This window comes from Phenylobacterium sp. T106 (genome assembly GCF_057219735.1).
On sequence record NZ_JBXVWA010000008.1, the window covers coordinates 1 to 110,109 of the forward strand.

At 71.2% G+C, this 110,109-nt stretch carries 105 protein-coding genes and 1 tRNA gene (1 of these 106 only partly in view); 49 read left to right on the forward strand and 57 right to left on the reverse strand.

Translation table 11 applies throughout. From position 1 onward, the window contains the following. Nucleotides 1-119: 119 nt before the first annotated feature. From AC2D8W_RS16975 to AC2D8W_RS16990, 4 genes are read right to left on the reverse strand one after another with little or no spacing between them, the layout of a single operon-like run. Nucleotides 120-731, reverse strand: a complete 612-nt coding sequence (locus tag AC2D8W_RS16975; RefSeq protein ID WP_293481084.1) for a LysE family translocator — start codon at nt 729-731, stop codon at nt 120-122. Nucleotides 732-747: 16 nt separating this feature from the next. Then, nucleotides 748-1,056, reverse strand: a complete 309-nt coding sequence (locus tag AC2D8W_RS16980; protein ID WP_293481085.1) for a hypothetical protein — start codon at nt 1,054-1,056, stop codon at nt 748-750. A 29-nt stretch (nt 1,057-1,085) separates the two neighbouring features. Beyond that, nucleotides 1,086-2,723: an MBL fold metallo-hydrolase gene (locus AC2D8W_RS16985; RefSeq protein ID WP_484672525.1), complete on the reverse strand. Its 1,638-nt coding sequence runs from the start codon at nt 2,721-2,723 to the stop codon at nt 1,086-1,088. A 5-nt stretch (nt 2,724-2,728) separates the two neighbouring features. Further along, entirely contained in the window at nt 2,729-3,196 is a 468-nt protein-coding gene (locus tag AC2D8W_RS16990) for a host attachment protein (protein ID WP_293481088.1), read from the reverse strand. A 170-nt stretch (nt 3,197-3,366) separates the two neighbouring features. On the opposite strand from AC2D8W_RS16990, the gene AC2D8W_RS16995 reads away from it, so the two are divergent. The 8 genes from AC2D8W_RS16995 to AC2D8W_RS17030 all read left to right on the forward strand — a co-directional run bounded on the left by AC2D8W_RS16995 (nt 3,367) and on the right by AC2D8W_RS17030 (nt 9,842). Beyond that, on the forward strand, nt 3,367-4,020 hold the full coding sequence (locus AC2D8W_RS16995) for a helix-turn-helix domain-containing protein (protein WP_293481090.1): 654 nt from the start codon (nt 3,367-3,369) through the stop codon (nt 4,018-4,020). A gap of 58 nt (nt 4,021-4,078) precedes the next feature. Next, complete coding sequence (locus tag AC2D8W_RS17000; protein ID WP_484672526.1) at nt 4,079-4,945, forward strand: universal stress protein; 867 nt, start codon at nt 4,079-4,081, stop codon at nt 4,943-4,945. Nucleotides 4,946-4,954: 9 nt separating this feature from the next. Beyond that, nucleotides 4,955-5,305 carry a c-type cytochrome gene (locus tag AC2D8W_RS17005; RefSeq protein WP_484672527.1) on the forward strand — a complete coding sequence of 117 codons (351 nt, stop codon included), beginning with the start codon at nt 4,955-4,957 and terminating at the stop codon, nt 5,303-5,305. An 18-nt stretch (nt 5,306-5,323) separates the two neighbouring features. Then, on the forward strand, nt 5,324-6,172 hold the full coding sequence (locus tag AC2D8W_RS17010) for a universal stress protein (protein ID WP_484672528.1): 849 nt from the start codon (nt 5,324-5,326) through the stop codon (nt 6,170-6,172). Beyond that, complete coding sequence (locus tag AC2D8W_RS17015; RefSeq protein ID WP_484672529.1) at nt 6,169-7,227, forward strand: AI-2E family transporter; 1,059 nt, start codon at nt 6,169-6,171, stop codon at nt 7,225-7,227. Before AC2D8W_RS17010 ends, AC2D8W_RS17015 begins: the two co-directional genes overlap by 4 nt. Nucleotides 7,228-7,299: 72 nt before the next feature. After that, nucleotides 7,300-8,799: a PAS domain-containing sensor histidine kinase gene (locus AC2D8W_RS17020; RefSeq protein WP_293481100.1), complete on the forward strand. Its 1,500-nt coding sequence runs from the start codon at nt 7,300-7,302 to the stop codon at nt 8,797-8,799. Further along, nucleotides 8,792-9,400 carry a response regulator FixJ gene (gene fixJ, locus AC2D8W_RS17025; RefSeq protein ID WP_484672530.1) on the forward strand — a complete coding sequence of 203 codons (609 nt, stop codon included), beginning with the start codon at nt 8,792-8,794 and terminating at the stop codon, nt 9,398-9,400. Before AC2D8W_RS17020 ends, fixJ begins: the two co-directional genes overlap by 8 nt. Before the next feature lie 52 nt (nt 9,401-9,452). Continuing rightward, nucleotides 9,453-9,842, forward strand: a complete 390-nt coding sequence (locus AC2D8W_RS17030) for a response regulator transcription factor (protein ID WP_293481104.1) — start codon at nt 9,453-9,455, stop codon at nt 9,840-9,842. Nucleotides 9,843-9,863: 21 nt separating this feature from the next. Here the strand turns inward: AC2D8W_RS17030 and hemN are convergent, their stop codons facing one another. From hemN to ccoN, 9 genes are read right to left on the reverse strand one after another with little or no spacing between them, the layout of a single operon-like run. Further along, the gene (gene hemN, locus AC2D8W_RS17035; protein ID WP_484672531.1) at nt 9,864-11,246 is read right to left on the reverse strand and encodes an oxygen-independent coproporphyrinogen III oxidase; all 1,383 of its coding nucleotides are present in this window, start codon (nt 11,244-11,246) and stop codon (nt 9,864-9,866) included. A 43-nt stretch (nt 11,247-11,289) separates the two neighbouring features. Continuing rightward, nucleotides 11,290-11,448, reverse strand: a complete 159-nt coding sequence (gene ccoS, locus AC2D8W_RS17040) for a cbb3-type cytochrome oxidase assembly protein CcoS (RefSeq protein WP_293481108.1) — start codon at nt 11,446-11,448, stop codon at nt 11,290-11,292. Beyond that, complete coding sequence (locus AC2D8W_RS17045) at nt 11,445-13,610, reverse strand: heavy metal translocating P-type ATPase (protein WP_293481110.1); 2,166 nt, start codon at nt 13,608-13,610, stop codon at nt 11,445-11,447. Before AC2D8W_RS17045 ends, ccoS begins: the two co-directional genes overlap by 4 nt. Next, nucleotides 13,601-14,089, reverse strand: a complete 489-nt coding sequence (locus AC2D8W_RS17050) for a FixH family protein (RefSeq protein ID WP_484672532.1) — start codon at nt 14,087-14,089, stop codon at nt 13,601-13,603. Before AC2D8W_RS17050 ends, AC2D8W_RS17045 begins: the two co-directional genes overlap by 10 nt. Next, the gene (ccoG, locus tag AC2D8W_RS17055; protein WP_484672533.1) at nt 14,086-15,588 is read right to left on the reverse strand and encodes a cytochrome c oxidase accessory protein CcoG; all 1,503 of its coding nucleotides are present in this window, start codon (nt 15,586-15,588) and stop codon (nt 14,086-14,088) included. Before ccoG ends, AC2D8W_RS17050 begins: the two co-directional genes overlap by 4 nt. Continuing rightward, the gene (gene ccoP, locus AC2D8W_RS17060) at nt 15,585-16,511 is read right to left on the reverse strand and encodes a cytochrome-c oxidase, cbb3-type subunit III (RefSeq protein WP_293481113.1); all 927 of its coding nucleotides are present in this window, start codon (nt 16,509-16,511) and stop codon (nt 15,585-15,587) included. The genes ccoG and ccoP overlap by 4 nt, the downstream gene beginning before the upstream one ends. After that, nucleotides 16,504-16,671: a cbb3-type cytochrome c oxidase subunit 3 gene (locus tag AC2D8W_RS17065; RefSeq protein WP_293481114.1), complete on the reverse strand. Its 168-nt coding sequence runs from the start codon at nt 16,669-16,671 to the stop codon at nt 16,504-16,506. Before AC2D8W_RS17065 ends, ccoP begins: the two co-directional genes overlap by 8 nt. Continuing rightward, a complete protein-coding gene (ccoO, locus tag AC2D8W_RS17070; RefSeq protein ID WP_484672534.1) occupies nt 16,668-17,405 on the reverse strand; it encodes a cytochrome-c oxidase, cbb3-type subunit II in 738 nt (245 codons plus the stop codon). The genes AC2D8W_RS17065 and ccoO overlap by 4 nt, the downstream gene beginning before the upstream one ends. A gap of 12 nt (nt 17,406-17,417) precedes the next feature. After that, the gene (gene ccoN, locus AC2D8W_RS17075; protein WP_484672700.1) at nt 17,418-18,935 is read right to left on the reverse strand and encodes a cytochrome-c oxidase, cbb3-type subunit I; all 1,518 of its coding nucleotides are present in this window, start codon (nt 18,933-18,935) and stop codon (nt 17,418-17,420) included. A 265-nt stretch (nt 18,936-19,200) separates the two neighbouring features. Here ccoN and AC2D8W_RS17080 point away from each other — a divergent pair, with 265 nt between their 5' ends. From AC2D8W_RS17080 to AC2D8W_RS17100, 5 genes are all read left to right on the forward strand, one after another. Then, nucleotides 19,201-19,452, forward strand: a complete 252-nt coding sequence (locus AC2D8W_RS17080; RefSeq protein WP_484672535.1) for a hypothetical protein — start codon at nt 19,201-19,203, stop codon at nt 19,450-19,452. 100 nt (nt 19,453-19,552) lie between these two features. Next, the gene (locus tag AC2D8W_RS17085) at nt 19,553-20,203 is read left to right on the forward strand and encodes an OmpW/AlkL family protein (RefSeq protein ID WP_484672536.1); all 651 of its coding nucleotides are present in this window, start codon (nt 19,553-19,555) and stop codon (nt 20,201-20,203) included. 68 nt (nt 20,204-20,271) lie between these two features. After that, the gene (locus AC2D8W_RS17090; RefSeq protein WP_293481122.1) at nt 20,272-20,673 is read left to right on the forward strand and encodes an ATP-binding protein; all 402 of its coding nucleotides are present in this window, start codon (nt 20,272-20,274) and stop codon (nt 20,671-20,673) included. 66 nt (nt 20,674-20,739) lie between these two features. Continuing rightward, complete coding sequence (locus AC2D8W_RS17095) at nt 20,740-21,507, forward strand: SDR family NAD(P)-dependent oxidoreductase (RefSeq protein WP_484672537.1); 768 nt, start codon at nt 20,740-20,742, stop codon at nt 21,505-21,507. Beyond that, nucleotides 21,504-21,932, forward strand: a complete 429-nt coding sequence (locus AC2D8W_RS17100; RefSeq protein ID WP_484672538.1) for a hypothetical protein — start codon at nt 21,504-21,506, stop codon at nt 21,930-21,932. Before AC2D8W_RS17095 ends, AC2D8W_RS17100 begins: the two co-directional genes overlap by 4 nt. Nucleotides 21,933-21,960: 28 nt before the next feature. Here the strand turns inward: AC2D8W_RS17100 and AC2D8W_RS17105 are convergent, their stop codons facing one another. Together AC2D8W_RS17105 and AC2D8W_RS17110 are read right to left on the reverse strand one after the other, a co-directional pair. Continuing rightward, complete coding sequence (locus tag AC2D8W_RS17105; protein ID WP_484672539.1) at nt 21,961-22,689, reverse strand: hypothetical protein; 729 nt, start codon at nt 22,687-22,689, stop codon at nt 21,961-21,963. 545 nt (nt 22,690-23,234) lie between these two features. Further along, nucleotides 23,235-24,020 carry a BLUF domain-containing protein gene (locus tag AC2D8W_RS17110; RefSeq protein WP_484672540.1) on the reverse strand — a complete coding sequence of 262 codons (786 nt, stop codon included), beginning with the start codon at nt 24,018-24,020 and terminating at the stop codon, nt 23,235-23,237. Between the two features lie 410 nt (nt 24,021-24,430). On the opposite strand from AC2D8W_RS17110, the gene AC2D8W_RS17115 reads away from it, so the two are divergent. Both AC2D8W_RS17115 and AC2D8W_RS17120 read left to right on the forward strand, forming a co-directional pair. Next, the gene (locus tag AC2D8W_RS17115; RefSeq protein ID WP_484672541.1) at nt 24,431-25,543 is read left to right on the forward strand and encodes a protein-glutamate methylesterase/protein-glutamine glutaminase; all 1,113 of its coding nucleotides are present in this window, start codon (nt 24,431-24,433) and stop codon (nt 25,541-25,543) included. Next, nucleotides 25,540-26,379, forward strand: a complete 840-nt coding sequence (locus AC2D8W_RS17120; protein ID WP_484672542.1) for a CheR family methyltransferase — start codon at nt 25,540-25,542, stop codon at nt 26,377-26,379. The genes AC2D8W_RS17115 and AC2D8W_RS17120 overlap by 4 nt, the downstream gene beginning before the upstream one ends. 37 nt (nt 26,380-26,416) lie before the next feature. Here the strand turns inward: AC2D8W_RS17120 and AC2D8W_RS17125 are convergent, their stop codons facing one another. The 5 genes from AC2D8W_RS17125 to AC2D8W_RS17145 form a co-directional block, all read right to left on the reverse strand. Beyond that, nucleotides 26,417-28,498: a PQQ-dependent dehydrogenase, methanol/ethanol family gene (locus AC2D8W_RS17125; protein WP_484672543.1), complete on the reverse strand. Its 2,082-nt coding sequence runs from the start codon at nt 28,496-28,498 to the stop codon at nt 26,417-26,419. A 97-nt stretch (nt 28,499-28,595) separates the two neighbouring features. Continuing rightward, the gene (locus tag AC2D8W_RS17130; RefSeq protein ID WP_484672544.1) at nt 28,596-29,861 is read right to left on the reverse strand and encodes a hypothetical protein; all 1,266 of its coding nucleotides are present in this window, start codon (nt 29,859-29,861) and stop codon (nt 28,596-28,598) included. Nucleotide 29,862: 1 nt separating this feature from the next. After that, nucleotides 29,863-31,014, reverse strand: a complete 1,152-nt coding sequence (locus AC2D8W_RS17135) for a hypothetical protein (RefSeq protein ID WP_484672545.1) — start codon at nt 31,012-31,014, stop codon at nt 29,863-29,865. 134 nt (nt 31,015-31,148) lie between these two features. Beyond that, nucleotides 31,149-32,354, reverse strand: coding sequence for an acetyl-CoA C-acyltransferase (locus tag AC2D8W_RS17140; protein ID WP_484672546.1), 1,206 nt, complete (start codon nt 32,352-32,354; stop codon nt 31,149-31,151). A 165-nt stretch (nt 32,355-32,519) separates the two neighbouring features. Beyond that, nucleotides 32,520-34,601: a 3-hydroxyacyl-CoA dehydrogenase NAD-binding domain-containing protein gene (locus tag AC2D8W_RS17145; protein ID WP_484672547.1), complete on the reverse strand. Its 2,082-nt coding sequence runs from the start codon at nt 34,599-34,601 to the stop codon at nt 32,520-32,522. A gap of 163 nt (nt 34,602-34,764) precedes the next feature. Here AC2D8W_RS17145 and AC2D8W_RS17150 point away from each other — a divergent pair, with 163 nt between their 5' ends. The 4 genes from AC2D8W_RS17150 (at nt 34,765) to AC2D8W_RS17165 (ending at nt 39,323) form a co-directional block, all read left to right on the forward strand. After that, complete coding sequence (locus tag AC2D8W_RS17150; protein WP_484672548.1) at nt 34,765-35,541, forward strand: SDR family oxidoreductase; 777 nt, start codon at nt 34,765-34,767, stop codon at nt 35,539-35,541. Nucleotides 35,542-35,736: 195 nt separating this feature from the next. Next, nucleotides 35,737-38,724 carry an intermembrane phospholipid transport protein YdbH family protein gene (locus AC2D8W_RS17155; protein ID WP_484672549.1) on the forward strand — a complete coding sequence of 996 codons (2,988 nt, stop codon included), beginning with the start codon at nt 35,737-35,739 and terminating at the stop codon, nt 38,722-38,724. Nucleotides 38,725-38,783: 59 nt separating this feature from the next. Continuing rightward, complete coding sequence (locus AC2D8W_RS17160) at nt 38,784-38,954, forward strand: YnbE family lipoprotein (protein ID WP_293481141.1); 171 nt, start codon at nt 38,784-38,786, stop codon at nt 38,952-38,954. A 15-nt stretch (nt 38,955-38,969) separates the two neighbouring features. Then, nucleotides 38,970-39,323, forward strand: coding sequence for a YdbL family probable chaperone protein (locus AC2D8W_RS17165; protein WP_484672550.1), 354 nt, complete (start codon nt 38,970-38,972; stop codon nt 39,321-39,323). 4 nt (nt 39,324-39,327) lie between these two features. Here AC2D8W_RS17165 and AC2D8W_RS17170 read toward each other — a convergent pair whose 3' ends face one another. Both AC2D8W_RS17170 and AC2D8W_RS17175 read right to left on the reverse strand, forming a co-directional pair. After that, nucleotides 39,328-39,966 (reverse strand): SOUL family heme-binding protein, encoded by a 639-nt coding sequence (locus AC2D8W_RS17170; RefSeq protein ID WP_484672551.1) that lies wholly within the window; start codon nt 39,964-39,966, stop codon nt 39,328-39,330. A 14-nt stretch (nt 39,967-39,980) separates the two neighbouring features. Further along, nucleotides 39,981-40,910, reverse strand: a complete 930-nt coding sequence (locus AC2D8W_RS17175) for a MerR family transcriptional regulator (protein WP_484672552.1) — start codon at nt 40,908-40,910, stop codon at nt 39,981-39,983. Between the two features lie 65 nt (nt 40,911-40,975). Here AC2D8W_RS17175 and folE2 point away from each other — a divergent pair, with 65 nt between their 5' ends. Together folE2 and AC2D8W_RS17185 are read left to right on the forward strand one after the other, a co-directional pair. Then, the gene (gene folE2, locus AC2D8W_RS17180; RefSeq protein ID WP_484672553.1) at nt 40,976-41,782 is read left to right on the forward strand and encodes a GTP cyclohydrolase FolE2; all 807 of its coding nucleotides are present in this window, start codon (nt 40,976-40,978) and stop codon (nt 41,780-41,782) included. Between the two features lie 101 nt (nt 41,783-41,883). After that, nucleotides 41,884-42,648: a DUF2189 domain-containing protein gene (locus AC2D8W_RS17185; RefSeq protein ID WP_484672554.1), complete on the forward strand. Its 765-nt coding sequence runs from the start codon at nt 41,884-41,886 to the stop codon at nt 42,646-42,648. A 76-nt stretch (nt 42,649-42,724) separates the two neighbouring features. On the opposite strand, the gene AC2D8W_RS17190 is transcribed toward AC2D8W_RS17185, so the two are convergent. Both AC2D8W_RS17190 and AC2D8W_RS17195 read right to left on the reverse strand, forming a co-directional pair. Further along, the gene (locus AC2D8W_RS17190; protein WP_484672555.1) at nt 42,725-44,848 is read right to left on the reverse strand and encodes a malate synthase G; all 2,124 of its coding nucleotides are present in this window, start codon (nt 44,846-44,848) and stop codon (nt 42,725-42,727) included. A gap of 115 nt (nt 44,849-44,963) precedes the next feature. Next, a complete protein-coding gene (locus tag AC2D8W_RS17195; protein WP_293481153.1) occupies nt 44,964-46,556 on the reverse strand; it encodes an isocitrate lyase in 1,593 nt (530 codons plus the stop codon). 148 nt (nt 46,557-46,704) lie between these two features. On the opposite strand from AC2D8W_RS17195, the gene AC2D8W_RS17200 reads away from it, so the two are divergent. Together AC2D8W_RS17200 and AC2D8W_RS17205 are read left to right on the forward strand one after the other, a co-directional pair. Next, entirely contained in the window at nt 46,705-48,099 is a 1,395-nt protein-coding gene (locus AC2D8W_RS17200; RefSeq protein ID WP_484672556.1) for a helix-turn-helix domain-containing protein, read from the forward strand. 84 nt (nt 48,100-48,183) lie between these two features. After that, nucleotides 48,184-49,413, forward strand: coding sequence for a TetR/AcrR family transcriptional regulator (locus tag AC2D8W_RS17205; protein ID WP_484672557.1), 1,230 nt, complete (start codon nt 48,184-48,186; stop codon nt 49,411-49,413). Nucleotides 49,414-49,742: 329 nt separating this feature from the next. Here AC2D8W_RS17205 and AC2D8W_RS17210 read toward each other — a convergent pair whose 3' ends face one another. Continuing rightward, nucleotides 49,743-51,191, reverse strand: coding sequence for an MFS transporter (locus AC2D8W_RS17210; protein WP_484672558.1), 1,449 nt, complete (start codon nt 51,189-51,191; stop codon nt 49,743-49,745). A 145-nt stretch (nt 51,192-51,336) separates the two neighbouring features. Then, nucleotides 51,337-52,329 carry an NAD(P)H-quinone oxidoreductase gene (locus tag AC2D8W_RS17215; RefSeq protein ID WP_484672559.1) on the reverse strand — a complete coding sequence of 331 codons (993 nt, stop codon included), beginning with the start codon at nt 52,327-52,329 and terminating at the stop codon, nt 51,337-51,339. Between the two features lie 84 nt (nt 52,330-52,413). Here AC2D8W_RS17215 and AC2D8W_RS17220 point away from each other — a divergent pair, with 84 nt between their 5' ends. After that, nucleotides 52,414-52,617 (forward strand): DUF1192 domain-containing protein, encoded by a 204-nt coding sequence (locus tag AC2D8W_RS17220; protein ID WP_293481163.1) that lies wholly within the window; start codon nt 52,414-52,416, stop codon nt 52,615-52,617. Between the two features lie 54 nt (nt 52,618-52,671). Beyond that, the gene (gene rcdA / locus AC2D8W_RS17225; protein ID WP_293481165.1) at nt 52,672-53,181 is read left to right on the forward strand and encodes a protease adaptor protein RcdA; all 510 of its coding nucleotides are present in this window, start codon (nt 52,672-52,674) and stop codon (nt 53,179-53,181) included. A gap of 108 nt (nt 53,182-53,289) precedes the next feature. Here rcdA and rpmE read toward each other — a convergent pair whose 3' ends face one another. Further along, complete coding sequence (gene rpmE, locus AC2D8W_RS17230) at nt 53,290-53,514, reverse strand: 50S ribosomal protein L31 (RefSeq protein ID WP_293457540.1); 225 nt, start codon at nt 53,512-53,514, stop codon at nt 53,290-53,292. Nucleotides 53,515-53,660: 146 nt separating this feature from the next. Between rpmE and AC2D8W_RS17235 the strand changes: the two genes are divergently transcribed. Then, nucleotides 53,661-55,505, forward strand: a complete 1,845-nt coding sequence (locus AC2D8W_RS17235) for an ABC transporter transmembrane domain-containing protein (protein ID WP_484672560.1) — start codon at nt 53,661-53,663, stop codon at nt 55,503-55,505. A gap of 30 nt (nt 55,506-55,535) precedes the next feature. On the opposite strand, the gene AC2D8W_RS17240 is transcribed toward AC2D8W_RS17235, so the two are convergent. Together AC2D8W_RS17240 and AC2D8W_RS17245 are read right to left on the reverse strand one after the other, a co-directional pair. Then, complete coding sequence (locus AC2D8W_RS17240; RefSeq protein ID WP_484672561.1) at nt 55,536-56,579, reverse strand: glycerophosphodiester phosphodiesterase; 1,044 nt, start codon at nt 56,577-56,579, stop codon at nt 55,536-55,538. 280 nt (nt 56,580-56,859) lie between these two features. After that, nucleotides 56,860-57,657, reverse strand: a complete 798-nt coding sequence (locus AC2D8W_RS17245; RefSeq protein ID WP_484672562.1) for an inositol monophosphatase family protein — start codon at nt 57,655-57,657, stop codon at nt 56,860-56,862. Nucleotides 57,658-57,732: 75 nt separating this feature from the next. On the opposite strand from AC2D8W_RS17245, the gene AC2D8W_RS17250 reads away from it, so the two are divergent. Continuing rightward, the gene (locus AC2D8W_RS17250; protein ID WP_484672563.1) at nt 57,733-58,146 is read left to right on the forward strand and encodes a GFA family protein; all 414 of its coding nucleotides are present in this window, start codon (nt 57,733-57,735) and stop codon (nt 58,144-58,146) included. Between the two features lie 197 nt (nt 58,147-58,343). Here AC2D8W_RS17250 and thiE read toward each other — a convergent pair whose 3' ends face one another. The 8 genes from thiE to gapR form a co-directional block, all read right to left on the reverse strand. Further along, on the reverse strand, nt 58,344-58,991 hold the full coding sequence (gene thiE / locus AC2D8W_RS17255) for a thiamine phosphate synthase (protein WP_484672564.1): 648 nt from the start codon (nt 58,989-58,991) through the stop codon (nt 58,344-58,346). Nucleotides 58,992-59,006: 15 nt separating this feature from the next. Next, on the reverse strand, nt 59,007-59,153 hold the full coding sequence (locus tag AC2D8W_RS17260) for a DUF2474 domain-containing protein (RefSeq protein WP_293483257.1): 147 nt from the start codon (nt 59,151-59,153) through the stop codon (nt 59,007-59,009). Further along, a complete protein-coding gene (gene cydB / locus AC2D8W_RS17265; protein ID WP_484672565.1) occupies nt 59,137-60,177 on the reverse strand; it encodes a cytochrome d ubiquinol oxidase subunit II in 1,041 nt (346 codons plus the stop codon). Before cydB ends, AC2D8W_RS17260 begins: the two co-directional genes overlap by 17 nt. Beyond that, the gene (locus AC2D8W_RS17270; protein ID WP_484672566.1) at nt 60,174-61,586 is read right to left on the reverse strand and encodes a cytochrome ubiquinol oxidase subunit I; all 1,413 of its coding nucleotides are present in this window, start codon (nt 61,584-61,586) and stop codon (nt 60,174-60,176) included. The genes cydB and AC2D8W_RS17270 overlap by 4 nt, the downstream gene beginning before the upstream one ends. A gap of 147 nt (nt 61,587-61,733) precedes the next feature. Next, nucleotides 61,734-63,422 (reverse strand): amidohydrolase, encoded by a 1,689-nt coding sequence (locus AC2D8W_RS17275; protein ID WP_484672567.1) that lies wholly within the window; start codon nt 63,420-63,422, stop codon nt 61,734-61,736. 85 nt (nt 63,423-63,507) lie between these two features. Then, complete coding sequence (locus tag AC2D8W_RS17280; RefSeq protein ID WP_484672568.1) at nt 63,508-64,308, reverse strand: hypothetical protein; 801 nt, start codon at nt 64,306-64,308, stop codon at nt 63,508-63,510. Between the two features lie 81 nt (nt 64,309-64,389). Then, nucleotides 64,390-64,713: a hypothetical protein gene (locus AC2D8W_RS17285; RefSeq protein ID WP_484672569.1), complete on the reverse strand. Its 324-nt coding sequence runs from the start codon at nt 64,711-64,713 to the stop codon at nt 64,390-64,392. After that, a complete protein-coding gene (gapR, locus tag AC2D8W_RS17290; RefSeq protein ID WP_293480974.1) occupies nt 64,710-64,979 on the reverse strand; it encodes a nucleoid-associated protein GapR in 270 nt (89 codons plus the stop codon). Before gapR ends, AC2D8W_RS17285 begins: the two co-directional genes overlap by 4 nt. A gap of 134 nt (nt 64,980-65,113) precedes the next feature. Between gapR and folE the strand changes: the two genes are divergently transcribed. After that, nucleotides 65,114-65,698, forward strand: a complete 585-nt coding sequence (folE, locus tag AC2D8W_RS17295) for a GTP cyclohydrolase I FolE (protein WP_484672570.1) — start codon at nt 65,114-65,116, stop codon at nt 65,696-65,698. A 63-nt stretch (nt 65,699-65,761) separates the two neighbouring features. Here folE and AC2D8W_RS17300 read toward each other — a convergent pair whose 3' ends face one another. The 3 genes from AC2D8W_RS17300 to ykgO all read right to left on the reverse strand — a co-directional run bounded on the left by AC2D8W_RS17300 (nt 65,762) and on the right by ykgO (nt 67,314). Continuing rightward, complete coding sequence (locus tag AC2D8W_RS17300) at nt 65,762-66,418, reverse strand: Npun_F0296 family exosortase-dependent surface protein (protein WP_484672571.1); 657 nt, start codon at nt 66,416-66,418, stop codon at nt 65,762-65,764. Nucleotides 66,419-66,568: 150 nt separating this feature from the next. Then, complete coding sequence (locus AC2D8W_RS17305; RefSeq protein ID WP_484672572.1) at nt 66,569-67,171, reverse strand: HAD family hydrolase; 603 nt, start codon at nt 67,169-67,171, stop codon at nt 66,569-66,571. Nucleotides 67,172-67,188: 17 nt separating this feature from the next. Then, nucleotides 67,189-67,314: a type B 50S ribosomal protein L36 gene (ykgO, locus tag AC2D8W_RS17310; protein ID WP_111513452.1), complete on the reverse strand. Its 126-nt coding sequence runs from the start codon at nt 67,312-67,314 to the stop codon at nt 67,189-67,191. A gap of 142 nt (nt 67,315-67,456) precedes the next feature. Between ykgO and AC2D8W_RS17315 the strand changes: the two genes are divergently transcribed. Beyond that, nucleotides 67,457-68,749, forward strand: a complete 1,293-nt coding sequence (locus AC2D8W_RS17315) for a lytic murein transglycosylase (protein WP_484672573.1) — start codon at nt 67,457-67,459, stop codon at nt 68,747-68,749. Here AC2D8W_RS17315 and AC2D8W_RS17320 read toward each other — a convergent pair. Beyond that, nucleotides 68,746-70,053, reverse strand: a complete 1,308-nt coding sequence (locus AC2D8W_RS17320) for an MFS transporter (protein WP_484672574.1) — start codon at nt 70,051-70,053, stop codon at nt 68,746-68,748. The two genes, AC2D8W_RS17315 and AC2D8W_RS17320, sit on opposite strands and share 4 nt — an antisense overlap. 106 nt (nt 70,054-70,159) lie before the next feature. Here AC2D8W_RS17320 and motA point away from each other — a divergent pair, with 106 nt between their 5' ends. The 4 genes from motA (at nt 70,160) to AC2D8W_RS17340 (ending at nt 73,832) form a co-directional block, all read left to right on the forward strand. Then, on the forward strand, nt 70,160-71,029 hold the full coding sequence (gene motA / locus AC2D8W_RS17325) for a flagellar motor stator protein MotA (RefSeq protein ID WP_293480985.1): 870 nt from the start codon (nt 70,160-70,162) through the stop codon (nt 71,027-71,029). Nucleotides 71,030-71,263: 234 nt separating this feature from the next. Continuing rightward, nucleotides 71,264-71,521, forward strand: a complete 258-nt coding sequence (locus AC2D8W_RS17330) for a hypothetical protein (protein WP_484672575.1) — start codon at nt 71,264-71,266, stop codon at nt 71,519-71,521. Between the two features lie 72 nt (nt 71,522-71,593). Next, entirely contained in the window at nt 71,594-73,369 is a 1,776-nt protein-coding gene (gene mnmC2 / locus AC2D8W_RS17335; protein ID WP_484672576.1) for a tRNA (5-methylaminomethyl-2-thiouridine)(34)-methyltransferase MnmC2, read from the forward strand. A gap of 55 nt (nt 73,370-73,424) precedes the next feature. Beyond that, nucleotides 73,425-73,832 carry a DUF6491 family protein gene (locus tag AC2D8W_RS17340; RefSeq protein WP_484672577.1) on the forward strand — a complete coding sequence of 136 codons (408 nt, stop codon included), beginning with the start codon at nt 73,425-73,427 and terminating at the stop codon, nt 73,830-73,832. Nucleotides 73,833-73,901: 69 nt separating this feature from the next. Here AC2D8W_RS17340 and AC2D8W_RS17345 read toward each other — a convergent pair whose 3' ends face one another. The 4 genes from AC2D8W_RS17345 to AC2D8W_RS17360 all read right to left on the reverse strand — a co-directional run bounded on the left by AC2D8W_RS17345 (nt 73,902) and on the right by AC2D8W_RS17360 (nt 86,804). Then, nucleotides 73,902-77,072 (reverse strand): TonB-dependent receptor domain-containing protein, encoded by a 3,171-nt coding sequence (locus tag AC2D8W_RS17345; RefSeq protein WP_484672578.1) that lies wholly within the window; start codon nt 77,070-77,072, stop codon nt 73,902-73,904. A 278-nt stretch (nt 77,073-77,350) separates the two neighbouring features. Continuing rightward, nucleotides 77,351-80,464: a TonB-dependent receptor plug domain-containing protein gene (locus AC2D8W_RS17350; RefSeq protein WP_484672579.1), complete on the reverse strand. Its 3,114-nt coding sequence runs from the start codon at nt 80,462-80,464 to the stop codon at nt 77,351-77,353. Between the two features lie 266 nt (nt 80,465-80,730). Then, nucleotides 80,731-83,703: a TonB-dependent receptor domain-containing protein gene (locus AC2D8W_RS17355; protein ID WP_484672580.1), complete on the reverse strand. Its 2,973-nt coding sequence runs from the start codon at nt 83,701-83,703 to the stop codon at nt 80,731-80,733. Nucleotides 83,704-83,924: 221 nt separating this feature from the next. Continuing rightward, nucleotides 83,925-86,804: a TonB-dependent receptor domain-containing protein gene (locus tag AC2D8W_RS17360; protein WP_484672581.1), complete on the reverse strand. Its 2,880-nt coding sequence runs from the start codon at nt 86,802-86,804 to the stop codon at nt 83,925-83,927. Between the two features lie 379 nt (nt 86,805-87,183). Between AC2D8W_RS17360 and AC2D8W_RS17365 the strand changes: the two genes are divergently transcribed. After that, nucleotides 87,184-88,344 carry a DegT/DnrJ/EryC1/StrS family aminotransferase gene (locus AC2D8W_RS17365; protein WP_484672582.1) on the forward strand — a complete coding sequence of 387 codons (1,161 nt, stop codon included), beginning with the start codon at nt 87,184-87,186 and terminating at the stop codon, nt 88,342-88,344. A gap of 15 nt (nt 88,345-88,359) precedes the next feature. On the opposite strand, the gene AC2D8W_RS17370 is transcribed toward AC2D8W_RS17365, so the two are convergent. Continuing rightward, the gene (locus AC2D8W_RS17370) at nt 88,360-89,037 is read right to left on the reverse strand and encodes a VOC family protein (protein WP_484672583.1); all 678 of its coding nucleotides are present in this window, start codon (nt 89,035-89,037) and stop codon (nt 88,360-88,362) included. 74 nt (nt 89,038-89,111) lie between these two features. Here AC2D8W_RS17370 and AC2D8W_RS17375 point away from each other — a divergent pair, with 74 nt between their 5' ends. From AC2D8W_RS17375 to AC2D8W_RS17400, 6 genes are all read left to right on the forward strand, one after another. Further along, on the forward strand, nt 89,112-90,077 hold the full coding sequence (locus AC2D8W_RS17375) for a quinone oxidoreductase family protein (RefSeq protein ID WP_293480788.1): 966 nt from the start codon (nt 89,112-89,114) through the stop codon (nt 90,075-90,077). A gap of 254 nt (nt 90,078-90,331) precedes the next feature. Continuing rightward, nucleotides 90,332-91,171: an alpha/beta fold hydrolase gene (locus tag AC2D8W_RS17380; protein ID WP_484672584.1), complete on the forward strand. Its 840-nt coding sequence runs from the start codon at nt 90,332-90,334 to the stop codon at nt 91,169-91,171. 15 nt (nt 91,172-91,186) lie between these two features. Then, complete coding sequence (locus AC2D8W_RS17385; protein WP_484672585.1) at nt 91,187-91,972, forward strand: SDR family NAD(P)-dependent oxidoreductase; 786 nt, start codon at nt 91,187-91,189, stop codon at nt 91,970-91,972. After that, entirely contained in the window at nt 91,969-92,559 is a 591-nt protein-coding gene (locus AC2D8W_RS17390) for a histidine phosphatase family protein (protein WP_484672586.1), read from the forward strand. Before AC2D8W_RS17385 ends, AC2D8W_RS17390 begins: the two co-directional genes overlap by 4 nt. A gap of 12 nt (nt 92,560-92,571) precedes the next feature. Next, nucleotides 92,572-94,296 (forward strand): M61 metallopeptidase family protein, encoded by a 1,725-nt coding sequence (locus AC2D8W_RS17395; RefSeq protein WP_484672587.1) that lies wholly within the window; start codon nt 92,572-92,574, stop codon nt 94,294-94,296. A gap of 239 nt (nt 94,297-94,535) precedes the next feature. Next, the gene (locus tag AC2D8W_RS17400; RefSeq protein ID WP_484672588.1) at nt 94,536-95,714 is read left to right on the forward strand and encodes a collagen-binding domain-containing protein; all 1,179 of its coding nucleotides are present in this window, start codon (nt 94,536-94,538) and stop codon (nt 95,712-95,714) included. A 146-nt stretch (nt 95,715-95,860) separates the two neighbouring features. On the opposite strand, the gene AC2D8W_RS17405 is transcribed toward AC2D8W_RS17400, so the two are convergent. Next, nucleotides 95,861-96,487, reverse strand: coding sequence for a PEPxxWA-CTERM sorting domain-containing protein (locus tag AC2D8W_RS17405; RefSeq protein WP_484672589.1), 627 nt, complete (start codon nt 96,485-96,487; stop codon nt 95,861-95,863). 250 nt (nt 96,488-96,737) lie between these two features. Then, on the reverse strand, nt 96,738-97,097 hold the full coding sequence (locus AC2D8W_RS17410) for a YciI family protein (RefSeq protein WP_484672701.1): 360 nt from the start codon (nt 97,095-97,097) through the stop codon (nt 96,738-96,740). A 337-nt stretch (nt 97,098-97,434) separates the two neighbouring features. Between AC2D8W_RS17410 and AC2D8W_RS17415 the strand changes: the two genes are divergently transcribed. Genes AC2D8W_RS17415 through AC2D8W_RS17425 form a run of 3 tightly spaced genes read left to right on the forward strand, consistent with a single transcriptional unit; the run spans nt 97,435 to nt 98,287 of the window. Further along, nucleotides 97,435-97,701, forward strand: coding sequence for a hypothetical protein (locus AC2D8W_RS17415; RefSeq protein ID WP_484672590.1), 267 nt, complete (start codon nt 97,435-97,437; stop codon nt 97,699-97,701). Then, complete coding sequence (locus AC2D8W_RS17420) at nt 97,698-98,084, forward strand: hypothetical protein (RefSeq protein ID WP_484672591.1); 387 nt, start codon at nt 97,698-97,700, stop codon at nt 98,082-98,084. Before AC2D8W_RS17415 ends, AC2D8W_RS17420 begins: the two co-directional genes overlap by 4 nt. Then, nucleotides 98,081-98,287: a hypothetical protein gene (locus AC2D8W_RS17425; protein ID WP_484672592.1), complete on the forward strand. Its 207-nt coding sequence runs from the start codon at nt 98,081-98,083 to the stop codon at nt 98,285-98,287. Before AC2D8W_RS17420 ends, AC2D8W_RS17425 begins: the two co-directional genes overlap by 4 nt. Nucleotides 98,288-98,341: 54 nt before the next feature. On the opposite strand, the gene lptB is transcribed toward AC2D8W_RS17425, so the two are convergent. From lptB to AC2D8W_RS17450, 5 genes are all read right to left on the reverse strand, one after another. Then, nucleotides 98,342-99,070 carry an LPS export ABC transporter ATP-binding protein gene (gene lptB / locus AC2D8W_RS17430; protein ID WP_293482324.1) on the reverse strand — a complete coding sequence of 243 codons (729 nt, stop codon included), beginning with the start codon at nt 99,068-99,070 and terminating at the stop codon, nt 98,342-98,344. 83 nt (nt 99,071-99,153) lie between these two features. Beyond that, the gene (locus AC2D8W_RS17435) at nt 99,154-99,714 is read right to left on the reverse strand and encodes an LptA/OstA family protein (RefSeq protein WP_293482308.1); all 561 of its coding nucleotides are present in this window, start codon (nt 99,712-99,714) and stop codon (nt 99,154-99,156) included. Between the two features lie 10 nt (nt 99,715-99,724). Further along, nucleotides 99,725-100,348: an LPS export ABC transporter periplasmic protein LptC gene (gene lptC / locus AC2D8W_RS17440; RefSeq protein WP_293482307.1), complete on the reverse strand. Its 624-nt coding sequence runs from the start codon at nt 100,346-100,348 to the stop codon at nt 99,725-99,727. 13 nt (nt 100,349-100,361) lie between these two features. Further along, a complete protein-coding gene (locus AC2D8W_RS17445) occupies nt 100,362-100,979 on the reverse strand; it encodes a ribonuclease D (protein WP_484672593.1) in 618 nt (205 codons plus the stop codon). Nucleotides 100,980-101,081: 102 nt separating this feature from the next. Beyond that, nucleotides 101,082-101,261, reverse strand: coding sequence for a rubredoxin (locus AC2D8W_RS17450; protein WP_484672594.1), 180 nt, complete (start codon nt 101,259-101,261; stop codon nt 101,082-101,084). A gap of 110 nt (nt 101,262-101,371) precedes the next feature. Between AC2D8W_RS17450 and AC2D8W_RS17455 the strand changes: the two genes are divergently transcribed. Then, nucleotides 101,372-102,643, forward strand: a complete 1,272-nt coding sequence (locus AC2D8W_RS17455; protein ID WP_484672595.1) for a cytochrome P450 — start codon at nt 101,372-101,374, stop codon at nt 102,641-102,643. 19 nt (nt 102,644-102,662) lie between these two features. On the opposite strand, the gene AC2D8W_RS17460 is transcribed toward AC2D8W_RS17455, so the two are convergent. Next, nucleotides 102,663-102,748 (reverse strand) — tRNA-Leu (locus AC2D8W_RS17460). 99 nt (nt 102,749-102,847) lie between these two features. Here AC2D8W_RS17460 and AC2D8W_RS17465 point away from each other — a divergent pair. Both AC2D8W_RS17465 and AC2D8W_RS17470 read left to right on the forward strand, forming a co-directional pair. Further along, nucleotides 102,848-103,819, forward strand: a complete 972-nt coding sequence (locus AC2D8W_RS17465) for a complex I NDUFA9 subunit family protein (protein WP_484672596.1) — start codon at nt 102,848-102,850, stop codon at nt 103,817-103,819. A gap of 80 nt (nt 103,820-103,899) precedes the next feature. After that, the gene (locus AC2D8W_RS17470; protein WP_484672597.1) at nt 103,900-104,811 is read left to right on the forward strand and encodes a sulfotransferase domain-containing protein; all 912 of its coding nucleotides are present in this window, start codon (nt 103,900-103,902) and stop codon (nt 104,809-104,811) included. Nucleotides 104,812-104,815: 4 nt separating this feature from the next. Here the strand turns inward: AC2D8W_RS17470 and AC2D8W_RS17475 are convergent, their stop codons facing one another. Together AC2D8W_RS17475 and AC2D8W_RS17480 are read right to left on the reverse strand one after the other, a co-directional pair. After that, nucleotides 104,816-105,616, reverse strand: a complete 801-nt coding sequence (locus tag AC2D8W_RS17475) for an undecaprenyl-diphosphate phosphatase (protein ID WP_484672702.1) — start codon at nt 105,614-105,616, stop codon at nt 104,816-104,818. Between the two features lie 76 nt (nt 105,617-105,692). Then, a complete protein-coding gene (locus AC2D8W_RS17480) occupies nt 105,693-106,856 on the reverse strand; it encodes a citrate synthase (RefSeq protein ID WP_293479594.1) in 1,164 nt (387 codons plus the stop codon). An 80-nt stretch (nt 106,857-106,936) separates the two neighbouring features. Between AC2D8W_RS17480 and AC2D8W_RS17485 the strand changes: the two genes are divergently transcribed. Beyond that, on the forward strand, nt 106,937-108,031 hold the full coding sequence (locus AC2D8W_RS17485) for a citrate synthase/methylcitrate synthase (protein ID WP_484672598.1): 1,095 nt from the start codon (nt 106,937-106,939) through the stop codon (nt 108,029-108,031). 7 nt (nt 108,032-108,038) lie between these two features. On the opposite strand, the gene AC2D8W_RS17490 is transcribed toward AC2D8W_RS17485, so the two are convergent. Beyond that, on the reverse strand, nt 108,039-109,031 hold the full coding sequence (locus AC2D8W_RS17490) for a zinc-dependent alcohol dehydrogenase family protein (RefSeq protein WP_484672599.1): 993 nt from the start codon (nt 109,029-109,031) through the stop codon (nt 108,039-108,041). 144 nt (nt 109,032-109,175) lie between these two features. On the opposite strand from AC2D8W_RS17490, the gene fzlA reads away from it, so the two are divergent. Continuing rightward, nucleotides 109,176-109,868: an FtsZ-binding protein FzlA gene (gene fzlA, locus AC2D8W_RS17495; RefSeq protein WP_293479589.1), complete on the forward strand. Its 693-nt coding sequence runs from the start codon at nt 109,176-109,178 to the stop codon at nt 109,866-109,868. Next, on the forward strand, nt 109,849-110,109 hold the 5' portion of the coding sequence (gene queG, locus AC2D8W_RS17500) for a tRNA epoxyqueuosine(34) reductase QueG (RefSeq protein ID WP_484672600.1). Its footprint extends 879 nt past the window's final position; only the first 261 of its 1,140 coding nucleotides appear in the window; it begins with the start codon at nt 109,849-109,851; the stop codon falls past the right edge of the window. The genes fzlA and queG overlap by 20 nt, the downstream gene beginning before the upstream one ends.

Here is a 110,109-nt window from a genome sequence, read left to right on the forward strand (position 1 = left end):
CGGCTCGATCTTCGCCCACTGCTCGTCGCTGAACCAGAATTCGTTGCTCATGATCCACCTCCGCAGAGCTTGAATCACGATTTGGCAAACACCATCAACAAGCTGATCGAGTTTTCACCCTAGGCCGGCGTCACCGCGACCCAGGCGGCCACCGCCAGCAGGCCGACCGCGAACAGCCGCTCCACGCGCCGCCGCGCGCCGGGCCATGCCGTGAGCGCGCGGCCTGCGCCCGCGCCGGCCATGACGATCGAGGCGTGCACGGCGGCGCTGAACCCCAGGTGGATGAGGCCGAGCTGAAGCGCCTGGGCCCTCGGGTCGCCGAGCTCCGGACGGATGAACCCCGGCAGCAGCACGAGATAGAGGATCGCCGCCTTGGGATTCAGCACGTTGTTGACGAGGCCGCGGACGAACAGCCGCTTCTCGGACGTCGCGACCGCAAGGGGCGCGCCCGCGGTGCGCCAGGCCTCGACCGCGAGCCACGCCAGATAGGCCACGCCGGCCCACCGCAGCGTCTCCAGGATCCACGGCCAGCGCAGGGCTTCCGCGAGGCCCGCCAGCGTCACCGCCAGGTAGACGGCGAGCCCGAGCGTGACGCCGGCCACGGTCACCAGTCCGGCGGCCCGGCCCGAGCGGCTGGCCACCAGGAAGAGGTAGGCCATGTTCGGGCCGGGGGTCAGCTCGATGAGCGCCACCGCGAGGAGGAACGGCGCCAGTTGCGCGATCGACAGCACCGGCGCGCGTTGCGGATCAGGCGGCCTTCTTCCGGCCGATCTTCAGCAGACTGACCAGAGCCGCCGCAGCCGTCAGCGCCGCCGCCGCCGTGGCGACCGGATGGGCCTTCGCCTCGGCCACGGCCTTGTCCGCCAGGTACTTCGCCTCCGGCGGCGCCTTGTCGGCGACCTTCTGCGCGGCGTCGCGCAGGGCCTGCGAGGCCTGGGCCAGCGCCTGCTCGGCGTCGTCGCTCAGGTTCTCGGCGGCGCGGCGCAGCATCTTCGAAACGTCGTCGAGCGTGTCTTCGAGATCGCGCTGGACCTGCTTGGTCAAGGATCTGGGCATGGGTGACTCCTAGGGGGGGTGAGTACGCCTCATCCTGCAGGCGCGGCGGGTGGCTTGCCTTGACCGACATCAACCCCTTCCGCCGGGCCCAGCGCCTGCGACAGGGCTTCGAGCAGGGCTTCGCGCGCGGCGTCGTCAGGCAGCGTCTCCAGGCGGGCGTTGAGGTCGAGCAGCAGGCGCGAACGGGCGTTGTGCCAGTCCGGGCGCGCGGCGGCGCCGGGCAGGATGCGCGCCTCGGCGCCTGCGAGCGGCGACGCCGGCGCCGCCGGCGCCAGGGCGAAGCGCTCGTCGAGCGCCGGGATCACCAGCCGTTCGGGGGCGAAACCCTCCGCCAACAGCTTCGTCCGAAGCCCTTCCAGCGCGTCCGGCTCGCCGTGCGCCAGGAACACCGAGCCGCCGATCGGCCGGCGCGCCTTGGCCCAGGCGGCGAGAGCCCCCTGGTCGGCATGACCCGAGTAGATGTCGAGAGAGCGGACACGGGCGCGGACGGCGATGTCCTCGCCCTGGATCCGGACCGAGTTCGCGCCCTCGGCCAGGATGCGGCCCAGAGTGCCGGCGGCCTGGTAGCCGGGCAGGAGGACGGTCGCGTCGCGCCGCCACAGCAGGCGCTTCAGGTGCTTGCGCACGCGTCCCGCCTCGCACATGCCGCTCGCAGCCAGGATGACGTGCCAGCCGCTCATCCGCTCGAGCCGATCGCTCTCCCAGGGCTCGCGGAGGAACATCAGCCGGCCGCTCTGGCGCAGGTCCTCGAAGGGATTGCGGTCCATCGACGCGCTCCAGCCGCGCCGCCGGAACACCTCCGTCGCCTCGATCGCCAGGGGGGAATCCAGGAAGATGTCCACGTCCGGGACCTCGCCCTCGCGGATCAGGATCTGCAGGTCCGCCAGCAGCTCCTGCGACCGCTCGACGGCGAAGGCCGGGATCAGCAGCGGTCCCCCGGCCTCCCGCGCGGCGCGCAGTTCCCGGGCGAGGAGCCGCCGGCGCGACGCGGGATCCATCGACGCCCTCGGTCGGTCGCCGTAGGTGGACTCGATCACCAGGTGGTCGACGCCGGCGGGGCCCTCCGGATCGGGAAGGAAGTCCCGCCCGCCAGGGCCGAGATCGCCCGAGAAGAGGATCGTCACCGGGCCCTCGCCGCCGTCGACGCGGACCTCGATGGAGGCCGAGCCCAGCATGTGGCCCGCCTCCCAGTAGCGCGCCGTCACCCCAGGGGCGACCGCCACCTCGCGGCCGAGCTTCACCGGGTGGAAAAGCTCCAGGGTCCGCCGCGCGTCCTGCACGGTGTAGATGGGCTCGACGGGGTCGCGGCCCCGGCGCTGGTTGCGGCGGTTGAGCTGCCGCACCTCGCTTTCCTGGATGTCGCCGGCGTCGGGCAGCATGACCTCGCACAGGTCGCGGGCCCCCGCGGTCGCGTGGATGGCGCCTTTGAAGCCGGCGCGCATCAGCTTGGGCAGGAGGCCGGAGTGGTCGATGTGGGCGTGCGTCAGCAGCACCGCGTCGATCTCGCCCGCCCGAAACGGAAAGGGCTCGTAGTTGAGCGCCTTCAGGGTCTTGGGGCCCTGGAACATGCCGCAGTCCACGAGCACGCTGGCCCGGGGCGTGGTGAGGCGGGCGCAGAAGCCGGTGACGCAGCCCGCCGCCCCGTGGAAGGTGAGATTGACGGGCACTGAGCTCAGGCGCTCTCGGCGCGCCAGGCGTGCGCGCGGGCCTCGCGCAGGATCTGCCGCATCGCGTCGGCGTCCTCATGGACCCGGGCGTGCGGGTCGGTCACCTCGACCCGGGCGGCCACGCCGGCCGGCAGCGCCTTCCGCAGCGCCCCGAGCGCGTGGGGCGGCCCCATCAGCGCCAGATGGTCGAAGTCGCCCCGGCCGCCGGCCACCATCAGGCGGGTCGCCACGCGCCGCAGGAACCGGGCCTCGGCCGCATGCGCGAGGTTGCGGTCTCCAGCCGCGCTGCGGCCGGCGCCGGCCCGCGAGTGCACGGTCGCGCGCTGGAGGCCGCCGGCGCCGCGCTCCTCCTCGGTGGCCGACATGCGCAGCTCCCGGATCTCGCGCAGCGGACCCGATCTCGCCGGCTCGACGAAGAACCGCGCCTGCCGCGCATCGAACGCCACGACCCAGGTCGTTCTGGCCGGATCCATGCTCGCCTCCTCGCTTGGCTGACACACCGTGGCGAGCATCCTTCCTCCGGCGCCGTGACCCAGATCAAAGCACGGGGGCGACAGCCTCCGTACTGCTACTTAGGGGACGCTCCTCAATATGAGGCCACGCTCGCAGCCGATAGCAATTCGCCATCGGATTGGAGCCTCCCATGACCCTGGCCTACGACATGAACGACCCCCGTGGCGCCCGGCCTGCCAGCGCGCTGACGGACGCCTTCGAGCGCCTGGGCAAGCGGGTCAGCTTCGATCGCGAGACCGAGATCTACGCCCAGGACGAGGAAGCCGACATGCTGTACCGGGTGGTCAGCGGCGTCGTCCGCACGACCCGGGTCACCCTCGACGGCCGCCGCCAGGTCGGCGACTTCTACTACGCCGGCGACCTGTTCGGCCTGGAGGTCGGCCCCGACCACCGTTTCGCCGCCGAAGCCCTGACCGACTGCGAGATCACCGTCGTCCGCCGCGCTGCGATGCGCGCCTTCGCCGGCGACGCCGAGCTGGACCGCGCGATCCTGGAGGCGACCCGCCTCGAGATGGAGCGCCTGCAGGACCACGTGGTCATGCTGGGCCGCAAGAGCGCCCGCGAGCGGGTCGCCAGCTTCCTGATGTCGATCGCCCAGCGCCAGGACGAGGGCCAGGTCGAGCTCCCCATGGGTCGCCAGGACATGGCCGACTATCTCGGCCTCACCATCGAGACGGTGTCGCGCATGCTGACGCAGCTCCAGGGCGAGGCCATCGTGGAATTCCCCTCGACGCGCCGCTTCCAGGTCCGGAAGTGGACCGCGCTCGAGGCGCTCGCCGCCTGAGCCAGGCGCCTGAGCGGCCGCAGGCGTTCACCGGCCGCGCCGTCGTTGGAGCCCCCCCATGCAGACGACCAAGGAACGGACCACCCCCGCCGTCGCCCAGTCGGACGTCTACCCGACGATCCTGGTGCACGCCGAGCCCGGACTCGCGTCCTCGCACCGCGTCGAGGCGGCCGCCCGCCTCGCCCGTGACCTGGACGCCCGCCTGATCGGCCTGGGCGCCGAGACCTTCGACCCCAGCCTGACCGCCGGCCCCTTCATGGGCTACGAGGCCGGGCAATGGGTCGGTCTCGTCCAGGAGGAGATCGAGAAGAGCATCGCCAACGCCGAGAAGGCCTTCTCGCGCGACTCCGCCGGCGCGAAGGTCGAATGGCGTTCGATGCAGGACTATCCCCACCGCGCGCTCCTCATGCTGGCGCGCGCCGCCGACCTCATCGTCATGAGCCCGGCGTCGAAGGCCGGCCGGCAGCGCAACGCCGACCCCGCCGACGTGGTGATGAGCGCCGGACGCCCGGTGCTGATCGTCCCGGAAGGGCGCCAGCACCTGCGCGCCAAGTCGGTGGTCGTGGCCTGGAAGGACACCCGCGAGTGCCGGCGCGCCATCGCCGACGCCATGCCCTTCCTGAAGCGCGCCGAGGACGTGATCGTGTACGCGGTCGTGAAGCCCGAAGAGGTGGACGCCTCCGCGTTCGAGGTGGACGACGTCATCGTCAACCTCAAGGCCCACCGGGTGAACGCGCGCCCCCTGGTCAACGCGGTCCCGCAGGACGGCGTCACCAACGCCATCGAGCGTGTGGCCCAGCACAGCGGCGCGGACCTGGTGGTCTGCGGCGCCTACGGACACGCCCGCGCCCGCGAATGGGCCTTCGGCGGCGTGACCGAGGACCTCATCCACGCGCCGAAGTACTTCGTCCTGATGAGCCACTAGGCCGGGCTGATGTTGCGTTCCATCCTCATGGTCGCCGGCCTGGCCCTCGCGGGCTGCGCCGGCGGCGCGCCGCCGCTGGCCTCGACGCCGGCGCTCCCGAAGCTGGACGCCGAGCAGCAGCGCGGTCACGAGATCGCGGTGCGCCGGTGCGGCGGATGCCACACCGTGGGGCTGGACGACGGCGGCGCACAGGAAGGGCCGGCGTTCTACCGGCTGGCCCGGCGCTACAACGCCATCTCGCTCGAGCGGCGGTTCGCCGAGGTGTCGGCCCACGGCTTCGACCGAATGCCGCCCGTCTCCTTCACCCGGGACGAGGCCGCCGCGCTCATCGCCTACTTCGAGACGCTCCAGGGCAATTGAGCCCCACCGGAGGCGCGCATGTCCTACGCCGATCTGTTCTTCGCCGCCCTGACATATCCTGACGCGACGCCCGACCGGGCCATCCGCGGCGGGGTCGCGCTGGCCCGCCGCTTCGGCGGCGCGCTCACGTTCCTCAGCGTGAAGATCGACCTGCCCCAGCTCCACCACCCGCTGGCCAACGCCCTGCTCGACCTGGACCGGGTCTCCGCGCTCGAGGAGGCGCGCAGCGCCGCGACGGCCCAGCTCGCCGCCACCTGCGCCCGCATCGCCGCCGAGATGGCGGACACCCCGCTGCACGTCGAGACGGCCTGCGCCAAGCTGTACGAGGAGGCGGACGTGATCGCCGCGGCGGCGCGGACGCGGGACCTCACGATGGTCCCGATCGGGCCGGCGGTGCTCGCCGACCAGCAACTGGCGGAGGCCCTGCTGTTCGGGTCGGGACGGCCGGTCGTCGTGTTCCCCGACGCCGCCGAGATCGCGCCGGCCGACCGCTTCGGACGGATCGCGATCGCCTGGGACGGCGGCGCAGCCGCCGCGCGGGCCGTCGCCGACGCCCTCCCGGCCCTCAGGCGCGCCGGCGAGGTGCGCATCTTCACGGCGCTCGGGGAGAAGCCGCAGGCCGTTCATGGCGCGGCCGCCGCCCTGGCGAGCCACCTCGAGCGCCACGGGATCACGACCGTCATCGACGAGCGGCTCGCCCACGACGAGTCCATCGGCCAGCGCCTGGCGCGCTATGTGGACGAGACGGCGCCCGAACTGCTGGTGATGGGCGGCTACGGCCATGCGCGTCTGCGCGAGTTCGTCCTGGGCGGGGCGACCCGCGCGGTGCTCGAGGCGCCGCCCTGTCCCGTGATGCTGTCGCATTGACGACGCGTCCGCCCCTGCGCGCGGCCGCCGCGCGCGTGATCGCCACGCCGTTGCAGGTGGCGGCCCTGGTGGTGGCGGGGCTGCTCGTCTGGCGCTTGGCCGACGTGCTGCTGCTGGCCTTCGGCGCCGTGCTGGTCGCCGTCCTGCTGCACGCCTTCGCGGACCCCCTGATCCGGCGCCGCGTTCCCCGCCCGCTGGCCCTGGGCGCGGCGGTCGCCGGACTGACGGCCGCGGTCGCCGCCATGGCGTGGCTGTTCGGCCAGCAGCTGTCGATCCAGGTCGCCACCTTGGGCGAACTGCTGCCGCGGGCCTGGGAGGCGCTCCAGGCGAGGCTCTCGACCTCGGTGGTCGGAAGCTGGATTCTCGACGACCTCCGGCGGTTCCCGCACGCCGACGGGCTCATCGTGGACACCGCCTCCGAGTTCCTCCGCGGATCGGCGACCGCGGCCGCGGCCACGGTCATCGTCATGTTCTGCGGGCTCTACATCGCGTTCCATCCCGGCACCTACCTGGGCGGTCTGCTCCGCCTGCTGCCGCTGCCGCGCCGGGGCCGCGCGGCCGAGGTGCTCGCGGCCTGCGGCGGCGCCCTGAACCGCTGGCTCCTGGGCCAGCTCGCGTCGATGGCGGTCGTGGCGGCCACGGTCACGGCCGGCCTTTGGTGGGCCGGCGTGCCGTCCCCCCTGGCGCTCGGCGTCCTGGCGGGCGCCGCCCAGTTCGTGCCGGTGATCGGCCCCTGGGCCGCGACGGCGCCCGGGCTCGTCCTCGCCGCCGCCCAGGGACCCGACACCCTGGCGCTGGCCGCGGTCGTCTATCTCGGCGCGTCGCAATTCGAGGCCAATGTGCTGACCCCGCTCCTGCTGCGCCAGATGGTCGAGCTCCCGATGGGCGTCACGCTGTTCGCGGTGCTGGCCATGGGCGTGCTGTTCGGACCGCTGGGCGTGCTGCTGGCGACGCCGCTCGCGGTCGTGGCCTATGTCCTGGTGCGCCATCTCTACGTGGAGGACCTGCTGCAGGACCGGGCGCCGCCCGGCGGGACGGCGGAGCCTTCGCCGTGAGGCCGGCCGCCGCGCGCGAAAGCCCCTGATGGCCGCTTGCCACGTTCCGACTTGTTGCCTAGGCGAAGCCGCATGAACGCGGCGAGTGAACCGCGCGCCGATGTGACCGGGCGCTGGAACCGGGCGGCCGGTTACGTGGCCGCGGCGGTCGCCGTTGCGGCGGCTGTGGGCGTGCGCCTGCTGCTGGATCCGATCCTGCAGGACGACCTCTCGTTCCTGCTCTTCGTGCCGCCGCTGCTGGTCGGCGCGGCCATCGGCGGGATGGGTCCGGCGCTGCTCGCCGGCGGGCTCTCGCTGGCCCTCGGAGTCGGCATCGCGGGATTCCCGAACGCGGACGAGCCGGACGGCCTGGTGCGCATGCTGATCTTCGCCGCCCTCACCCTGGCGGTCGGCGGGTTCGGCTCGCGGATGATCCACAGCCGCCGCGCGGTCCAGCGCTACGTCGACGACCTGCAGGCCCGCGAGGCGCACCTGCAGTCGATCCTCGACACCGTGCCCGACGCCATGATCGTCATCGACGACCACGGGCAGATCGTGTCGTTCTCGAGCGCGGCCGAGCGTCAGTTCGGCTGGACCTCGGCCGAGGTGATCGGGAAGAACGTCAGCATGCTCATGCCCGACCCCTACCGGTCGGCGCACGACAGCTACGTCGACCGCTACAAGCAGACCGGCGAGCGGCGGATCATCGGCATCGGGCGGGTGGTCGTGGGCGAGCGGAAGGACGGCTCCACCTTCCCGCTGGAGCTCGCGGTCGGGGAGATGCGCTCGGGCGACCGGCGCTACTTCACCGGATTCCTGCGCGACCTCACCGAGCGGCAGGCGGCCGAGCGGCGCCTCCAGGACCTGCAGGGCGAACTGGTGCACGTCTCGCGGCTGACGGCCCTCGGCGAGATGGCCTCGGCGCTGGCGCACGAGCTCAACCAGCCCCTGACCGCGGCCACCAACTTCATGAAGGGCTGCCTGGTGCTCATCAAGCGCAAGCCGCTGGACGAGGCCCGGCTCGAGCAGATGATCTCCCAGGGCGCCGACCAGGCGCTGCGCGCGGGGCAGATCATCCGCCGCCTGCGCGACTTCGTGGCCAAGGGCGAGGCCGAGCGCCGCATCGAGAGCCTGCCGAAGCTGCTCGAAGAAGCCGGCGCGCTGGCGATGGTGGGCGCCCGGGAGCGCAGCATCCGCCTGCGCTACGACATCGAGCGCAGCGTCAACCTGGTCCTCGCCGACAAGGTCCAGATCCAGCAGGTGGCGCTCAACCTCATCCGGAACGCCATCGAGGCGATGGAGGAATCGCCGCAGAAGGACCTCGTCGTCGGCGCGAGGCCGGCGCCCGAGGACATGGTCGAAGTGTGGGTCAGCGATACCGGCCACGGGATCAGCGCCGAGGCGGCCGAGCAGCTCTTCCAGCCCTTCATGACCACGAAGAGCCACGGCATGGGCATCGGTCTTTCCATTTCGCGTACGATCATCGAAGCTCACGGCGGTCGGATCTGGGTCGAGCCCAACCCGGCGGGCGGGGCCATCTTCCGGTTCACGCTTCGCGGCGTCAGTCCCGAGGAGCTTCTCGACCATGAGTGACGCGGTCGTACACCTGATCGACGACGACGAGGCGATCCGGGTCTCCCTTGGGTTCCTGCTGGAGATGAACGACCTCCCGTCGCAGACCTATGCGTCGGCCGGCGAGTTCCTGGAGGTGGCCGGGACCCTCGAGCGCGGCTGCATCGTCACCGACGTCCGCATGCCCGAGATGAACGGCCTGGAGCTGGTCAAGCGGCTGAAGGAAATGGACGTCGCCCTTCCGGTCATCATGATCACCGGCCATGGCGACGTGCCGATGGCGGTCGAGGCCATGCGGGCGGGCGTGGTCGACTTCATCGAGAAGCCGTTCGAGGACGAGACGCTGCTCAGGTCGATCCAGTCGGCGCTGAACCTGGGCGCGGAGACCGGCGCGCAGGCCCAGGAGCGGAAGCACTTCGAGGAGATGCTCGCCACGCTGTCCGGCCGCGAGAAGGACGTCCTGCGGGGCGTCATCGCGGGGAAGATGAACAAGGTCATCGCCTACGAGCTGGGCATCAGCCCGCGCACGGTCGAGGTCTATCGGGCGAACGTCATGAGCAAGACCAAGGCGAGCGGGCTCTCCGAGCTCGTGCGGATCGCCCTGCTTGCGGGCTTTTCGTGACGTTTGCTTAAGATCAAGGCCCCCGCTGCGGCGTCCGCTTAGGCTCGGTTCCATGGATCAGAGCCTCAGCCGTCCGCTGATCGTCGTCGTCGATGACGACCTCGCCGTCCGGCGCTCGCTGGAGTTCGCCCTCGACCTCGAGGGCTTCGCCGTCGAGACCTACGAATCCGGCGAGGCTCTGCTGCTGCGCAACGCCGGCCAGACGCCGGCCTGCCTGGTGCTCGACGAGCGGCTGCCCGGGGTGTCCGGGCTCGGGGCCCTGCGCCAGCTTCGCGCGCGCCACGCCGAGACGCCGGCGATCCTGATCACCAGCCACCCGGGGCCGCGCCTGCGCGAAGCCGCGGCCAGCGAAGGCGTGCCGATCCTCGAGAAGCCCCTGCTGAGCGAGACGCTGGTAGCGGCCATCCAGGCGGTGGCCGAGGTTCCCCACGACCTTCGCTGAGCCGCCGGGCCGCCGGCCTTCCTACAGCGTCCTGGAATGGCGCTCCGCCTGCGGGACCAGATAGGCGTCGAACGCGGCGCACACCGACCTCACGACCAGCCGGCCGTTGCCCACGATCCGCACCTCTGCGCCATGGATCTCGGCCAGCCCGTCCTGCACGAACGGCTCCAGGGCGGCCATCGCACCGCGCAGTGCCTCGATGGACCGTCCGTGACGGACGCAGACGTCGGCGAGATCCACGGCCAGGTCGCACATGAGGCGCTCGATGATCTCGGCGCGGAAGCGATCCTCGACCGTCAGCGCCACGCCCCGGGCCACCGGCAGCCGCCCCGCCTGGACCGCCGCCCGCCAGCCCAGCTCCTGGGCCACGTTCTGGACGTAGCCCTGCGGCAGCCGGCCGATCGCCGAGGCTCCGAGGCCCAGCAGGGTCGTCGCGGCGTCGGTGGTGTAGCCCTGGAAATTGCGATGCAGCCGGCCCTCCCGCTGCGCGACGGCGAGTTCGTCCGTCGGCAGGGCGAAGTGGTCGAGCCCGATCCGGACGTACCCCTCGGACACGAAGCGGTCCGCGGCCGCTTCGGACTGCTCCACGCGCGCCGCCGCCGACGGCAGCGCCGCTTCGTCGATCAGCTGCTGGTGGGCCTTCATCCACGGCACGTGGGCGTAGCCGAAGAGCGCGACGCGTTCTGGCCGCAGCCGCACCACCGCATCCACCGTGGCCAGCGTGTTGGCGGTGGTCTGGTGCGGCAGGCCGTACATCAGGTCCAGGTTGACCGAGTGGACGCCGACCTCGCGCAGCCATCCGACGGCCGCCTCGATCTCCTCGAAGGTCTCCCGGCGGTTCACCGCGGCCTGCACCTCGGGGTCCAGGTTCTGCACGCCCAGGCTGGCGCGCCGCAGGCCCTGGCGGCCGGCGGCCTGCACCCAGACGCGGGTGAGCACGGCCGGATCGAGTTCCGCGGCGATCTCGAGGCCGGGCTCCGCATCGAAGGCGCCGCGCAGGCCGGACATCACCGCTTCGAGCTCGTCCGCGGTCAGCATGTTGGGCGTCCCGCCGCCCAGGTGCACGGCGTTCATCGTCAGCCGGCCGGGCGCGGCGGCGGCGAGCAGCTCCGTTTCCTTGAGCAGCAGCTCGACGTATTCGCCGATTGGCTTGCGCCGGGTCACGGCCCGGGTGTTGCAGCCGCAGTACCAGCACAGCCGGCTGCAGAACGGCACATGGACATAGACCGACACCGGCTCGTCCGCCGGCAGCGCCGCCAGCCACTGACGGTAAGCCGCCTCGTCCACGGACGGCGTGAACTGCAGGGCGGTCGGATAGCTGGTGTACCGCGGCGCCCGGCCATCATAGCGGGCGACGAGCCCCGCAAGGTCGCGGGCGCGGTCGGGAAACGCGATCAGGGTCATGCGCGCACCATCGCCGATGGGCGGCGCGGCGCCCTGATCCAGATCAAGCCGCCGGGCGGTCCTCGGGATCGGGGACCAGGATCCGCGCCGCGTCGCCCGCCGGATCCTCGTACTGGCCGTCGCGCAGCGTCCACCAGAACGCCGCCAGGGCCATGAGCCCCAGGCCGAGCGAGAACGGCGCGAGGAAGATCACGATGTTCATCGGCGGGCTCCCGTCCGCAGCGCGTTCAGGGTCACGACCAGCGACGAGCCCGACATGGCGATCGCCGCGACGAAGGGGTTCACGAGGCCCAGCATCGCCGCCGGCGCCGCGATCAGGTTGTACAGCGCCGCGAGGCCGAAGTTCTCGAGCGCCCGGGCGCGGGCGCTGCGCGCCACGTCGATGGCGTCGACGATGGGGCCCAGGTCGTCCCCGGAGAAGACCAGGTCGGCGGCGTTCTGGCTGGCCTCGAGCGCCGAGCCGGGGGCCATGGCGGCGTGCGCCTTGGCGAGCGCGCCCGCGTCGTTGAGCCCGTCGCCGACCATCAGCACCTTGCGCCCCTGCGCGGCCAGGGCGTCGACCACCGCCGCCTTGTCCTGCGGCGTGCAGGCCGCGGACCAGTCGGCGACCCCGGCGGCCGCGGCGGCGCGGCTCACGGGCGCCTCGACGTCACCGGAGAGGATCTGCACCGAGAGGCCCCGCGCGTGCAGCGCGGCGACCACGTCGGCGGCGTCGGACCGCAGGGTGTCGGCGAACGCGAACCGGAACCGCGTGTCGCCGTCGTAGCCGAACCACAGCTCGGTCTCGGAGCCGTGGCTCTCGACGCCGAGGAAGGCGGCCTTGCCCAGCCGGCACCGGCGTCCGTCCACCACGCCCTCGACGCCCTGGCCCGAGATCTCCCGGACGTCCTCGGCGAGGGGGCCGTCGCCCGCCTCCTCGGCCAGGGCGCGGGCCAGCGGGTGGCGCGAGGCGCGCGCCAGCGGGGCCGCCATCACGAGCGCCGCATGCGCCGTCGGCTTCAGCCGCGGCCGGCCGAGCGTCAGCACCCCGGTCTTGTCGAACACCACGTGATCCACCTCGGCGAGGCGTTCCAGCGCGGCGCCGGACTTCACGAGCACGCCTCGGCGGAACAGCCGCGCCGATGCGGTGATCTGCACCGCGGGCGCCGCCAGGCCCAGCGCGCACGGGCAGGTCACGATCAGCACAGCCACCGCGCGGATCAGCGCTTCCCGCGCGTCGAGCCCCAGACCCCAGCCGCCGACGAAGGTCATCAGGGCGACCGTGTGGACGACCGGCACGTAGATGGCCGCGGCGCGGTCGGCGAGGCGCACGTAGCGCGACTTCGACTGGGCGCCGAGCTCGACGAGGCGCGCGATCGCCGCCAGGGCCGAATCCTCGGACCGCGCCACCGCCCGCACGCGCAGGGTCCCCGAGAGGTTCAGCGCGCCGGCCCGGCAGAGCTGGCCGGCGGCCACGGCGACGGGCGCGGTCTCGCCGGTGAGCAGGCTGTTGTCGAGTTCCGAAGACCCCGTGGCGATCTCGGCGTCCACGGGCAGGCGCTCGCCCGGCCGGACGAGCAGGATGTCGCCGATGCGCACCTGGCCGACCGGCACGGCCGTCAGGGCGTCGGCCGCCCCGACCAGCGTCGCCGTCGGGGCCTGCAGCGCCAGCAGGTCGGCGGCGGCGCTGGACGCCCGGGCGCGCAGCCGGTGCTCGAGCCAGCGGCCGATGAGCAGCAGGAACAGCAGCGAGACGGCGGCGTCGAAGTAGACGTCGCGGCCGCGCAGCACGGTCTCGGAGAAGCTGATGGCCAGCGTCAGGAGCACGCCGATGGAGATCGGCACGTCCATGTTCGCCCGCCGCGCCCTGAGCGAGCGCCAGGCCGAGCGGAAGAACGGCATCCCGGCGTAGAGGGCGCAGGGCGCGCCCACGATCCCGGAGAACCACATCATGAGCGTCCGCGACGCCGGGCCGAGTTCCTGCCCGAACAGCCCCGCCCAGATCGGCACCGAGAACATCATGGTGTTCATCACGCCGAACCCGGCCACGGCCATGGCGAGGATCAGGGCGCGGCCCTCGCGGTCGTACGCGGCGCGCGCCTGTTCCGGGTCGAACGGGGTCGAGGGGTAGCCCAGGCGCTCCAGCGCCTCGACGACCGCCGCCGGATCGCCGGCTCCCGGCCGGAACGCGACGGTCAGCCGCTTCTGGCTGAGGTTGACCCGGGCCCCCGTGACGCCGGGGAGCGCCTGGACGGCGCGCTCGACCTTGCCCATGCAGCCGGCGCAGCGGACGTCGGGCACCAGCAGGTCGAGGCTCGAGCCCCCGCCGGCTCCAGGCTTGAGGAACGCGCCGAAGTCGCGGGGGACGTCCGAGATCAGCGCCACGTCAGCCTCCGCTCGGCGGTGAACGGCCGCCCGTCGGGCGTGCGCGCGTCGACGGTGAGGTCCCAGGCGCCCGTCAGGATGCCGCCCTTGGCCACGTAGCGACCGGGAGCGGCCTCGGCGAAGGCCAGGGCAATGCGGCCCGCCTCGGTGGCGGGGCGCTCGAGCCGGCCGCGGATGGAGAGGCCCCGCACCGGCTCGCCCTGGGCGTCGCGGAATTCGACGGCCACCGCGCCGGGCAGCGCCTCGGCGGCGGCCTGCCAGCCGAGCTTCTCCTGCGCCTCGAGCTGGGCGATGCGCCGGTTGTAGATCAGCCCATCCTCGTAGGGCGTCACCGAGACCTGCCCCGGGAAGGTGCGGATCGCCATCACCATGAAGGCGGCGTCGACGCTCGCGACGGCGACGAAGAAGGCCGTCACGCCGGCCGCGACGTGCCAGCCGCGGATCGTGAAGCTCGGACGGGACGTTGCGGCGCGGCTCATGGCGCTTCGGCTCCGGTGAGGAATGTGGTGGCGGCCTTCACGTCGCCCTTGGGTCCGCCGATGGTGAAGGCGGCCGGCAGGCTCTTGGCCGTCAGCGACTCGGCCGGCGCGCTCACGAAGACCCGCACGGCGCGCACCTCATTGGGCGGCACCACCGTGCGCACGACGCCCTCGGGCTCGCCGGGGCTCGAGAGCCGGGCGCCCGGCACGCCCGTGAAGGACACGGCGACGGGCCGCGGCTCGAACGTGCGGTTGGCGACCTTCAGGGTGTAGCCGTTGCGCACCGAGCCGTCGTGCAGCCGCACGAAGGTCGGGTTGCGGTCGCGCAGGGCGTGCAGGGTCATGGGCGCCCGGTTCACCAGGCCCCAGAGCACGATGCCGGACACCAGCGTGAGGGCAACCGTGTAGTAGATCGTGCGCGGACGGACGAACCGGTACGTTGGCGCGGCCTTGCAGCTCCGCGCGGCGACGGCGGAATCCGAGTCGTAGGCGATCAGCGCGCGCGGGCGGCCGACCTTGTCCATGATTTCGTCGCAGGCGTCGATGCAGAGGCCGCAGTTGATGCATTCCAGCTGCGGGCCGTTGCGGATGTCGATCCCCATCGGGCACGCGACGACGCAGGCGTTGCAGTCGATGCAGTCGCCCCGGCCGGTCCAGTCGGCGCCCTTCTTGTGCGCCCCCCGCGGCTCGCCGCGATCGTAGCGGTAGGTCACCTGCAGCGAATGCTCGTCGAGCATCGCGCCCTGGATGCGCGGCCACGGGCACATGTAGGTGCAGACCTGCTCGCGCATGTGGCCGGCGAAGATGTAGGTGGTGGCCGTCAGCAGGCCGCAGGAGATGTAGGACTGGATCGGCGCGCGTCCGGTCCAGAACTCGACCAGCAGCGTCGGGGCGTCGCGGAAGTAGAAGATCCAGGCGCCGCCCGTTCCGAAGGCCACGCCCAGCCACACGAGATGCTTGCCGCCCTTGCGCCACAGCTTGTCGAAGGACCAGGGCGCCGCAGCCAGGCGCATCCGCGCGTTCCGGTCGCCCTCGAACAGTCGCTCGACGTAGATGTACAGGTCGGTCCAGACGGTCTGCGGGCAGGCGTAGCCGCACCACAGGCGCCCGAACAGCGCCGTCACCAGGAACAGTGACAGGGCCGCGATCACCAGCAGGCCGGTGATGAAGTACACCTCCTGCGGCCAGAGCTGGATCCCGAAGAAGTAGAAGCGGCGGCCGAAGAAGTCGACGAGCACCGCCTGGTCCGGCAGCGCGCCGGGCCGCTCCCAGCGGATCCAGGGCGTGACGTAGTAGACCGTCAGCGTCAGGATCATCAGCGCCCACTTCAGCCGCCGCCACTGGCCGTGCACCAGCTTCGGGTAGATCGGCTGGCGGGGCTTGTAGAGGCTGCCCTTGGCGTCGCCCTTGGCCCGTGCGCGCTCGGCCGCGGACACGGGTCCGCCCGCAGGCTGGCCGCCGGCGCCGCCGGCGGCCCGCTTGTCGATGACGACCGTCACCGGCCCGCCGCGCTGGTCCCTGCGCCCTCCTGCTGGGCCGGCCGGATCGGCTCGGCCGCGCCGCCGGCGTTCGCGTGCACATAGACGGCCAGCGCCTTGATGGTCTCGGGCGAGAAGCGCGCCTCCCAGGTGGGCATCACGCCGTTGCGGCCGTTCCAGATCTGGTCGCGGATCGCGGCGCGGGTCGAGCCGAACAGCCATTCGCCGTCCGTCAGGTCGGGCACGCCGCGCGCGACATCCCCGGTTCCGGCCGGCCCATGGCACGCGGCGCACTGGTCGGCGAAGGTCTGGCGGGCCCGGCCCACCGCGGCGGCGTCCGCCTTGCGGCGGGACAGCGCGACCACGTACTCGGTCAGGTCGTCGACCTGGCGGCCGTCCAGCATCTGGTCGCGGCCGAAGGCCGGCATGACCGTGCCGCCGCGGGCCGCGGGGTGCCCCGAACGGACGCCGACGGCGATCGTGTGCCGGATGTCGTCCAGCGAGCCGCCCCAGAGCCAGACGTCGTCGCGCAGGTTCGGGTAGCCCTTGGCCCCCGCCCCGCCCGCGCCGTGGCAGGTCGCGCAGTTGTCGCCGAAGACCGACTGGCCCACCTGCATGGCGTAGGACTGCAGGTCGGGATCAGCCTCGATCTGCTGCAGGCTCGCGTTGCGCAGCTTCGCCTCGCCGGCGTGGCGTTGCTTGGCGAGCGCGCCCAGCTCGGCGGCCACCGCCGAACGGTCGGACAGGCCCAGCGTGCCGCGGGTGTAGCTGGTGATCCCGGGCCAGGCCGGCATCAGGATCCAGTAGACCACCGACCAGGCGATGCAGCCGTAGAAGACCCAGAGCCACCAGCGCGGCAGCGGCGTGTCCAGTTCCTTGATGCCGTCCCACTCGTGGCCCGTGGTTTCGGTGCCAGAGTGCTCGTCGCGTTCGCGCTCAGACATGGTCGTCGTCCTCGAGAGGAAGCTGTGCGAGGCGGCGGAACGCCTCCTTGTTGCGGGGCCAGAGCGCGTAGGCGAGGCCGCCCATGAAGATCAGGCCGAAGTAGATGGTGCCGCCCTGCTGGGCGAAGGCGGCCACCGTCTCGTAGGTGAGGCCGCTCATCTCAGGTTCTCCGGATCGGTCGCCTTGTAGGTCTTGAAGTCGACCATGGTGCCCAGGACCTGGAGGTAGGCCACGAGCGCATCCATCTCGGTCAGCATCTCGGGGTTCCCGTCGAAGTCGCGCTGGGCGACCTTCGCGCCGTAGCGGGTCTTGAGGCCCGAGCGCTCGCCGGCGAAGGCGTCGACCTGCGTCTCCAGGTCCTCGCGGGCGTTCTTCAGCTGCGCGTCTGTGTAGGGCACCCCGACCCCTCGCAGGCTCGCGAGGTGCTTCTCGATCGCCCGGTAGTCCAGCTCGCGCTTCGCCAGGAAGGCGTAGGGCGGCATGTTGGACTCCGGCACCACCGAGCGCGGATTCGTCAGGTGGTCGACGTGCCAGCTGTCGGAGTACTTGCCGCCGACGCGGGCCAGGTCAGGCCCGGTGCGCTTGGAGCCCCACTGGAAGGGGTGGTCGTACATGCTCTCGGCGGCGAGGCTGTAGTGGCCGTAGCGCTCGACCTCGTCGCGCAGCGGCCGGATCATCTGCGAGTGGCAGACGTAGCAGCCTTCGCGGACGTAGATGTTGCGCCCGGCCTGCTCGAGCGGCGTGTACGGGCGGACGCCCTTCACGTTCTCGATGGTGCTCTCCAGGTAGAAGAGCGGGCTGATCTCGACGAGACCGCCGATCGAGACCGTGATGATGATCCCGATGATCAGCCACAGGGAGTGGCGTTCGAACCTGGCGTGATGTTTCCACATGTGCGGGGGCCCTTACTCGGCCGCTGCGAGCAGCGGGTTGGGCGCCGGCGCCGACAGGTCCGCGGTCGCGGAGCTGGGCATGCGGATCGTGCGCCACAGGTTGTAGGACATGATCACCGCGCCTGCGAGGTACATGACCCCGCCGAGGGTGCGGATGACGTTCTCGATATGCTTGGCCGCGACGGTCTCGACGAAGGCGTTCGCGAGGTAGCCCTGCGGCGTGTATTCCCGCCACATCAGGCCTTCCATGATCCCGGAGACCCACATCGCGGCGATGTAGAGGAGGATGCCGGTGGTCGCGATCCAGAAGTGCCACTCGACGAGCGTGTTCGAGTACAGCCGGTCCTTCTTCCACAGCCACGGCACCAGGCAGTAGATCGCGCCGAAGCTGATGAAGCCGACCCAGCCCAGGGCGCCGGAGTGCACGTGGCCGATGGTCCAGTCGGTGTAGTGGCTGAGCGCGTTGACGGCCCGGATGGACATCAGCGGGCCCTCGAAGGTCGACATGCCATAGAAGGCGATGGCGACGACCATCATGCGGACCACCGGGTCGGTGCGAAGCTTGTCCCACGCGCCGGACAGGGTCATCAGGCCGTTGATCATGCCGCCCCAGGACGGCATCCACAGCATGACCGAGAAGGTCATCCCGAGCGTCTGCGCCCACTGCGGCAGCGCCGTGTAGTGCAGGTGGTGCGGGCCGGCCCAGATGTAGATGAAGATCAGCGACCAGAAGTGCACGATGGACAGGCGGTACGAGTAGACCGGCCGCTCCACGCGCTTCGGCACGAAGTAGTACATCATGGCCAGGAAGCCGGCAGTGAGGAAGAAGCCCACCGCGTTGTGGCCGTACCACCACTGGGTCAGGGCGTCCTGGACGCCTGCGAAGGCCGAGTAGCTCTTGGTCTCGAGCAGGCCCACGGGCAGGGCCGCATTGTTCACCAGGTGCAGGATCGCGATGGTGACGATGAAGGCCAGGTAGAACCAGTTGGCCACATAGATATGCGGCTCCTTGCGCTTCCAGATCGTGCCCAGGAAGACCAGCAGGTAGGCCACCCAGACGATCGTCAGCCACAGGTCCACGTACCACTCGGGCTCGGCGTACTCGCGGCCCTGGGTGATGCCGGCCAGGTAGCCGGTCGCCGCCAGCACGATGAAGAGCTGGTAGCCCCAGAAGACGAACCACGGCCAGGCGCCGCCGAACAGCCGCGCCTTGCTTGTGCGCTGCACCACGTAGAAGGACGTGGCGATCAGCGCGTTGCCGCCGAAGGCGAAGATCACCGCCGAGGTGTGCAGCGGGCGCAGACGCCCGAAGTTCAGCTCGGGGAACTGCGGGAAGTAGAAGATGTTGGGCCACGAGAGCTGGGCCGCGACGAGCCCGCCGGCGGCCAGGCCGGCGATCGCCCAGAACATGGTGGCGATGACGCCCGCCCGGACCACGCCGTCGTGGTAGCGCGTCGGCTCGTCCTTGAAGCGGCCGTTGGCCAGCCCCACCGCCATGACCATGAAGGCGGTGACGAACGCACCGATCATGACCCAGCCGTGGAAGCGGAACGCCGGGTCGGGCGAAAACGCGGTGGCGAGGATCGCCAGAAGGGCGGCGACGCCCGTGAAGGTGAACAGGACGAGCGCGTTGAGGGGCGCATCGTCGCGTGAGACAGCAGCCTGGGTCATGGAATCCGCGGGGTGCGTATGAGAGACGCCCTCCCATGCCGCGCTGCAAAACGGGGGGCCTTGACTTCGATCAACGCTCCGCCGCCGGGGGGCTGCGACAAGGGGTCGTTCTCAGGAGCCGTCCATGCCCACGCCCGTCGTGTCCGAAGATCTGATCCTGCGCCTCGGCGTGGGACTGACTGGGGCGACACTGCTGGGAGGCTCCGCCCTGGCGGCCGATCTGGCGCAACTGCACATGGCGGCTCTCGGGACGATCTGCGGCGCCAGCACCAACCCCCATTGCGGCTGGTGCCTCGGGGCGGTGGGCCTTGCGCTCGCAGGGCTCACCGCACTGGGGTTCGCGACCGCGCCCGACCGCGTGAGAACCCCCGAATAACTTCGAACTTCGGGTTTGCTCCAGATCAAGGCTCAGCTTGATCGGCCCTGGCATCCCTCCCCTCACGACGGCCTTAGAGCCGCGGAAAGGGGATAGACCAATGAAAGCCAAGCTGCTCGTCGCCGCTGCGCTTACGGGGGCCCTGGCGGCCGCTGGCGCGGCCCAGGCGCAGGACTTCCAGCCCAAGGAAAAGGGCACCATCATTCTCAACGTCCGGATCACCCAGGTGGACCCGGCGGGCACCGATCCGCTGACCACGCTCGCGGGTGCGGCGACCGGCCTGCGGACCGAAGCCGACTACGACGTGATGCCGACGCTCGGCCTGACCTACTTCCTCACTGACAACGTGGCGGTCGAAGCCATCGCCGGCACCACGCACCACGCCGTGCGCGCCAAGGGCGGTGCGACGAACATCAAGGTGAAGGAGACCTGGGTCCTGCCGCCGGTGGTGGCGCTGCAGTACCACTTCGCACCGAAGGGCCGGATCAGCCCGTACGTCGGAGCCGGCGTGAACTACATGATCTTCTACGGCGGCGACAACAAGAACGGGTTCGCCTTCAAGGTGAAGGACGGCTTCGGGACCGCGCTGCAGGTCGGCGTCGACGTCGCCGCCAACGACAAGTGGCAGCTGAACTTCGACGTGAAGAAGATCTTCTTCGACACCACCGCGACCGATCGGGCGAAGGGGCTGAAGAGCAAGATCAGCCTGGACCCGTGGGTCTTCTCGGCCGGCGCGGGCTACCGCTTCTGACGGCTGCGAACCTCGCTTGCGGGGCGGCGTCCCGCCGCCCCGCCAACGTTCAGGACAGGAGATAGAGCATGCACAGCGAAGTCTCGGCCCGGCCCGCCCTCGCGGCGGTCGCCGACGCCTATCAGGGCTCGTCGCACAGCGTCGCGCTCGACTGCGACCCGAACCTGGCGGCCGACGCGCCGCAGGTGGAGGCGATGGGCTGCCTCGTGGCGGAAGCCGTCGCCGCGGCGATCGCCAACCCGCTGGGGGCCGCCGCCCATGTCTGGATCAGCCTCGCCCGCGACGGCGCGCGGCTGCGCCTTCGGGTGCGCGACGATGGTCCCGGCGTCGCGGACATCGAGGCCGACCCGCGGCGGGTCCTGATCGAGGGCCTCGGCCGGCAGCTCGGCGGCCGCGTGAAGCAGGGCAGCGCCGCGTTCGGCGGCGGCGAGGTTCTGGTCACCTTCCCGGCGACGCTCGCGGCGGCTTGATCCTCCGCAAGGCCGGATCCGGAATTCGGCCCATCCTCGATCGCAGACCGCGCAGGGAGGATTGCGATGGACCGGCTGAAGAAGAAGGTCGCCGTGGTCACCGGCGGCGCGCTCGGACTGGGGCGCGCCACGGCCATCCGCATGGCCGAGGAAGGCGCCGCCGTCGCCATCTGCGACGTGCTGCTGCCCGAGGCGAACACGCTGGCGGACGAACTGGCCGCCCGGGGCTTCGAGGCCTGCGCCTGGAGGCTGGACGTGTCGCGGGAAGGCGACGTCGAGCGCACCCTCAACGACATCGCCCGGCGCTTCGGCCGGATCGACGTCCTGGTGAACAACGCCGGCGTCGCCGGCGCCAACAAGCCCACGGACGTGCTCACCGAGGCCGAGTGGGACTTCGTCCAGGCGATCAACGTCAAGGGCGTCTTCTTCTGCACCAAGCACGTGATCCCGCACCTGCGCCGCAGCGGCGGCGGCAGCATCATCAACCTGTCGTCGATCTACGGCCTGGTCAGCGCGCCCGACATCCCGCCCTATCACGCGTCCAAGGGCGCGGTCCGGCTGATGACGAAGACCGACGCGCTCCTCTACGCGCAGGAAAGGATCCGGGTGAATTCGATCCACCCCGGCTTCATCTGGACGCCCATGGTGGAGGGCTACCTCAAGGACCAGGAGGATCCCGCCGCGGCCCGGCCCCTGGTGGACGCCCTGCACCCGCTGGGCCACATGGGCGAGCCCGACGACATCGCCTGGGGCTGCGTCTACCTCGCGTCGGACGAATCCAAGTTCGTCACCGGCGCCGAACTCGTCATCGACGGCGGCTACACGGCGCGGTGAGCGCCGTGCCCGCCTTCAGCCTCCCGACCCTGCTCCGCGCCCTGGCGCTCTGGCTCCTGCTCATGGCGGCCGAGAGCGCGCAGGGCGCGCTGCGGCAGTGGCTCTTCGGACCCGACATGGCGTTTGCGGCGCGGCAGGCGGCCGTCGTGGTCGGGACGGGGGTCATCGTCCTGATCGCGTGGGTGAGCCTGAAGTGGCTGCGCCTTCGCAGCGACGCCGCGGCCCTGGCCGTCGGCGCGCTCTGGGTGGCGCTCACGCTCGCTTTCGAAGTCGCGCTCGGCCGCGCGCTTGGACTGAGCCAGGAGCGGATGCTGGAGGACTACGACCTCCTGCGCGGCGGCCTCATGCCTCTGGGCCTGCTCGCGATGGGGGCGACCCCTTTCGTGGTCCGGCGGCTGCAGGCGCGCGGCGAGGACCGGACATGAAGCCTGCGCGCCCCTAGCGGCAGGTCCGTCAGGAGGAGCTCACGCGGTGCGGATCGCGCCCGGGTCGGCTGGGCGCCCCCGACCGCCGCGCGCTGGCGCGAACGAGCAGCCCCAGCGCCTCCACCGGCGTCAGGCGAGCCGGCTGGAACCCGCCGCCGAGCGTCGAGTCCTCCAGGAGAGCCGCCATGGCCGGGTCGTCGCGGCTCAGGCAGACGTCCCACCCGTAAAAGAGGTTGGCCAGGATCGGCTCGGTGGAGACGACGGTGAACGGGCCGTCGGGCGGCAGGCTCGCCACGCCACCGTAGTAGCGCTGCACCGCCTCGCGAGGTCCCTCGATCACGTGGAGCAGTTGTCCGTCCAGGGCGAGCGCGAAGCCGCTGAGACCCTCGGGCGGCCTGGGGCTCATCAGGCGCGTGATCCCTGCAGCCGTCACACTGCCCCGGTAGACCAGGCGTTGCCGATTGGCAGGTCGCGTGCCCGCGGGGCCGTCCCGCGCGGAAGGTTCGTCGACGACCCTGCGCCACACCCCCTCGGCGCCCGATTCAGACTCGAAGCGGATGCCCAGCGCCTCGAACGCCTCGCTGATGGCGTTCAGCGTCCTGACATTGGCGTTCACCTGGCCGCGGATGTTCTCCAGGCGCTTGATGGTCTCGACGCTCAGGCGCGTCAGCCTGGCGAGATCCGCCTGCTCCAGTCGCGCGAGCGCCCTCGCCGCCCGCAGCTGTTCGCCGCTGAACCCGATCGTACGGTACGGCATGGCGGCTACCCGCGTCTGGGCGACAGATGGCGGCGGCCGTGGGCCCGGGTGATCGCCGACGCCGGGCCCGGACGCCGCCTAGGTTCGTCCAGAAGATCGAGGATCGAGGCCGCGGCTGGGGATGACATATCGTGCTCTCTCGTCGCCGGGAGACGCGCCGCTCACGTCATGGACCGCCGCGTCCCTCCCGAAGGGGGGGTAATCCAGCCCGTCTGACGCGGGCCTGGGGCACTGATCCGGCCGCTCGCGCGTCCGGTGCGCGCGCGTTTCGAAGAGAGAGTCCGGCAGCTTGCGCCCAGCCCCCTCGGGTCCTCTCCGCGCCTCTCTCGGGCGCAGTTGGCAAACCCTTCCCGCACGTCGCTGCGCAACGAAGTGCGGTGATTTGGCGGTCGCAGAAGGGGGCAGTTTCGCGCGGACGAGCCCAAGCCCGCGAGGTCGCGGAGCGGACCTATGCCGTAGGGGCCAACGCTGACACCTCAGGCTGATCCGGCTTACACTTGGAGCGTCATTCACCTTAGTATGCGACAGAATGTCGCGCCCCGCGGTCAGAGAGGCTCGCTTTCGCGCGCCTTGCGGGAATTCGGCGCCGGGTGGGCTTGGCCGGCAAGCGCCTGGCGGTCGCGCACGATCGTCAGGAGGCCCAGCGCGGTCGCCGGCGACAGCGATTCAGGATGGAAGCCGCCCCGCAGCGCCGGCTCGCGCGCGAACACCTCGTCGTCCGCGGCGATGGCCCGCTGGCACATCGGCCAGTCCGCAAAGTTGCGGCGGGCGATCGGCCGCCGCTCGACCACGGTGATGTTGGTGTGCCGCGGGTCGCAGGAAATGGCGCCGAACACGCGCAGGACGACATCCTCGGGCCCCTCCAAAGCCTGCAGGAACCGCCCGTCGCAAGCGAGCAGGGCCCCCGTGATTCCGCGTTCAAGGTTGCGCGGGGCGGCGACATCGACGATCCGCGCCAGCCCGGCCTCGGTCTGGTCGCGCGGGTCGACGCAGATGCTGTGGTAGATCAGCCGGCAAAGGTCGCCCTGCGCGCTCGCGCGCGCGGGCGTGCTTCCCCGTCCTGGCTTCGGCGGTGCGCCGCCCGCGGGCAGCCGGCAGACGCCGAGTCCGCTCTCGCATATGTCGAAGGCCACGCCGAGGTCGGCGAACGCCTCCGTCAGCGCGATGATCGTGCGGCTGTTGGCCTCGACCGGGCCGTGTGTACGCTCCAGCCGCTTGATCGTCTCGAGGCTCAGCCCGCTGAGACGAGCGAGCTCGGTCTGCTCGATCCGCATGAGCGCCCGCCCGGCGCGGATCTGTTCGCCTGTCAGGGCGGACCTATTCGACCACATGGCGCCCTCCCATCACGACGCCGGCCGTCACGGTCGGGGACGGCTGCGACCACGTGGCGCAACCGACCGCGCCGCACGCAACGCGCTGGATCGCGGAGCTCGGGATTCCGTGCAGGCTATTCAAGGGCATACGCTTCGCAGCTGTATCGCGGACCCCCCTTCGATGTTTATCGAACGGCGAGCGCGATCAACCGGGAAAAACACAGAAATGCCCCTCAGGTGTATCCTGGTACCCAATATGGGTACTTCTCGAAACCCACCCTTATGAACTTGAGACCTAATCTCATGGATACTCATAATGAGCTTTAGAATGCCTTTACCGTGCACCTGCGATCTACCTGAACACAGGTTCGGGTCCCGTATGCCTTGAGCGGCATCAACCCGCCCTGACGTTCGAGAGAGGGGCAGGCATGGTGTCGGGTACCGCAGGGGCGATCGCGGCGGAGCGGTCGGCTCGGGTGATGGTGGTCGACGACTCCGCGATCGTGCGAGGGCTCATCTCCCGCCATCTCAGCGCAGCGCCGGGAATCGAGGTCGTCGGCACCGCGGCCAACGGCGAGATCGCCCTGCGCGAACTGCATCGGCATCCGGTCGACGTCGTGATCCTCGACCTCGAGATGCCGGTGATGGACGGCATGACGGCCCTTCCCCGGATCCTGGCCGAGCACCCGAAGACCCGCGTGATCATCGCCTCGACCCTCAGCCTGCGGAACGCCGAGATCAGTCTGCGCGCCCTGCAGCTCGGGGCGAGCGACTACGTGCCGAAGCCCGAAGGCGGCCTGGCCAGCGCCGAGTCCTTCCACGACGAGCTGGTCATGAAGATCCGGGCGCTCACCGGGGTGTCCGAACGGCGCGCCGAGGCCCGGCCGCCCCCGGCCGCGAGGCCCGCCCCCGCACCGGCGACCCCGGCCCCCGCCGTCGCCGCCGTCCGCGGCCCGCGTCTGAAGCCGACCGTGCTCGCCATCGGCGCCTCGACGGGCGGCCCGTCGGCGCTGACGCGCTTCTTCGAGTCCATCCGCGGCGCGATCCACCAGCCGATCCTCTTGACCCAGCACATGCCCGCGACGTTCACCTCGCTTCTGGCCGAGCAGCTGTCGCGCGCCGGCCAGCGACCGTGCAGCGAAGCCCGCGACGGCGAGCCGCTGCGCCAGGGTCACTGCTACGTCGCCCCGGGGGGCTGGCACATGGTGGTCGCCCGCGAAGGCGCCATGCCGGTCATCCGCCTGAACCAGGAGCCGCCGGAGAATTTCTGCCGGCCCGCCGTGGATCCGATGCTGCGCAGCGTCGCGGCCTATTACGGACCCTCGGCGCTCGCCATCATCTTCACCGGCATGGGATCCGACGGCGCCAAGGGCTGCCAGGCGATCGCCCAGGCCGGCGGACGTTTCATTGTGCAGGACGAGGCCTCGAGCGTCGTCTGGGGTATGCCCGGCGCCGCGGCGGCGACCGGCTTGGCTGAGGCGGTGCTGCCGCTCGAGCAGATCGGCCCGTGGGCTCGCCGCATCGCTGGAGCGCCGGAATGATCGACCCCGACTACGAGAACTTCTGCCGGCTGGTCCGCGACCGCTCGGGCCTCGTGCTCACGCCCGCCAAGGCCTACCTGGTCAACAGCCGTCTCGAGCCCGTGGCGCGGAGCCTCGGCCTGGCCGGCGTGCCGCAGCTGCTGGCCCAACTCCGCGCCGGCGCCGCCACCTCGACGATCGAGAAGTGCGTCGATGCGATGGCCACGCACGAGTCTTCGTTCTTCCGCGACGCCGCGCCGTTCGAGCAGCTCGCCAAGACCGTCCTGCCGCCGCTGATCGAGGCGCGGCAGCACACCAAGCTGCTCCGCGTCTGGTGCGCGGCGTGCTCCAGCGGCCAGGAGCCCTATTCGGTGGCCATGGTGCTGCAGGAGATGGGGCCGCGCTTTTCCGGCTGGCGGCTTGAGATCACCGCCACGGACATGTCGGAGAGCATCCTGCGCAAGGCGCGCGCCGGCATCTACAGCGACTTCGAGGTCCGCCGCGGCCTGTCCCCCGAGCGCCTTTCGCGCTGGTTCACCCGCAAGGGCGAAGCCTGGGAGGTCTCGTCCACGCTGCGCGCCATGATCCAGTTCCGGCCGCACAACCTCCTCGCCGGATCCAAGGGGCTGGGCGTGTTCGACGTGATCTTCTGCCGCAACGTGCTCATCTACTTCGACGTCGACCGCAAGCGGCAGGTGCTGGGCGAGCTCGCCCGCGCGCTGGCGCCCGACGGCAACCTGTTCCTCGGCAGCGCCGAGACCGTGCTGGGCGTCACCTCCGACTTCGAGGGCGCGCCGGGGGCACGCGGTCTCTACCGCCTTCCGCGCGTCGTCGCCCCCGCCGCCAAGTCGGCCTGAACCCGGCCCCGGGCGCGCCGGCGCGCCCGGCCGTCCCCTACTGCCCGTGCGCCGGCGCCGACTTCGGCGGTTCCGGCGGGGCGGTCTTCGCGGCCCACAGCAGGTAGGCCCGCAGGTCTTCGGTGGCCGCCACGTCGAAGAAGCGGCTGAAGCCCGCCATGCCGCGGTCCTTGAGCGCGCCGTCATGGACGATCGCCTTGAAGCCGTCCGGCTCCAGGATCGCCGGCGACCGGGCCAGGTTCGGGAAGTAGGGTCCCGCGCCGTGGCAGTTGGCGCAGTAGTTGGCGAAGGTGGCGGCGCCGCGGTCGGCGTCGCCCTTCGAGGGCGCGGCGAGGACCAGGTCCAGGGGCGGCGCGTCGACGGGCGTCGGGTAGGGCGGCGGCTTCGCCGTCCCGCCGAGCTTGAACACCACCAGCCGTCCCTTCTGGCGCGGCACGTCGCGGCTGCCCGCGCCGCCCGCCCCGACCATCAGGGCCAGGTACTGCTCGCCGTCGATCGCGTAGGTCGAGGCCGGCGCGATGGCGCGGGCGCCGAGGTCGTAGCTCCAGACGGGTCTGCCGGTGGCCGCCTCGTAGGCCGTGAGCCGGCCCAGCGCGCTGTGGAACACGAGCCCGCCCTCGGTGGCCAGGATCCCGCTGGTGGCCATCTGCGGGAAGACCACGCTCCAGCGCTTCTTCTGCGCCACCGGATCCCAGGCGATGAGCTCGCCGCGCACGGGCTCCCGCTCGGCGGGCCGGTCGAGCCGCGGCCGGGTCGTGGGCCCGCGCGCCGGACGCAGCATCCCGGTATTCCAGGCGCCGGGCGTGAACGCGAAGCTGTCGGGGTCGGCGTAGAAGCCGCGGTTGTACTGGGCCGGGATGTATACCAGTCCCGTCTTCGGACTGAAGGCCATGGGATGCCAGTTGTGGCCGCCCAGCGCGCCGACCATCTGGTTCGACGCCGCGCCGCCCAGGTAGCGCGCCCCCGGCGTCTCGACCGGCCGCCCGGTCTTGAGGTCGATCCGCTCCGCCCAGTCCACGGGCACGAACTTCTCGGCCGAGAGCAGCTGTCCGGTGCGGGCGTCGAGGACGTAGAAGAAGCCGTTCTTCGGGGCCTGCATGACCACCCGGCGGGTCTGGCCGCCGATCGGCAGGTCGGCCAGCATGATGTGCTGGGTCGCGGTGTAGTCCCAGCTCTCGCCGGGCGTCGTCTGGTAGTGCCAGACGTACTCGCCGGTGTCGGGCCGCAGGGCCACGATCGAGGCCAGGAACAGGTTGTCGCCCTTGCCGCCTGAGCGAAGCTTGTGGTTCCAGGGCGTCCCGTTTCCGACGCCCACGAAGACGAGGTCGAGGCCGGGATCGTAGGTGATCGCGTCCCAGACGGTGCCGCCGCCGCCGGTCTGTTTCCACGCCCCGTCGCTCCAGGTGGCCGCGGCCGTCTCGGCGAACACCTTGTCCGAGGCCGCGCCGTCGGGCGCGCCCTTCGGGTTGGGCGTGGTGTAGAAGCGCCACGCGAGCTTGCCGCTGGCGGCGTCGTACGCCGACACGTAGCCGCGCACGCCGTACTCGGCGCCGCCGTTGCCGATCAGCACCCTGCCCTTGATCACCCGCGGGGCGCCCGTGATCGTATAGGGCCGGGAGCGGTCGGTGGTCTGCACGCTCCAGGCGACCTCGCCCGTCCTGGCGTCCAGCGCGACAAGCCGGCCGTCGATCGTGCCCACGTAGACCCGGCCCTTCCAAAGTGCGACGCCGCGGTTGACCACGTCGCAGCAGGCGTTGAAGCCGGCCTCGCCCGGCACCTTGGGGTCGTAGGCCCAGAGCCGCTTCCCGGTCTTGGCGTCGAAGGCGTAGACCTTCGACCAGGCCGTGGTGGTGTAGAGGACGCCGTCGTGCACCAGCGGCGTCGCTTCCTGGCCGCGGTCGGTGTCGAACTCGGCCCACCAGGCCACGCCCAGCCGGCCCACGGTGTTCGCGTCGATCTGTTTCAGCGGACTGAAGCGCTGCTCGTCATACGTCCGACCGTAGGTCAGCCATTCGGTGGGGTCGGGGGCCCCAAGGCGCCGATCGTCCACCCCTCGGCTGCAGGCCGCCATGCAGACGGCCGCGCCCACGACGGCGGCCCACCGAACCCAACGCTTCACGACGCTTCCCCCGAAGTCTTTCCAGGAGTGTCGCAGAGCCCGACGCCCGCGTCAGCCTTTCGAATCCATGGCCGGCGCCGGCGGGCCCGACACGACCTTACTCGCCCTCGCAGGACGGCAGCCTGAACAGGCAGGACGCGTCGAGACGCGGGAGCAGGCCCGAAAGGTCCACCGTGGCGGCGATCAGGTCGTCGTGGCCCCCGCCCTTGAGCCGCGTCCGCGACCAGGCGAAGCCGACGTTGTTGAACAGGGGCGTGCGCACGAGTGCGCCGTAGCTCCAGTCCTTGGCGTCACTGCGCTTGTCGTAGACGGCGATGGCCGAGACGCCCCATTCGTTGGTGCGGCCGTAGGTCCTGGAGTCGTAGCTCCACCAGCTGTAGCCGAGCACCTCGACCACGGCGTTGATGCGCGAGTCCTTGCCTTTGGAGTCCTTCAGCCCCAGTCCGACCACGGGGTGGACGAGCGTGAGCGCGCCCTTCGGCGGCTCCTGCCACGTGCGGTCGGCCGGACGGCTCGCGTTGTAGATCAGGCTGTTGACCGCCAGCTCCCAGGGCAGCTGCGCCCGGGCCCAACCGCCACCGAAGTGGTAGGCCTCCCACCGGCCCACGACGCCCTCCAGTTGGGTGATCTTGGCATCGTAGTTCCCGGCTGTGCCCAGCTGGAACGCCGCGTCGAGCGCATCGAAGAGGGGAAACAGCGCCACGACTCGCGAGACGGACGCCTGGCAGGCCTCTGCGCAGGGATCGGTGGCCGCGCGCAGGGCGGCGTCGAGCGGCTCGGTGTACTCGGTGGTGGGCCGGATCGACTCCTCCAGCGCGCCGCCAGGCGCCGCGGCGTGGACGACGAGCCGCAGCAGGCTCGTGCCTGTTTCGGGATCGACGCCGAAGCTGTTGAACGGGCGCTGCCAGACGTAGGCTCGCTGACGGCTGTAGCGCAGCGGACCCAGCGCCTTCGCGGCCTCCACCTTGCCCCTCTCCAGCAGCCGAAGGTCGTCGGCGCGTTGCGCCGCCCGGCCCAGGCCCAGGCACTCGGCCCGGTCTGCGCGCACGTCGCAGCCGAAGTCCCGGCGCTGGGCGCCGATCTCCACGGTTACGGCGTCGAGCAGATCCGGCAGGCCAACGGCAAGCTCCGTCGCCGGCAGGCCCCGGCATTCCGCAAGCCCGGCCTTGGATCGCAGCGCCGAAACGCCCCCGCCCAGGGTCGGCTGGGCCTGCACGACGGCTGCGGCGGCGGCGCGGCAGGTGTCGCCGGCCGCATCCAGCTTGCCCGCGAGGGTTTGCGCCGGCGCGGTCAGTGGTCGGGCGTCCGCCGCGCCACAGAGGGTCAAGGCCAGGGCGAGCGCGGCGATCAGGGCGCGGACCACGTCAGAACCCCTTCAACTGGCGGAGGACGTCGGGCAGGCGGCGGAGAAGATCGTTCACCGTGTCGGGAATCGTGACGCCGGCCAGCGCGCCCTCGAGCCGCTTGCGGACCTCCTGTTCCAGGGCCTGGCGCACGGGCTCTGCGATGGCCTTCCGCACCAGGGCCTCGTTCGAGGCGCGCACGCTCTCCTCGATTTCCGGGACCTCCCAGGGCTCGAAGCCAAGCAGTCGCGGCCAAAGCTGGGCCACCACCTTCGGCTGGCGCATGTAATGCTCGAACCCGTGCGGCACGACCGCGGCGACCTTGTCGAACTGGTCGTAGTGCTGGACCCAGTCGATGAACTCGTTGGCGAGATAGTAGCCGCTGAGCCCCGAGAGCGAGACGTAGCGGGAGCTCGACCACGGAGGCGCGTCCACGGGCGGCCGGAAAGGACGGATACGGGCGAAGGGGTCCAGGGTGTGGCTGAGGCTGAGGTAGTTCATGACACCCGTCGCGCCCGCCGGGCAGAGGGCGGGGTCGTACGCCCGCGCGGGCGGCGAGAGCGCCCGGGCGACGTTGGCCGCCATGCAGATCACCTGCGGAGGCAGGAAAGCCGCGCCGAGGTCCGGGTCGTTGCGCGCGTCCGCGAACAGCTTCGGCGCCGCGTCGTTGACCACGGCCGTGCCCAGCGAGTGGGCCAGGATGCTCCAGCTTCCCAGGTCGGCGGTCGCCTGATGCTCGCGCAGCGCCTTGAGTATCTGCAGAGCGACGTGCGCGTGGATCGGATCGTGGATCAGCGAGGCCTTGTAGAGCAGGACGTCGGCCACGTGGGTCCAGAGGAAGGCGTCGGCGGAATTGCCCTCGAAGAACTTGCGGATTGTAGCTGCGAAGCCGCTGTCGAAGCCGAAGGCCTTCCAGGCCTCCGCCTGCTTGTCCCAGGCGTCGCGGTATTGCTCGAACCAGTTGTCGTAGACGATGGGCTTGACCACGAAGACGTCGTCGAAGGGCCGGCCGTCGCCGGCGACCGTGTCCTTGATGAACGAGTCGTAGATGTCGACCAGGCACGCGCGGGCGCCGTCGTACCACTTGGCGGTGTCAGGTTTGTACTTGCCGTCCGCGACCTTGCCGTAGACCCCCATCCCGTGGACGAGGAACAGGACATGCCGACCCGCCATGGCGCACTCCCCCGGTTCGGGGAACACCGTCGCATGACTTCGCTACTTTAGGAAGCGCCGCTGGCTCGTGCGACCTGCAATAGAGGGGCCGCCCCGGGAGAGGGGCGGCCGTGGTCGGGCAGGATTGCGGGCGGTCAGAAGATCTCGAACAGACCCGCCGCGCCCATGCCGCCGCCGACGCACATGGTGACGACGCCGTACTTCGCGCCGCGGCGCTTGCCCTCGTACATCAGGTGCGCCGTGCAGCGGGCGCCCGTCATGCCGTAGGGGTGGCCGATCGAGATCGAACCGCCCGAGACGTTGTACCTGGCCGGGTCGATGCCGAGCTTGTCGCGGCAATAGAGCACCTGGCTCGCGAACGCCTCGTTCAGTTCCCAGATGTCGATATCGTCGACGGTCAGGCCGTTGCGTTCGAGCAGCTTGGGGATCGCGAACACGGGACCGATGCCCATCTCTTCCGGGCCGCAGCCCGCCACGGCCATGCCGCGGTAGGCGCCCAGCGGCGTCAGGCCGCGCTTCTCGGCCTCCTTGGCTTCCATCAGCACGACGGCTGCAGCGCCGTCCGACAGCTGGCTGGCGTTGCCGGCGGTCACGTACTTGCCCTGCGGCACGTAGCGTCCGCCCTTGAACACCGGCTGCAGCTTCTGGAGGTCTTCCAGCGTCGTCTGCGGGCGGTTGCCCTCGTCCGCGCGGATGGTGATCTCCTTGTCGGCCGTCTCGCCGGTCTCCTTGTTGACCAGCACCTTCATGACGGTCGTGACCGGCACGATCTCCTGGTCGAAGCGGCCTTCGGCCTGGGCCTGGGCGGTGCGGCGCTGGGACTCCAGCGCGTACTCGTCCTGGTGCTCGCGGCTGACGCCGTAGCGCTCGGCCACGATCTCGGCGGTCTCGATCATCGACGTGCCGAGTTCAGGCACGTGCTCGTGCAGCCAGGAATCGACGGCCATGTAGCGGTTGACCTTGTCGTTCTGCACCAGGCTGATCGACTCGACGCCGCCGCCGATGGCCACCGGCGCGCCGTCATTGATTATGTACTTGGCCGCAGTGGCGACGCCCATCAGGCCAGAACTGCACTGACGGTCGATGGTCATGCCCGAGACGGTGTTGGGCAGGCCGGCGCGCAGGGCCGCCTGGCGGGCGATGTTGTTGCCGGTGGTGCCCTGCTGCAGGGCCGCGCCCATGGCCACGTCGTCCACCTCGCCCGGGTCGATCCCGGCCTGCGCCACGGCGGCGCGGATGGCTTCGGCCGCGAGGGTCGCGCCGTAGGTGTTGTTGAACGCGCCGCGATAGGCCTTGCCGATGGGGGTCCGCTTGGCGGCGACGATGACGGCTTCACGCATGAAGATTCTGTCCTGCTCATTCCCTCCCCCTCGTGGGGAGGGACAGGCCGCGCGAGCGGCCGGGGTGGGGATGTGTGGATGAGGCCTTGGGCGGGTGGGGAGGATCCACGCTTCCCCACCCTGCCCGCCTGCGGCGGGCTTTCCCTCCCCACGAGGGGGAGGGCTTTAGCCCTTCAGGTCGCCGAACTTCTTGCCGTCGGCGGCCAGCTTCTCCAGCAGGGCCGAGGGCTTGAAGTCGTCGCCCATGGCGCCCTGGAATTCCTTCATCTTGGCGAGCACCTTCTGGGGCCCGCCGATCAGGTCGCCGTAGAACATCGGGCCGCCGCGATAGACGGGCCAGCCGTAGCCGTTGACCCAGACCACGTCGATGTCCGACGAGCGGATGGCCTTGCCCTCCTCGAGGATCTTCACGCCCTCGTTGATCATCGGGAAGACGCAGCGCTCGAGGATCTCCTCGTCCGAGATCTTCCGCGGGTTGCGGCCGCTCTTCACGATGAAGTCGTTGATGATCTTCTCGGTGACGGGCGACGGCTTGGCGGTGCGGTTCTCGTCGTAGTCGTAGTAGCCCGCGCCCGTCTTCTGGCCGCGGCGGTCCATCTCGCAGAGCACGTCGCGGATGGTCTCGCCCTTCGAGTTCTCCTTCACCCAGCCGATGTCGAGGCCGGCCAGGTCGCTCATGGCGAACGGGCCCATGGGGAAGCCGAAGTCGTAGAGCACGCGGTCCACGTCCCAGGGCATGGCGCCTTCCAGCACCAGCTTCTGGGCCTCGCGCTGGCGCTGGCTCAGCATGCGGTTGCCGATGAAGCCGGGACAGACGCCCGCCAGGACGGCGATCTTGCCGATCCTCTTGGCCAGCTTCATCGAGGTGGCGATGACGTCCTTGGCGGTCTTCTCGCCGCGGATCACCTCCAGCAGCTTCATGACGTTGGCCGGCGAGAAGAAGTGCAGGCCGATCACGTCCTGCGGCCGGCTGGTGGCCGAGGCGATCTCGTCGACGTTCAGGTAGCTGGTGTTGGAGGCCAGGATCGCGCCCGGCTTGGCCACCTTGTCGAGGCGGGCGAAGACGTCCTTCTTGATGTCCATGCGCTCGAACACGGCCTCGATGATCAGGTCGCAGTCGGCCAGGGCGTTGAAGTCGAGCGTGCCGGTCAGCCGGCTCATCCGCGCCTCGGTCTCCTCGGGCTTGGCGCCGCGCGAGCGCTCGTAGTTGCCGCGGATCACCTTCATGCCGCGGTCCAGCGCTTCCTGCTGCACCTCGACGATGGTCACCGGGATGCCGACGTTGGCGAAGTTCATCGAGATGCCGCCGCCCATGGTGCCGGCGCCCAGGACGCCCACCTTCTTGATCTCGCGGACCGGGGTGTCGTCCGGCACGTCCGGGATCTTCGCGGCCTGGCGCTCGGCGAAGAAGTAGTAGCGCTGCGCCGCCGACTGGCTGCCGCTCATGAGGCCGCCGAACAGCCGGCGCTCCTCGGCGAGGCCCTCCTCGAACGAGTTCGAGTTCACCGCCGCCTCGATGCACTTGATGTTGGCCTCGGGGGCGTCGAAGCCGCGGAACTTCCGCGCGTTCTTCTTCCGGAACTCGGCGAAGATCTCGGGCTTGCCCTTGGCGGCCTCGAGCTTGGTGTTGTTCTCGCTGATCTTCACCAGCGGCTTGTTCTCGGCGACGCACTTGTTGGCGAAGGCGATCGCCGCTTCCTTGAGCTGTCCTTCCGGCGCCAGCTCGTCGACGAGGCCCAGCTTGGCCGCTTCCGGCGCCGGCACGTGGCGGCCGGACGTCATCATCTCGAGCGCGGTCTCGACGCCCACCACGCGCGGCAGGCGCTGGGTGCCGCCGGCGCCCGGCAGCAGGCCCAGGGCCACTTCCGGCAGGCCCAGGCGCGCCGAGGGCACGGCGACGCGGTAGTGTGCGCACAGCGCGACCTCGAGGCCGCCGCCCAGGGCCGTCCCGTGGATCGCGGCCACGACGGGAACGGGCGAGTTCTCCATCATGGTCTGCACGTCGAACAGCGAGGCGGACGGCTTCCCGGGCGCGCCGAACTCGGTGATGTCGGCGCCGGCGATGAAGGTCCGGCCCTCGCAGATCAGCACGATCGCCTTCGCGTCCGAGGCGCCCGCCGCCTTGAAGCCCTCGTACAGGCCGTCGCGGACGTTGGCCGACAACGCGTTCACGGGCGGGGAGTTCAGCGTGATGACAGCGACGTCGCCCTCGCGGGTGAGCGTGGTCACCGAATTGATCTCGGTCATCTGGCGTCCTCGAAAATGATGGTCCGACCGCTCGCTCAAAATACCGGCGGCCGTGGAATTCAAACGCGTGTTATAGGCCTCGCCGGGCAAGGCCAAGTCAATTCCCGCAAGGGGATCGCGCCATACTGGCCGAGGCGCCGCAACGACAGGAAAGGGGAGGTTCATGACGTCCAATCTGTTCTCGCTGGACGGCAAGGTGGCGCTGGTCACCGGCGGCTCGCGCGGCATCGGCAAGATGATCGCCAAGGGCTTCCTCGAGGCCGGCTGCCGAAAGGTCTACATCACCGCGCGCAAGGCCGCCGCCTGCGACGCCACCGCCGCCGAGCTGGGCCCGAACTGCGTCTCCATCCCGGTGGACATCTCCACCGTCGAGGGCTGCCACCTTCTGGTGAAGCGCTACCTCGAGCACGAGGACCGGCTGGACATCCTGCTCAACAACGCCGGCGCCGCGTGGGGCGCGCCGTTCGACGAGTACCCCGAGAGCGGCTGGGACAAGGTGGTCGACCTGAACCTGAAGTCGCCGTTCTTCCTCACCCAGGCCCTGCACGAGACGCTGAAGAAGAGCGGCACACACGAGCGCCCGTCGAAGGTGATCAACATCACCTCGATCGACGGCATCCGGCTGAACCCGCAGGAGACCTACGCCTACCACGCCTCGAAGGCCGGCCTGATCTACCTCACGCGCCGCATGGCCGCCCGGCTGATCGAAGACAACATCGTGATGAGCTCGATCGCGCCGGGCGCCTTCGCCTCCGACATGAACCGCGTGGCGCGCGACCAGGGCGACGAGGTGGCCCGGCGCATCCCGTCGCGCCGGATCGGGACCGACGAGGACATGCAGGGCGTGGCGATCTACCTGGCCAGCCGGGCCGGGGACTACGTGGTGGGCGAGACCATCGCCGTCGACGGCGGCGTGGCGCTGGCCCAGCTGGGCGTCTGACCGCATCCCTGACGGCGGATTCACCGTAGTTGCAGGCGGAGGGGGACCTTCCCGCGCGTACCGCGGGTGGTGGGCGATTGTGACGCTTTTCCGCTTCGAGCCTGCTCTCGCCCTCTCCACCAATTCCGCGCCGGCGCATCGATCCGCCGCATTCTGCGCTATCTAGGGTGACGCTTCATCGCCGAGCCCTCCTCCTTGCCTGACGCCAAGCCCGCCAAGACCCGACCGCTGCGCCTCGTCCTGGCGGTGGCGGGCGTCGTGCTGGTGGTGGTGGCGGCCCTGGCGTGGCTGAACCGCAGGACCCTGGCGCGGGACGCCCTCACCGACTGGCTGCGGTCGAAGGGCGTGGCGGCCGACGCCGAGGTCGAGGCCATCGGCCCGACCACGTTCACCGCGCGCCTGGCGCTGGGCGATCCCCGCAGCCCCGACTTCGCCGCGGAGCGGGTCGAGGTGCGCTATCGGCCCCGCCTCACGGGCGTCGAGGTCGTTTCGGTCGCCATGCGCAAGCCGGTGCTGCGCGCGCGGCTCAAGGATGGACGGCTCAGCGTCGGCAGCCTGGACCGGCTGGTGCAGGAGGTCCTGCGCCGCCCGCCCCGCCCGGACGCCGCCCAGCCGAGGATTTCGATCGACGACGGCCTGGTGGTGCTGGCCACGGACTACGGCCAACTGCGGCTCGCCGCCGACGCCCTGGTCGAGGACGGCCGGCTCCGCAGCCTCGCCGCCACGGCGGCCCCCGCGCGGCTGGCCGGCGGCGGCTTTGCGCTGGAGACCGGGGCCGGCGTGTTGCGGGCCTCCACGACGGCCAGCCGGACGGACGCCAGCCTGAGCCTGCCGATCTCGCGCGCGGCCTTCGCCGATCGGACGCTTACCGGCGGCCGCCTGACCGTGTCGATCCGTGGGCCCTATCCCGACCTCGTCAAGCGATCGGGCGAAGGCGCGGTCACCCTGCGGGCCAACCTCACGGCCGACCGTCTCGCCGGCGGGGGCCAGACGGTGCGGGCCCCCGTCATGACCGCGGCCTTCGACGGCCGCAGCCGGGGCTGGATCGACACCCTGGCCCTGGAGGGCCGCGGCGTGGTCGAGCTCGCCGCCGCGGGGGCGGAGGCCGGGACGGCGCGCGCCGGGGCCGTGCGGGCGCGGCTGGTCAGCGACGACCTGCGCTGGCTGCGGCGCGGCGGCGACCGGGTCACCGGGACGGGCCGCCTGGCCGCCGGCGTGGCCGACGTGCGCGCCGCGGAGCTGTCGCTTCCAAGGCTCGCCCTCGACGGCGCGCTGTCGTTCGACGCGGCCGCGGCCGGCCTCCAGGCGTCGATGCGCGCGGGCCTGCAGGGCCGCGGACGCTGGGACGGGCTGGGTCCGGTCGCCGCCGGCGACACCGAGCAGGTGGCCGCGCTGAAGCGCGCCGCACGCGGCTTCACGCTCTCGACCTCGGGCCTGCGCGCCGAACTGGACGCCCGGTCTGGCGGGGGCGCGTCGCCCCCCCCGCTGCGTCTCGCGCTCGCCACCCCGCTGCGGATCCGGCCCGACGGCGGCGGCGAGGTCCAGATCACGGCCCCGGACGGAGGCGCGATCCGCATCGCCAGCCGCGGCGGCGGACTGCCCCAGGCCGAGGCGACCGTCTCGAACCTCCGCAACGGCGGCGCCGACGTGGCGCTCCAGGCGCGCGACATCGCCTTCGCCTCGCTGGTCGGCGGAACGCTGCAGGCGGCCGGCCGCGTCCAGACCGGCGCGGCGATCACCTTCATGGCCGCCCGGTGCGTGGCGTTCGGCGGCCGGCGGCTGGAACTTGGCGCCAACGACGTCGAATCCGTGTCGGGCCGCCTCTGCCCGGCGGGCGGGCCGATGCTGACGATGCGGGACGGTCGCTGGTCGCTGGCGGGGCGCGCGGAGGCGGTGAGCGCCGCCGTCCCCTTCCTGCAGGCCCGCGTGAGGCGCGGCGTCGCGCGGGTGCGCGTCGACGGGCGGGGCGGGGCGATGGGCGTGCGCGCGCAGGTCGTCTCGGCGGGCCTCGCCGACACGGCGCCGGAGACGCGGTTCAACCCCGTCACCTTCAGCGGCCCGGTGTCGCTGGCCGACTTCATCTGGACGGCCGACCTCGACGTCCGCCGCCCGGACGGCGGCGCGATCGCGATCGCGCGCGTCACCCACGACAGCCGCCTCGCCCTGGGCGTGGCGGTGGTCGAGACCCCGCTCCTGCAGTTCGCCGAAGGCGGGCTCCAGCCGGTCGACCTGTCCCCGCTCGCGGCCGCGGTCGGATCTCCCGCCACCGGTTCGGCCCGCTTCCAGGGTCGCTTCGACTGGGCGCCCGAGGGCGCGACGAGCACGGGGGTCCTGTCCGTGCCCCGCCTCGACTTCGCCAGTCCGGCCGGGCCGGTGAAGGGCCTAAGGGGGGAGCTGGCGTTCGAGAGCCTCGCCCCGCTCCGCGCCGCGCCGGGGCAGGAGCTCAGCATCGAGGCGATCGAGGCCATCGTGCCGGTCACCGCCCTGCGCGCGAAGTTCGCGCTGCGCGACGACCTCATCACCATCGCCGGCGGCGAGGCGCTGGTGGGCGGCGGCCGCGTGCGCGTCGAGACCCTGGAGATCCCGCTCACGCCCGGCGCGCCGACCCGCGGGGTGCTGTTCTTCGACGGCGTGCAGCTGCACGACCTCGTCGAGGCCTCGCCCTTTGGCGACAAGGTCGAGCTGGACGCCAAGGTCAGCGGTCGCGTGCCGTTCGAGCGGTCGGGCAACCGCGTGCGCATCACCGGCGGCGAGCTGCGCGCGGTCCAGCCGGGCCGCATCTCCATCGACCGGACCGCGCTCACCGGCGTGCAGGCCGACACCGCGGTGGCCGCGCCCGCCGCCGCGCCGGTGGTCGACCCCAACGCCACCTTCACCGACTTCGCCTACCAGGCCATGGAGAACCTGGCGTTCGAGACGCTCGAAGCCTCGATCGCCAGCCGCGAGGACGGCCGCCTGGGCGTCCTCTTCCACATCGTGGGTCGCCACGATCCGCCCACGAAGCAGGCCATCCGGCTCACCCTGATGGACCTGATCCAGAGGCGGTTCCTGGGCCGCAAGCTGCCGCTGCCCTCGGGCACCAAGGTGAACCTGACGCTGGACACGACGCTCAACCTCGACGACCTGCTGGACGACTGGGCGGAGTATCAGAAGGCGCGCCAGCCGCAGGGCGGCGACCGATGACGGTTCAGCTTGGGTTCACCCACGACGCGTCAACAAGGAGACATGATGAGGACCGTTCCATGAGGCTCGTTCTGGCCGCGCTCGCCATCGCGAGCCTCGCCGCGTGCGCCCCGACCGTGAGGGTCGAGGTCGCGCCGATCACCATCTACGCCAAGCTGGACGCCAACGTCCGGCTGCAGCTGGACGAGGACGTCAAGGCCCTCATCCAGAAGAACCCCAACCTCTTCTGAGGGAGAGGACAAGACATGAGATACGATCTTTCCATCGCCGCCGCCGTCCTGGCCGCCCTGGCCGTGGCGCCCGCCGCCGCCGTCGCGATCGACGCCAAGACGGCCGTCGACTCGGCCAAGGCCTCCGGCGTCGTCGGCGAGCAGGCCGACGGCTTCCTGGGCTTCGTGAAGCCCTCCAGCGATCCGGCGCTGCGCGCCGCGGTCGAGGAGATCAACCAGGGCCGCGCGGCGCTCTACCGCGAGGCGGCCGCGAAGAACGGCGTCCCGGTCGAGGCGGCTGGCGCGGCGGCCTACAAGGCCGTGGTACAGGCCCGCCTGAAGCCCGGCGAGTACTACAAGCCCGAGGGCGGCGGCTGGGTGCGCAAGTAGACCGTCACGACGCCGCGACGAGGAGCGCCACCTCGTTGCGGCGCATCGGCGGCGGGGTCCACGGCGGATCATAGAACCAGTAGACCGCGGGGCCCTTGGCCTCCCAGCCTCGGGCTGCCATGGCGGCTCTCAGCTCGACTTCCCGCTGCGCGAGACGCGCGCGGCCGGCCAGGCCGCTGAACCGGATCACCGCATAGCGTTCGGCCGGGATCCGGCGCAGGACCACGTCGGCGCTGTTCGGCCGCGGCAGGGTTTCCATGTCGTAGGCCGCCGGCATGAAGAACTGCACGCGCCAGCCGCCCTCCGCCGGCTCCTGGGCCACAGGCGCCGTCATGGCGATCTTTTCCGAGGCGCCGGACGCGGGCGCCTGGGCGACGGGGGCCGTCATGGCCACGGAGGCGCGGCTCTGGTTGGCGCCGAAGATGTAGTCGGCGATCCGGCGGAAGCCGCGGTTGCGGGCGGTGGAATCGTCGCCCTGCACCACGGTCTCGGCGGCGATCAGCGAGGGGTAGGCGCGCAGCTCGACCCGTCCGTCCCGCTCGAGCACCTCGTAGCGAGGCTGTTCGACCGAGGCGCGCGAGGCGCCCGGCGCGTAGACGAGGAGGGCCGCGGCGGCAGCGACCCCCAGTGCGATCTGCAGCATGCGTCGTCTCCGGTTCAGCGTGGCCCGGCCGCCACCGACCGCCAGTGGTCGAGGGCCTCGGGGATGTCGGGAAGGTTGGGCAGCGTCCGCACGCCGGGCGCGGGCCCGACGTGGGCCGCGCTGGCGCCTCCGGCCCACAGCTCCGTCTCCGGGGGCAGCGCGGCGCGCAGGTCGGCGGCGGCGCGCCGCGCGGCCTCGGCGGGAACCATGGCGGAGAATGAGACCGCGACGACGTCGGCCCCATGGGCGCGGGCGGCCGCGACCACCTCGGCGGGCGGCGTCTCAGCGCCCAGCGAGAGGCACCGGGCCCCGCCCAGGGCCAGCAGGCACTCGGCCATCAGCAGCCCCAGCGCATGGGGCTCGCCGGGGAGCGTGGTGAGCAGGACGCGCGGCCGGGCGGCCGCCGGCCGCGGCAGGCCGTCCAGCGCCCCGCGGAGGATCCGCACCAGCTGCTCGGTGAACAGGTGCTCCTCGTAGACCTGCAGCCGCCCGCCGATCCAGGCCTCGCCCACGGCGCGGGTCAGCGTCGCCACATTGTCCTGGACAAATCTCGCGAGGCCCTGGGCGTAGATCGCCGACTGCATCAGCTCGCGCAGCCCGTCCACGTCATGCCGCCGCAGGCGGTCCAGCGCATCCTCCACCCAGGCTCCGGCCTGGCCGTCGTTGGCGGGCGAGGGCGTCAGCAGCCGGGCGGCCAGCTCTTCCCGGCTCAGCGGCGCCAGCCGGGCGGGCCGATCCCCGTGGTCGATCAGGGTCTTCATCAGCCTGAGCTTTTCCACGTCTTCGGGGGTGTAGAGGCGGTCGCCCGCAGCGTCACGCAGCGGCGCAGGGAAGCCGTAGCGCCGCTCCCACACGCGCAGGGTCTCCTTCGCGACGCCGCTGCGGCGCTCGGCTTCCCCGATAGGGATCAGGCCCGCGGGCTCGGATTTTGGCGACACGTTCATCTTGTCCTGGACAAATGCCTCAGCTCGGCGCCATTGTCCATGACAACCCGGCCGCAGGACCCACCATGAACGCCTTCACGCCCACCGAACTCCCCGACGTCCAGGCCAGCGCGGACCGGCGCGGCCAGCCCATCCAGCGGGTCGGCGTGCGCGGCGTCACCCACCCGGTCACCCTGCTCACCGGCCAGGGTCCCTGCCCCACCGTCGCCGAGGTCGAGATGTACGTCGCGCTGCCGGCCGACCAGAAGGGCACGCACATGTCGCGCTTCGTGGCTTTGCTCCAGGAGATGCGGCGGCCCCTCGATAGCGGCGACCTGCCCGGCCTGATGGCAGACATGCTGGACCTCCTGGAGGCCGACGGCGGCTTCCTCTCCTTCGCCGCGCCGATCTTCCTCACCAAGCAGGCGCCGGTCTCGGGGATCCCCAGCCTCATGGACTACCGCGTCACGCTTGGGGCCGAATGCGCCGGCGGCCGAACCACCGTCAGCCTCTCCGTCACCGCGCCGGTGACCAGCCTCTGCCCCTGCTCGAAGACGATTTCGCGCTACGGGGCCCACAACCAGCGGAGCCACATCACCATCACCGCGGCGCTGGCGCAGGGCGTGCGGATGATGCCCGACGACCTGATCCGGATCGCCGAGGACGCGGCGTCGTGCGAGCTGTGGGGCCTGCTGAAGCGGGCCGACGAGAAATTCGTCACCGAACGCGCCTACGAGAACCCCAAGTTCGTGGAGGACCTGGTGCGCGACGTGGCGGCGCGACTGGCCGACGATCCGCGGATCGCGCGCTACGAGGTCTCGTCCGAGAACTTCGAGTCGATCCACAACCATTCCGCCTACGCCTGGCTGGAAGGTGCGGGCGCCGCTGCCTGATTCCGTCCGCGCCGCATTGACCGATCGCAAGGCCGGGCCGGCGCGGGCCGCGTCAGCTTCGCCGTGCGGCGCCGCAACGACGGCGCGGCGGGAGGACAGGCATGGCGGCCACATCGCGGTTGCCGGGCGTGCAGCGGATCGGGCCGACCGCGCCGCTGAAGTGGCTCGGCTGGGGCTGGCGCGCGCTCTGGGCGTCGTGGCGGGTGTCCCTGCCCTTCGGCCTGGTGACGGCAGGCGTCTGCGCCGGGATCGCCGCGGCGCTGATCGGCTCCAACCTGGCGTTCTGGGCCCTGGCGCTGACCTTCGGCTTCGTCTTCGTGGCCCCGGTGCTGGCCATGGGCAACTACGAGACCGGTCGACGGCTCGAGGCGCGCGAGCCGTTCACCCTGGCGAGCACCTTCCTGCCCCCCGGCACGCTGCGCCAGGACGTGGCCTATCTCGGGCTGGTGCTGTTCGTGATCTTCGGGATCTGGGTGCAGGCCGCGCAGATCGTCTACGGGCTGTCGACCTACCAGATCCACCGCACGGTGGACTCCTTCGTCCGCTTCGCCGCGACCAGCGCAGAGGGACATCGGATGCTGGTCACCGGCTCGATCGTCGGCGGCGCGATGGCGTTCTTCACCTTCTGCCTGTTCGTCGTCTCCGCGCCCATGCTCCTCGATCCCCGGCGCGGCTTCTTCGAGGCGACGGCCACCAGCGTCCGGGCCGTGCACGACAACTTCGTTCCCATGCTGATCTGGGCGGCGATCATCGCGGTGCTGACGATCGGCAGCGCCGCCACCGGCTTCGCGGCGCTGATCATCGTCTTCCCGTGGCTGGGCCTGGCCAGCTGGCGCGCCTATCGCGAACTGGTCGTCGCGCCGTAGGCGCCTCCGCCATCTCCGTGGTCGGACGGGGCGGATCCACCGCCCCGCACGCCCGCCCGGCCTTCAGACGACAGTCCTACCCGCGCAGCTGCGCCTTCCGCTCGCGGCGGCGGGCCGTGAGGATGTGCTCGGTGTAGCCGTTCGGCTGCTCGCGGCCCTTGAACACCAGGTCCAGCGCCGCCTGGTAGGCCGAGCCGCCCTCGTTGCCGGTCATGGGCGTGTAGAGCGGGTCGCCGGCGTTCTGGGCGTCCACCACCTTGGCCATCCGCGCGAAGGTCTCGCGCACCTGCGCCTCGGTGCAGACGCCGTGATGCAGCCAGTTGGCGATGTGCTGGCTCGAGATGCGCAGCGTGGCGCGGTCCTCCATCAGGCCCACGTCGTGGATGTCGGGCACCTTCGAGCAGCCCACGCCCTGGTCGATCCAGCGGACCACGTAGCCCAGGATGCCCTGGGCGTTGTTGTCCAGCTCCTGCTGTACGTCGGCCGGGCTCCAGTTGGAGTTCGCCAGCGGCGGCGTGAGCAGCGCATCGGTCCCAGTCTTCGTGGCCGCCTTCGCCATCTCGGCCTGCAGGCCCGGCACGTCCACCTCGTGGTAGTGCAGCGCGTGCAGCACCGCGGCCGTGGGCGAGGGCACCCAGGCGGTGTTCGCGCCCGCCTTCGGGTGCCCCACCTTGGCCTCCAGCATGCCCTTCATCATGTCGGGGGCGGCCCACATGCCCTTGCCGATCTGCGCCCGGCCGGGGAAGCCGGCGGACAGCCCGATCTCGACGTTGCGCTTCTCGTAGGCGGCCAGCCAGGGCTCGGCCTTGATGGCGTCCTTGCGCATCACCGGGCCCGCTTCCATGGCGGTGTGGATCTCGTCGCCGGTGCGGTCGAGGAAGCCGGTGTTGATGAACACCACCCGGTCCTTCGCCGCCGCGATGCAGGCCTTGAGGTTGGCGCTGGTGCGCCGCTCCTCGTCCATGATGCCCATCTTCATGGTGTTGCGGGCCATGCCCAGGGCGTCCTCGACACGGTCGAACAGCCGGACGGCCAGCGCCACTTCGTCGGGCCCGTGCATCTTGGGCTTCACGACGTACATCGAGCCCTGCGGGCTGTTGCGCCGCGCGCCCTTCAGGTCGTGCAGGGCGGCGGCGGCGGTCACCAGCGCGTCCACCGCGGTCTCGTAGGCCTCCCGGCCCTGGAAGCGGACCATGTCGGTCGTCATGTGGTGGCCGACGTTGCGGACCAGCATCAGCGAGCGGCCGGGCAGAGTGATCTTGCCGCCGCCGGGCGCCTGGTAGCGGCGGTCCTCCTCGAGCCGGCGGGTCTCGCTGCGCCCGCCCTTCTCGAAGGTGGCCGCCAGGTCGCCCTTCATGAGGCCGAGCCAGTTGCGGTAGACGCCCACCTTGTCCTCGGCGTCGACGGCGGCGACCGAGTCCTCGCAGTCCTGGATGGCGGTCAACGCCGCCTCGACCAGCACGTCGGCCACGCCGGCCGGGTCGTCCTTGCCGATGTTGTGCGTCCGGTCGATCTGGATCTCGAGGTGCAGGCCGTTGTGCTTCAGCAGCACCGCGCTCGGGTTGGCCGCGTCGCCGCGCCAGCCGCCGAGCTGCGACGGATCGGCCAGCGCCGGGACCAGGGCGTCGCCCAGGACCGCGTAGCCGGCGACGTCGGCGTGGCTGCCCGACGCGAGCGGGGCGACGCGATCGAGCAGGGCGCGCGCATAGGCGATGACCTTGCCGCCGCGCACCGGGTCATAGCCCTTCCCGCCCGTGGGGGGCTCCAGCGCGTCGGTGCCGTAGAGCGCGTCGTAGAGGCTGCCCCAGCGGGCGTTGGCGGCGTTCAGGGCGTATCGGCCGTTCGACACCGGCACCACCAGCTGCGGCCCGGCCAGCCGGGCGATCTCGGGGTCGACGTTCCCGGTGCCGATGGTGAAGTCTGCCGGCTCGTCGCGCAGGTAGCCGATCTCGCGCAGGAAGGCGGTCGCCTCGGCCACGTCGTAGGGCTTGCCCTTCCGGTCGCGCCACCAGGCGTCGATCTTCGCCTGCAGCTCGTCCCGCACCGCCAGCAGCGCGGCGTTCCTGGGCGTGAAGTCCGCCAGGATGTCCTCCAGGGCGGCCCAGAAGGCGGCGGGCTCGACGCCCGTCCCGGGCAGGAGTTCGCCTTCGACGAAGGCCGCGAGCTGGTCGTCGACCGAGAGGTTTGCCGTGATGTCCATGCCGTACCGAAGCCCCCGATCCGCCCCGGGCGCAAGGGGGGCGGTCCGTCAGAAAAAAGAGCGGCCCGAGGCGACGCGCCTCGGGCCGTGCGAACACGCAGAAACCCGATAGCCGTCAGGCGAACTGGTTCATCGTGTTGTGGACGCCGCCGGCCTTCAGGGCCGCTTCGCCGGCGAAGTATTCCTTGTGGTCGTCGCCGATATCCGACCCCGACATGTTCTGGTGCTTCACGCAGGGCAGGCCCACGCGGATCTCCTGGCGCTGGACGCCCAGGACGTAGCCCAGCATGCCTTCCTCGCCGAAGTAGGCCTTGGCCAGGTTGTCGGTGGACAGCGCGGCGGTGTGGTAGGTCGGCAGGGTGATCAGGTGGTGGAAGATCCCCGCCCGCTTCGCGCCGTCGGCCTGGAAGCTCTTGATCAGCCGGTCGGCTTCCACGCCCAGCGGGGTGGCGTCGTACTCGGCGCTCATCAGCTTGGCCTTGTCGTAGGCCGCCACGTCCTTGCCTTCCTTCTCCCAGGTCTCGAAGACCTGCTCGCGGAACTTCAGCGTCCAGTTGAAGGACGGGCTGTTGTTGTAGGCGAGCTTGGCGTTCGGAACGACCTCGCGGATGCGGTCGACCATGCCGGCGATCTGCTCGACGTGCGGCTTCTCGGTCTCGATCCACAGCAGGTCGGCGCCGTTCTGCAGCGAGGTGATGCAGTCGAGGACGCAGCGGTCCTCGCCCGTGCCGGCGCGGAACTGGAACAGGTTGGAGGGCAGGCGCTTCGGACGCAGCAGCTTGCCGTTGCGGGTGATGACAACGTCGCCGTTGCCGACCTGGCTCGCGTCGATCTCCTCGCAGTCGAGGAAGGCGTTGTACTGGTCGCCCAGGTCGCCCGGTTCCTTGGAGAAGGCGATCTGCTTGGTGAGGCCCGCGCCCAGGGAGTCGGTGCGCGCGACGATCACGCCGTTGTCGACGCCCAGCTCGAGGAAGGCGTAGCGGACGGCGCGGAGCTTCTGGATGAAGTCCTCGTGCGGGACGGTGACCTTGCCGTCCTGGTGGCCGCACTGCTTCTCGTCCGAGACCTGGTTCTCGATCTGGATGGCGCAGGCGCCGGCCTCGATCATCTTCTTGGCCAGGAGGTAGGTCGCCTCGGCGTTGCCGAAGCCGGCGTCGATGTCGGCGATGATCGGAACCACGTGGGTTTCGAAGTTGTCGATCTTGTCCTGGATCTTCTGCGCCTTGGCCTGGTCGCCGGCCTTGCGGGCGTCGTCGAGGTCGCGGAACAGGCCGCCCAGCTCACGCGCGTCGGCCTGCTTCAGGAAGGTGTAGATCTCCTCGATCAGCGCCGGGACGCTGGTCTTCTCGTGCATCGACTGGTCCGGCAGCGGGCCGAATTCCGAGCGCAGGGCGGCGATCATCCAGCCCGACAGGTAGATGTAGCGGCGCTTGGTGGTGCCGAAGTGGCGCTTCACCGCGATCATCTTCTGCTGCGCCACGAAGCCGTGCCAGCAGCCCAGCGACTGGGTGTAGTTGGCGGGGTTGGCGTCATAGGCCGCCATGTCCTCGCGCATGATCCCGGCGGTGTACTTGGCGATCTCCAGGCCGGTCTTGAAGCGGTTCTGCAGGCGCATGCGGGCGACGGCTTCGGCGTCGATCCCGTCCCAGCTGCCGCCCTTGCCCTTGATGAGCTGGCTCATCTCGATGATGTGGTCCTGGTAGGCCATCGCGTGTGCATCCTTGGCTCGAAGGAGAATTCCCGCCCGGCCTAGTGCAAGACGCGGGCCGCGCGCCATGGCCGGCGCGGTCTAGGTGTAAAACTTTACAGACCTGCTCTGTAATGTTGTAATAGCTTACATCTCAGGACCTTAGTTAATGCCCGCCGACCGCCGCCTCTACGTCGGGCCCAGCCTGCGGCGCCTGCGCCGCGATCGCGGCCTGACGCAGGCCGACATGGCCGCCGACCTCGACATTTCGCCCTCGTACGTCGCCCTGCTGGAGCGCAATCACCGGCCGCTCTCGGCCGAGCTGCTGCTGCGCCTGGCGCAGACCTACAAGCTGGACATGTCGGCGCTGGCGGGCGCGGGGTCGGGCGAGGAGTCGCTGCGGCTGCAGGCCGTGCTCAAGGACCCGATGTTCGCCGACATCGACCTGCCCGCGCTGGAGGTGGCCGATCTCACCGCCAACTTCCCCGGCGTCGCCGAGGCGCTCCTGCGGCTCTACACCACCTACCAGGAGGAACAGCTCGCCCTGGCCGACCGGCACGGCGCCGAGCCGGGGGAGGACGCCGCCGATCCGGTCGCCGAGTCCCGCCGCTTCCTGGCCGCCCGGCGCAACAGCTTCCCCATCCTCGACGACGCCGCCGAGCGCCTGGCCCAGGCGGTGGGCGCCGCCGAGGGCCTGCCCGCCTACCTGCGCGCGCGGCACGGCCTGCGGGTGCGCCGGCTGCCGCCGACCGTCATGGTCGGATCGATGCGCCGGCTCGACCACCACCGGCGCGAGGTCCTGCTGTCGGACGACCTGGACAACGCCAGCCAGACCTTCCAGCTCGCCCTGCAACTCGCCTACCTGGAACTGGGCGGCGAGGTGGACGCCGTGCTCGCCGAGGGCGCCTTCGCCACCGAGAGCGGCGAGCGGCTCACCCGGCGCGCGCTCGCCAGCTACGCCGCCGCCGCCGTGCTGATGCCGTACACCGCCTTCGCCCGCGCCGCCGAACAGCGTCGCTACGACGTGGAGGCGCTGGGACGCCAGTTCGGCGCCAGCTTCGAGCAGACGGCGCACCGGCTCACCACCCTGCAGAAGCCGGGCGACGCGCGGGTGCCGTTCTTCTTCATCCGGGTGGACGAGGCCGGCAACGTCTCCAAGCGCCTGGACGGCGCGGGCTTCCCCTTCGCGCGTCACGGGGGCGGTTGCCCGCTCTGGAACGTGCACCAGGCCTTCCGCACGCCCCGGCAGATCGTCACCCAGTGGCTGGAGCTGCCCGACGGCCAGCGGTTCTTCTCCATCGCGCGCACCGTCACCGCCGGCGGGGGCGGCTGGGGCAAGCCCAGGGTGGAGCGCGCCATCGCCCTCGGCTGCGCCGCCGAGCACGCCCACCGGCTGGTCTATGTCGACGCCGGCCAGCCGACCGAGGCGACCCCCATCGGCGTCACCTGCCGCCTCTGCCACCGCACCGAGTGCACCGCCCGCTCCGCGCCGCCGATCGGCCGCCCGATCCTGCCGGACGACATCCGCCGCACCGGCGCGCCCTTCGGTTTCTCGGACAGCTGACACCCGGTTTTCCCTAGGGCGCCCCCCTTGGCTCCCCCTCGGATTTCAGGGACAACGGAGGGGCAGAGGGGATACCAGCGTCACATGGCCCAGCGCAGCGCCGCGGCGAAGTCCACGGACCGGTTCGAACGCAAGCGCGAGGCCATCCTGGACGCGGCCACGCGGATCCTGAACCGCAAGGGCATCAAGGGGCTGACCCTGGGCGACACCGCCGCCGCGGTCGACCTCTCCACCACCAGCGTCACCTACTATTTCAAGCGCAAGGACGACTTGGCGGCCGCCTGCATCACGCGCGGGATCGAGCGGCTGCACGACATCGCCGACGCCGCCGTGCGCGCGCCCACGCCCGAGGCGCGGCTGCAGGACTTCCTGTCCGGCTACCTCGACGCCTTGAAGGCCACGGCCGCGGGATCGGCGCCGCCACTGCCGATCATCTCGGAACTGCGCGCCCTGACCTCCCCGCGCCGCGAGGAGGTCGCCACCGCCTACGGCCGGCTGTTCCGCAAGGCGCGCCAGATCTTCGACCACCCCGATCTCGCGTGGATGTCGCGCGGCCGCCGCACCGCGCGCACGCGGGTGATCCTCGAGCAGGTGTTCTGGGGCGGCGCCTGGCTCGCCCGTTACGACATCGAGGACTATCCGCGGGTCCGCGACCGGATGGTCGACGTCTTCCTGCACGGCGTCGCCCGGGACGACGCGGCCTGGACGCCCGCGCCCATCGACATGGAACGGCTGGCCGACGGCGAGGGCGGACCCGGGCGCGAGGTGTTCCTGCTGGCGGCCACGCGGCTGATCAACCGTCGCGGCTATCGCGGGGCGTCGGTCGACAAGATCTCGGCCGAGCTCAACGTCACCAAGGGCAGCTTCTACCACCACAACGAGGCCAAGGACGATCTCGTGGTCACCTGCTTCGAGCGCAGCTTCGAGGTGATGACCCGCGCCCAGCGGCTCGCCATGGAGCTGCCCGGCGACCAGTGGGAGAAGCTGTCGGCCTGCGCCGCCGCCCTGGCCGAGTTCCAGCTGTCGGAGCACGGCCCGCTCCTGCGCACCAACGCGCTCACGGCGCTCCCCGAACAGATCCGCGGCGTGATGGTCGAGCACGCCAACCGGGTGTCGGACCGCTTCGCCTCCATGATCTCGGACGGCATCGCCGAGGGCTCGCTGCGTCCCGTGGACCCCTTCATCGCCTCGCAGATGCTGAACGCGACCCTCAACGCCTGCGCCGAGCTGGGCTATCTCGTGCCCGACGTCCGGCCGAGGTCGGCGGCGGCGGTGTTCGCCAAGCCGCTCCTCATGGGCGTGTTCAAGCACTAGCCCGGAGCCTGCGGACGCCGTCGGGGGCTTCAGGCGCCGTAGGCGCTCGATTGAACCGCAGAGGACGCAGAGACGAACGCAGAGAGCGCAGAGGTCTCCGCGCCCTATGCGCCTCCTCCGCGATCTCTGCGGTTAAGGCAGCGCTGCTCTACCGCCCTCACTCCCGTCGCGCCGCGATCTCGACAGCTTCCGACCGTCCCGGCGAATGCCGGGACCCAGATCCACGCGCGGTGTCCTGATGGGAAGGACTCCCAGCCTGCGGAACCCCATCTGAGCCGTTCTATCTGGATCCCGGCCTCCGCCCGATGACCGGGTCCGGGTTACGGACCCTAGCCCGCGCCCGTTCCGGCGGCCCGTTCGGCGAGCTTGGCGAGGTTCGCCTCGTGCTTCTGCCGCGTGATGTTGTAGGCGAAGAGCAGCAGGATGGCCGACCCGTACAGGCCCACGATGATCGGGATGTAGGCCAGGCCCAGGCCGTACAGCGCCTCGTCCGGCACCTGGCCGCGCTCGGCTTTCTCGGGGAAGCCCACGAAGGCCAGCACGCCGGTGGCGATGAACACGCCCATGCCCGAAATCATCTTCCGGAACAGCGCATTGGCCGAGAGCAGCAGGCCCTCCGAACGGCGTCCGGTCTTCACCTCGGCGTCCTCCACCACGTCGGCCACGATGGCCGCCAGCAGGATCCCGGTGGCCGAGGCGAACGTGGCGTTGATGATCTCCTCGCCATAGAGCAGCCACAGCAGCTCGGGCGTGCCGTTGGCGGGCGCCAGGCCCAGCAGGCGCAGCGACACGGGCGTGATGTGCACGCAGACCGCAATCGCGAAGACCAGGATGACGCCGTACTTCTTGCCGAACCAGCGACCCACGGCGGGTGCGAGCAGCACGCCCAGGAAGCCGCCCATCACGCTCATGGTGGCCAGCGTCGCGAGCTGCGACTGGCGCAGGCCCCAAAAGTAGAGGCCGAAGTAGATCTCCAGGCCGTTGCGGGCGCCGACCGCGATGGCGATCAGCATCATGGCGAACGCGGCCGACAGGAAGGCGCGGTTGTTGAGCGTGTGGAACATCTCCAGCGCCATGCCCTTCACCGTGATCTTGCGGACCGGCGCGGTGGCGAGGTGCGGGATGCGGTGCGCGGTGCCCAGCGTGGAGATCAGCACCGTGGCGAAGATGATCAGGGCGCCGGTGAGCGAGTAGGCGAAATAGCCGTCCCGGGCGAGCACGCCGCCGGTGCCGTCAGGCCGCTCCTTGAGGAAGACCTGGTAGGCGAGGACCGTCATGCCCAGGCCGCCCGCCACCATGAAGAAGTGGCGCAGGGCCATCAGGTTGGTCCGCTCGTCGTAGCCTCGCGCCAGTTCGGGCGCGAGCGCCTGGTGCGGCAGTTCGAAGAACGAGTCGAAGAAGCGCACCGAGATCACGCAGGCCGCGAGGTAGATCCCCAGCGCCGCGTCGCTCCACCCCTGTGGCGGGTTCCAGAGCAGGAAGAAGGCCAGCGCATAGGGCAGCGCGGCCGCCAGCATGAACGGATGCCGCCGGCCCCAGCGCGAGCGGAAGTTGTCCGAGACTTGGCCCACGATCGGGTCCACGACCGCGTCGATGACGATGGCGATCATCAGGATCGTGCCCACCATCTGCGGCGGCAGCCCCACCACCTGGTTGTAGAACAGCACCAGGAAGGTCGAGAGGGCGCGCAGCTTCAGGTTGGTCGCCGTGCCGCCCACGGCGTAGAGCACCTTGGTCCCATAGCCCAGGCGTGGCGCCGGGCCGGCCGCTGCCGTCATGGAGTCCTCCCGATCGCGGCGGCCGCAGCGTTCTGGAGGCGCTCCGTGCCGACGTCGCGACCGTGACGGGAGGCTCCCGCCAGGTCAATCGTTTTCGATTTTTCGGTATGGACACAAAGCCGGGAGCGCCGCCGGGCGCCGCGGCTCAGCCGGTCTTCAGGATCACCTTGCCCACGTGGCCGCCCGCTTCCAGGTGCGCCTGGGCCGCGCCCGCCTCCTCGAGCGGGAAGACCTTGTCCACCTGCGTCTTCAGCTTGCCGGCGGCGATCCAGGGCCAGACCACGCGCTCCACCTCGGCGGCGAGCCGCGCCTTCTCGTCGGCGTCGCGGGGCCGCAGCGTCGAGCCCGTGATCACCGCGCGCTTCTGCATGATCCGGAACACGGGCACGGTGATCTCGCCGCCGCCCAGGCTGGCGATGAAGACGATCCGTCCGCCGGTCTTCAGGGCGTCGAGGTTCTTCGGGAAGTAGTCGCCGCCGACCATGTCCAGGACGACGTCGACGCCGCCCTCGGCCTTGGCGACCTCGGCGAAGTCCTGGCGGGTGACGTCCACGGCCACGTCGGCGCCCAGCGCCAGAGCCGCGGCGGCCTTGTCGGCGCCCCGGCCGGTCGCGATCACCTTGGCGCCCGCCGCCTTGGCCATCTGGATGGCCGTGACGCCGATTCCCGAGGTGGCGCCGTGCAGCAGCAGGGTCTCGCCGGCCTTCAGGGCGCCGTGCTCGAACACATTGGCGTAGACGGTGAAGACGGTCTCGGGCAGGCCGGCCGCCTCCTCGAACGACAGCGAGCCCGGGATCGGCAGGGCATGGCGCGCGTCGACCACCGCGTACTCGGCGTAGCCGCCGCCGCCCAGGAGCGCGCAGACCCTGTCGCCGGCCTTCCAGCGGCCCGCCGGCCTGCCCACCACCCCGGCCACCTCCAGCCCCATGGTCTCGGGCGCGCCGGGCGGGGGCGGGTACATCCCCATGCGCTGGATCAGGTCCGGGCGGTTGACGCCCGCGGCCTTCACCTGGATCAGGATCTCGCCCGCCTTCGGCTCCGGAAGGGGTAGGCGGACGGGCTTCAGCGCCGAGGCGGGGCCCTTGCCGCCCTCCACGGCGATGGCGGTCATGGTCTCGGCCTCGAGGGGGCTGGTCATGCGGCTTGGTCCCCGGAACTTGCGCAAATCGGCGCAGGAAGGTCAGATAGCCGCCTGATCGGGGGACGCAAAGGAGGGTTCGGCGTGGAAGAACCTGCGGAAGTCCGGATCGGCCGGGGCCAGCGCCTCTCCGAGGCCTGTCGCGAGGACCTCGAGCTCTACGGCGTGTCCGAGCTCGAGGAGCGGCTCGAGATCCTCCAGGCCGAGGCGGCCCGGGTGCAGGCGCAGATCGACCGCAAGCGGTCGGGCCGCGCCGCCGCCGATGCGCTGTTCTCGCCCCGCGCCTGACGCGCCGGCCCGCGTTCAGGGCGTGGAAACCAAACCTGCTGTAGAGACCCCCGGATGCAGGATACCCAGAGCCCCGACTGGCGCGACGACGTCATCCAGGACTTCGCCCGATCCGAGCTGTTCGAGCGCACGTTCCAGGAGGGCATGGAGCTGGTCGAGGAGACCGCGGCCTACCTCGACGGCGAGGGCCGGCAGGAATCCAAGCTCCTGTCGCGCAACGCCGCGCTCGCCTACGCCGCCGAGAGCATGCGGCTCACCACGCGGCTCATGCAGGTCGCGTCCTGGCTCCTGGTCCAGCGCGCCGTCCGCGAGGGCGACATGGCGCCGGCCGCGGCGTGCGAGGACCGCTACCGCCTCAACGCCGACGTCGCGGCCCGCGAGGATGACGCCGCCGCCCGCGACGAGCTGCCGCGGGGGCTGACCGCCCTGACCGACCGCGCCGAGCGCCTCTATGAAAGGGTGCGCCACCTGGACCGCCGGATGTACCTGGAGAGCGCCGGCGGAGAGCCGTCGAACCCGGTCCTCAGCCACCTCGACCGCCTGAAGAGCGCCTTCGGCGGCTGACGCGACCCAAGACCCTGCTACGAAAAAACGCCGCGAAGGGCAGCCCCCTCGCGGCGTCCGTGTTCGTGGATCCCGGCCTTCGCCGGGATGAGTCCGGCTTGCGCCGGCTCACTTGCGCGTGAAGGCGCCGAACTTCGCGTTGAAGCGCGACACGCGGCCGCCGCGGTCGAGCAGCTGGTGGCCGCCGCCCGTCCACGCCGGATGCGTCTTCGGGTCGATGTCCAGGTTCAGCGTGTCGCCTTCCTTCCCGTAGGTGGAACGCGTCTTGTAGGTGGTGCCGTCCGTCATCACCACGGTGATGAAGTGATAGTCGGGATGGATGTCTTGTTTCATCGAACGGGCGCCTGACGTATTGGGACCGCGCCCACGCTTGATGACCGGGAATGACACGGCCGCCGCGAGGGCAGGGAAAAACGAAGCCGCGCGTATAGAGAAGCGCGGGGCGAAAAGCAAGGTGCGCCGCTTGGAGTGCTTGGGGGATGAGTGAGCCGGGGCCGCAGCCTTCCGTCGAAGGAAGGCCCAGCGCCGGCCAGGCGCTGGCCCAGAGTCTCGCCGAATCCGCCGCCAAGCGCGGCCGGAGCCGCAACGTCCGCGCGCTGCGCCGCCTCGCGCCGTTCCTCGCCGCGCACTGGGGCCGGGCGGGCGCGGCGCTGTTCTTCCTGCTGCTGTCGTCCAGCGCGACCCTGGCCATCTCGTGGGCTGTCCGGCAGGTGGTCGACCACCTCACCGCAAGCGGCCTGGACGCCCGCACCGTGGACCAGCGATTCCTGCTGGTGGGCGCGGTGGCCGCCACGCTCGCCGTCGCCACCGCGATGCGCTTCTACTTCGTCACCAGCACGGGCGAGCGCGTCGTGGCCGACCTGCGCAAGGCCGTCTATCGCCACATCCTGACCCTGGACCCCTCGTTCTTCCTGGGCACGCGCACGGGCGAGGTGCTGTCGCGGCTCACCACGGACGTGGCGATCATCGAGAACCTGCTCGCCACCTCGGTCTCGGTGGCGCTGCGCAACTTCCTCATCCTGGTGGGAGCGCTCGTCTGGCTGGTGTTCGTCAGTCCGCACCTGACGGGGCTGGTGCTGCTCACCTTCCCGTTCGTGATCGCGCCGCTGTTCATCTTCGGCCGCCGCGTCCGCCGCCTGACCACCGACGCCCAGGACCGGTTCGCCGACGCCGTGGGCTCGGCCGGCGAGAGCCTGGACGCGCTCGAGACCGTGCAGGCCTTCGGGCGCGAGCGGGCGGCGGCCGACCGGTTCGGCGCCGCGGTCGAGAACGCCTTCAACGCCCAGATGCGGCGCATCACCACCCGGGCCATGATGACCGCCGCGGTGATCGTGTTGGTGTTCGGCGGGGTCGTGGGCGTCTTCTGGCTCGGCGTGCATGCGGGCCTGCGCGGCGAGATCAGCTGGGGCGCCCTCTTCCAGTTCGCCTTCCTGGCGGTGATGGCGGCCAGCTCGGTCGGCGCCCTGGGCGAGACCTGGGGCGAGGTGCAGAAGGCCGCCGGCGCCATGGACCGCATCGGCGAGCTGCTCGACGCCCGGCCCGGCGTGGCCCCGCCCGCGCGCCCCGTGGCCCTGCCGCAGCCGCCGCGCGGCGAGATCGCCTTCGAGGACGTCACCTTCGCCTACCCCGCCCGCCCGGACCTGCCCGCGCTCAGCGGGTTCAGCCTGCGCGTGGCGCCCGGCGAACGGGTGGCGCTGGTGGGCCCCTCCGGCTCGGGCAAGAGCACCGTGCTGCGCCTGCTGCTGCGCTTCTACGACCCTCAGGCGGGGCGCGTGCTGTTGGACGGGGTCGATCTGCGCGACGCCGACCCGCGCGAGGTCCGCGCCCGGATGGCCCTGGTGGCGCAGGACAGCCCGCTCTTCTCGGGCTCGGCCGCCGAGAACGTGCGCTTCGGGCGCGAGGGGGCCGGCGACGCCGACGTCCAGGCCGCCATCCGCGCGGCTCAGGCCGAGGGCTTCCTCCAGTCCCTGCCGGAAGGGCTCGACACCCAGGTGGGCGACCGCGCCCGCGCGCTCTCAGGCGGTCAGCGCCAGCGCCTCGCCATCGCCCGCGCTCTGGTGCGCGAGGCGCCGATCCTGCTGCTCGACGAGGCGACGAGCGCCCTCGACGCCGAGAACGAACACCTGGTCCAGCGCGCGCTGGACGAGGCCATGAAGGGCCACACCACCCTGGTGATCGCCCACCGCCTGGCCACCGTGCTCAAGGCCGACCGCATCGTCGTCATGGACGAGGGTCGCGTCGTCGAGGAAGGCACGCACAACGCCCTCGTCGCGAAGAACGGCCTCTACGCCCGTCTCGCGGCGCTTCAGTTCGAGGCGGCCTAGGCAGCTTCCGCGGCGGGCGACGGCGGGCGGTCAGGCCTGCGCGGCCTCGCCGCGCGCCAGGGCGGCGAGCAGCGGGAAGTCCGAGAACACGCCGTCGACGCCGGCGGCGTAGAGGGCCCTGAACAGAGCCTCGGCGTCGCCGTGGCCGGCCGGGTCGCGGCCCTGACGCAGGGCGGGCGGCAGGAAGGCGTTCTCGGCCCGCACCGTCCAGGGGTGGACCTGCAGCCCCGCCGCATGCGCGTCCGCCACCAGCGCCGTCGGCGCCCCGAGGCGGCCATCGACGATCGGGATGACCAACGGCCACTCCGGTCCCAGGCCCTCGGCGAAGGCGGCGATGGCCCTGACGCCGGCGGCGGACTTCACGTCGACCGGCGCGGCGCCCTGCGCCACCAGCATGACGCGACGGGCGCGCCCGCCGGACGCCCGGAAGGCCTTCAGCGGCTCGACCTCGAAGCACTGCACGAAGACCGGCGCCGCCGGGCTGTTCAGCCCGTTCCTGCGGAGCGCGGCCACGAGCCGCGCCTCCAGCGGCAGGCCGATGCTCGCGAAATAGGCCGGGTGCTTCATCTCGGGATAGGTCCCGATGACGCGGCCCACGCGGCGGCCCTCGGCCTTCGCGAGGTCCACCACCTCCTGGAAGGTCGGGATCGCGTACAGCCCGTCGAACTTCGCGCTGCCCGGCCGCAGCTGCGGCAGGCGCTCGCGGCAGCGCAGGGTCTTCAGCTCGGCGAGGGTGAAGTCCTCGGTGAACCAGCCGGTGACCGCCTCCCCGTCGATGGTCTTGGTGGTCTTGCGGCCCGCGAACTCCGGCCGGCCCGCCACGTCCGTGGTTCCCGAAATCTCGTTCTCGTGCCGCACGACGAGGTGGCCGTCCCGGGTGCAGACGAGGTCGGGCTCGATGAAGTCGGCGCCCTCGTCGACGGCCAGGGTGTAGGCCATCAGCGTGTGCTCGGGCCGCTCGCCGCTGGCGCCGCGGTGGGCGATGACGAGCGGGCGCTTCCCTTTCGTCTGGGCGAAGGCGGGCGTCGTGGCGGCGGCTAGGCCGGTGGCTGCGAGCGTGCGGCGGGTGATCATGCGGCGGAGCTTAGCCCCGTTTCGCGTCGCGCAGGCGACAGGAGTTTCTCGCCGCGGACGCGAAGGGCGAAGGCCGCAGTTCAGTCCTCCCCTGCAAGGTGAGGGGGACCATGCGCAGCATGGTGGAGGGGTCGCGAGCGCCGCAGGCGGCCCCCCTCCACCGCCTTCGGCGGTTCCCCTCCCCCTGCGGGGGAGGACCATCAGCCTGAACCCGAGGCGCCGGGGCTGTCCGGCGAACTGCGCCGGGGTCGGCTCTCGCGCGCCGCCCGGTCCGCCGGACCTACTTCGCCGCCGTCAGCCGTCCCAGCAGCAGCGGGTGGATGTCGAGGTTGCCTGCGACGATGGAGCCCTGCGTCAGGACCGCGTCACCGCCCTCGGCGTCGGTGACCTTGCCGCCCGCCTCGGCGACCAGCAGCATGCCCGCCGCCAGGTCCCACGGCTTCAGGTCGCGCTCCCAGTAGCCGTCGAAACGGCCCGCCGCGACCCAGGCCAGGTCCAAGGCCGCCGAGCCGAAGCGGCGGACGCCCGCGACCCGCTGGCTGATCTGGTGCAGCTCCTTCAGGAACCTCGCATGCTGGCCGTGGCCCAGGAACGGGATGCCGGTGGCCAGCACCGCCTCGTCCAGGCGCGAGCGGGCCGCCACGCGCAGCCGGTGCTCGTTGACGAAACAGCCCTTGCCCTTCTCGGCCCAGAACATCTCGTGGGTGATCGGATTGTAGGTCACCGCGGCCACGATGCCCGCGCCGTCGCGCTCGAGGGCGATGTTGATGGCGAAGTGCGGGATCGCGTGCAGGAAGTTCGTCGTCCCGTCGAGCGGATCGACGATCCAGCGGTGGGTCTTGTCGGTGCCCTCGACGAGACCGCGTTCCTCGCCCCAGAAGCCGTAGCCCGGCCGCGCCTTGGTGAGCGCCTCGAAGAGCACCTGTTCGGCCTTGAGGTCGGCGGCCGAGACGAAGTCGGCCGGCGCCTTCTTGGCCACCTGCAGCTCGCCCAGTTCGCCGAAGTCACGGTTCAGGCCGCGCGCGGCCTTGCGCGCAGCGTCGCTCATCACCTTCAGGAGGGCGGACTGGGTGCTCACGGTGTGAAAGATCTCGGCGGCGGATAGAGGGCGCGATACCTAGTCGCCAGGGCCGTGGAAGGCAAGGAGCGGACGATGACCACCCGGACGGCGCGGTGCTTCTGCGGCGACTACGCCGTCACGCTGGAGGGCGATCCCCTGCTGGTCTCCAGCTGCTGCTGCACGCGCTGCCAGCGCCGGACCGGCAGCTTCTTCGGCGTGACGGCCTACTTCCGGCCGAGCCAGATGGTGGCGCAGAGCGGCGAAGAGAGGACGTTCCGGCTCGACGACGCGACGACCCGCTTCCGCCAGTGCGCCCGCTGCGGGACCTCGGTCTGGTACGCGCCCGACGACGACGGCTGGGGCGAGGACATCCTGGGCGTCGCCGGCGGCTGCTTCGCCGACCCGACCCTGCCGGGGCCGCACCGCATGACCCACGCCGCCACCGGCCACCCGTTCGTCACGTCGCCCAAGGGCGTGCCGGTCTACGAGGACGGCCCGCCGGAATAGCCGACCGAGGCCAGCCACCCCGTCTCATGCGCGAGGCTCCGCAACGGTCCTCCCCCGCAGGGGGAGGGGGACCGCCGAAGGCGGTGAAGGGGGGCCAAGCTCGGCGCTCACCACCCCTCCACCATGCTGGCGCATGGTTCCCCTTCCCTGGCAGGGGAGGACCGGGCGGGTGGCAGCCCCGCCGGCCTGGCTCGGCCCTATCGCTCGGCGACGCCGGCGGCCATCTCGGCGTTGAAGGCCTTCACCGCCGCGGCGGGGCCGTCGGGGTGGTTCCAGACGCCGGCCGAGACGGCGACGAAATCCGCGCCCGCCTTCGCCAGGCCGCGCGCGGTCTCCACCGTGACGCCGCCGATGGCGACGCAGGGCGTCTCCATGGTCTCCTGCCAGATGGTCAGGATCTCGGGGTCGGCGCGGGTCTTGGGGTCCTTCGTCGTGGTCGGGAAGAACGCCCCGAACGCCACGTAGTCGGCCCCCGCCTCCGCGGCCTCCATGGCGAGGTGACGGCTGTCGTGGCAGGTCACCCCCACCATCCGGTCCGGTCCCATGATCCGGCGCGCCTCGCGGTAGGGCGTGTCCTCCTGCCCCACGTGGACGCCGTCGCACCCCAGGCGGGCGGCGAGGTCGGGGCGGTCGTTCAGGATCACCGCGACGCCGCGCGCCTGAGCGATGGGCGAGAGCGCGTCGACGGCCGCGGCGACGATCTCGTCGGGGACATCCTTGAGCCGGATCTGCAGCGCCGCCACGTCCCCGGCGTCCAGCGCCTGGGCCAGCACGTGGCCGAACGCGGCGAGGTCGTCCAGGCGAGGCGGGGTGATCAGGTAGAGGCGGCAGGTGGGCGGGGCCATCGCCCGCCTTGGAGCCTATCTCAGCAGGAGCCGCAAGCCGTAGGCGATGGCGGCCGTGGAGAACGCGCCCGCCAGCGACAGCCCGGCGAACCAGGCCAGCCGCTTCCAGAGCGGCGGGAGGGGCGCGCCCGGCTCGGGCGGAGGCTCAATGATAGCCGGCATCCGGCCCGACCTTGCCGCGGAACAGCCAATACACCCAGACGGTGTAGCCCAGGATGAACGGCAGGAGGATCGCCACGCCGCCGAGCACCAGCGCCAGGGCGTTGTCGGGCGACGCCGCGTCGCGGAAGGTCAGGTCGTAGGGCACGATGTTGGGGAAGAAGCTCACCGCCAGGCCCGCGTAGCCCGACAGGAAGACGATCCAGGCGCCCACGAAGGGCCCGGCGTGATGGCGCTGGGGCTTGCGCAGCGACCAGGCGACGCCGGCCAGGCCCGCCAGCCCGAGCAGCGGAATGGCCAGCAGCGGGGCGGCGCCGGCGTCCACCGTCCACGCGGCGTCGCGGACCTCCAGCCCCCACCGCGCCGCGATTCGGGGGTGCACGAGCAGGGTCGCGACGCTGACCACCGCCAGCAGCAGGGCGCTCGCGGCGCCCGTGATCCACGCCCAGCGGCGGGCCTGGCCATGCAGTTCGTCCGCCGTGCGCCACACCAGCCAGGTCGCCCCGAGCAGCGCATAGCCGGCCACCAGCCCCACGGCGACGAGCAGGCTGTAGGGCGTCGCCCAGTCGAAGGGCCCGCCGGCGAAGGCGCGGCCCTCCAGCCGCACCCCCTGGATGAACCCGCCGAGCACCAGCCCCTGGGCCAGGGTCGCCGTCAGCGACCCGCCGGCGAACGCCAGGGTCCAGAACCGCTTGCCCCGGGCCCGCGCCCGGTGCCGGAACTCGAAGGCGCAGCCCCGCAGGACCAGCGCCAGCAGCATCACCACGATGGGCAGGTAGAGCGCCGGCATCAGGGCCGCGTAGGCGAAGGGGAAGGCGGCGAAGAGCCCGCCCCCGCCCAGCACCAGCCACGTCTCGTTGCCGTCCCAGATGGGCGCGACGGTGTCCATCATCACGTCCCGGTCGGCGTCCGACGCCGCGAACGGGAAGAGGATGCCGATCCCCAGGTCGAAGCCGTCCAGCAGCACGTACATCAGGACGGCCAGGGCGATGACGCCCGCGGCGATCAGGGGCAGGTCCAGGCTCATCGGTCGGCCTCGTCCACGGGGGTCTCGGCCGCGTCGGGCGTGGCGCCCAGCGCATAGCCCGGCGGCCGGCCGCGCTGGGGCGGCGCCTCGGCGATCTCCTCGGGGCCCTGGGCGATCAGCCGCAGGATGTAGAGCACGCCCACGCCGAAGATCACGGCGTACACGGTCATGAAGCCGAGAAGCGAGGCCGAGACCTGGCCGGCCGTCACGGGCGAGACGGCGTCGGCGGTCCGCAGCACGCCGTAGATGACATAGGGCTGGCGGCCCACCTCGGCGACGATCCAGCCGCAGATGACCGCGACGAACCCCGCCGGGCCCATGGCCACCGCGGCCCGCAGGTACCACCGGCTGTGCTCGGGTCCGGCGGTCCGCCAGATCAGGTAGGCGCCCCAGAGGCCCAGGGCGATCATCGCCAGCCCCAGGCCCACCATCACCCGGAACGCCCAGAAGACGATGAACACCGGCGGGCGGTCCTCGGGCGCGAAGGCCTTCAGCCCCTTCACCTCGGCGTCGATGGCGCCGGCCGTGAGCAGGCTGCCGATGCGCGGGATCGACAGTTCGAAGCGGTTGCCCTCGATCGCCCGGTCGGGCCAGGCGGCGATGTGGAACGGCTGCTCCGAGCGGGTCTCCCAGAAGGCCTCGATGGCGGCGAGCTTGGCGGGCTGCACCCGGCCGACCTCACGCCCCGACAGGTCCCCGACCACGAGCTGAAGGGGCGCCACGACGGCGAACATGCCGATCGCCATGCGCAGCGCGATGCGCGACTCCGGCTCCGCGCCGCGCCGCAGCAGCCGCCACGCCGAGGCGGCGCCCACCACCAGCGCGGTGGTGAGATAGGCCGCCAGCACCATGTGCGCGAACCGCTCGGGGAAGGTCGGCGAGAAGATCACCTGCAGCCAGTCCACGGCCCGCAGCTCGCCGTTGGGGAGCTGGATGAACCCCGTCGGGTGCTGCATCCAGCTGTTGGCCGAGATGATCCAGAAGGCCGACATCAGCGTCCCGCCCGCCACCAGGATCGTCGAGGCGAGATGTAGGCCCGGCCCCACCTTCTTCCAGCCGAACAGCATGACCCCCAGGAACGACGCCTCGAGGAAGAAGGCCGTCAGCACCTCGAAGGCGAACAGTGGTCCGATCACCGGCGAGGCGACGGCCGAGAAGACGCTCCAGTTCGTGCCGAGCTGGTACGAAAGCACCACGCCCGAGACCACGCCCATCCCGAACGAGATCGCGAAGATCTTCACCCAGAAGAGGTAGAGCGTCTTGAAGGCCTCGCGCCGGGTGACGACCCAGATCGTCTCGAGCACGGCCAGGAAGCTCGCCAGCCCGATGGTGAAGCTCGGAAAGATGATGTGGAACGCGATGGTGAACGCGAACTGCAGGCGCGACAGGAGCAGCGCGTCGAGGTCCATGACCTCTCCCTTCCGCAGACCGCCCCGTCCTTACCACACCCCCTCGCCGCCGTATCCCTCCAGACGCCCGGAGCTCTTCCCGTGAGGATCTCGGACCTGGTTCTGGATCCGGCCTTCGCCGGGACGATCGGACGGCGCCGGACCCCCCTAGGCCTGGTGTGTCACCGTCCCGCCGGCGACGGTGCGGACGACCTGGATGTCCTTGATCTTCTCGGGCGCGATCGTCGTCAGGTCGTCGGCGAGCACCACGAAGTCGGCCAGCTTGCCGGCGGTGATCGAACCCTTGATGTGCTCCTCCCGCGCCGCGTACGCGCCGTTGTACGTGTTGATCCTGAGCGCTTCGGCCGGGGTGATCCGCTGGTTCGCGCCCCACGTTTCGCCGTTCCACCCGGTGCGCGTGACCATGCCCTGGATGCCCATCAGGGCCGCGAACGGACCGGGGTAGAAGTCCGACCCCGCCGCGACGTTGACGCCCGCGTCCAGGAAACTGCGGAAGGCCATGGCGTTCTCCATGAACGCCTGGCCGTAGAAGCCGAACTTGTCGGCGTTGTAGTAGGCATAGGTGGTGAAGCAGGACGGCGTCACGTCCAGCGCCTTGATCCGCCGCACGAGGTCCGGGTTCACCAGCGTGCAATGGGTGATCTTGAAGCGCGCCTCGGGCCTGGGGAACAGCTTCTGCGCCCGTTCGTAGGCCGTCATGACGCTGGCGATCGCGCGGTCGCCGTTGGCGTGGCAGTTCACGTCGATCCCGGCCCGGTGCACCCGCTCGACCCAGGCGTCCAGGGTCGGCTGGTCCTCGACCAGGTTGCCGTAGTACGGCGGCGAGCGGCCGGGGAACGGCTTGCTCCAGGCCAGCGTCCGTTCGGAGAACGAGCCGTCCACCAGGTGCTCGAAGGTGGCGCCCAGCCTGATCCAATCGTCGCCGAACCCGGTCTTCAGCCCCGCCCGGATCATCGCCTCCAGCGTGGGCCCGACCGGCTCGTAGCTGACCCGGTGGCGCAGATCCCCGCGGGCGCGCACGTCCTGCAGGGCGCCGAGGTCGCCGCCCTGGTGGTGGACCGTGGTCAGTCCATAGCGGGCGAACTGCTTCGAGATGTGCGCCAGGCCGTCGCGGGCCCGGCGCGCGGTCTCCTCGGGCGAGAAGGTCGGCCGCTTCCCGACGTTGTCGAAGACGTCCATGGCGGTGTCGGTGACCCGGCCGGTGAGCTCGCCCGCCGCGTCGCGATCGAAGGTGCCGCCGACGGGATTGGGGGTGGCCCTGGTCACCCCGGCCAGGGCGAAGGCGCGGCTGTTGTAGAAGGCCGTGTGGCCCCCGCGATGGTTCACCACCACGGGGTGGTCCTTCGACACCCGGTCAAGGTCGGCCAGGGTCAGCTGGCGCTTGCCCTTCAGCTTGGTGTCGTCGTGGAAGTGGCCCGAGACCCAGGTGTCCGGCGGGAGCGTCCGGGCCTTGGCGGCCAGCTTGTCCACGATCGAGTCGATCGTGACGAACTCCACCTCGAATGGATTGCCGACCAGCACCTCGTAGAGCAGCACGTCGCCCACCGGGTGGTTGTGGGTGTCGATGAAGCCCGGGACGACGGTCATCCGCCGGGCGTCGTAGACCTGGGTGCGCCGGCCGATCAGGCTGCGGACGTCATCGCTCGCGCCCACGGCGACGAAGCGCCCGTCCTTCACGGCAAAGGCCTCGGCCCGGGGCTGCTTCGGGTCCACCGTGAGGACATTCGCGTTGACGACGACGAGGTCGGGTTCGTCCGGCGATATCGCCGCCCACGCCGCGCCCGACCAGGCCGCCCCGGCGCCGCCCAGGAACATCCGCCGGCCTGTCTTCGCCATGGTCCCCTCCCCGTGCCCGGCGCAGAGTTGCGCGTCGGGCCGGACATGTCACGGCTCCAGCGTCGGCGGCCACGCTTCTTGGGCGCTAGCGCCCGGCCTCGCCGCTTCTCAGGTCCGCATAGCGGGCGGGCGCGCCGGCCTCGTCCGCCTCCATAAGCGCCGGCAGCTGGGCGAGCGTGGAGATCGCCTCGGTGCGGGTTTCGGGGCCGGCCGCGGGGTTGTCGGCCGCCGCGGAGAGCCAGGCGTAGGCCTCGCCGAAGTCGCGCGCGACCGCATAGCCCAGGAGGTAGCTCCGCCCGAGCTCGAGCTGGGCGTCCGCCGCGCCGGCGCCGGCGGCCGCATGCAGCCGGCGCAGGTCCTCGCGCGCCTCGGCCAGGCGCCGCGGGCCCGCGGCGGGCATCGTGATGGTGATCGAGCGCCGGCGGCCGTCTTCCGCCTTGGGCGCAGGGGCGGACGCGACCTGGAAGCCGCCGCCCGGAGTCGGCCCGAAGCCGTAGGGTTCGAGGTGCAGATGCGGTCCCTGCGTGCCGTGCGCGCCCTTGGGCTGGTATCGCGCGAACGGAGCGCCCGCGCGGCGCAGGCGGTCGGCGGCCTCGAACGGACTCATGCCGTTGACGACCAGGTCGTAGGCGCCCGGCGCGCCGGGACGGCCCAGCGAATGGCGCGAGAGACCGCCGGGGCGCACCGTCATCGCGCCCTGGGCGCGCAGCTGGTTCTCCCGCTCGGGCGTCCGGTAGCCGCCCGTCATGCGCCAACCGCCACGGCCGAACACTTGGTCCATCACCGCGGCGAAGTGCGCTTCCGTGAAGGCCTGCGCCGAGGCCGGCGTCGCGGCCAGGACCGCGAGAGCCGCCGCCAGGGCGGGTATGGATCGGGGCGCGCGCACGGCCCGGATTAGGCCTTCCCGCGGCCAAGACATCGTGAAGAGGGATGGTGAATCCGTGCGCGCTCCGCGGCGCCCGCGCCGCTAGCCCTCCCGGCCCTTTCGGCGGAAGGGCCGTCGCTGGAGCGGCTTCTTCTCGCCCTTGGCCTTGGCGGCGATCTCCCTGAGCTTCACCGTCTGGAGCGCGCTGAGCGCCTCGCCGGGGGCGCCCTTCTCGGGATCGCCGAAGGCGCGGCCGTAGGTCTTCACGCGGTCGGAGACCTCGCTGAGGAACTCGCCCTCCCAGTCGGAGAGCTTCACGCCGGCCTTCTCGGCCGTGCGCCGGGCGCGCTTCAGGGCGTTCAGCGCCGCCCGCTTGGCGGCGGCCTTGCGCGCCTCGAAGGGCGAGACCGGCGGCTTCTTCCTCAAATCTCTCCGATGGCGGACAGGTAGAGGTCGAGGATCGCCTCCTCCTCCTGGCGCTTGGCGCGGTCCTGCTTGCGGATGCGGATCACCTTGCGCAGGACCTTGACGTCGAAGCCGTTGCCCTTGGCCTCGGCGAAGACCTCCTTGATCTGCTCGGCGATCTCGGCCTTCTCCTGCTCGAGGCGCTCGACGCGCTCGATGATGCTCTTGAGCTGCCCCTGCGCGGTCGCGTTGAGGACGTCGGAATGTGCGGAAGCGTCGTCGGCCATGGCCCATGCCTCTAGGCGAGAAGGGCTGTGGACGGAAGCGGGCGGGCGCGAGTTATCCCCGCTTTCCAGGTGAGCTTGCGCGTGAACCTTCGCTGCAGACCGGCCGTTCTGGGGAGACCCGCCCTGGAGACGACATGCCGAACCGCCCCCGCCCCAGCGAAGACGACGCGCTGGCCGCCGTCCGCACGCTCATCGAATGGGCCGGGGACGACCCCGACCGGGAAGGCCTGCTGGACACGCCGCGGCGCGTGGTGAAGGCCTACCGCGAGCTCTTCGCCGGCTACGAGGCCGATCCGCGCGAGTACCTGGAACGGACCTTCGAGGAGGTGGCCGGCTACGACGAGCTGGTGATCCTGAAGGACATCCGCGTGGTCAGCTTCTGCGAGCACCACATGCTGCCCTTCCTGGGCAAGGCGCACGTGGGCTACCTGCCGAACGACCGCGTCGTGGGGATCTCCAAGCTGGCCCGCGTGGTCCACGGCTTCGCGCGGCGCCTGCAGATCCAGGAGAAGCTGACCGCCGAGATCGCCGAGGCGATCCAGGACATCCTGAAGCCCAAGGGCGTCGGCGTGGTGATCGTCTCGGAGCACAGCTGCATGACGATGCGCGGGGTGAACACGCCCGGCTCGCGCCTGACCACCTCGTCCCTGCTGGGCGCCGTGCGCGACGATCCCAGGACGCGGCAGGAGTTCTTCGACCTCGTCCGCGGCGACGCCTGAGCACGAAAAGACCCCCCGCCGGGGAGACGGGGGGCCCAGTCTGGCTCGCGCTAGTGGAGAGTTCTAGGCGAGAGAGATGGCGGCGCGGCGGCGGCGGATCATTACGCCCGCGCCCATGAAGCCGGCGATCATGAGGGCCCAGACGCCCGGCTCGGGCACGGCGGTGAAGCTGCCGGCGGCCGTGTCGACCTCGAACGAATTGCCCGAAGACGACAGGATCACCTTGTTCACCTTGTAGCCGCCGAAGTCGAAGTTGACGCGCTTGCCCCAGGCCCACGACTGGTTGGTGTCGCCCTGGAACATGTTCGTGCCGTTCAGGACCTCGTGGTAGCCGTTGATCCCGAAGAACTCGATCCGGTTGTACGTGTCGGGCGAGCCCATGAAGAGGCTGAAGCTGCTCATCAGGCGCAGCGAGTCGAAGGTGGCGCTCTTGCCGCCGGCGATCGTCAGGTAGTGGGTGTTGTCGTTGGGCAGCGTGCCCGAATAGCCGCTGCAGCCTTCGCAGACGCCGACGGTGGCGCCGTTCAGGCTGAGGGTGACGCCGTCGACGAAGGTCTCGGTCGGGTTGTTGGCGTCGTCGAAGGTGGCGATCAGTTCCTGGTTCACCGGGATGGCGAAGGGCTGGCCCTGGTTCGACAGGGTGACCGTCACCGCGGCGGCGGCCGGGCTCGCGGCGGCCGCGACGGCGGTGGCGGCGAGGAGGGCGCGGAAGGTCGTCATTTCGTCTGGTCCGTTCTGGATTGGCACGGGGCTGCGTGTTCTGAAGCCGGTTCAGCACAAGCCATGCCACGAACGCCGTTACGTCGGAGTGAATCGTCCGGATGCAGGCCGGCGGGTGCTAACGGAGGGCGGGCGCCACCCCTGAAGGCTCTACAGCAGCCCGCGCGACGCGAGCGCCGGGCGCAGGGCGGCCGGGTCGGTGAAATGATGGGTGTCGAAGCCGAGCTCTGCGGCGGCGGCGATGTTGCGCGCGCTGTCGTCCACGAACAGGAAGTCGGCCGGCCCGAGGCCGAAGCGCTCGCAGCAGAGGCGGTAGATCGCCGGATCCGGCTTCATCACCCCCTCGAGGCCCGAGGCCACGTAGCCGTCGAGCCGGGCGAACGCCGGGCTCATGGCCAGGGTCGAATGCAGGGTCTCGTGACTGATGTTGGAGAGGCCGTACTGCGGCACGCCGCGCGCGTGGAGGGCGTGGATGGCCGCCTCGGTCTCGGCGATGGCGCCCGAGAACATCTCGTCCCAGCGCTCATGCCAGGCGCGGATGTGGGGCTCGTGGTGGGGATGCTTCTCGACGAGGGCCGCGACGTTGTCGGCGAAGGTCACGCCGCAGTCGGTCGGCGCGTGCCAGGCGAGCGTGCAGACGTCGGCGAGGAACCGATCGCACTCGGCCGGGTCGGAGAAGATCTTCGAATACAGCGTGCGCGGATTCCAGCGCACGATGACGTTGCCGAAGTCCCAGAGGACGGCCTTCGGCACGGACGCCGCCGCGGGGCTCAGCCCTGCTTGGCTTTGAAGCGCGGGTCGGTCTTGTTGATGATGTAGACCCGGCCCTTGCGGCGTACGAGCTTGCAGTCGCGGTGACGCGTCTTGAGCGACTTGAGCGAGCTTCTGACCTTCATGGACCCAAATCTCAGCAGGCCGGGAGCCCGGCCGGTGGCGAACAGAGCGCGCGCATATACGGGGAGGCCCCGATCAAGTCAACCGGCGCTCCTGACGGCGAATTGATTGGGAGCCGCCCCGACGCACCCTAGATTCAGGCGGATGCGTCGCCCCATCGCCGTCGTTCTCGTCCTCCTCGCCGGGTGCGCCAGCCCGCCCCGGCCCGAGCCCCAGGCTCCGATGGCGCGCGCGGCGCACGACGCCGCGGTCCCGGTCCAGCAATCCTCCGTCGCGCCGCCCACCGCCTCGGGCGACATGATCTTCGACGCCTGGGCCTCCGAATTCCAGGGCCGCGCCCTGCAGGCCGGGATCGATCCCGCCGTGCTGGCGCGCGAGATGCGGGGCCTGACGCCCGATCCGCGCGTGGCCTCGCTCGACACCCGCCAGCCCGAGTTCTCCAAGCCGCTGAGCGAGTACATCAAGGGGGTCGTGACCGCAGACCGGCAGGCCATCGGCCTGCGCCACCGCGCCTCGCTGCCCGCCTGGGACGCCATCGAGCAGCGCTACGGCGTCCCCCGGGACATCCTGCTGGGCGTCTGGGCCCTGGAGAGCGGCTTCGGCTCGATCCAGGGGAGCTACGACACCCTGCGCTCGCTGGCGACACTGGCCGCCCAGGGCCGGCGTCGCGCCTGGGCCGAGGGCGAGATGATCGCGGTGCTGAAGATCATCCAGTCCGGCGAGCATCCGCGCGAGCGGCTGCGCGGGTCGTGGGCCGGCGCGATGGGCCAGACCCAGTTCATCCCCACCACCTTCCTGGCCACCGCCGTCGACCAGGACGGCGACGGACGCCGCGACATCTGGGGCTCCAGCGCCGACAGCCTCGGATCCGCCGCCAACCTGCTCGCCAAGGCCGGCTGGGTGCGGGGGCAGAGCTGGGCGCGGGAGGTCGTCGCGCCGCCCGGCTTCGACTTCAGCGTCACCGAGGGCCCTCGCCTGACCCCGGCCGAGTGGGCGGCCCAGGGCGTGCGCCGCGCCGACGGGCAGCCCTGGTCGGCGGCGGACGCCGACGCGCAGGCCCAGCTGGTCGCGCCGGCCGGCGCGGCGGGCCCGCTCTTCCTGCTGTTCCCCAACCACTTCGCGCTGCGCCAGTACAACAACAGCGTCGCCTATGCCCTGGGCGTGGGCCTGCTGGCCGACCGGTTCTCCGGGGCGCCGCCGCTCGTGCGCCCCTGGCCCGCCGAGACGCCCCTGCCGCTGATCGACCGGATGACCGCGCAGCGGGCCCTGAACGCGCTCGGCTTCGACGCCGGGCAGGCGGACGGCGTGGTCGGCATGGGCACCCGCAAGGCGCTGCGGACCTGGCAGAAGGCGCGCGGCCTGACCGCCGACGGCTATCTCTCGCCCGAGATGGTGCGCCGGCTCCGTAGCGAGGCGGACGCGGCCGGGGCGGTCTAGAGGGAGCCGCCCTCGTCGCTCTTCTCCAGGGTCGCCATCGTGGCCGCCTCGCGCGGGACGGGCTTGGGGTCGGCGTTCTTCAGGGCGGTGTTCCGGAAGGCGTAGACCAGGAGCGCGACCAGCAGCAGGGTGTTCAGCACGAAGGGCAGCGGGCCGTAGTGCTGGTAGAGGAACACGAACGCCGGGGCGAGGATCACATTGATGCCGTTGACGGCGGCGATGGCGCCCGCCACCCGGGCCTGCTCGTCGATCCCGACCGCGATGGACGAGCCGGCGGTGAAGCCCGGCCGCGCGAGGCCGAAGCCCAGGCTGGAGATGGCGTAGCCCGCCACCACGCCGTAGTAGCCGGGCGACAGCGCCACGATCAGGTTGCCGAGGGCCGCCACGCCCACGCCCCAGCGCAGCAGCTGGCGCGGCGTCATCTCGAACATCCGGATCAGGCCCCACTGGGCCAGCAGCCCGGCCACGGCGCCGAACATCATGGCGATCGCGATGAAGTACTGGGCCTGCGCGGGGCTCATCTCGAGCTTGTCGAGGATCAGGAAGCCGAGCGTCTGGGCCTGCGCCGTCTGGCACGTCGCGGCGATGAAGCCGTAGATCAGGAACGGCGTGATCCGGGGGTCGCGCCACATGGGCGTCTCCTTGGGCGCGCCGGCGACCACGGGCCGCTTGGGCCGCTGGGCCTCGGGCGGCGGCCGGCTGTCCGGGAGCCAGCGCCAGACCACGAACAGCATGGCGAGCGCGATCAGGGCGAAGGTGTAGAGCGGTCCCGCCAGCCCGATGACCGGGTAGATGAAGAGCGGCGCCAGGAAGGGGCCGATGACCGTGCCGAGGCCGAAGGCGCCCGCGAGGCTGGCCATGGCCTGGGTGCGGTTCTCCACCGGCGTCCGTTCCGCCACATAGGCCTGGGTGGCCGGGTTCGAGGCGGCGCCGAACAGGCCGAACAGCGCCCGCGCCAGCAGGAACATGGCGAAGATGATCATCGGGGGCGCCAGGTGCATCAGGCCCGCGCTGACCACGCCGCCGCAGAGCAGCATCGAGACCGAGAAGCCGGCGAGCCCCAGCAGCATGAGCGGCTTGCGCCCATGGCGGTCGGACGCGCGGGCCCAATAGGGCGACGACGCCGCCCAGAGCAACGCCGAGAGCGAGAAGACGCCCGACATCAGGAAGTCGGGGATCCCGGTGGAGCGGCCGATCGCCGGCAGCACCGAGATCAGCCCCACATTGCCCATGGCCGTCGCCGCCGAGACGGCGAAGATGATCGCGAACGACCGGCGGGGCAGACTGGAGGTCGGGCTGGCCATCGCGTTCCGCTTAAGCGGTCGCGGTCGCGCCGCAACCCCTAAACGCGACCCGATCACGAGGCATTAAGCATTAACCGGCATCGTCCCCGCACTTCCGGGGGTCTCGATGTTCCAGATTATCGGTCTCGTGCTGCTCTTTGGCATGGTGTTCGGCAGCTACATCATGGCTGGCGGCAACATGGGCGTGATCCTGCACGCCCTGCCTCACGAGATGATGGCGATCGGCGGCTCCGCGGTCGCGGCGTTCCTGATCTCGAACTCCCTGCCCGTGATCAAGGGCGTCGGCGGCGGCTTCGGCAAGGTGTTCGGCGGCCCCAAGTGGAAGGCCTCGGACTACCGCGACCTGCTCTCGCTGCTCTTCCTGCTCACCAAGACGATGAAGTCCAAGGGCGTCATCGCGCTGGAGAGCCACATCGAGAACCCGCACGAGTCCTCGATCTTCACGCGCTTCCCGAAGATCGGGAAGGACCACTTCGCCATCGACTTCATCTGCGACACGCTGCGGATGATGACCATGAACCTGGAGGATCCCCACCAGGTCGAAGACGCGATGGAGAAGCAGCTCGAGAAGCACCACCACGAGGCGCTGGCGCCCAGCCACGCCCTGCAGAACATGGCCGACGCCCTGCCCGCGCTGGGCATCGTCGCCGCCGTGCTCGGGGTCATCAAGACCATGGGCGCGATTACCGAGCCGCCCGAGGTGCTGGGCGGCATGATCGGCGGCGCCCTCGTCGGCACCTTCCTCGGCGTGTTCCTGGCCTACGGCATGGTCGGCCCTATGGCCGCGCGCATGAAGGACGTGGTCGAGGAAGAGAGCGCCTTCTACAAGATCATCCAGGCCGTCCTGGTGGCCCACCTGCACGGCAACGCCGCGCAGATCTCGGTCGAGATCGGTCGCGGCAACGTGCCCTCGGGCGCCCAGCCCAGCTTCCTCGAGCTGGAAGAGACCCTGTCGAACATCCCGACCGAGGCCTGACGCGCGCAGGCCGCGCGGGGCTTTCGTGCAGTCTCGGTGCAGTTGCGGCCGGCTCTCCGTCAACACTCCCTTCACCTATGGTGGCGCTCGCGCCACAGGCGAAGATTGTCATCACGAACCCGTGACTTAGCGCTTGCTATCACAGGCCTGTGAGCGGTAGTTCTACCGCCGCGTCGGGGGCGGCTTGCAGCTGCACCGTCGCGCCGACACACCGTCTAGAGGACTGGGATTCCCATGAAGAACGTTCTGATCACCGTGGCCGCTGCCGCCGCCGCGCTGTCGCTCGCCGCCTGCCAGAAGAAGGAAGAGGCCCCGGCTGAAGCTCCGGCCGCCGACGCCGCCGCGACCGCTCCGGCCGCCCCGGCCGCCGACGCCGCTGCCGCCGCCGCGACCGACGCCGCTGCCGCTCCGGCCGCCGACGCCGCCGCTGCTCCGGCCGCCGACGCTGCTGCTCCGGCCGCTCCGGCTGCCGCCGAGCCCGAGAAGAAGTAAGCTTCTCGACGCAATTCGCGTTACGGAAGGGCCGCCCCTGGGGCGGCCCTTCTTCGTTTCGGACCTGCCTGAATGCCCGCCGATAGCCCGGTCGACTGGACCGACGACGGCCTCCCCCGGTCCCGCGCCTTCGGCGACGTCTATTTCTCGGCCGAGGACGGCCTCGCCGAGAGCCGCGCGGTGTTCCTGCAGGGCTGCGGCCTTCCCGAGGCCTGGGCCGGGCGGCAGCGGTTCGTGGTGGGCGAGTTGGGCTTCGGCAGCGGGCTGAACATCGCGGCCCTGCTGCAGCTCTGGCGCGAAGCCCGCCCGGCCGCGGGCCAGCTCCACATCTTCTCCGTCGAAGCCCATCCCCTCTCCGCGGACGACGCCGCGCGCGCCCTCGCCCGCTGGCCTGAACTGGCGCCCGTGGCCGAGCGGCTGGTCGCGTCCTGGCCCGGCCGCGCCCGGGGCCGCCATCGGGTGGAGCTGCCCGAGGTCTCGGCCATCCTCGATCTGGCCGTCATGGACGTTCGCGCCGCCCTGGACGGCTGGGAGGGACGCGCCGACGCGTGGTTCCTCGACGGCTTCGCCCCCGCCGCGAACCCGCAGATGTGGACCGACGAGGTCCTGGCCCTTGTGGCCGCCCGCTCGCAGCCGGGCGCCCGGGCGGCGACCTTCACGGTGGCGGGCCAGGTGCGCCGCGGGCTCACGGCGGCCGGGTTCGAGGTGGCCAAGCGCCCGGGCTTCGGCCGCAAGCGCGAGCGGCTGGAGGCGCGGCTGTCCGGCGGGCCCTCCGAAGCGGCGGCGCCGCCGCGCGTCGCCGTGGTTGGCGCGGGGATCGCGGGCGCGGCCGCCGCGCGGGCGCTTCGCGCCCTGGGCGTCGCCCCCACGGTGCTGGAAGCCGACCGGCCGGGCGCCGGCGGGTCGGGCAATCCCGCCGCCCTGGTGACGCCCCGCCTCGACGCGGGGCTCGGCGACGCCGCCCAGCTCTTTGCCCAGGCCTTCGCGCGCGCCGTCCAGCTCTACAAGGCGCTGCCCGACGCGGTGATCTCCCGCGGGGTCCTGCAGCTGGCCGCCGCCCCGCGCGACGCCGACCGCTTCGCCCGGATCGCGGCGTCGGACATCTTCGAGCCGGGCGCGCTATCGCCTCTGGACGGCGCGGGCGCGTCGGCGCGCCTGTGCGAGGCCGTGGGAGACGCGCTCGACCAGGCGGCCGCCCTGGTTGTCGAGCCCGCGCGCGTGCTGGCCGCCTGGCTGGGCGAGGTCGCCACCGCTCGGGTCGCCGGCCTTGAACGGCGGGACGGGCGGTGGCGTCTGCTCGACGCCGCCGGTTCCGAGATCGCCGCCGCCGACGTGGTCGTCCTCGCGGCGGCGTTGGGGTCGCGCGAGCTGAGCCCGCAGGCGCCGCTGCAGCCTGTCCGGGGCCAGGCCAGCATCGCGGAGGGCGAGCCGCCCGTGCCTGCGGCGGCCTGGGGCGGCTATGTGGTCCCCACGCGCGCCGGCGTGCTGTTCGGCGCCACACACGATCGCGACGACGAGGGGGCCGACCTGCGGGCCGGCGACCATGAGCGCAACCTGGCGACGCTGGCGAAGGCCCTGCCCGGCCTCGCGGGCCGTTTCGCCGAGCGGCCGCTGGCGGGCCGCGCGTCGGTCCGCGCCGTAACCCCCGACCGCCTGCCGCTCGCCGGCGCGCTGGACGACGGGCTGTTCGCCCTCACCGGCTTCGGCTCGCGCGGCTTCTCGCTCGCGCCCCTGCTGGCGGAGCATGTGGCGGCGCTCGCGGCGGGCGCGCCGTCTCCGATCGGTCGGTCGGCGGCCGAACTCGTCGATCCCGGCCGTTTCGCCCGGCGCGCGGCGCGGCGTTCCTAAGCGCCGCCGGCTCGACTATATGTCGGGCGTCGGGGGACGGCCCGAGGATCCGACCATGACGCCAAGACACGCCCTCTCCCTGGCCGCCGCGCTGGCGGCCCTCGCGACCGCCGCGACCGCAGCCGCCGCGACGCCAGCCGACACGGGCGCCGCCGCGGGCGCGCGCAAGCAGTGCTTCTGGACGCGCCAGATCAACAACTTCGCCAGCGTGGACGACCGCATCGTCAACGTCCGGGTGGGCGTGAAGGACGTCTACCAGTTCGAGATGTTCGGCCGGTGCAGCGAGGTGGATTGGGCGCAGAACATCGCCGTCCGCTCGCGGGGCTCGTCGTACATCTGCTCGGGCCTCGACGCCGAGATCATCACGCCCAGCACCCTCGGAGCCCACCGCTGCCCGGTCAGGACCGTCCGCAAGCTGACCGCGGAGGAGGTGAAGGCGCTGCCCAAGGGCGCCCGGCCCTAGATCAGGGCCCTGAACGGAAAGGGCGCCGGATCGCTCCGGCGCCCTCCGTGAGGTCTGGCGGGTCGCGCTCTAGAAGCGCTTACGGAAGCCCACCTCGAAGACCCGGCCCAGCGGATTGCCCTGGGTCAGGTCGTAGTTGTACGGCGAGGGCACGAAGGGCGGGTCCTCGTCGAAGACGTTCTGGACGCTCGCCGTCAGGGTGACGTCCCACGGCGCTTCCCAGCGCACGACCAGGTCGTGCTGCCAGTAGTCGTCCGACTTGCCCACCGGCTTCAGCGTCCGGCCCGCGCACGACGTCGAGGCGCAGGTGGCCGCCGGCGTGGTGGCCGAGGCGTCCGGCACGGTGATGAAGAAGGGCGAGCCGAAGGCGGGCGAGGTGCCCTCGGAGTAGCGGGTCTGCCAGCGCACCGACAGGCCGTCCTTCACATAGGCCAGGAACCCGTTCGCCTTCAGCTCGGGGTACGAGAAGAAGTCGTTCAGGATGTCGCTGAGGCCGGCGCGATCCTCGGCGGGGGCGATGTTGATGGTGCTCGAGTCCTTCAGCGGCACGGCGCCGCGCTTGTACTTGATCAGGTAGGTCGCCTCGACGCCCACGGCCCAGTTGGCGTCGAACCAGCCGTCCCAGTCGTACTGGGCCCGGAACTCCAGGCCCGAGGTCTTGGTGTTGGGACCGTTGATGATGAAGCTCTTGAGCCGCGCCACATTGGCGGCGCCGCAGACGCCGGCGAAGGTGAAGCGCGCCTGCAGGTCGGCGAAGGCCGCCTGGCCGCAGTTCACGTTGCTGTTGTTCGGGAACATCGTGGCGTAGAGGCGCGAGCCGCTTTCCTCGATGATCTCGTCCTTGAACTTGAAGTTGAAGTAGTCGAGCGTCGCCTGGAAGCCGCCGAACTCGACGATTGCCCCGATGTTGTAGGTGTCGGCCTTCTCGGGCTTCAGGTCGGGGTTGCCGCAGGACTGGAAGGCGCGATAGGCGCTGCCCAGCACGCGGACCCCGTTGTTGCAGTTGTTGCCCGTCAGGCCCGGCCCGGGCGCGCGGAACGTGGTGCTGGCGCTGCCGCGCAGGGCCAGGAAGTCGGTCGCCTGCCACTTCACCGCGACCTTGGGGTTGGTCGTGGAGCCGATGCCGCCCTGGTAGTCCTCATGGCGGATCGCGAAGTTGACGTTCAGCGCGTCGGTGATCGGCACCTGGAGCTCGCCGAAGACCGCCTTGACGTTCGCGTCGTCGTCACGGTCGACGTTCGAACCGAAGAACTGCAGCGGGCCGGTGGCGTCGGCGCAGGAAGGCCGATCCGGGCAGGGGTTCTCGGCGGCGTTGAAGAACGGGCCGTACTTCCGGATCTCGCGGCTGTAGCGGTACTGCGCGCCCAGCGCCCACGCGACGGCGCCGCCGCCCAGGTCCAGGCCCGTCTCGCCGGAGAAGACGGCGTCGACGACCAGGATCTGGTTGGTGAGCACGTTGGTGTAGGTCCCGAACAGCCCGCCCACCACGTCGCGGTCGTTGGCCACCGACGAGTTGAAGAATGGGTTCGGCTGCCCGTTGACCAGGCTGGTCTGGACCCCGTTGGTGAAGGGGTTGAAGAAGAAGCAGCCCAGGGCCGCGTTGCCCGCGCCGGTCGTGAAGTTGGCGGTCTCGGCGGCGGTGCACTGGTCGGCCGCGCCGGCCTTGCTGCCGAAGCCGCGGAGCGCCAGCTGGAGGTTGCGCACCAGGATGTCCCGCGTCGTCGCCGTGTTCTTCTGCTCCATGTACGTCACCGCGGTGTCGTACTTGATCCCCGCCCACAGGTTGCCCTTGAACCCGCCGGAGATGCGGAAGCCCTCGTTGACGATGGACTGGTGGTCCGCGCCGTCCTTGTAGGTGGGGTTGCCGCCGAACGAGAGCGCCCGCCAGCCCAGCTGGACGATATCGACGCCCCGGGCCCCGCCCGGCGCGCCCGGCTGGGCGCCGGTGGTGCTGAAGGCGCCGGCCCGGATGGCCGCGCACTCGGCGGCGGTCAGCGGCGCCCGGCAGTCGTTGATCAGCGCCAGGAAGCCCGGGTTGTTCACCGGCACGTTGAACGGCACCGAGAGGTTCGCCCCCGTCGCCGCGCTTGGCGAGAAGGACGTGCCGCCATCGGCCACGCGCGAGGGATACTGCGCCGTCAGGTTGGACGGCGAGATCCGCTGCACGGGCGTGTCGTTCTTCGTCCAGGCGATCTCGCCGTGGAACGACAGGTTCTCGGAGAAGTCGAAGTTGACCTCGCCGTAGAGCTGGTAGTGGTCCTCGCGGTTCACGAGATCATTGAAGTTGGAGAACTGGAAGCGGCAGCCGGTCCCCGTGCCCGAGGTCGCCGGGTTCAACGCGCCCGTCGGCACCGCGAAGGACACGGTGGCGCCCTGGTTGGGCTGACCGGCGAGCGGGTTCTGGAACGTGACGTTCCGGGTCAGCGTCCCGCCCAGTTCCTCGCAGCCGTTGTCGCGGAAGGCGGTGGCGCCGGCCACGTAGAAGCCGGGGTTGGACGCGCCGGTGAAGCCCGCAGCGCCCGAAGAGCCCGCGAAGTCGAACGGCTTCAGCGCGAAGTCGCGGTCATGGATGTCGAGGCGCGAGCGGTGGCGGTAGCCGGCCGTCAGCAGGACGTTGCCGTTGTCGAACTTCTTCCCCCAGGCGGCGTTGGCGTTGTAGTCGCCGTTGGTGTCGTTGATCAGGGCGTACTCGCCGTCGATCTCCAGCCCGTCCAGGTCCTTTCGGGTGATGAAGTTCACCACGCCGCCGATGGCGTCCGAGCCGTAGGTCGCGGCCGCGCCGTCCTTCAGGATCTCGATGCGGCCGACCGCGGCCGTCGGGATGAAGTTCAGGTTCGCGCCGCCGCCCTGGAAGGCCGCCGCGGGGCTGTCCGCAAGCCGCCGGCCGTTCATCAGGGTCAGCGTGCGCGCCGCGCCGAAGCCCCGCAGGTTGATGGTCGCGGTGCCCGCGCCGCCGTTGTAGCGGTTGGATTCCCCCAGCGACGACTGCGAGGCGGTGATCGTCTTCACCAGCTGCACGATGGTGGGCGAGCCCTGCTTCTCCAGGTCCTCGGTCGAGAGGACGTCGACCGGCAGGGCCGAGTCCTCCGGCGTGCCGGCGATGAATGAGCCGGTGACGACCACCTCCTCGACTTCCGAGGGCGCGGTCGCGGCGGTCTGAGCCGCGGCGGTGTTGAAAAGTCCGAATGAAATGGCGACGGCCAGCATCGAGCCGCCGCAGAAATAACCACGCTTGAGCATAATGTTTCCTCCCCCGCGGACGGCGCCCATCTGATGTGTGGCGTTCCGGCCTTCGGTAGAGGGATGATTGGCGACAATTCGGGAAACCGCCAGCGAATTCCGCAGGGGAAACGTACCGAAATTAGGAAGCCGCCATCCGGCCTCCGCACGGTGGCGCGCTCACGCGGCAGGCCGCCCTCAGGCGCGGCGCAACGAGCCCAAGACCGAACAGCGCCGCGGAGCGGACCCCGCGGCGCTGTGGATGTCCGGCCGCCCGGGGGCGGCGTGCGCGATGCAGATCAGAACTTCGTCTGCAGGCCGAACTCGAACACGCGGCCCAGCGGGTTCTGGGTCATGTAGTCGTAGTTGTACTGGCTCTTGTAGAACGGCGGCACGTCGTCCAGCACGTTCTTGACCGAGAGCGTCGCCGTCCACCGTTCCCGGTACGTCAGCCGATAGGTGACGTCATGGACCCACCGGTCCTTGCGCTTGAGCCGGCTGCCGGCGACGACGGCGTTCACGTCGTCGGTGCCCGACCAGTAGCGCGTGGTCCAGCGGAGGTTGTGACCGCCGAGGGCGTAGTTCGCGTAGATGTTCCCGCGCAGGCGGGGGTACGAGTAGAAGGCCGACAGGAGCTCGGACTTGCCGACCCGGTTCAGCGCTCCGTCGAACACGACGTTGGTGCCCAGCAGGAGCCCCGCGCCGCGCTTGTAGTCCGTGAGGATGCTGGCGTCGCCGCCGATCGTCAGCCGGCCGTTGAAGATCTCGTCCCAGAAGTACGAGGCGTTGAGATCGATGCCGGTGATGTCGGTGTTCGGCCCGTTGATGACGTTGTTGCGCACCGACAGCAGGTTGTTCGGGTGGCAGGTCGGCACGGTGCGGCCGCCGTACAGGGTGGAGTTGACCGTGTCGGTCCCGAACCGGAAGCGGTCGAACAGGGCGGTGCTGCCGCACTGCCAGCTGGCCGGATTGGCCGACGGGAACATGGACGTATAGATCCGCGCCGCGGTCTCGGTCGTGATCTCGTTCTTGAAGGCGAACTTGAAGAAGTCGATCTGCGCCTGGAAGGCGCCGGTCTCGAAGAGGAACCCGACGTTGAACGTGTCGGCCGTCTCGGGATCGAGGTCCGGATTTCCGAACGTCTGCACCGGGCGATAGAGCGGCGCCCCCGTGATGGGGTTGGTGAACTGGGCCTGGATGAAGCCGAACCCCGGATCCAGGGCCGCGATGGGAGGCGCCCGGAAGGTGGTGCCCGCCGAGCCCCGGACCGCCACCCAGGGCAGGATCTGCCAGCGGATCGACGCGCGGGGATTGGTCGTCGCGCCGACATTGCCGCCGTAGCGCTCATTGCGGATGGCCAGGCTCACGACCACGTCGTCGGTGACGGGGGCCTGCAGCTCGCCGAAGAAGGCGACCACGTGCCGGTCCTCCTGGCTTTCGCGGCCCGAGCCGATGAACGTGAACGGGCCGCCTCCAGGCACCGCGCAGGTCGGCAGACCGTCGCCGTAGGGCTGGCTGTCGACGCAGGGCGTCTTCTCGCCGTCGAAGTTCGAGGACAGGGAGATGCGCCGCTCGTTGAAGCGCCACTGCGCGCCGACAGCCCAGCTGAGCGGCGTGTCGGTCCACAATCTCAGGCCGCCGAAGTCCCCGGTCAGCTGCGCCTGCGCCGTGATCAGCTGCTGGGTGGTCGTGGATACCGCATCGTCCTGCAGCCAGGCCCAGAGCGCAGGGTCGATCGCCGGCCCCTGACGCAGGCCCGTCGCCTGCGCATAGTTCGCGCCGTTGATGCTGGACCGCTGGATCGAGTTGGCGAACGGGTTGAGGTACTGGCAGGCCCCGACGCCGGGCGTTCCCGTGACCGGATTGCAGTTCGGCCCGCCCAGCCCCCGCAGGGCAAGCTGGATACGATTCACGTAGCGGTCCGGGGTCCGGGCGATCTGCTCGGCCCGCATGTAGTTGAGGGTCGTCCGCCATTCCCAGCCGTTTTCCAGTTCGCCGATGAAGCCGCCCACCACGCGGAACGACGTGATCTGGTTGCTCTGCCGGTCGGCGTCGAAGTCATGGAGCGGGTTGCCGCCCATGGCCACCGGACGCCACTGGGTCAGGTTCATGGCGACCCCGTTCGTCAGCGCCGCCGCGCAGATGGCCGCGGTGATCTGCGGCTGGGTCGCCGTCGGGCACGGGTTGAAGAGGGCCTGGAGACCCGGATTGCTCGCCGGCACGTAGTAGCGCGACTGGATGGCGCCCGGAGCCGCCGGATAGGGCGACGTTCCGCCCCCCGGCGACGAGCCGCTCGCCTCGATCGGCGTGGGGAACTGGACGGTGGACTGGGACGCCGACACGCGGTCGTGCGGCACGTCCGTACGCGACCAGAGGACTTCCCCATGGAAGCGGAGCCGCTCGCTCAGGTTGAAGTTGGCCTCACCGAACAGGTGGTAGTGGTCCTCATGCGCCACCCGGGTGTCGTGATAGGTGAACGGGTAGAAGCACTGGCCGTTGGGCACGAACGAAAGGCCGCCGAGCTGGGTGCAGCCGGCGTCCGAGAAGGTCGCCGACAGGGTGCCGCCCAGCGGCTGGCCCGGGCGCGCCGGGTCCGGCAGGAAGCCGCCGTTCGGCCCCAGCACCGGCGTTCCCAGGATCGCGTTGTAGCCGCCGGGATTGCTGGCGCCCGAGATCCCGCTGATGTTGACGGTGTCGGGGAAGACAGCGTTGGGCAGCGTCCAGGGCAGGTCGTCGCCGTTGAGCTCGCTTCGATGCCGGTAGGAGGCCGCGAGCAACAGGTTGCCGTTGTCGAACTTCCTGCCCCAGGCGACGGACGCTTCGTAGTCTCCGTTGGATCCGTCGATGAGCGCGTACTTGCCGCTGGCCTCGAAGCCTTCGAGGTCCTTCCGCGTGATGAAGTTCACCACCCCGGCCACCGCGTCCGACCCGTAAGTGGCCGCCGCGCCGTCGCGCAGCACCTCGACCTGACCGATGGCGATCGTGGGCACCACGTTGACGTTCACGAACTCCTGGCCCCCGGCAGCGGTGATCGTCGACAGGCGCTCGCCGTTCATGAGCGACAGCGTCCGGGTCAGTCCGAGCCCCCGCAGATTGATGGTCGCCACGCCGGCCGCGGCGCCGCCGAGGAAGCGATTGGACTCGCCGATGTTGCCGCCCGAGACGGACGGGATCGTGCGCACGAGGTCCACGAGGGACGGGCTGCCCTGCTCCTTGAGCGACTGATTGGTGATCACGTCCACGGGCAACGGGGCGTCTTCCGGGGTGCCCCGGATGAACGAGCCCGTGACCACGACCTCCTCGACCTCGGACGGCGCGTTCGCGGCGGTCTGCGCGGCGGCGGTGTCGAAGAAGCCAAATGAAATCGCGACGGCAAGCATGGAGCCGCCGCAAAGATAGCTGCGCTTGGTCATGTCTTTCCTCCCCCGCGGGCGGCGCGCATCTGGCGTGCAGCGTTCTCCGACCTTTGGTATGCGAATGATCGGCGCAATTTCGCGAATGCGCCAGCAGATTCCGCAGAGGAAACGTACCGGACTTCTGAAACCCCCGGAGCCGGTCCGGCCAAGGCGTCGCCGTACGCGGCGGACCCGCTCTTGCGACCTGGCGGCAGGCAAAAGAAAAGCGCCGCCGGGCGGACCCGGCGGCGCTGAAGATCGGCTCCGGTCGCCCGGAGGTCTGATCAGAACTTCTTGCGGGCCCCGATCTTGAAGGTGCGGCCGTAGGGGTTGCCGATGAAGGGGTCGTAGCCCGCTTCCAGGCGCGCCGCAGACGGGTCGCGGTCGAAGATGTTGAACACCGAGGCGGTGACCGTGGTGTCCCAGGGCAGCTGCAGGCGATAGGTCATGTCGAAGGTGTAGAACTCCTTCACCCGCAGACCCAGCGTCGTCAGCTGGCAGTTGGTGGCCGTGCCGGCCTGGGCGTTGGCCACGTTGCAGTTCGGCGACGAGCCGGTCTGCACCGTGGTCGGGCCGCGGTTGTCCGTGGCGCCGCCAACGTAGGTCATGTCCACCCGCAGGTTGTGCTGGCCGCGGCTGTATTCGGCGTAGGCCGCGCCGCGGAGCTTCGACACCGTCCCGGGGAAGCGGTCGTAGTTCGTGAACCCGAGGGCGCTGTAGGCCGTGGAGACCAGCACGCCGTTCAGGTTGAACTCGCCGATGTCGTACTTCACCAGGCGGCTGAACGAGGCGCCCAGGGTGACATCGCCGCCCATGACGTCACGGAGCCGGTAGTCGATGTTGCCGTCGATGCCGGTGACCTTGATGCGCGGGCCGTTCACGGTGTCGGAGCGGACGCGCTGGATGTCGTTGCCGACGGTCACGCCCTGCGTGCAGGCGTTGTTGTTGTTGAAGGTGATCAGGCTGCGCAGGGCGCTGCCGCAGTTCACGAACTGCGTGCCGTTCCCGACGCCGCCCACGGCGGTGGCCACGATCTGGGCCGGAACCGTGGTGATCTGGTCTTCGACGTTGAAGTGCCAGTAGTCGAGGATCAATCGCAGGCCCTGGACCTCGAAGATGCCGCCCACGTTGTAGGTGAACGCCTTTTCGGGGCCGATGGCCGGATTGCCGGTGAAGTCGACCGACTTGAAGTTGTTGCCGGCCGCCTGGATGCCCGACAGACCGGTGACGGCGTTGTTCGAGCGGTTGCCGGGGGTCGGGCCGCGGAAGGTGGTGCCGATCGAACCGCGCAGCGCGAACTGCTCGGCGATCTGCCACTTCAGGGCCAGCTTCGGGTTGGTGGTCGAGCCGGTGAGGCCGCCGTAGTCCTCGTACCGGATGGCCGCCTGCGCGTTGATCGTGTCGGTGATCGGCAGGTTGGTTTCCGCGAAGAAGGCGTAGACCGAGTCATCCAGCTGCTGCGGCGTGCCCTGGCCCAGGAAGATGTAAGGGCCGGTGGGGAACGCGCAGTTCGTGGCGCCGATCACCGGGCACGGCGCGACGCGCGAGTCCTGGAACGGGCTGCGGAGCGACGACTGGAAGTCGGACGCGCGGTACTGCGCGCCGGCGGCCCAGCCGATGTTCCCGCCCGGAAGCGCGATGCCCAGTTCGCCGTTCAGCACGAAGTCGACGACGAAGAGGTCCTGGCGCTGCTGGGTCTGCGAGTTCAGCTCGAAGATCCAGCTGACCAGCTCGGGGCTGTTGGCGTTGGCCGAGACGAAGCCCGGGTTGGTCAGGCCCAGCGCGGGGTTGCCGGCGTAGGCGTTCGAGAACGGGTTGAAGTACCGGCACCCGTTGGCTCCGGCCACCGTGCCCGTGCAGTTCGGGCCGCCGAAGCCGTTCAGCGCCCGCTGCAGGCGGTCGATGAAGATGTCGGGCGTCGACTGGCGGTTCTGGGTCCGCGAGAAGCTGACGCCCAGGTCGTAGCCGATGCCGGCGAAGGGCAGTTCGCCTGTCAGGCCGCCCGACACGCGATACACGTTGTAGTTCCGGTAGCCGATCTGGCCCCCGTCGTCGAAGATCGGGTTGCCGCCGGCTCCGAGCGGGCGGAACAGCGTCAGCGAGACGCGGCTGGTGGCCGCGATCGCCGCCGGCGAAAGGCCGGCCTGCTGCAGGGCCGTGAGCGCGCCGGGGTTGGTGATCGGCGTCGAGAACACGCCGACCGAACCCGGACCGTTCGGGCCCTGGATCGGCGGGAAGCCGGGCGAGAACCGCATGCGCGGGATGTCGGTCTTGGCCCAGTAGGCGTCGAGGTGGAACTTGGTCTTGTCATCCAGGTCGACGTTCACCTGACCGTAGATGTGGTAGCGGTTCTCGTGCTCGATCAGGTTGTCGAAGGGAATGTAGGTGAAGTAGCAGGCCGGGGTCGTGCCGGTGAAGCCGGCGAAGCCCCCGACGGCCGCGCAATTCGAATCGCGCGTCACGCCAGCCGTCGGCGCGCCGGTGGCGCCGAGCGGCAGGAACGACGGCGGCTGGCCCAGCACGGAGTAGCCCGAGGGGTTGTCCAGGTAGGGCAGGTAGGACCAGTCGCGGTCGGTGGTCTTCAGCTGCGAGCGGTGCTGGTAGCCGGCCGACACCATGATGTCGGCGTTGTCGAAGGTCTTCCCGTAGATGGCGTTGGCCGTGTAGTCGCCGTTCGAACCGTCCACGAGGCGATAGTCGCCGCTGAGCTCCAGCCCTTCGAACTTGTTGCGGGTGATGAAGTTCACCACGCCGGCGATGGCGTCCGAGCCGTAGGTCGCCGCAGCGCCGTCCTTCAGCACTTCCACCCGGCCGATGGCCGAGACGGGGAGCAGGTTGGTGTCGACGCCGCCGCTGCCGGCGCCGGCCGAGGCCACCACGCGGCGGCCGTTCACCAGCACCAGGGTGCGGAGGCTGCCCAGGCTGCGGAGGTTGATGGTGCCCGCGCCGACCTGGCCCTGGGCGGCGGTGGAGAACTGGTTGGTGTCGCCGAGCACCGGGCCGGAGACCGGCAGGCTCTTGATGAGCTCGATCGTGTTCGGCGAGCCCCGCTTCTGGAGTTCTTCCGCGCCGATCACCTCGACGGGAAGGGCCGCGTCTTCGGGGGTGCCCCGAATGAACGAACCGGTGACGACCACCTCCTGCACTTCGGACGTGGTGCTGGCCTGATCGGTCTGGGCCGCGGCGGGCGCGACGACGCCGAGGGCGGCGACGACGGCCACAACCGAGCCGCCGCAGAACTGACTGCGCTTGTTCATCTTGATCTTTCCTTCCCCTCCTGCGGCGAGACGTTCCGCGTCTTGGGCGCGGATCCGTGGCCGGGATCACCTTCTCTTTGAACGGGTTCTGCGAAAAATGGAACCGTGTTTTCTACGATCTCGGCCACAGCGTGGCTTCCGGAACACTAAGCCCCACAAGGGAAAGCGCGCCGCCGGGCTCCCGGCGGCGCGCCATCTCCCGGCCGGCCTGCGGCCTATCGTCACCAGACCTTCTTGGTGACGCCGATCTTGAGCGTCCGGCCCAGGGGATTGCCCGTGAACGGATCGTAGCCGGGCGCCAGGCGCGCGAACGACGGGTCGTCGTCGAACACGTTCTGGACCCGCACGACCAGGGTCGTGTCCCAGGGCAGCAGCACGCGGTAGGCGGCGTCGACCAGCAGCGTCTCGTCGATCTTGCGCCCGCGGAGCACCGCCTGCCCGCCCAGCGACGCCAGCGGCAGGTAGGGCGCCGCACGCTGGTCGATGTAGCTGGAGATGTAGTTGGCGGTGAAACGCAGGTTGTGGACGCCGCGCGTGAGCTCGACGTAGGCCTGCGCCTTCCAGTCCGGCAGGGGCACGACGCTCTGGCCCTGGTTCAGGAAGTTCACGGCGTTGAAGGCCGGCTGGACGACCAGGCCCTCCACCTCGGTCCGGTCGACCTTGTACTCCAGGACGTAGCTGAAGCTGCCGCCGATCGTCACGTCGACGCCGAACATCGGCTCGGGGAAGTCGAAGTCCGCCAGGGCGTCGATGCCCGAGGTCTTCTGGTCGGCCCCGTTGATCACGCCGGTGCGCAGCCGCGCGACGTTCGCCACCGCGCAGGTCGTGCCCGAGAAGAACTGGAACCGCGCCTGCAGGCCGGCGAACGCCGGGTTGCCGCAGTTCGTCGAGGCGCCGCCCGGGAACATGGTGGCGACGATCGCGTCGAACGGCTCGGCGACGATCGGCTTCTGGAAGTCGAAGCTCCAGTAGTCCACGGTCGCGCGCAGCCCGCCGGCCCGCACGATGCCGCCGACGCTCCAGGTGACGGCGCTTTCGGGCTTCAGGGACGGATTGGCCACGATGTCCACCGGGCGGTAGTTGCCGCCGAAGAACTGCAGCGTCGTGACCCGGCCCTCGAGGTTGTTGGCCGGCGGCGCGCGGAACGTGGTGCCGAGCGAGCCGCGGACGGCGAACATGTCGTTGATCTGCCAGCGGGCCGACACCTTGGGGTCGAAGGTGCCCCCGACGCCGCCGCCGTAATCCTCGTAGCGGGCCGCCGCCTGCACGTTCAGGGCGTCGGTGATCGGGATCTGGACCTCGGCGAAGGCCGCGTACACGTCCTGCTCGAGATCCTGCTCGGCGAAGGTCCCGAGGAATGCGAGCGGACCGGTCTCGAGCGCGCAGCTGCGGTTGCCGGTGATCGGCGTGTCGGGGCACGGGTTGATGGCCACGTCCCAGCCGGGCGAGACGCTCTGTTCGGTCTGGTTGCGCCGGTACTGGCCGCCGACGGCCCAGCCGATCTCGCCGCCCGGGAGCGACAGCCCCGGAATGGTCCCGTCGAACACGAGCTCGGCCACGACCAGCCGGTTCACGACCTCCCGCGAGTTCTCGCGGAAGAACCAGCGGACCAGCTCGGGCGAGTTGCGGGGCGAGCTGGCCGTGAAGCCGGGGTTGGTCCCGCCGGTGATCGGGTTGGACGCCGCGCTGTTGGAGAACGGGTTGAAGTACATGCACGGCCCCACCCCGGGCGTGCCGGTGGTGCGGTTGCAGTCGGGGCCGCCGAGGCCGTTCAGGGCCAGCTGGAAGCGGCTGATCTCGGTGTCGGACTGGCTGAGGTACGAGGAGTTCTGGGAGTAGGTGAGCGCCAGGTTCCAGCCGATGTCGGCGACCGGCAGCTTGCCGCGAACGTCTCCCGAGACCCGCCACATCTCGTAGTCGCGCTTGCCCTGGGCCGGGCCGCGGCCGTTGAAGAGCGGATTGCCGTCGAAGGCGAAGGGCCGGTAGGCGGCGAGCACGACGCCGGCATTCCCGTTCGGGAACTGGCCCGGGTTCTTGGCCACGTAGTCGCGCAGGCCCGGGTTGGACGCCGGCACGAAGTAGCGTCCCGCCACCGGCGAGAACGTGGAGGACGGGCCCGCCAGCAGCGCGTAGCCGGGGCTGGTGCTCATGGTCACCACGCCGCGGGCGTACATGGCGTCCATGTGGAAGGTGGTGTCCTCGTCGATGTCGAAGTTGAACTGGCCGTAGATCGAGTAGCGGTCCTCGGGCTCGACGAGGTTGTCGTTCAGCCCGAACTGCACCTGGCAGCCCACGGGCGTGAACGTGCCGCCCAGCGGCGTGCAGCCGCTGTCGAACCGCACGGCGGCCGGGCCGCTCGCCAGGTCGATGAAGGTGGGCAGCGAGATCGAGCTCCAGCCGCCCTCGGGGTTCGCGGCGAACGGCAGGCTGGTGAAGTCGCGCTTGGTGAACTGCAGCCGCGAGCGGTGGCGGAAGTCGGCGGCGACGAAGGCGTTGGCCCGGTCGTTCGACCAGCCCCACTTCACATAGCCGCCCCAGTCGCCCTCGGAGCCGTCGATGAACGTCCAGTCGCCGTGCAGCTCCAGGCCGTCGAAGGTCGTGGGCGCGATCAGGTTGACCACCCCGCCGATCGCTTCCGAGCCATAGGTGGCGGCGGCGCCGTCCTTGAGCACCTCGATGCGGCCGACGGCCGCGAGGGGCAGGAGGTTCGTGTCGACGGCCCCGTTGGCCGAGAGCGCCACGCGCCGCCCGTTGAAGAGGACCAGGGTCCGCGCCGCCCCCAGCCCGCGCAGGTTGATGGTGCCCACGCCTTCCTGGCCCTGCGAGCGCCCGTCGAACTGGTTGGAGTCGCCCAGCACGCCCTGGCTGGACGGCAGCGCCTTGATCAGCTCGACGGCCGAGGGCGAACCCTGCTTCGCCAGGTCCTCGCCGCCGATGACGTCGACGGGAAGCGCGGCGTCCTCCGGGGTGCCCCGGATGAACGAGCCCGTGACCACCACCTCGCCGACCTCGGTCGAACCGGTCTGAGCCTGGGCCTGCGCCGCGAGGCCGAGCGCGGCCGCGAGCAGGGACGCGCCGCAGAAGAATCTGCCCTTGGACATCGATGTTCCTCCCCTCCGGGAGCCTCTGATCGGGCCTGCCGGAGCGGGGAAATATGAAGGCGGATATTTCAGCGCCGCCACGCGAATCGCCGCGCGCGCGCAACGTTCGCGAGCGGCGCGGCGCCGACGCAACAACTTGTGACGTAAGGAAATCCTGACGCTACGGCGCCCAGGGCGACGCGTCGCGGCGCGGCGCATGTTACACCACGGTCACGCCGGAGACTGCGATGAGCCAGGCCCGCCGCGGCCCTCCTCTGTGGCCCCGCCGGCTGCGGGCGAGGAAGATCGCCAGCTGCGGACCCCCGGCGCCCCGGCGGCAACACGCTGTCACCAAGCGTGTGTTGGTCATGCCGCGAGGCGCATGGCAGAAGCCGCCGCCATGATCCCGTTCATCGACCTCGCCGCTCAGCGCGCGCGCCTGGGCCAGCCGCTGGAGGACGCGATCCTCAAGGTGGTGCGCTCGGGCGCCTACATCATGGGCCCGGAGATCGGCCAGTTCGAGGCCGAGCTCGCCGCCTTCGGCCAGGCGCGGCATGCGCTCTCGTGCGGATCGGGCACCGAGGCCCTGATGCTGCCGCTGATGGCCTGGGAGATCGGGCCGGGCGACGCGGTCTTCTGCCCCAGCTTCACCTTTGCGGCCACCGCCGAGGTGATGCCGCTGGTGGGCGCCTCGCCGGTGTTCGTCGACGTGCTGCCGGACACCTACAACCTGGACCCGGCGAAGCTGGAGGCCGCCATCGCGGCGGTGAAGGCGGACGGGCGGCTGACGCCGCGGGCGGTGATCGCGGTCGACCTGTTCGGCCAGCCCGCCGACTACCCGGCCATCAAGGCGGCAGCCGAGCGCCACGGCCTGAAGCTGATCTCCGATTCCGCGCAAGGCTTCGGCTGCACGCTGAACGGCCGCCATCCGCTGCACTGGGCGGACGTGACGACCACCTCGTTCTTCCCGGCCAAGCCGCTGGGCTGCTACGGCGACGGCGGGGCGGTGCTGTCGAACGACGACCGGCTGCACGACCTGCTGGTGTCGCTGCGCGTGCACGGCCAGGCGGTGAAGTCCGACCTGGAGGGCCGCACCTTCGACCACGACCCCAAGTACCTGAACATGCGGGTGGGGATGAACAGCCGGATGGACACCCTCCAGGCCGCCGTGCTGCTGCAGAAGCTGAGCATCTTCGCCGACGAGATCGAGGCCCGGAACCGGGTGGCGGCCCGCTACGCCGAAGCGCTGGGCGACGTGGTCCGCGTCCCACCGGTGATCGCGGGCGGCGTCTCGGTCTGGGCGCAGTACGTCATCGAGACGGAGGACCGCGACGGGCTGGCCGCGCACCTGCGGACCGAAGGGATCCCGACGGCGGTCTACTATCCCGTGCCCCTGCACCTGCAGGCGCCCTACCGCGGCTATCCGCAGCCGGGGGGGCTGCCGGTCACCGAGGCGGCGGCGGGCAGGGTGCTGGCGCTGCCGATGCACGCCTACCTGGACGCCGAAACCCAGGACCGCATCACGGCGGCGATCCGCAACCACGTGAAGCGCAACCGGTAGCGGCCGGACCGACGGTCAGTCGAGGGCGCCGACGATGGAGGCGCGCTGGGAGAGCTCGATCCAGTTGCCGTCGGGATCGCGGACCATGGAGATCCGCGCCGTGGTTCCCAGCGTCACCGGCGCCAGGGCCTCGCGGCCGCCCTTCGCCAGGACGGCGGCGTGCTCCTCGTCGACCTTGAAGACCTGGAAGGTGATGTAGCGCCAGCCCGGGCCCTGCATCTGGGCGTCGGACGGGGCCGCCGGGTCCGCCTCGAGCAGGATCAGGCTCTCGCCCGCGCGGAAGGCGCCCTCGCGTTCCTCGGGCAGCCCGAGGGCCTCGGCGTAGAAGCGGCGGTGGGCGGCGAGGTCGCGGACGCCGATCCGCACGCCGATCTGAGTGACGCCGTCGTGGCCCGGCGGCACCAGGCTCACCCGGTTGCCCTCGGGGTCGGCCAGGCCCTGCGGCGCGATCAACCCCTCGCGGGCGATCAGCAGTTCGCGATAGCCGCTGGGCGGGTTCGCCGGCAGGGGGTTGGCGTGGTGGTTGATCTTGAGCACGCTGCCCAGGACGTCGTGCCGGTGCTGGTCCTGGCCGCGGCGGATCGGCAGGACATGGTCCAGCGGAACCCCCGCCTCGCCCTGCCAGAAGGCCAGCATGGGGCCCAGGTCGTTGGTGGCGAGGCCGATGTCGACCCTCGGCTTGGCAAGCTGCATCCCGTCCTCCCCTTGCGCCGGCAGGATCGCCATGGAATGGGTGGCGTCAAACAAATGTTTGAGGGACGTCCGCCATGAAGGCCGCAGTCTATTACGAGAACGGTCCCCCCGAGGTCCTGAAGTACGAGGACGTCCCCGATCCCCAGTGCCACCCGAAAGGCGTCGTGATCCGCGTCGAGGCGGTGGCGATCGAGGGCGGCGACACGCTGAACCGCTTCGGCGGCCCGCTGATGACCAACCCGCACGTGGTGGGCTACCAGGCCGCCGGCGAGGTGATCGAGGCCGGCGCCGAGGTCACGAACCTCAAGGTCGGCGACCGGGTCTGCACGACCGGGGGATGGGGCAGCCACGCCGAGCTGCGGGCCGTCTCGGCCAAGACCGCGTGGAAGATCCCCGACGGCCTGTCGACCCGCGAGGCGGCGGTCATCCCGGTGACGTTCGGCACCGCCGCCGACTGCCTGTTCGAGTTCGGGCGGATGAAGGCCGGCGAGGTGGTCCTGGTGCAGGCCGGCGCCTCGGGCGTGGGCGTGGCGGCGATCCAACTGGCGGCGAAGGCGGGCGCCTCGATGGTCATCGCCACCGCCTCGTCGGACGAGCGGCTCGAACGCCTGCGCCCGCTCGGCATGACCCACGGGATCAACTACGCCACGCACGACGTGGTCGAGGAGGTGATGCGCCTCACCGGCAAGAAGGGCGCCGACGTGGTGGTCGATTCGGTGGGCGGCGCGGTGCTGCAGGGCTCGATCCTCAGCCTCGCCTACCGCGGCCGGGTCTCGACCGTGGGCCAGGCGGGCCGCGACCGCCAGAAGATGGACCTTTCCACGCTGATGGGCGGCAACCGCACCATCTCGGGCGTGTTCCTGGGCGCCGAGATTTCAACCGACCGCGTCCAGAAGAGCATCGCGAGCCTGATCGACCGGGTGGCCCAGGGCGAGCTGAAGGTGGTGATCGACCGCGAGTTCCCGCTTTCGGAGGCCGCCGCCGCGCACCGCTACATCGAAAGCCGCCAGGCGGTGGGACGCGTGCTGCTGATCCCCTGACGGGGCGGTCCGGCGGGGCTCAGCCGTTGAACTTGAGCCACAGTCCCGCCAGGCCCAGCAGGATGAAGACCCACATCGCCAGGGACAGGAGAAGGGGAACGATCACCCGCATGCTTCGGCCCGACCTCCCCCCCCAGGCGACTCCAGCCGCCATGATTGTCGCACAAGCTTCGCGAAGACCAGACGTTTCACGCGTGGGGATATCGTAGACGCTGGATCGCAACCAACAGGATACGCCAGCCAGGGAGAGAGCGATGCCAAGAGCGACGAACGGACGTGTCGAGCTCGAGTACGAGACCTTCGGCGACGGCGCGCCGGAGACGGTGCTGCTGATCAACGGGCTCGGCTCGCAGATGACCCGCTGGCCGGCCGACTTCTGCGGCAAGCTGGCCGCCCGCGGGTACCGCGTCATCCGCATGGACAACCGCGACACGGGCCTCTCCACCTGGTTCGGCGACGGCGAGCGCTACACGCTGAAGGACATGGCGGCCGACGCCATGGCGGTGCTGGACGCCGCGGGCGTGAAGGCGGCGCACATCGCGGGCGTTTCCATGGGCGGGATGATCGTGCAGCGGATCGCCATCGACTATCCGGCGCGCGTGCTCTCGCTCACCTCGATCATGTCGGCGCCCACCGGCAACGTGGTGGCGACGCCCGAGGCCATGGCGGTGATCACCACCGCGCCGCCCGATCCCAAGGCCGACTTCGAGGCCTTCGTGGCGCACGGCATGAGGAACGCCCGCACGATCGGCAGCCCCGCCTATCCCTGGGACGAGGCGGACCTGCGCGAGCGGGTGATCGCCGAGCATCGGCGGGCCTTCAACCCGTCCGGCGTCGTTCGCCAGCGGCAGGCGATCGGCGCCGACGGCGACCGCACCGAGGAGCTCAAGCGGCTGAAGACGCCCACGGTGGTCCTGCACGGCGCGGACGATCCGCTGGTCCAGCCCATCGGCGGCGAGCAGACCGCCGCGGCCATTCCGGGCGCCGAGCTGCGCATCGTCCCGGGCATGGGCCACGACCTGCCGCCCGGCCTGCACGAGATCTTCATCGACGCCATCACCGCGGCCGCCGCGCGCGCCCGCACGCCCGCCTAACCGTTCGAGGAACCCATGGGACGTCTTTCCGGCCGCACGGCCGTCATCACCGGCGCAGCCAGCGGCATCGGCCGCGCGGCCGCCAAGCTGTTCGCCGCCGAGGGCGCGAGCCTGGTCATCGCCGACCGGGCCGAGGCCGTGGCCGAGACCGCCCAGGCGGTGTCGCAGGCCGGCGGCAAGGCCGTGGCCGTCACGGGGGACGCCGGCGACGACGCCTTCGTGAAGTCGCTGGTGGACCGCGCGCTGGGCGACTTCGGCGGGCTGGACGTGTTCTGGGCCAACGCCGGCATCTCAGGCGGCTTCGCCCCGCTGCACGAGCAGACCGCCGACTACTGGGCCGAGATCCTGCGGGTGAACCTGATCGGCCCGTTCCTGGCCGTGAAGCACGCCAGCGCGGCGATGATTCCGAACGGCAAGGGCTCGATCATCTGCACGGCCTCGGTAGCGGGTATCCGTTCGGGCGCCGGCGGGCCGGCGTACTCGGCCTCGAAGGCCGGGGTGATCAGCCTGGTGCAGACCGCCTGCAACGAGCTCTACGGCACGGGGATCCGCGTGAACGCCATCGCGCCGGGGCTGATCGAGACCGGGATGACCAAGCCCATCTTCGACGGCGCCCGCGCGCGCGGCAACGAGGACAAGATCGGCCAGCTGAACCCGACCACCCGCTACGGCCACCCCGAGGAGATCGCCGCCGCCGGCCTGTTCCTCGCCTCGGACGACGCCAGCTACGTGAACGGCCAGACGCTGGCCGTGGACGGCGGCCTCTCCACCTCGCACCCCGTGGTCCGCCGCAAGCGATGATCATCCTGCTGCGGCACGGCGAGACGTTCTGGAACGTCGAGCGGCGGGTGCAGGGACGGCTGGAGAGCGACCTGACCCCGCGCGGCGAGCGCCAGGCGCTGTCCATGGCCGCCCTGGCCGGCGAGCTGGCCGGGCGCGTCCCCGGCGACTGGCGTCTGGTGTCCAGCCCGAGCGGCCGGGCCCGCCGGACCGCCGACGCCGTCGCCGCGGTCACGGGTCTGGCCGTCGAGACCGACGCGCGGCTGGTCGAGATCTGCTGCGGCGCGTGGGAGGGCCAGCTGTGGGACGACGTCCGCCGCCATGACCCGCACCGCGGCTACGACGGCGAACGCTTCTTCGGCGCGCCCGGCGGCGGCGAGACCTTCGAGGACGTGATGGGCCGCGCCACGAGCTGGCTGGCCGATCTGCCCCCCGAGCCCGAGCGGCGCGTCATCGCGGTGAGCCACGGCGTGCTGGGGCGCCTGCTGCGCGGCGCCTATGCGGGCCTGGACCGGCAGGCGACGCTGGACCAGGCCGTGCCGCAGGACGCGGTCTACCGCCTTCAAAACGGCCAGATCGACCGGTTCGACTGCGAGCCCATCGACTAGCCGCAGGGACGGATGATCCGCGCCATCCTCATCGCCGCCGCCGCGCCGTTCCTCATGGGCGCGAAGGGACCCGAGACGGTGGACTACCGGATGGCGCTGCAGCCGGGCGCGGCCGGTCAGCCGGGCCTGCTGGCGGTGGAGATCCGCCTGCGCGGCGACGCCGACGGCGAGACGCGGCTGGCGCTGCCGGACGACTACGGCGCCAAGACCGACGCCTGGCGCTTCATCTCCGACCTGAAGGTCCGCGGGGCGAGCATGGCCGAGGACGGGCCCGCCGCCCGTGTGCTGCGCCACCCGCCGGGCGCCAAGCTCACGGTCAGCTACCGCGTGCAGACCGCCTACGAGGCCGACCCGCACTGGCGCGGGGGGCTGACCTACCAGGGCGCGGTGATCCGCCCGGACTGGTTCGCCTTCTTCGGCGACATCGTCTTCGTCCTGCCCGAGGACCGCGAGCGGCAGCCCGCCACCTTCCGCTGGGGGCGCATGCCCAAGGGCTGGACGGTGGCCTCCGACCTCGACCACGGCGCGCAGGGCCAGCCGCTGACCGTCGCGGACATCCGCGAGTCTGTGGCGATCGGCGGCGCCCAGGTCCGCGTGGCCACGCGGCCGATCCCGGGCGGGACGCTGCGGGTGGCCAGCCTGCCCGACCGCCCGATCCGGCTGGACGCCCTGGCCGACCAGGTCGCCGCCACCGTGACGGCGCAGCGCGCCTTCTGGGGCGACGGGGGCGGGCCCTATTTCGTGGGCGTCATCCCGCTGGTCCGCGATGGGACGTCGAAGGTGATGGGCGGCATCGGCCGCTCGGACGGCTTTGCGCTGTGGTCGACCCCGGACGAGCCGGAGTTCGTCCGCTGGACCGTCGCCCACGAGAACATGCACACCTGGATCCCGCGCCGCGTGGGCCGGGTCGCGCGCGAGCAGCGGGGCGGCGGGGTCTACTGGTTAACCGAGGGGTTCGCGGACTTCCTCACCAACCGCGCCATGCTGAAGGCCGGCGCCTGGAGCGTCGACGACGTGGTCGACCGCCAGGCCGCGGTGCTGCAGGCGTACGACGCCAACCCTGCCCGGAGCGCCGCGGCCGACCGCGTCAAGGCCGAGTTCTTCACCAGCCGCGACGTGCAGAGCCTGCCCTACCAGCGCGGCCAGCTGCTGGCGATGAAGTGGGACGAGGAGATCCGCCGCAAGACCGGCGGCAAGGCCGACCTGTCCACCGCCCTGCGCCACATGCACCGGCACTACCAGCAGTTCGCCCCGGACCAGGGCCCGGACGTGGTCACCGGCCTCGTCTCGGCGGTCTGGGTGGTCGCGGGGCTCGACATCCGCGCCGACATCGCGCGCTACGCGGAGGGCGGGGCGGCGATCGAGCTTCCGGAGGAAATGTTCGGCGGCTGCCTGCTGGCCCGCGTGACCGTGTCGCCGGCCTTCGACGCCGGCTTTGACGCCGCCGCCTCCTTCGCCGCGAAGACCGTGAAGGGCGTCCGCCGCCGGGGCCCCGCCTGGAACTCGGGCGTGCGCGACGGCATGCGGCTCGACGCCTGGACGTTCAATGCCGGGGACATGTCCCGCCAGATCGAGCTGGTGGTGCGACCACCCAAAATGAGTAGCCGGGCGAAGCCGCGGAAGATCGCCTACTGGCCCTATGGCGACGCCGACACCCGGACCCGCCGCCTGGAGCTCTCGCCCGAGCTCACCCGCGACCAGCGCGCGGACTGCGGGCGCCGGATGGCCGGGCTCTAAGTTTCGGTATTCTCAGGCTTTCCACCCCAGCCCGCACCGTCCGAGGCGTCGATCGGGCGGGTCCGCGCCCGCGGTTGTCCCAGGCCGGGCGCCGCGCCTGACCCGGCCCCCTGCGCCCTGGCCCTGCGACACTACGTTTGTTGCACCGCACACTGAAGCTGGCCAAACGCCGCCGCCATTGGGCCGGGACGGGACGGCATTGGCGCGTCCTTAACCTAGCTGGTGCGTAGGTATTGAAGATGCGTGTTGCTCTGACCCTTTCCGCTCTGTCCGCCGGGCTCGTCCTGGCAGGCGCCGGCGTGGCCATCGCCGGCCCCCTGCCGCAGGCCAAGAACGCGGCCGAGATCAACGGCGGCCTCGAGGCCATGCGCGAGTTCAACCTGATCGCGCTCAAGGACCTGAAGTCCTCGTCGAGCGTGCAGGGCCGCACCTTCGTGGGCGGGAACCTCTCGGGCTCCTCGTCGAACTACCTCACCGGCGCGGGCCAGTCCGGCGGCGTGGCGCTGACGGTGGCGGGCGACGTCACCGGCTCGGCCAAGAACATCAAGGGCGGCGGCGCCGTGAAGGTGGGCGGCAACCTGGACTCGGGCGCCAACCTCAACGGCGGCGGCAATGCCTACGTCGACGGCAACGCCAAGAAGATCAACGCCGGGACGGGGTCGGTCTACGCCGACGGCAACGTCGAACAGACCAACGCCCAGCACATCTACTACGGCGGGACGATCAAGACCTCGAACGGCGTCAAGCACGCCGGCGACCATTCGCAGGCGGGCCTGCAGGACAGCCTCGAGGCGATCGCCGCCGACTACGCGGCCGAGCTGACGGCGACGTCGGAGTACTTCGCAGACCTGTCCGCCACCCACTTCGTGTCCACGCCCAACGCCCAGGACGTGGTCTTCAACGCCGGCGCCGGAAGCGGGGTGGCGGTGTTCGCGATCAGCGACATCGAGACCCTGCTGAAGGGCCGCAGCAACCTTAAGTTCTCGGCGCCGCTCCTCTACGACGCGGTGATCGTGAACGTGGCGGGCTCGAAGATCACCCTGCCGGGCAGCATCAACTTCAACGCGGCCTCCGGGCTGGGCTCCAAGGTCGTCTGGAACTTCTACGAAGCGACCAGCGTGAACTTCGGCTCGAAGAGCTGGTACGGCTCGGTGCTCGCCCCCAACGCCGAGCTCAAGTTCAACAACTTCATCGAGGGCTCGGTGGTGGCCCGGGACCTGGTGCAGAACGGCGAGGTGCGCCTCGGAAACTTCTCCGGCGGCGGCCTGTCGGTCACGAGCTTCGCCGAGCGGGTCCAGACGGCCGTTCCCGAGCCGGCGACCTGGGCCATGATGATCATCGGGTTCGGCGCCATCGGCGCCGTCATCCGCCGTCGTCGCGCGCACTCGCTCGCTGTGGCAGGACACAAGCCGGTCTAGGTCGTGGGCCCAGGAGCCCTGGGCCACACGCCGATTGGGTCGCGGCCGGGGCAGCGCCCGTCGCGCCGCCCCCGCTCTGCCCGAGAAGATCCTGGCGGACCTCAGGCCCGCGACGGCGACGCGCTGAGTTGCGCCGGTTCGTCGTCTCAGGCGGTCCGGCCGAAGGCGCGCCGCCGGCCGGTGCGAACCGCGCGCCCCGCGAGGCCGAAGCCCAGGATCATCAGCGCCCAGCTCGACGGCTCCGGCACGCCGCCCCCTATGGGCCCCGACCCGGAGTACTCCACCACATAGCGGTTCGTGGCGCAGACGCACTGGTCGTTCCAGGTGAGCCCGCCGAAGTAGAAGCCGGTGAGCGCGTCCTCACCGCCCGCGTTGTTGGGCTCGCCGGCGTGCCAGTTCGCATAGGTCCCGGGCGGCTGCACGAAGCCATTTCGGAAGATCGTGCCTGCTTCGGGACCCGCGACCCACTTCCAGACGCCCTCCACCTCCGCATCGCTGCCGGCGAACCAGACCAGGCCGCTGAACACGTTATTGAAGATGAAGGCGTTCTCCTCTGCGGAGGTGACGGTCGCCAGGTGGGCGTCATACCCCGCGATCGGCGTCGCCAGTTCAGCGGCCGCCAGCGCGGTGTCGAACGTCACGAAGCTGGAGACCAGCTCATACCAGTGGCCGTTGGCCCCCGGGCCGGTCGTCCACTGGATGGCGGCGGAGGCCGGCGCAGCGGCCAGCGTCGAGGCGGCCACAAGCGCCGCGATCTTGAACGCATAGGTCATCGAAAGCCCCAGTTCTGCTTGGACGCGCAGGACGTCGCGCGTGCCGCACGGACCGTACGTCCGGGGCCCACCTTGGCCATCGCCGTTTGGGGGGCGCCGTGACCGGGACCCTTCAGGCGGGGGGCGTCCTGGCGCCGACCGGCGAACCGGGAAGAGCGATCGAGGTCTCCGCGGCAGGCCGCTCACGCCCAAGTCGAACGCACTGCGGCCGACATGGAGAAGCTCGTCGGGCGAGGGGCCGTCGGCGCCGTCAGGGGCCCGTCTGGAAATCCTCCGGCTCGTACAGCGGGCGGATCTCGATGACGCTGGGACCCGGCATGGGGTTCGGGCAGCGGCGGACCCACGCCACCGCCTCGTCCATGTCCGCCACGTCCCAGAGCCAGAACCCCGCCACCAGCTCGCCGGGCGGGCCGAACGGGCCTTCGGTCACGGTCCGCGACGCCCCGTCGAAGGCGACCCGCCGCCCCGCCGACGAAGGCTTGAGGCCGGCGCCCGTCCGCAGCACGCCGGCGGCTTGCAGTTCGTCGTTGAACCGGCCCATCGCCTCCATCATGGCCGGGTCGATCGGGCCGCCGCGCTCGCTGTCCTCGGTGGCCTTCACCAGCACCATCACCCGCACCTGCGCCTCCTGCGTTCCGGACGGCCGCGCGCCGCCTGCATGGCGGAACGACGAACGGAGCGCTTCGGCCCCGACACGCGCTCGATCACCGGGCGTAGAGCGCCTCCGGCGGCCCCTGCCCCTGGCGCCGCGGCCTCCGCGGCCCCATCTAGGGTTGGTGCGCCGTCGGCCCTGTGCCGTCGAGCCAGGCGGTCGAACACTCCCGACGCGGCGCCCTCCGAGAGACCCATGTCCCTGCTGTTCGCCGCCTCCGCGGCCCTTGTCCTGGCTTCGGCCATGGTTCCGCTCGCCTTCGCCCTCGCCGGTCGGCGGACGCGGGTCTGACGCCATGACCCTGCCCCTCGAATCCCCCGCTCCCGGCGGCCCGTTCAAGAGCGAACTCCGGGCCGACGACTACCGCAGCCGCGCCCGTGACGCCGGCAGTCTGGCCGACGCCAGCCCCTTGACCCAGGTGCAGGAGCGCCAGCGCGCCGCCGAGGCGGCGTGGCTCGAGCTCGCCGCCTGGGAAGACCAGCGCACCGCGCACGCCCAGGCGGTGGCCCGCCGCATCGCCGAGGGGTCCGTCCCGGCCGAAGCCGGCGAGGACCCGTCATGACCCACGCCATCGACCTGCCCGCCGGCGCGGGCGTCCGCATGACCGCCAGCGCCCGTCGCGCCTTCGGCGCACATCGCTGGGACATCCGCGTCCTGTCCGTCGCGACCGGCGAAGCCCGCGCGAGCTTCGGGTCCCATATCGGAGGCGCCGACATCGACCAGCGCCTGGAGATCCCTGCGCAGGACGTCGATTGCCGCCTGGAGGTCCGTTCGCGCCACGCCGTCCCCGGCGGCGGCTGGGTCGACGACGACGCCTCGATCGAGGAGGACACGCCCGACATCCTCGAACTCGGCTACTGCGATCTGGCCCGGCCCCTGGCCGCGCCTGGCGACGTGCGCCTGCGCTTCGCCTTCGCCGCGCCGCGCCGGCCGACCGGCGCGTGACGACCCCCGTCTGCCCCACCTGCCGGGCCCGACTGGCGAGCGTGCGGCCCGTGCGCATCCGCGCCGACCCGGATTCCGCGCGCTGGCGCGGGCGCGCGCCTGAGGCGATGGGCTTCATGTGCGTCGCCTGCTCGGCGCTCCTGCCGCTCGCCGTCACCCAGGCCCGCGACGATGCGGCCGACCCGCGCCCCGACGGCGCGTGACGCGCCGGCCCGCTCTCCCGTCCGGCTGACCGCGCCCCGGCGGCGGGCGCGAAGCTAGCTGGTGAAGCGATCGCCCAGGTACACGCGCCGCACCTCCGGGTCGTCCACGATCTCGTCGGGGGACCCTTCGAACAGCACCTCGCCGGCATGGATGATCGAGGCGCGGTCGATGATGTCCAGCGTCTCGCGAACGTTGTGGTCGGTGATCAGGATGCCGATGCCGCGCTGCTTGAGGTAGCTGATCACCTCGCGGATGTCGGCGATGGCCAGGGGGTCGATGCCGGCGAAGGGCTCGTCCAGCAGCATGAACGATGGCTCGGACGCCAGCGCCCGGGCGATTTCCACGCGCCGCCGCTCGCCGCCCGAGAGCGACACGGCCGGCGCATTCTTCAGATGCCCGATGTGCAGCTCCTCGAGGAGCTGGGTCACGGTCTCGCGGGCCTTCTTCGCGTCGCGCTGGCGCAGCTCGACGACGGCCATCACGTTCTCCCACACGCTCATGCCGCGGAAGATCGAGGTCTCCTGCGGCAGGTAGCCCACGCCCATGCGGGCGCGCTGGTACATGGGCTGGGCGGTGATGTTCTCGCCGTCGAGGTAGATGGCGCCGTAGTCGGCCGGGATCAGGCCGGTGATCATGTAGAAGGTGGTGGTCTTGCCGGCGCCGTTGGGACCAAGCAGCCCGGCCACCTCGCCGCGGCCCAGCCGCAGGGAGACCCCCTTCACCACCGAGCGGCCGCGGAACGACTTGCCGACGTTGTCGACCACCAGGCCTTCGGTGGGGATGGCGCCGCGCGCGCCCCGGCCTCCGCCGGCGGGCTCGCCCCCTTGGGGCTGTCGGGCCCGGCCCTTCACGCGGGAGAGCGCGTTCACTTCGACGCCGTCTGGTTCTTCTTGGAGGGGTAGAACACGCCCCGCGGCCGGCCCTGGGCGTTGCGGCCCGTGGCCGTGCCCACCATGCGGCCCTCGCCGGTCGTGGAGTTGAACACCATGCGGCTGCCGCGCAGCACGTTCTGGCCCTGCACGGCCACGACGTCGCCGGTCAGGGTGACGGTCTCGGAGCTGGCGTCGTAGACGCCGTTGTCGCCCCGCACCCGCTGGTCCTTCGAGGTCACGTAGTAGACGTCGCCCTCGGCCTCGATGCGGATCAGGTCGCCGCAGGCCCCGGTCCCCGTGCCGCCGCTCGCGCCCGGCTTGGTGGCGAACACCGCGCGGATCACGTTCGCGCGAAGCCGGGCCGAGCCCTGCAGCGCCTCGGCCTTGCCGCGCCAGGTGGAGACGCAGGCCTTGTTCTGCACCTCCAGCTCGTCGGCGGTGATGTCCATCGGCTTGCCGTCAGAGTCGGGGCCGAGCCCCTGGGCCGAGGCGGCCGCCAGCGGCGCCGCGGCGAGCGCGAGACCGAGGAGGACGGGGGTCAGGACCACGTTCATGCGCATGCTTCTACTTCTTCGTCTCGAGCCGGGTCTTCACGCCGCCCTTGAAGACCATGGTCTCACCCTTGCCGTACACGCCATAGGACTCCGCGCGGATTTCTCCAAGGCCCCCTGCGCCCTGAATGGGCCCTGAACCGACCACCTCGCCGGTCTTGGTGTCGAACAGGGAGGCGGCGGTGTTGAAGCTGTTCTTGGCGTCCTCGATGCGCACGCCGTTCGACAGCTCCAGCTTGCCGTTCTGCTCGTGGAACACCCCGTCGGCGCCGTTGATGCGCATCTGCTCGGGCCCGCCCTCGTCCAGCACCAGCGCCGGCTTGCGCAGGATCACGCGGCTGTAGTCCAGGCGATCGCGGATCGCGCTGTCCGCGGTGAGCACGAAGGCGCGGCCCTTGTCGTCCCGGCCGACGAAGCGCGGGTTGATCAGGCGGATGGGTTCGTCCCCGGCGCGGGCGGTGCGCGGCTGGGCGTTGAAGGTGGACCAGGCGACCGAGCCGATCAGGCCGGCGAAGATCAGCGCGATCAGGGCCGGCAGCGCGATGCGCAGCGTCCGGATCAGCCGCGAGCGGCGGCGCCAGCGCTCGAAGTCGGCGCGCCGCGGTTCGGGGAGGCTGCTGTCGGAGAGGGCGGTCATCGCGGGCGGCGCGTCATGAGTGGGCGAAGATGTCGACGTCCTCCCAGCCCGCGACGTCGAGGAGCGCGCGGTGGGGGAGGAAGTCGAAGCAGGCGCGGGCCAGGTGGTCGCGCCGCTCGCGGATCAGCATCTCGTCGAGGCGGGCGCGGAGCGCGTGCAGGTGCAGCACGTCCGAGGCGGCATAGGCCACCTGGTCCTCGCTGAGCGTCGCGGCGCCCCAGTCGGACGACTGCTGGGCCTTGGACAGGTCCACCCCCAGCAGCTCCTTCGTCACGTCCTTCAGGCCGTGGCGGTCGGTGTAGGTGCGGGCCAGCTTCGAGGCGATCTTGGTGCAGTAGACGGGCGCGGTCACGACGCCCAGATGCAGCCAGAACATGGCGATATCGAAGCGGCCGAAGTGGAAGATCTTGGTGACGGCCGGATCGGTCAGCAGGCGCTTGAGGTTCGGGCAGTCGTAGCCGGCGCGGTCCAACTGAACGACATGGGCGTCTCCGTTCCCGTCCGACAACTGCACCACGCAGAGCGGGTCGCGGCCCAGGCGAAGGCCCATGGTCTCGGAATCGATGGCCACCGCCGTCGCCCCGGCCAGCGCGCCCGCCGGCAGGTCACCTGGATGAACGTGGGTCGCCACTTCGCCGAAACACTCCGCCGCCGTCGGCCCGTGTTTAGATGATCCGCCGCCGCCCCGATAGGGGCGCGGGAACCCTCGCCCGCCCCGTCCAATGGGAGGGGGTCAGATCTCCACCATGTCGAAGTCCGACTTCGGCGTGCCGCACAGGGGGCAGATCCAGGTGTCGGGCAGGTCGGACCAGCGCGTGCCCGGCGCCAGGCCCTCGGCCGGGTCGCCCGCCTCCTCGTCGTAGAGGTAGCCGCAGGTGCGGCACTGCCAGGTCTTGTACGGCGCGTCGCTCATGGCGTCATCAGAACCGCGCCGCCCGGCGAGCCCGCATTGATCCCTGTCATTTCCGGCGCGGCGCGCGGCATGCTGGGCTTCCGACGACGCCCGCTCACGAGGACCCCGCCATGATCCCGCAGGAGATCGCCCGCACCATCATCGACCCCAAGGCCTATTCGGCCTGGACGCCGATCGACGAGGCCTTCGCCACCCTGCGCCGCGAGGCGCCCCTGGACGTGGCGCATCCCGAGGGCTTCGATCCCTTCTGGGTGGTGACCCGCCAGGACGACATCCGCGAGGTCGAGCTCAAGAACGACCTGTTCCACAACGGCGACCGCTCGACCGTGCTCACCACCATCGAGGCCGACCGCAAGGTTCGCGCGATGATGGGCGGCTCGCCGCACCTGGTCCGATCGCTGGTGCAGATGGACAACCCCGACCACGGCGCCTACCGCCGCCTCACCCAGTCGTTCTTCGCCCCGCAGAGCCTGCGGGCGCTGGAGGCGCGGATCCGCGAGATCGCCCGCGGCTTCGTCGACCGGATGGCGGCCCACGGCGACCGCTGCGACTTCGCCAAGGACGTGGCCTTCCTCTACCCGCTGCACGTGGTGATGGAGGTGCTGGGCGTGCCCGAGTGCGACGAGCCGCGGATGCTCAAGCTCACCCAGGAGCTTTTCGGCAGCTCGGACCCCGAGCTGAACCGCACCGGCGCGCGGACCGACGACACCGACCAGGCGCTGGCGGCCCTGCAGGGGACGGTGGCCGACTTCATCACCTACTTCAACGAGATGACCGAGGACCGGCGGCGAAAGCCCCGGGAGGATCTGGCCAGCGTCATCGCCAACGGGCAGATCGAGGGCCAGCCGCTCGGCCACCTCGAGGCGATGAGCTACTACATCATCGCCGCCACCGCGGGCCACGACACCACCTCCAGCACCACGGCCGGCGCGCTGTGGGCGCTGGCCGAGAACCCGGCGCAGTTCCGGGCCGTGAAGGCCGACCCCGGCCTGATCCGCGGGCTGATCGAGGAATCGATCCGCTGGGAGACCCCGGTGAAGCACTTCATGCGCACGGCCACCGCCGACACCGAGCTCGCCGGGCGGAAGATCGCCGCCGGCGACTGGCTGATGCTGAGCTATCCGTCCGGCAACCGGGACGAGGCCGTCTTCGAACGGCCCTTCGAGTTCGACGTGACCCGCACGCCGAACAAGCACGTGGCCTTCGGCTACGGCGCCCACGTCTGCCTGGGCCAGCACCTGGCCCGCATGGAGATGCGCATCCTCTGGGAGGAACTGTTCGCCCGGCTGGAGTCGGTGGAACTGGACGGGCAGCCGCGCCGGATGGAGGCCAGCTTCGTGTGCGGCCCGAAGGCCGTGCCGATCCGCTTCAGGATGCATTAGGAGCCCCCGTCCCCGACGGTGGTGCCCAGGAGAGGACTCGAACCTCCACGGCTATTAACCACTGGTACCTGAAACCAGCGCGTCTACCAATTCCGCCACCTGGGCCCGGTCCGTCGGATCGGGAGGCGGCTACATATGGCAAGGCCCCGACGGGGTCAACGGCCTCCATTGCGAGGGCGCGCCGCATCGTCTAATCCCGCGCCCATGCAGAACCTCGTCACCGTGTTCGGCGGCTCCGGCTTCGTGGGCTCCCAGGCTGTACGGTATCTGGCCAAGGCCGGCTGGCGCGTGCGGGTGGCCGTGCGCAATCCGAACCTCGCCTACAAGATGCGCCTGCTGGGCGACGTGGGGCAGGTGGACGTGGTCCAGGCCAATGTGCGGGACAAGCCCTCGCTGGAGCGTGCGCTGGAGGGCGCGGCCGCGGCGGTGAACCTGGTGGCGGTGCTCTACGAAACCGGCCGCCAGGGCTTCCAGGCGCTGCACGTCATGGGGGCGAAGAACGTGGCCGAGGCGGCCCGCGCCCAGGGCGTGGAGCGCTTCGTCCAGGTCTCGGCGATCGGGGCGGATCCTGCGGCGGGTTCGAAGTACGCGCGCACCAAGGGCGAGGGCGAGGCGGCCGTGCGGGCCATCTATCCCGACGCGACCATCGTGCGGCCGTCCATCGTGTTCGGCCAGGGCGACGGCTTCTTCAACCGCTTCGCGACCATGGCCCAGTTCTCGCCGGCGCTGCCCTTGATCGGCGGCGGGCGCACGCGCTTCCAGCCCGTCTTCGTGGGCGACGTGGGCCAGGCCCTGGCGCGGATCGTGGGCGACGCCGCCACGGCGGGCCAGACCTACGAGCTGGCCGGTCCGGCCGCCTACAGCTTCCGCGAGCTCATGGAGATGATGCTGGCCGAGACGGGACAGCGGCGGCTGCTGGTCCCGACGCCGTGGCCGGTGGCGCGGGCCCTGGGCGCGGTCGGGGATTTCGCCTCGTTCCTGATCCCGCCGCCGGTCACCGCCGACCAGGTGGAAAGCCTGCGCGTCGACAACGTGGCGAGCGGGCGCTTCCCCGGCCTGGCGGAGCTCGGCGTCACGCCCACCACGCTGGAGGCGGTGCTGCCGACCTACCTCTACACCTACCGCCGGGGGGGCCAGTACGCCGACCAGGAGGCGCGGGCGCTCGCCGGTTCCTGAACCCTGCAGCACCGGTCTGCAGGATCGCCGACATCCAGGCGACGCCGCGGAAAGTAAATTGGGCTCAAGAGGAGCCTGACGTGTCCGAATCCGCACTACTCGACCTGCCGCGCAAGGCGCGCGAATTCCAGAACCACCACATGGACTCGACCTACTGGGACGGGTTCCAGTTCCGCGACGACGACGTGATCGTGGCGAGCTACGCCAAGTCGGGCACGACCTGGACGCAGCAGATCTGTGCGCAGCTGATCTTCCGCGGCGACCCGGACGTCTCGGTGAGCGCCATCTCGCCCTGGTGGGACATGCGCATCGTGCCCGAGGAGGTGCGCGACGTCGTCCGCACCCAGGCGCACCGCCGCATCATCAAAACCCACCTGCCGGCCGACGCGCTCTCGATGTCGAACCGCGCCAAGTACCTCTACGTCGCCCGCGACGGGCGCGACGTGGTGTGGAGCATGCACAACCACCACTCGGGCTTCCGGCCGGAGATCTACGACCTGTTCAACAACGCCCCCGGGCCCCTGGTGGGCGAGCGGTTCGGCCCGGCCGATCCCGACATCCGCCGCTACTTCGAGGCCTGGCTGGCGCGCGACGGGCATCCGTTCTGGCCCTTCTGGGAGAACACCGCCACCTGGTGGGCGCTGCGCGACCAGGCCAATGTGAAGCTGCTCCACTTCGCGAACCTGAAGGCCGATCTCGAGGGCGAGATGCGGAAGGTCGCCGAGTTCCTGGAGATCGAGCTCACCCCGGCCGAGTGGGTCGACGCCGTCCGGCACTGCACCTTCGACTGGATGAAGGCCAATGCGCCGAAGGTGGCGCCGCTGGGCGGCGATCCCTGGGAGCGCGGCGCCGACGCCTTCATCAACAAGGGGGTGAACGGCCGCTGGAAGGACGTGCTCACGCCGGCCGAAAGCGCGGCCTACGAGCGGCGCGCCGTGGCCGAACTGGGCCCCGCCTGCGCCCGCTGGCTCGCCACGGGCGAGGGTCTTTAGAGCCTCAGCCGAACGTCAGCAGCGCCAGCCCGGCGCTGCCGATGGCGATGCGGATCCAGCCGAAGGGCGCGAGCCCCCGGCTGGTGACCACCGCCAGCATCGTGCGGATGACCACGATCGCCACGACGAACGACACGGCGAAGCCGATGCCGATCAGGGGCAGGGTCTCGGCCGTGAGCTGGTCGCGGCTCTCCCAGGCGTCGAGCACGAAGGCGCCCAGCATGGTCGGGATGGCCAGGAAGAAGGTGAACTCGGCCGCCGCGCGCTTCTCCACCCCGAAGAGCATGCCGCCGACGATGGTGGCGCCCGAGCGCGAGACGCCCGGCATCATCGCCAGCACCTGGAAGAGGCCGATGGCCAGCGCGCGCTTCAGGGTCAGCCGGAACGGGTCGTGCTCGACCGGCGGCGGCGCCATGCGGTCGATGAACAGGAGCACGATCCCGCCGAGGATCAGCGAGATGCACTGCACCATGGGGCTGTCGAACAGCACCGCCTTGATGAAGTCGTGGAACAGCAGCCCCAGGACCACCGAGGGGATGAAGGCCACGATCACGGTGAGCGCGAACTTGCGCGCCTCGGGGTCGGTCGGCAGGCGCACGACCTGGTCCCAGAGCTTGCGGAAGTAGAGCACGACCACCGCGAGGATCGCGCCCAGCTGGACCATCACCGCGAAGGTGTCCCAGAAGCCGCTGGGCAGGCCCATCGCCTGCTTGGCGAGCAGCATCATCCCCGTGGAGGAGACCGGAATGAACTCCGTCAGGCCTTCGATGACGCCGAGAATGACCGCGTAGACCCAATCCGGCAGCACGAAAACCTCTCCGCTTCGCAGGCGCGGACCATAGGCTGCGAATCTGCCGATCTCAAAGCGCCCGGGGCGGTGGTCAGTCCGTCATGGGCTCGGGCCCCACGTAGCGCGCCCGCGGACGGATCAGGGCGTCGGACTGGCCCTGCTCTATGGCGTGGGCGATCCAGCCGGCGCAGCGGGCGACGGCGAACAGGGCGAACGGCGCGTCGTCGGGCAGCCTCAGGGCCTCGCAGGCGGCGAGCAGGGCGAAGTCCACGTTGGCGGCCTGGCCGGTCGTCGCCTCCACCAGCGCCTGCAGGCGCGCGAGGGGCTCGGGCGGGGCGAAGCGCTCCAGCAGGGCGGCCGCGCGCGGGTCGCCGTCGGGATAGAGGTTGTGGCCGAAGCCGGGCAGGGCCCTGTCATCCGCCAGCCGGGCCTGGATCGCCGCGCGCGGGCCAAGGTCGTCGGCTTCGGCGACGAAGCGGCGGACCGCCGCGGTGGCCCCGCCGTGGCGTGGGCCCGACAGCGTGGCCAGCCCCGCGAGGGCGGCGGCGGACAGGCTGGCGCCCGTGGACGCGGCCACCCGGGCCGCGAACGCCGAGGCGTTCAGCTCGTGGTCGGCCACGAGCACCAGGATGCGGCGGATGAGGTCGGCCCCCGGCCCGCCCGGCCCCTGGCCCCAGGCCATCGCCAGCCGGTTGTGGATGGGCCCGCCGCCCACCGCCCCGGCCACGGCGTCGGTCAGGACGTCGAGCAGGGTGGCCGCCTCCACCGCCAGCGCCAGAGGCGCGCGCCCGCGCATGGGAGGATCGGCCGCCGCGCGGGCCGCGAGCGCCAGGAACGCCCGGCTACGCATGTCGCCCGCCTGGGGCGGCCGTGGGCGGTCGGATTGCTTGAGCGCCGCGCCATGGCCCCCGCGAAGGAGCCGCGCCACCGCCTCGAGGGTCTCGGTCTCGGCCAGGCGGATGGCGTCGCGGCCCCGGTAGTAGAGGCGGCCTCCCTGCACCGTGGTGATCTCCGAGGCCAGCACGGGCTCGCCCCAGCTGATCGCGCCCGCCGCCACGTCCGAGACCTTGCGGCTGCGGCTCTTCCTCTCGGTCAGGGCGACGATGTCGGCCGCCCGGTAGAGGCTGCGGCGGGGGTCTCCAGGGTCAGGCCGCACGCTGACGCGGCCACGGCTGACGTAGGCGTACAGCGTCTGCGGCCGCACCTTCAGGCGGGCGCAGGCGTCATCGGCGGCGATCCAGTCCGTCTGGGGCATTTATATTGATCATATTGATCAAGATTGACGCCTTAGCTTCGCAGCTGTTCCGTCGCCTTACAAGAGAGATGGAGACAGCCATGACCGAACCGCTGACCGACGGCTCCGACGGACTGGAGCGCGTGATCGCCGCCCACACGGTGCTGAGCGAGGTCGACGGCGCCGCGGGGCGCCTGATCATCCGCGGCTACTCGCTCGACGAACTGGCCGGCCGCACGCGCTACGAAGACCTCGTCGCCCTGCTGCTGGGCGGCTTCTACGACGACCTGCCGTCGGATCTCCCGGCCGCGCTGGGCCGGGCCCGCGCCCAGGTCTTCGCGGAGGTCGCCGCGCTGGACACCGGGCTGCTCGACCGCGCGCCCATCGAGGCGATGCGCGCGCTGACGGCGCGGCTGGCCGACGGCGACGACGCCGGGACCGCCCTTCGCCTGGTCGCCGCCCCGGCCGTGTTCACCGCCGCGGTGGTCCGCGCGCAAGCCGGCGAAGCCCCGGTGGCGCCCGACCCCGCGCTGCGGCACGCCGCCGACGTCCTGCGCATGCTGCGCGGCGCGCCCGCCGGCGACGCCGAGGCGGACGCGCTGGACACCTACCTCGTCACGGTCAGTGACCACGGCCTGAACGCCTCGACGTTCGCGGCGCGTGTCGTGGCCTCGACCCGCGCGGGGCTGACGTCGGCGGTGCTGGCCGGGATCAGCGCGCTGAAGGGCCCGCTGCACGGCGGCGCGCCGGGGCCGATCATCGACATGCTGGACGAGATCGGCGAGCCCGCGAACGCCCGCGCCTGGATCGAGCAGGCGCTGGACCGGGGCGACCGGCTGATGGGCTTCGGCCACCGGGTCTACAAGGTCCGCGACCCCCGCGCCGACGCGCTGAAGCAGGCCGTGCGCTGGCTGGACGCGCGCCAGGGGCGGCTGGAGTTCGCCGAGGCCGTGGAGGCGGCGGCCCTGGCGATCCTGCGCGAGCGCAAGCCGAGCCGCAGCCTGCAGACCAACGTCGAGTTCTACACGGCGCTGCTGCTGGAGGCGCTCGCGTTTCCGCCCAGCGCGTTCACCTGCGTCTTCGCCATGGGCCGCGTGGCCGGCTGGCTGGCCCACGCCCGCGAGCAGCTGGCCGGCGGCCGCCTGATCCGGCCCGCCAGCGTCTATGTGGGCTCGATGCCGCGCAAGGCGGCCTGAGGCCGGGCTAGGGCGTCAGGACGGCGGCGCCCACCACGCGGCCGGCGCGCAGGTCGTCGAGGGCGGCGTTGGCCTCGGCCAGCGGATAGGCGGTCACGTGCGCCCGCACGCTGGCCGCCACCGCCCGCGGCAGGTAGTCGATGGCGTCCTGGCGGGTGAGATTGGCCACCGACACCAGGCGCCGCTCGCCCCACAGGAGGTCGTAGGCGAACCGCGGGATGTCGCTCATGTGGATGCCGCCGCATACCACAGACCCGCCCTTGCGCACCGCCGCGAGCGCCAGCGGGACCAGGTCTCCCACCGGGGCGAACAGGATGGCGGCGTCCAGCTCGTCGGGCGGGCGCGCCTCGGAGGGCCCGGCCCAGACGCAGCCGAGTTCGCGCGCCAGACGCTGGGCCGGCTCGTCGCCGTGGCGGGTGAAGGCGTAGACGGCCTGGCCCTCGTGGATGGCCAGCTGGGCCAGCAGATGCGCAGCCGCGCCGAAGCCGTACAGCCCGAGCCGCTGCACGCCGCCGCCCTCGCAGGCCATGCGCCAGGCGCGGAACCCGATCAGGCCGGCGCAGAGCAGCGGCGCGGCGTCGACGTCCGACAGGCCCTCGGGCAGCGGGAAGGTGAAGTCGGCGCGCACCACGACGGCCTCGGCGTAGCCTCCGTTGCGGGTCCAGCCGGTGAACTCGGGCGCGTCGCAGAGGTTCTCGCGGCCTTCGCGGCAGTAGCGGCAGGTTCCGCAGGCGCCGCCCAGCCAGGGCGCGCCACGTCGCTCCCCGACGGCGACGCCCGTCACCCCCGGCCCGATCGCGTCGACGACGCCGACGATCTCGTGCCCGGGGATGACGCCGGCGCGGCGCGGCTCGAGCTCGCCGTCCGCGATGTGGAGGTCGGTGCGGCACACGCCGCAGGCGCGGATGCGCAGCCGCAGTTCCCCCGGTCCCGGCTCCGGGTCCGGCAGCGCCTCGGCCACGAGGGGATGGCGGGGCGTCTTGAGCACCATGCCCAGCATGGCCGCAGTCTACACCGACCCGCCGGGAGGGGCCTGATCTGGCTCAAGCCGCCGCCCGCGACACAGTAAACGCGCCCTTAATCCCCGCGGCGTCTGTTGGTCGCCTTCTGATTCGCCTATGGAAGCGCGCCGCCAGAAGCCGCCATGACCATCGACCGCACCCTCTATCACTTCCCGCTCGACCCGGCCTCGCGCCAGGTGCGGCTCGCCCTGGGCGAGAAGCGGCTGGCGTTCGCCGACGCGCCGACCCGCTACTGGGAGCGGCCGAAGGAGCTCACGCGGCTGAACCCGTCGGGCATGGTGCCGGTGCTGGTGGAGGCGCCGCAGGGCGGGGGCCAGCCCCTCGTGCTCTGCGAGACCCGCGCCATCCTCGACCATCTCGAGGAGACCTATCCCGACCCCGCGCTGCTCGGCGCGGACCCTGCCGAGCGGGCCGAGGCGCGCCGGCTGCTCACCTGGTTCGACCGCAAGTTCGAGTTCGAGGCCTCGGCCTACATCCTGCACGAGAAGATCGAGAAGCGGCTGCTCAGCCTGGGCCCGCCCGACCTGTCGAACCTGCGCCAGGGGCGCGACGGGCTGAAGTCGCACCTCTTCATGCTGGACGACCTGCTGCAGGCGCGCGAGTGGCTCGCCGGAAAGCGCCTGTCGCTGGCGGACTTCGCCGCGGCGGCCCACATATCGGTCATCGACTACTTCGGCGACATGCCCTGGCGCGATTTCCCGGCGGTGAAGACCTGGTACATGAAGCTCAAGTCGCGGCCGGCGTTCCGGCCGCTCCTGTCGGACCGCTGGCCGGGGCTGCACCCGGCCGGGCACTATGACGACCTCGATTTCTGAGCGCGCCAGCCCGGACCCGCGCGACCTGATCCGCGCCGAGGCGCTGGGCCTCGGCTTCGACCTCTGCCGCTTCACCGACATCGACGAGGCCTGGCCGGCCGGCGAGCGGCTGATGGACTTCGTGGCCGCCGGGCGCCACGGCGAAATGGCCTGGATGGCCGAGACCGCCGCGCGGCGCCGGCACCCCCGCGCGATGTGGTCCGGCGCGCGCTCGGCGATCGTGCTGGGCGTGAACTACGGC

What these genes read in the sequence shown, in the direction of transcription:
- AC2D8W_RS17090 (WP_293481122.1), top strand. Translation starts at nt 20,272, where the DNA reads ATGCACAGCGAAGTCTCGGCCCGGCCCGCCCTCGCGGCGGTCGCCGAC.
- AC2D8W_RS17490 (WP_484672599.1), bottom strand. Translation starts at nt 109,031, where the DNA reads ATGCTGGGCATGGTGCTCAAGACGCCCCGCCATCCCCTCGTGGCCGAG.
- AC2D8W_RS17485 (WP_484672598.1), top strand. Translation starts at nt 106,937, where the DNA reads ATGACCGAACCGCTGACCGACGGCTCCGACGGACTGGAGCGCGTGATC.
- AC2D8W_RS17340 (WP_484672577.1), top strand. Translation starts at nt 73,425, where the DNA reads ATGACGCCAAGACACGCCCTCTCCCTGGCCGCCGCGCTGGCGGCCCTC.
- AC2D8W_RS17110 (WP_484672540.1), bottom strand. Translation starts at nt 24,020, where the DNA reads ATGTGGTCGAATAGGTCCGCCCTGACAGGCGAACAGATCCGCGCCGGG.
- hemN (WP_484672531.1), bottom strand. Translation starts at nt 11,246, where the DNA reads ATGACCCTGATCGCGTTTCCCGACCGCGCCCGCGACCTTGCGGGGCTC.
- rcdA (WP_293481165.1), top strand. Translation starts at nt 52,672, where the DNA reads ATGCAGGATACCCAGAGCCCCGACTGGCGCGACGACGTCATCCAGGAC.
- AC2D8W_RS17480 (WP_293479594.1), bottom strand. Translation starts at nt 106,856, where the DNA reads ATGCCCCAGACGGACTGGATCGCCGCCGATGACGCCTGCGCCCGCCTG.
- gapR (WP_293480974.1), bottom strand. Translation starts at nt 64,979, where the DNA reads ATGGCCGACGACGCTTCCGCACATTCCGACGTCCTCAACGCGACCGCG.
- AC2D8W_RS17235 (WP_484672560.1), top strand. Translation starts at nt 53,661, where the DNA reads ATGAGTGAGCCGGGGCCGCAGCCTTCCGTCGAAGGAAGGCCCAGCGCC.
- AC2D8W_RS17450 (WP_484672594.1), bottom strand. Translation starts at nt 101,261, where the DNA reads ATGAGCGACGCGCCGTACAAGACCTGGCAGTGCCGCACCTGCGGCTAC.
- AC2D8W_RS17270 (WP_484672566.1), bottom strand. Translation starts at nt 61,586, where the DNA reads ATGGACCTCGACGCGCTGCTCCTGTCGCGCCTGCAGTTCGCGTTCACC.
- rpmE (WP_293457540.1), bottom strand. Translation starts at nt 53,514, where the DNA reads ATGAAACAAGACATCCATCCCGACTATCACTTCATCACCGTGGTGATG.
- AC2D8W_RS17095 (WP_484672537.1), top strand. Translation starts at nt 20,740, where the DNA reads ATGGACCGGCTGAAGAAGAAGGTCGCCGTGGTCACCGGCGGCGCGCTC.
- AC2D8W_RS17465 (WP_484672596.1), top strand. Translation starts at nt 102,848, where the DNA reads ATGCAGAACCTCGTCACCGTGTTCGGCGGCTCCGGCTTCGTGGGCTCC.
- AC2D8W_RS17405 (WP_484672589.1), bottom strand. Translation starts at nt 96,487, where the DNA reads ATGACCTATGCGTTCAAGATCGCGGCGCTTGTGGCCGCCTCGACGCTG.
- AC2D8W_RS17420 (WP_484672591.1), top strand. Translation starts at nt 97,698, where the DNA reads ATGACCCACGCCATCGACCTGCCCGCCGGCGCGGGCGTCCGCATGACC.
- AC2D8W_RS17065 (WP_293481114.1), bottom strand. Translation starts at nt 16,671, where the DNA reads ATGAGCGGCCTCACCTACGAGACGGTGGCCGCCTTCGCCCAGCAGGGC.
- AC2D8W_RS17370 (WP_484672583.1), bottom strand. Translation starts at nt 89,037, where the DNA reads ATGCAGCTTGCCAAGCCGAGGGTCGACATCGGCCTCGCCACCAACGAC.
- AC2D8W_RS17315 (WP_484672573.1), top strand. Translation starts at nt 67,457, where the DNA reads ATGCGTCGCCCCATCGCCGTCGTTCTCGTCCTCCTCGCCGGGTGCGCC.
- AC2D8W_RS17205 (WP_484672557.1), top strand. Translation starts at nt 48,184, where the DNA reads ATGGCCCAGCGCAGCGCCGCGGCGAAGTCCACGGACCGGTTCGAACGC.
- AC2D8W_RS17250 (WP_484672563.1), top strand. Translation starts at nt 57,733, where the DNA reads ATGACCACCCGGACGGCGCGGTGCTTCTGCGGCGACTACGCCGTCACG.
- ccoP (WP_293481113.1), bottom strand. Translation starts at nt 16,511, where the DNA reads ATGTCTGAGCGCGAACGCGACGAGCACTCTGGCACCGAAACCACGGGC.
- fzlA (WP_293479589.1), top strand. Translation starts at nt 109,176, where the DNA reads ATGACCATCGACCGCACCCTCTATCACTTCCCGCTCGACCCGGCCTCG.
- AC2D8W_RS17360 (WP_484672581.1), bottom strand. Translation starts at nt 86,804, where the DNA reads ATGTCCAAGGGCAGATTCTTCTGCGGCGCGTCCCTGCTCGCGGCCGCG.
- AC2D8W_RS17395 (WP_484672587.1), top strand. Translation starts at nt 92,572, where the DNA reads ATGATCCGCGCCATCCTCATCGCCGCCGCCGCGCCGTTCCTCATGGGC.
- AC2D8W_RS17365 (WP_484672582.1), top strand. Translation starts at nt 87,184, where the DNA reads ATGATCCCGTTCATCGACCTCGCCGCTCAGCGCGCGCGCCTGGGCCAG.
- AC2D8W_RS17120 (WP_484672542.1), top strand. Translation starts at nt 25,540, where the DNA reads ATGATCGACCCCGACTACGAGAACTTCTGCCGGCTGGTCCGCGACCGC.
- AC2D8W_RS17300 (WP_484672571.1), bottom strand. Translation starts at nt 66,418, where the DNA reads ATGACGACCTTCCGCGCCCTCCTCGCCGCCACCGCCGTCGCGGCCGCC.
- AC2D8W_RS17145 (WP_484672547.1), bottom strand. Translation starts at nt 34,601, where the DNA reads ATGACCGAGATCAATTCGGTGACCACGCTCACCCGCGAGGGCGACGTC.
- AC2D8W_RS17165 (WP_484672550.1), top strand. Translation starts at nt 38,970, where the DNA reads ATGAGATACGATCTTTCCATCGCCGCCGCCGTCCTGGCCGCCCTGGCC.
- ccoS (WP_293481108.1), bottom strand. Translation starts at nt 11,448, where the DNA reads ATGAACATCGTGATCTTCCTCGCGCCGTTCTCGCTCGGCCTGGGGCTC.
- AC2D8W_RS17105 (WP_484672539.1), bottom strand. Translation starts at nt 22,689, where the DNA reads ATGCCGTACCGTACGATCGGGTTCAGCGGCGAACAGCTGCGGGCGGCG.
- AC2D8W_RS17375 (WP_293480788.1), top strand. Translation starts at nt 89,112, where the DNA reads ATGAAGGCCGCAGTCTATTACGAGAACGGTCCCCCCGAGGTCCTGAAG.
- AC2D8W_RS17115 (WP_484672541.1), top strand. Translation starts at nt 24,431, where the DNA reads ATGGTGTCGGGTACCGCAGGGGCGATCGCGGCGGAGCGGTCGGCTCGG.
- AC2D8W_RS17355 (WP_484672580.1), bottom strand. Translation starts at nt 83,703, where the DNA reads ATGAACAAGCGCAGTCAGTTCTGCGGCGGCTCGGTTGTGGCCGTCGTC.
- AC2D8W_RS17455 (WP_484672595.1), top strand. Translation starts at nt 101,372, where the DNA reads ATGATCCCGCAGGAGATCGCCCGCACCATCATCGACCCCAAGGCCTAT.
- AC2D8W_RS17010 (WP_484672528.1), top strand. Translation starts at nt 5,324, where the DNA reads ATGTCCTACGCCGATCTGTTCTTCGCCGCCCTGACATATCCTGACGCG.
- lptC (WP_293482307.1), bottom strand. Translation starts at nt 100,348, where the DNA reads ATGACCGCCCTCTCCGACAGCAGCCTCCCCGAACCGCGGCGCGCCGAC.
- thiE (WP_484672564.1), bottom strand. Translation starts at nt 58,991, where the DNA reads ATGGCCCCGCCCACCTGCCGCCTCTACCTGATCACCCCGCCTCGCCTG.
- AC2D8W_RS17200 (WP_484672556.1), top strand. Translation starts at nt 46,705, where the DNA reads ATGCCCGCCGACCGCCGCCTCTACGTCGGGCCCAGCCTGCGGCGCCTG.
- AC2D8W_RS17215 (WP_484672559.1), bottom strand. Translation starts at nt 52,329, where the DNA reads ATGACCAGCCCCCTCGAGGCCGAGACCATGACCGCCATCGCCGTGGAG.
- AC2D8W_RS17020 (WP_293481100.1), top strand. Translation starts at nt 7,300, where the DNA reads ATGAACGCGGCGAGTGAACCGCGCGCCGATGTGACCGGGCGCTGGAAC.
- AC2D8W_RS17085 (WP_484672536.1), top strand. Translation starts at nt 19,553, where the DNA reads ATGAAAGCCAAGCTGCTCGTCGCCGCTGCGCTTACGGGGGCCCTGGCG.
- AC2D8W_RS17185 (WP_484672554.1), top strand. Translation starts at nt 41,884, where the DNA reads ATGGCGGCCACATCGCGGTTGCCGGGCGTGCAGCGGATCGGGCCGACC.
- AC2D8W_RS17135 (WP_484672545.1), bottom strand. Translation starts at nt 31,014, where the DNA reads ATGGCGGGTCGGCATGTCCTGTTCCTCGTCCACGGGATGGGGGTCTAC.
- AC2D8W_RS17330 (WP_484672575.1), top strand. Translation starts at nt 71,264, where the DNA reads ATGAAGAACGTTCTGATCACCGTGGCCGCTGCCGCCGCCGCGCTGTCG.
- AC2D8W_RS17385 (WP_484672585.1), top strand. Translation starts at nt 91,187, where the DNA reads ATGGGACGTCTTTCCGGCCGCACGGCCGTCATCACCGGCGCAGCCAGC.
- AC2D8W_RS17170 (WP_484672551.1), bottom strand. Translation starts at nt 39,966, where the DNA reads ATGCTGCAGATCGCACTGGGGGTCGCTGCCGCCGCGGCCCTCCTCGTC.
- fixJ (WP_484672530.1), top strand. Translation starts at nt 8,792, where the DNA reads ATGAGTGACGCGGTCGTACACCTGATCGACGACGACGAGGCGATCCGG.
- AC2D8W_RS17350 (WP_484672579.1), bottom strand. Translation starts at nt 80,464, where the DNA reads ATGACCAAGCGCAGCTATCTTTGCGGCGGCTCCATGCTTGCCGTCGCG.
- AC2D8W_RS16995 (WP_293481090.1), top strand. Translation starts at nt 3,367, where the DNA reads ATGACCCTGGCCTACGACATGAACGACCCCCGTGGCGCCCGGCCTGCC.
- AC2D8W_RS17345 (WP_484672578.1), bottom strand. Translation starts at nt 77,072, where the DNA reads ATGCTCAAGCGTGGTTATTTCTGCGGCGGCTCGATGCTGGCCGTCGCC.
- ccoO (WP_484672534.1), bottom strand. Translation starts at nt 17,405, where the DNA reads ATGTGGAAACATCACGCCAGGTTCGAACGCCACTCCCTGTGGCTGATC.
- AC2D8W_RS17390 (WP_484672586.1), top strand. Translation starts at nt 91,969, where the DNA reads ATGATCATCCTGCTGCGGCACGGCGAGACGTTCTGGAACGTCGAGCGG.
- AC2D8W_RS16990 (WP_293481088.1), bottom strand. Translation starts at nt 3,196, where the DNA reads ATGGATCCGGCCAGAACGACCTGGGTCGTGGCGTTCGATGCGCGGCAG.
- AC2D8W_RS17000 (WP_484672526.1), top strand. Translation starts at nt 4,079, where the DNA reads ATGCAGACGACCAAGGAACGGACCACCCCCGCCGTCGCCCAGTCGGAC.
- AC2D8W_RS17190 (WP_484672555.1), bottom strand. Translation starts at nt 44,848, where the DNA reads ATGGACATCACGGCAAACCTCTCGGTCGACGACCAGCTCGCGGCCTTC.
- cydB (WP_484672565.1), bottom strand. Translation starts at nt 60,177, where the DNA reads ATGAGCCTGGACCTGCCCCTGATCGCCGCGGGCGTCATCGCCCTGGCC.
- folE (WP_484672570.1), top strand. Translation starts at nt 65,114, where the DNA reads ATGCCGAACCGCCCCCGCCCCAGCGAAGACGACGCGCTGGCCGCCGTC.
- AC2D8W_RS17320 (WP_484672574.1), bottom strand. Translation starts at nt 70,053, where the DNA reads ATGGCCAGCCCGACCTCCAGTCTGCCCCGCCGGTCGTTCGCGATCATC.
- folE2 (WP_484672553.1), top strand. Translation starts at nt 40,976, where the DNA reads ATGAACGCCTTCACGCCCACCGAACTCCCCGACGTCCAGGCCAGCGCG.
- AC2D8W_RS17240 (WP_484672561.1), bottom strand. Translation starts at nt 56,579, where the DNA reads ATGATCACCCGCCGCACGCTCGCAGCCACCGGCCTAGCCGCCGCCACG.
- AC2D8W_RS17275 (WP_484672567.1), bottom strand. Translation starts at nt 63,422, where the DNA reads ATGGCGAAGACAGGCCGGCGGATGTTCCTGGGCGGCGCCGGGGCGGCC.
- AC2D8W_RS17195 (WP_293481153.1), bottom strand. Translation starts at nt 46,556, where the DNA reads ATGGCCTACCAGGACCACATCATCGAGATGAGCCAGCTCATCAAGGGC.
- AC2D8W_RS17380 (WP_484672584.1), top strand. Translation starts at nt 90,332, where the DNA reads ATGCCAAGAGCGACGAACGGACGTGTCGAGCTCGAGTACGAGACCTTC.
- AC2D8W_RS17160 (WP_293481141.1), top strand. Translation starts at nt 38,784, where the DNA reads ATGAGGCTCGTTCTGGCCGCGCTCGCCATCGCGAGCCTCGCCGCGTGC.
- AC2D8W_RS17175 (WP_484672552.1), bottom strand. Translation starts at nt 40,910, where the DNA reads ATGAACGTGTCGCCAAAATCCGAGCCCGCGGGCCTGATCCCTATCGGG.
- motA (WP_293480985.1), top strand. Translation starts at nt 70,160, where the DNA reads ATGTTCCAGATTATCGGTCTCGTGCTGCTCTTTGGCATGGTGTTCGGC.
- AC2D8W_RS17080 (WP_484672535.1), top strand. Translation starts at nt 19,201, where the DNA reads ATGCCCACGCCCGTCGTGTCCGAAGATCTGATCCTGCGCCTCGGCGTG.
- AC2D8W_RS17435 (WP_293482308.1), bottom strand. Translation starts at nt 99,714, where the DNA reads ATGAACGTGGTCCTGACCCCCGTCCTCCTCGGTCTCGCGCTCGCCGCG.
- AC2D8W_RS17260 (WP_293483257.1), bottom strand. Translation starts at nt 59,153, where the DNA reads ATGCCGGCTATCATTGAGCCTCCGCCCGAGCCGGGCGCGCCCCTCCCG.
- ccoN (WP_484672700.1), bottom strand. Translation starts at nt 18,935, where the DNA reads ATGATCGGTGCGTTCGTCACCGCCTTCATGGTCATGGCGGTGGGGCTG.
- AC2D8W_RS17210 (WP_484672558.1), bottom strand. Translation starts at nt 51,191, where the DNA reads ATGACGGCAGCGGCCGGCCCGGCGCCACGCCTGGGCTATGGGACCAAG.
- AC2D8W_RS17030 (WP_293481104.1), top strand. Translation starts at nt 9,453, where the DNA reads ATGGATCAGAGCCTCAGCCGTCCGCTGATCGTCGTCGTCGATGACGAC.
- AC2D8W_RS17410 (WP_484672701.1), bottom strand. Translation starts at nt 97,097, where the DNA reads ATGGTGCTGGTGAAGGCCACCGAGGACAGCGAGCGCGGCGGCCCGATC.
- ykgO (WP_111513452.1), bottom strand. Translation starts at nt 67,314, where the DNA reads ATGAAGGTCAGAAGCTCGCTCAAGTCGCTCAAGACGCGTCACCGCGAC.
- AC2D8W_RS17400 (WP_484672588.1), top strand. Translation starts at nt 94,536, where the DNA reads ATGCGTGTTGCTCTGACCCTTTCCGCTCTGTCCGCCGGGCTCGTCCTG.
- mnmC2 (WP_484672576.1), top strand. Translation starts at nt 71,594, where the DNA reads ATGCCCGCCGATAGCCCGGTCGACTGGACCGACGACGGCCTCCCCCGG.
- AC2D8W_RS17050 (WP_484672532.1), bottom strand. Translation starts at nt 14,089, where the DNA reads ATGAGCCGCGCCGCAACGTCCCGTCCGAGCTTCACGATCCGCGGCTGG.
- AC2D8W_RS17150 (WP_484672548.1), top strand. Translation starts at nt 34,765, where the DNA reads ATGACGTCCAATCTGTTCTCGCTGGACGGCAAGGTGGCGCTGGTCACC.
- AC2D8W_RS17140 (WP_484672546.1), bottom strand. Translation starts at nt 32,354, where the DNA reads ATGCGTGAAGCCGTCATCGTCGCCGCCAAGCGGACCCCCATCGGCAAG.
- AC2D8W_RS16980 (WP_293481085.1), bottom strand. Translation starts at nt 1,056, where the DNA reads ATGCCCAGATCCTTGACCAAGCAGGTCCAGCGCGATCTCGAAGACACG.
- AC2D8W_RS17415 (WP_484672590.1), top strand. Translation starts at nt 97,435, where the DNA reads ATGACCCTGCCCCTCGAATCCCCCGCTCCCGGCGGCCCGTTCAAGAGC.
- AC2D8W_RS17005 (WP_484672527.1), top strand. Translation starts at nt 4,955, where the DNA reads ATGTTGCGTTCCATCCTCATGGTCGCCGGCCTGGCCCTCGCGGGCTGC.